Origin of the sequence: Streptomyces griseorubiginosus, assembly GCF_001514195.1 — a bacterium.
GTDB classification, from domain to species: Bacteria; Actinomycetota; Actinomycetes; order Streptomycetales; family Streptomycetaceae; genus Streptomyces; species Streptomyces griseorubiginosus.
This window is the reverse complement of sequence record NZ_KQ948737.1, coordinates 57,263-169,808: the sequence shown is the minus strand read 5'-3', so window position 1 is coordinate 169,808 and position 112,546 is coordinate 57,263. Positions and strand designations below refer to the sequence as shown.

At 69.7% G+C, this 112,546-nt stretch carries 100 protein-coding genes and 8 pseudogenes (2 of these 108 cut by a window edge); 65 read left to right on the top strand and 43 right to left on the bottom strand.

Features of this window, described 5'->3' with window-relative positions; genetic code table 11:
- The 6 genes from AQJ54_RS19335 to AQJ54_RS19310 form a co-directional block, all read right to left on the bottom strand.
- Nucleotides 1–45: the start of an acyl-CoA dehydrogenase family protein gene (locus AQJ54_RS19335; protein WP_062238944.1), read on the bottom strand. 1,182 nt of this gene lie to the left of the window's left edge; 45 of the gene's 1,227 nt are visible here — the first part of the coding sequence; its start codon is at nt 43–45; the stop codon falls past the left edge of the window.
- 227 nt (nt 46–272) lie between these two features.
- Nucleotides 273–1,256, bottom strand: a complete 984-nt coding sequence (locus tag AQJ54_RS19330) for an isopenicillin N synthase family dioxygenase (protein ID WP_062238941.1) — start codon at nt 1,254–1,256, stop codon at nt 273–275.
- 387 nt (nt 1,257–1,643) lie between these two features.
- Nucleotides 1,644–2,555: a homocysteine S-methyltransferase gene (gene mmuM / locus AQJ54_RS19325; protein ID WP_062238939.1), complete on the bottom strand. Its 912-nt coding sequence runs from the start codon at nt 2,553–2,555 to the stop codon at nt 1,644–1,646.
- Nucleotides 2,552–3,301 carry an amino acid ABC transporter ATP-binding protein gene (locus AQJ54_RS19320; RefSeq protein ID WP_062238937.1) on the bottom strand — a complete coding sequence of 250 codons (750 nt, stop codon included), beginning with the start codon at nt 3,299–3,301 and terminating at the stop codon, nt 2,552–2,554. Before AQJ54_RS19320 ends, mmuM begins: the two co-directional genes overlap by 4 nt.
- Nucleotides 3,301–4,131 (bottom strand): amino acid ABC transporter permease, encoded by an 831-nt coding sequence (locus tag AQJ54_RS19315; protein ID WP_062238936.1) that lies wholly within the window; start codon nt 4,129–4,131, stop codon nt 3,301–3,303. Before AQJ54_RS19315 ends, AQJ54_RS19320 begins: the two co-directional genes overlap by 1 nt.
- A complete protein-coding gene (locus AQJ54_RS19310) occupies nt 4,128–5,027 on the bottom strand; it encodes an ABC transporter substrate-binding protein (protein WP_062238934.1) in 900 nt (299 codons plus the stop codon). The genes AQJ54_RS19315 and AQJ54_RS19310 overlap by 4 nt, the downstream gene beginning before the upstream one ends.
- Before the next feature lie 169 nt (nt 5,028–5,196).
- Between AQJ54_RS19310 and AQJ54_RS19305 the strand changes: the two genes are divergently transcribed.
- Nucleotides 5,197–6,039: an IclR family transcriptional regulator gene (locus tag AQJ54_RS19305; protein WP_079069974.1), complete on the top strand. Its 843-nt coding sequence runs from the start codon at nt 5,197–5,199 to the stop codon at nt 6,037–6,039.
- A 34-nt stretch (nt 6,040–6,073) separates the two neighbouring features.
- On the opposite strand, the gene AQJ54_RS45675 is transcribed toward AQJ54_RS19305, so the two are convergent.
- Complete coding sequence (locus AQJ54_RS45675) at nt 6,074–6,823, bottom strand: IclR family transcriptional regulator domain-containing protein (RefSeq protein WP_062238932.1); 750 nt, start codon at nt 6,821–6,823, stop codon at nt 6,074–6,076.
- Nucleotides 6,824–7,374: 551 nt separating this feature from the next.
- Here AQJ54_RS45675 and AQJ54_RS19295 point away from each other — a divergent pair.
- Together AQJ54_RS19295 and AQJ54_RS19290 are read left to right on the top strand one after the other, a co-directional pair.
- Nucleotides 7,375–8,646 carry a sulfite oxidase gene (locus AQJ54_RS19295; RefSeq protein WP_062238930.1) on the top strand — a complete coding sequence of 424 codons (1,272 nt, stop codon included), beginning with the start codon at nt 7,375–7,377 and terminating at the stop codon, nt 8,644–8,646.
- A gap of 93 nt (nt 8,647–8,739) precedes the next feature.
- Nucleotides 8,740–9,198 (top strand): MarR family winged helix-turn-helix transcriptional regulator, encoded by a 459-nt coding sequence (locus tag AQJ54_RS19290; protein WP_062238928.1) that lies wholly within the window; start codon nt 8,740–8,742, stop codon nt 9,196–9,198.
- A 158-nt stretch (nt 9,199–9,356) separates the two neighbouring features.
- On the opposite strand, the gene AQJ54_RS19285 is transcribed toward AQJ54_RS19290, so the two are convergent.
- Nucleotides 9,357–9,989: a TetR/AcrR family transcriptional regulator gene (locus AQJ54_RS19285; protein WP_062238926.1), complete on the bottom strand. Its 633-nt coding sequence runs from the start codon at nt 9,987–9,989 to the stop codon at nt 9,357–9,359.
- A gap of 179 nt (nt 9,990–10,168) precedes the next feature.
- Between AQJ54_RS19285 and AQJ54_RS19280 the strand changes: the two genes are divergently transcribed.
- Together AQJ54_RS19280 and AQJ54_RS19275 are read left to right on the top strand one after the other, a co-directional pair.
- Nucleotides 10,169–10,753, top strand: a complete 585-nt coding sequence (locus AQJ54_RS19280) for a hypothetical protein (RefSeq protein WP_062238924.1) — start codon at nt 10,169–10,171, stop codon at nt 10,751–10,753.
- 353 nt (nt 10,754–11,106) lie between these two features.
- Nucleotides 11,107–11,766 carry a hypothetical protein gene (locus tag AQJ54_RS19275; RefSeq protein ID WP_062238922.1) on the top strand — a complete coding sequence of 220 codons (660 nt, stop codon included), beginning with the start codon at nt 11,107–11,109 and terminating at the stop codon, nt 11,764–11,766.
- Between the two features lie 230 nt (nt 11,767–11,996).
- Here the strand turns inward: AQJ54_RS19275 and AQJ54_RS19270 are convergent, their stop codons facing one another.
- The gene (locus tag AQJ54_RS19270) at nt 11,997–12,464 is read right to left on the bottom strand and encodes an SRPBCC family protein (protein ID WP_062019433.1); all 468 of its coding nucleotides are present in this window, start codon (nt 12,462–12,464) and stop codon (nt 11,997–11,999) included.
- Between the two features lie 298 nt (nt 12,465–12,762).
- Here AQJ54_RS19270 and AQJ54_RS19265 point away from each other — a divergent pair, with 298 nt between their 5' ends.
- Complete coding sequence (locus AQJ54_RS19265; RefSeq protein WP_062238920.1) at nt 12,763–13,464, top strand: SDR family NAD(P)-dependent oxidoreductase; 702 nt, start codon at nt 12,763–12,765, stop codon at nt 13,462–13,464.
- 3 nt (nt 13,465–13,467) lie between these two features.
- On the top strand, nt 13,468–14,256 hold the full coding sequence (locus tag AQJ54_RS19260) for a YqjF family protein (protein ID WP_062238918.1): 789 nt from the start codon (nt 13,468–13,470) through the stop codon (nt 14,254–14,256).
- A gap of 14 nt (nt 14,257–14,270) precedes the next feature.
- On the opposite strand, the gene AQJ54_RS19255 is transcribed toward AQJ54_RS19260, so the two are convergent.
- Nucleotides 14,271–15,608: a glycosyltransferase gene (locus AQJ54_RS19255; RefSeq protein ID WP_062238916.1), complete on the bottom strand. Its 1,338-nt coding sequence runs from the start codon at nt 15,606–15,608 to the stop codon at nt 14,271–14,273.
- 210 nt (nt 15,609–15,818) lie between these two features.
- Here AQJ54_RS19255 and AQJ54_RS19250 point away from each other — a divergent pair, with 210 nt between their 5' ends.
- The 3 genes and pseudogenes from AQJ54_RS19250 to AQJ54_RS19240 all read left to right on the top strand — a co-directional run.
- A complete protein-coding gene (locus tag AQJ54_RS19250; RefSeq protein ID WP_062238914.1) occupies nt 15,819–17,879 on the top strand; it encodes a glycosyltransferase family 4 protein in 2,061 nt (686 codons plus the stop codon).
- A gap of 57 nt (nt 17,880–17,936) precedes the next feature.
- On the top strand, nt 17,937–18,230 hold the full coding sequence (locus AQJ54_RS19245; protein ID WP_248845384.1) for a hypothetical protein: 294 nt from the start codon (nt 17,937–17,939) through the stop codon (nt 18,228–18,230).
- Between the two features lie 18 nt (nt 18,231–18,248).
- Nucleotides 18,249–18,488: pseudogene (locus AQJ54_RS19240) on the top strand (VOC family protein); the annotation flags it as partial.
- Nucleotides 18,489–18,522: 34 nt separating this feature from the next.
- On the opposite strand, the gene AQJ54_RS19235 reads toward AQJ54_RS19240, so the two are convergent.
- On the bottom strand, nt 18,523–18,843 hold the full coding sequence (locus AQJ54_RS19235; RefSeq protein ID WP_062238910.1) for a hypothetical protein: 321 nt from the start codon (nt 18,841–18,843) through the stop codon (nt 18,523–18,525).
- A 343-nt stretch (nt 18,844–19,186) separates the two neighbouring features.
- Nucleotides 19,187–21,490: a beta-L-arabinofuranosidase domain-containing protein gene (locus AQJ54_RS19230; RefSeq protein WP_062238908.1), complete on the bottom strand. Its 2,304-nt coding sequence runs from the start codon at nt 21,488–21,490 to the stop codon at nt 19,187–19,189.
- Between the two features lie 670 nt (nt 21,491–22,160).
- Between AQJ54_RS19230 and AQJ54_RS19225 the strand changes: the two genes are divergently transcribed.
- Together AQJ54_RS19225 and AQJ54_RS19220 are read left to right on the top strand one after the other, a co-directional pair.
- Nucleotides 22,161–23,588: a glycoside hydrolase family 43 protein gene (locus AQJ54_RS19225; protein WP_062238906.1), complete on the top strand. Its 1,428-nt coding sequence runs from the start codon at nt 22,161–22,163 to the stop codon at nt 23,586–23,588.
- Between the two features lie 188 nt (nt 23,589–23,776).
- A complete protein-coding gene (locus tag AQJ54_RS19220) occupies nt 23,777–25,333 on the top strand; it encodes an alpha-L-arabinofuranosidase B (RefSeq protein ID WP_062238904.1) in 1,557 nt (518 codons plus the stop codon).
- Between the two features lie 256 nt (nt 25,334–25,589).
- On the opposite strand, the gene AQJ54_RS19215 is transcribed toward AQJ54_RS19220, so the two are convergent.
- On the bottom strand, nt 25,590–26,711 hold the full coding sequence (locus AQJ54_RS19215) for an FAD-dependent oxidoreductase (RefSeq protein WP_062238902.1): 1,122 nt from the start codon (nt 26,709–26,711) through the stop codon (nt 25,590–25,592).
- 393 nt (nt 26,712–27,104) lie between these two features.
- On the opposite strand from AQJ54_RS19215, the gene AQJ54_RS19210 reads away from it, so the two are divergent.
- Both AQJ54_RS19210 and AQJ54_RS43620 read left to right on the top strand, forming a co-directional pair.
- Nucleotides 27,105–27,596 carry a hemerythrin domain-containing protein gene (locus AQJ54_RS19210; RefSeq protein ID WP_062238900.1) on the top strand — a complete coding sequence of 164 codons (492 nt, stop codon included), beginning with the start codon at nt 27,105–27,107 and terminating at the stop codon, nt 27,594–27,596.
- Nucleotides 27,597–27,783: 187 nt separating this feature from the next.
- A protein-coding gene (locus AQJ54_RS43620; protein ID WP_428843797.1) for an IS5 family transposase occupies nt 27,784–28,709 on the top strand; the annotation gives its coding sequence in 2 pieces (ribosomal slippage) (nt 27,784–28,150 and nt 28,150–28,709; 927 coding nt in all).
- Nucleotides 28,710–28,713: 4 nt separating this feature from the next.
- Here AQJ54_RS43620 and AQJ54_RS19195 read toward each other — a convergent pair.
- From AQJ54_RS19195 to AQJ54_RS19180, 4 genes are all read right to left on the bottom strand, one after another.
- Nucleotides 28,714–29,148 (bottom strand): hypothetical protein, encoded by a 435-nt coding sequence (locus tag AQJ54_RS19195; RefSeq protein WP_062020701.1) that lies wholly within the window; start codon nt 29,146–29,148, stop codon nt 28,714–28,716.
- An 87-nt stretch (nt 29,149–29,235) separates the two neighbouring features.
- Nucleotides 29,236–29,658, bottom strand: a complete 423-nt coding sequence (locus tag AQJ54_RS19190; protein ID WP_062238898.1) for an STAS domain-containing protein — start codon at nt 29,656–29,658, stop codon at nt 29,236–29,238.
- Nucleotides 29,659–29,677: 19 nt separating this feature from the next.
- Nucleotides 29,678–32,116 carry a SpoIIE family protein phosphatase gene (locus AQJ54_RS19185; RefSeq protein WP_062238896.1) on the bottom strand — a complete coding sequence of 813 codons (2,439 nt, stop codon included), beginning with the start codon at nt 32,114–32,116 and terminating at the stop codon, nt 29,678–29,680.
- Nucleotides 32,117–32,289: 173 nt separating this feature from the next.
- Nucleotides 32,290–32,646 (bottom strand): STAS domain-containing protein, encoded by a 357-nt coding sequence (locus AQJ54_RS19180; RefSeq protein ID WP_062238894.1) that lies wholly within the window; start codon nt 32,644–32,646, stop codon nt 32,290–32,292.
- A 363-nt stretch (nt 32,647–33,009) separates the two neighbouring features.
- Here AQJ54_RS19180 and AQJ54_RS19175 point away from each other — a divergent pair, with 363 nt between their 5' ends.
- Both AQJ54_RS19175 and AQJ54_RS19170 read left to right on the top strand, forming a co-directional pair.
- Nucleotides 33,010–37,182 carry a SpoIIE family protein phosphatase gene (locus AQJ54_RS19175; RefSeq protein ID WP_428843796.1) on the top strand — a complete coding sequence of 1,391 codons (4,173 nt, stop codon included), beginning with the start codon at nt 33,010–33,012 and terminating at the stop codon, nt 37,180–37,182.
- On the top strand, nt 37,182–37,469 hold the full coding sequence (locus tag AQJ54_RS19170; RefSeq protein WP_062238892.1) for an STAS domain-containing protein: 288 nt from the start codon (nt 37,182–37,184) through the stop codon (nt 37,467–37,469). The genes AQJ54_RS19175 and AQJ54_RS19170 overlap by 1 nt, the downstream gene beginning before the upstream one ends.
- A 66-nt stretch (nt 37,470–37,535) precedes the next feature.
- On the opposite strand, the gene AQJ54_RS19165 is transcribed toward AQJ54_RS19170, so the two are convergent.
- Nucleotides 37,536–40,898 carry an alpha-L-rhamnosidase-related protein gene (locus tag AQJ54_RS19165; RefSeq protein WP_248845383.1) on the bottom strand — a complete coding sequence of 1,121 codons (3,363 nt, stop codon included), beginning with the start codon at nt 40,896–40,898 and terminating at the stop codon, nt 37,536–37,538.
- 467 nt (nt 40,899–41,365) lie between these two features.
- Between AQJ54_RS19165 and AQJ54_RS19160 the strand changes: the two genes are divergently transcribed.
- Both AQJ54_RS19160 and AQJ54_RS19155 read left to right on the top strand, forming a co-directional pair.
- On the top strand, nt 41,366–42,388 hold the full coding sequence (locus AQJ54_RS19160) for a LacI family DNA-binding transcriptional regulator (RefSeq protein ID WP_062238890.1): 1,023 nt from the start codon (nt 41,366–41,368) through the stop codon (nt 42,386–42,388).
- Between the two features lie 464 nt (nt 42,389–42,852).
- Nucleotides 42,853–43,299: pseudogene (locus tag AQJ54_RS19155) on the top strand (DUF5707 domain-containing protein).
- 111 nt (nt 43,300–43,410) lie between these two features.
- On the opposite strand, the gene AQJ54_RS19150 reads toward AQJ54_RS19155, so the two are convergent.
- Nucleotides 43,411–43,893 (bottom strand): hypothetical protein, encoded by a 483-nt coding sequence (locus tag AQJ54_RS19150; protein ID WP_062238888.1) that lies wholly within the window; start codon nt 43,891–43,893, stop codon nt 43,411–43,413.
- A gap of 294 nt (nt 43,894–44,187) precedes the next feature.
- On the opposite strand from AQJ54_RS19150, the pseudogene AQJ54_RS43615 reads away from it, so the two are divergent.
- Nucleotides 44,188–44,353, top strand: a pseudogene (locus tag AQJ54_RS43615) (IS5/IS1182 family transposase); the annotation flags it as partial.
- A gap of 156 nt (nt 44,354–44,509) precedes the next feature.
- The gene (locus AQJ54_RS19145; protein WP_062238886.1) at nt 44,510–45,400 is read left to right on the top strand and encodes an intradiol ring-cleavage dioxygenase; all 891 of its coding nucleotides are present in this window, start codon (nt 44,510–44,512) and stop codon (nt 45,398–45,400) included.
- Nucleotides 45,401–45,475: 75 nt separating this feature from the next.
- Here AQJ54_RS19145 and AQJ54_RS19140 read toward each other — a convergent pair whose 3' ends face one another.
- The 3 genes from AQJ54_RS19140 to AQJ54_RS19130 form a co-directional block, all read right to left on the bottom strand.
- A complete protein-coding gene (locus AQJ54_RS19140) occupies nt 45,476–46,366 on the bottom strand; it encodes an NAD(P)-dependent oxidoreductase (RefSeq protein WP_282959633.1) in 891 nt (296 codons plus the stop codon).
- A gap of 178 nt (nt 46,367–46,544) precedes the next feature.
- Nucleotides 46,545–48,890, bottom strand: a complete 2,346-nt coding sequence (locus AQJ54_RS19135) for a SpoIIE family protein phosphatase (RefSeq protein ID WP_062238882.1) — start codon at nt 48,888–48,890, stop codon at nt 46,545–46,547.
- 213 nt (nt 48,891–49,103) lie between these two features.
- Nucleotides 49,104–50,087, bottom strand: a complete 984-nt coding sequence (locus tag AQJ54_RS19130; RefSeq protein ID WP_062238880.1) for a LuxR C-terminal-related transcriptional regulator — start codon at nt 50,085–50,087, stop codon at nt 49,104–49,106.
- A 20-nt stretch (nt 50,088–50,107) separates the two neighbouring features.
- Here AQJ54_RS19130 and AQJ54_RS19125 point away from each other — a divergent pair, with 20 nt between their 5' ends.
- Together AQJ54_RS19125 and AQJ54_RS19120 are read left to right on the top strand one after the other, a co-directional pair.
- Entirely contained in the window at nt 50,108–50,713 is a 606-nt protein-coding gene (locus AQJ54_RS19125; protein ID WP_062238878.1) for an SDR family oxidoreductase, read from the top strand.
- A gap of 98 nt (nt 50,714–50,811) precedes the next feature.
- Nucleotides 50,812–51,153, top strand: coding sequence for a hypothetical protein (locus tag AQJ54_RS19120; RefSeq protein WP_062238876.1), 342 nt, complete (start codon nt 50,812–50,814; stop codon nt 51,151–51,153).
- On the opposite strand, the gene AQJ54_RS19115 is transcribed toward AQJ54_RS19120, so the two are convergent.
- From AQJ54_RS19115 to AQJ54_RS19100, 5 genes and pseudogenes are all read right to left on the bottom strand, one after another.
- Nucleotides 51,150–51,458 (bottom strand): DUF6355 family natural product biosynthesis protein, encoded by a 309-nt coding sequence (locus tag AQJ54_RS19115; RefSeq protein ID WP_062238874.1) that lies wholly within the window; start codon nt 51,456–51,458, stop codon nt 51,150–51,152. The genes AQJ54_RS19120 and AQJ54_RS19115 overlap by 4 nt on opposite strands.
- Nucleotides 51,459–51,964: 506 nt before the next feature.
- Nucleotides 51,965–52,785: pseudogene (locus AQJ54_RS46740) on the bottom strand (transposase).
- A gap of 498 nt (nt 52,786–53,283) precedes the next feature.
- On the bottom strand, nt 53,284–53,685 hold the full coding sequence (locus tag AQJ54_RS19110; protein ID WP_062019376.1) for a hypothetical protein: 402 nt from the start codon (nt 53,683–53,685) through the stop codon (nt 53,284–53,286).
- Between the two features lie 100 nt (nt 53,686–53,785).
- Nucleotides 53,786–54,153, bottom strand: a pseudogene (locus tag AQJ54_RS47785) (hypothetical protein); the annotation flags it as partial.
- A gap of 562 nt (nt 54,154–54,715) precedes the next feature.
- A complete protein-coding gene (locus AQJ54_RS19100; RefSeq protein WP_062238870.1) occupies nt 54,716–55,879 on the bottom strand; it encodes an epoxide hydrolase family protein in 1,164 nt (387 codons plus the stop codon).
- A 128-nt stretch (nt 55,880–56,007) separates the two neighbouring features.
- Between AQJ54_RS19100 and AQJ54_RS19095 the strand changes: the two genes are divergently transcribed.
- The 9 genes and pseudogenes from AQJ54_RS19095 to AQJ54_RS19060 all read left to right on the top strand — a co-directional run bounded on the left by AQJ54_RS19095 (nt 56,008) and on the right by AQJ54_RS19060 (nt 64,559).
- Nucleotides 56,008–56,607, top strand: a complete 600-nt coding sequence (locus AQJ54_RS19095; protein WP_107121098.1) for a TetR/AcrR family transcriptional regulator — start codon at nt 56,008–56,010, stop codon at nt 56,605–56,607.
- A 166-nt stretch (nt 56,608–56,773) separates the two neighbouring features.
- Nucleotides 56,774–56,961: pseudogene (locus AQJ54_RS46735) on the top strand (MFS transporter); the annotation flags it as partial.
- A gap of 287 nt (nt 56,962–57,248) precedes the next feature.
- Nucleotides 57,249–58,493 carry an NAD(P)/FAD-dependent oxidoreductase gene (locus AQJ54_RS19090; protein ID WP_062238868.1) on the top strand — a complete coding sequence of 415 codons (1,245 nt, stop codon included), beginning with the start codon at nt 57,249–57,251 and terminating at the stop codon, nt 58,491–58,493.
- 5 nt (nt 58,494–58,498) lie between these two features.
- A pseudogene (locus AQJ54_RS46385) lies at nt 58,499–58,977 on the top strand (amino acid permease); the annotation flags it as partial.
- Nucleotides 58,978–59,201: 224 nt separating this feature from the next.
- The gene (gene kdpF, locus AQJ54_RS19080) at nt 59,202–59,291 is read left to right on the top strand and encodes a K(+)-transporting ATPase subunit F (protein ID WP_020139790.1); all 90 of its coding nucleotides are present in this window, start codon (nt 59,202–59,204) and stop codon (nt 59,289–59,291) included.
- Nucleotides 59,292–59,299: 8 nt separating this feature from the next.
- Nucleotides 59,300–60,964: a potassium-transporting ATPase subunit KdpA gene (gene kdpA, locus AQJ54_RS19075; RefSeq protein ID WP_062238867.1), complete on the top strand. Its 1,665-nt coding sequence runs from the start codon at nt 59,300–59,302 to the stop codon at nt 60,962–60,964.
- Complete coding sequence (gene kdpB, locus AQJ54_RS19070; protein ID WP_211278560.1) at nt 60,961–63,081, top strand: potassium-transporting ATPase subunit KdpB; 2,121 nt, start codon at nt 60,961–60,963, stop codon at nt 63,079–63,081. The genes kdpA and kdpB overlap by 4 nt, the downstream gene beginning before the upstream one ends.
- 5 nt (nt 63,082–63,086) lie before the next feature.
- Nucleotides 63,087–63,755, top strand: coding sequence for a potassium-transporting ATPase subunit C (locus AQJ54_RS19065; protein ID WP_062238865.1), 669 nt, complete (start codon nt 63,087–63,089; stop codon nt 63,753–63,755).
- A gap of 114 nt (nt 63,756–63,869) precedes the next feature.
- The gene (locus AQJ54_RS19060) at nt 63,870–64,559 is read left to right on the top strand and encodes a response regulator (protein WP_062238863.1); all 690 of its coding nucleotides are present in this window, start codon (nt 63,870–63,872) and stop codon (nt 64,557–64,559) included.
- Nucleotides 64,560–64,758: 199 nt separating this feature from the next.
- On the opposite strand, the gene AQJ54_RS19055 is transcribed toward AQJ54_RS19060, so the two are convergent.
- Nucleotides 64,759–65,598 (bottom strand): LysR family transcriptional regulator, encoded by an 840-nt coding sequence (locus tag AQJ54_RS19055; protein ID WP_062238861.1) that lies wholly within the window; start codon nt 65,596–65,598, stop codon nt 64,759–64,761.
- A gap of 92 nt (nt 65,599–65,690) precedes the next feature.
- Here AQJ54_RS19055 and AQJ54_RS19050 point away from each other — a divergent pair, with 92 nt between their 5' ends.
- Both AQJ54_RS19050 and AQJ54_RS19045 read left to right on the top strand, forming a co-directional pair.
- Nucleotides 65,691–66,428, top strand: coding sequence for an SDR family oxidoreductase (locus tag AQJ54_RS19050; RefSeq protein WP_062238859.1), 738 nt, complete (start codon nt 65,691–65,693; stop codon nt 66,426–66,428).
- Nucleotides 66,429–66,554: 126 nt separating this feature from the next.
- Complete coding sequence (locus tag AQJ54_RS19045; RefSeq protein WP_062238857.1) at nt 66,555–66,785, top strand: tautomerase family protein; 231 nt, start codon at nt 66,555–66,557, stop codon at nt 66,783–66,785.
- A 223-nt stretch (nt 66,786–67,008) separates the two neighbouring features.
- Here AQJ54_RS19045 and AQJ54_RS45040 read toward each other — a convergent pair whose 3' ends face one another.
- The 5 genes from AQJ54_RS45040 to AQJ54_RS19015 all read right to left on the bottom strand — a co-directional run bounded on the left by AQJ54_RS45040 (nt 67,009) and on the right by AQJ54_RS19015 (nt 74,128).
- Nucleotides 67,009–68,961 (bottom strand): PAS domain S-box protein, encoded by a 1,953-nt coding sequence (locus tag AQJ54_RS45040; protein ID WP_428843795.1) that lies wholly within the window; start codon nt 68,959–68,961, stop codon nt 67,009–67,011.
- Between the two features lie 549 nt (nt 68,962–69,510).
- Entirely contained in the window at nt 69,511–70,239 is a 729-nt protein-coding gene (npdG, locus tag AQJ54_RS19030; RefSeq protein ID WP_062238855.1) for an NADPH-dependent F420 reductase, read from the bottom strand.
- Between the two features lie 109 nt (nt 70,240–70,348).
- Nucleotides 70,349–71,287, bottom strand: a complete 939-nt coding sequence (locus AQJ54_RS19025) for a TIGR03619 family F420-dependent LLM class oxidoreductase (protein WP_062019347.1) — start codon at nt 71,285–71,287, stop codon at nt 70,349–70,351.
- A 208-nt stretch (nt 71,288–71,495) separates the two neighbouring features.
- On the bottom strand, nt 71,496–72,782 hold the full coding sequence (locus AQJ54_RS19020) for a cytochrome P450 (protein ID WP_062238853.1): 1,287 nt from the start codon (nt 72,780–72,782) through the stop codon (nt 71,496–71,498).
- A gap of 17 nt (nt 72,783–72,799) precedes the next feature.
- Complete coding sequence (locus tag AQJ54_RS19015) at nt 72,800–74,128, bottom strand: glutamine synthetase family protein (protein WP_428843803.1); 1,329 nt, start codon at nt 74,126–74,128, stop codon at nt 72,800–72,802.
- Between the two features lie 348 nt (nt 74,129–74,476).
- Here AQJ54_RS19015 and AQJ54_RS19010 point away from each other — a divergent pair, with 348 nt between their 5' ends.
- The 14 genes from AQJ54_RS19010 to AQJ54_RS45665 all read left to right on the top strand — a co-directional run bounded on the left by AQJ54_RS19010 (nt 74,477) and on the right by AQJ54_RS45665 (nt 87,448).
- Nucleotides 74,477–74,665 (top strand): ferredoxin, encoded by a 189-nt coding sequence (locus AQJ54_RS19010; protein ID WP_062019341.1) that lies wholly within the window; start codon nt 74,477–74,479, stop codon nt 74,663–74,665.
- Between the two features lie 2 nt (nt 74,666–74,667).
- On the top strand, nt 74,668–75,885 hold the full coding sequence (locus tag AQJ54_RS19005) for an NAD(P)/FAD-dependent oxidoreductase (RefSeq protein WP_062238848.1): 1,218 nt from the start codon (nt 74,668–74,670) through the stop codon (nt 75,883–75,885).
- A 14-nt stretch (nt 75,886–75,899) separates the two neighbouring features.
- Nucleotides 75,900–76,706 (top strand): acetoacetate decarboxylase family protein, encoded by an 807-nt coding sequence (locus AQJ54_RS19000; protein ID WP_062019338.1) that lies wholly within the window; start codon nt 75,900–75,902, stop codon nt 76,704–76,706.
- Between the two features lie 34 nt (nt 76,707–76,740).
- Nucleotides 76,741–78,204, top strand: coding sequence for an aldehyde dehydrogenase (locus tag AQJ54_RS18995; protein ID WP_062238846.1), 1,464 nt, complete (start codon nt 76,741–76,743; stop codon nt 78,202–78,204).
- Nucleotides 78,197–79,132 (top strand): 3,4-dihydroxyphenylacetate 2,3-dioxygenase, encoded by a 936-nt coding sequence (locus tag AQJ54_RS18990; RefSeq protein ID WP_062238844.1) that lies wholly within the window; start codon nt 78,197–78,199, stop codon nt 79,130–79,132. The genes AQJ54_RS18995 and AQJ54_RS18990 overlap by 8 nt, the downstream gene beginning before the upstream one ends.
- Before the next feature lie 11 nt (nt 79,133–79,143).
- Nucleotides 79,144–79,989: a fumarylacetoacetate hydrolase family protein gene (locus AQJ54_RS18985; protein ID WP_062238842.1), complete on the top strand. Its 846-nt coding sequence runs from the start codon at nt 79,144–79,146 to the stop codon at nt 79,987–79,989.
- Between the two features lie 55 nt (nt 79,990–80,044).
- The gene (locus AQJ54_RS18980; RefSeq protein WP_062238840.1) at nt 80,045–80,647 is read left to right on the top strand and encodes a TetR/AcrR family transcriptional regulator; all 603 of its coding nucleotides are present in this window, start codon (nt 80,045–80,047) and stop codon (nt 80,645–80,647) included.
- Between the two features lie 231 nt (nt 80,648–80,878).
- Nucleotides 80,879–82,075, top strand: coding sequence for a cytochrome P450 (locus AQJ54_RS18975; protein WP_062238838.1), 1,197 nt, complete (start codon nt 80,879–80,881; stop codon nt 82,073–82,075).
- A 34-nt stretch (nt 82,076–82,109) separates the two neighbouring features.
- A complete protein-coding gene (locus tag AQJ54_RS18970; protein ID WP_062238837.1) occupies nt 82,110–82,322 on the top strand; it encodes a ferredoxin in 213 nt (70 codons plus the stop codon).
- 573 nt (nt 82,323–82,895) lie between these two features.
- On the top strand, nt 82,896–84,353 hold the full coding sequence (locus AQJ54_RS18965) for an APC family permease (protein ID WP_062238835.1): 1,458 nt from the start codon (nt 82,896–82,898) through the stop codon (nt 84,351–84,353).
- 120 nt (nt 84,354–84,473) lie between these two features.
- A complete protein-coding gene (locus tag AQJ54_RS18960; protein WP_062238833.1) occupies nt 84,474–85,964 on the top strand; it encodes an aldehyde dehydrogenase in 1,491 nt (496 codons plus the stop codon).
- The gene (locus tag AQJ54_RS18955; protein ID WP_062238831.1) at nt 85,961–86,671 is read left to right on the top strand and encodes a gamma-glutamyl-gamma-aminobutyrate hydrolase family protein; all 711 of its coding nucleotides are present in this window, start codon (nt 85,961–85,963) and stop codon (nt 86,669–86,671) included. The genes AQJ54_RS18960 and AQJ54_RS18955 overlap by 4 nt, the downstream gene beginning before the upstream one ends.
- Nucleotides 86,672–86,678: 7 nt before the next feature.
- A complete protein-coding gene (locus tag AQJ54_RS45670) occupies nt 86,679–87,278 on the top strand; it encodes a hypothetical protein (RefSeq protein WP_159055533.1) in 600 nt (199 codons plus the stop codon).
- On the top strand, nt 87,275–87,448 hold the full coding sequence (locus tag AQJ54_RS45665; protein ID WP_159055532.1) for a hypothetical protein: 174 nt from the start codon (nt 87,275–87,277) through the stop codon (nt 87,446–87,448). The genes AQJ54_RS45670 and AQJ54_RS45665 overlap by 4 nt, the downstream gene beginning before the upstream one ends.
- Before the next feature lie 90 nt (nt 87,449–87,538).
- On the opposite strand, the gene AQJ54_RS18945 is transcribed toward AQJ54_RS45665, so the two are convergent.
- Genes AQJ54_RS18945 through AQJ54_RS18935 form a run of 3 tightly spaced genes read right to left on the bottom strand, consistent with a single transcriptional unit; the run spans nt 87,539 to nt 90,402 of the window.
- Nucleotides 87,539–88,390 (bottom strand): bifunctional methylenetetrahydrofolate dehydrogenase/methenyltetrahydrofolate cyclohydrolase, encoded by an 852-nt coding sequence (locus tag AQJ54_RS18945; protein WP_062238827.1) that lies wholly within the window; start codon nt 88,388–88,390, stop codon nt 87,539–87,541.
- Nucleotides 88,391–88,416: 26 nt separating this feature from the next.
- Nucleotides 88,417–89,262 (bottom strand): formyltetrahydrofolate deformylase, encoded by an 846-nt coding sequence (purU, locus tag AQJ54_RS18940; protein ID WP_062238825.1) that lies wholly within the window; start codon nt 89,260–89,262, stop codon nt 88,417–88,419.
- 18 nt (nt 89,263–89,280) lie between these two features.
- On the bottom strand, nt 89,281–90,402 hold the full coding sequence (locus AQJ54_RS18935) for an aminomethyl transferase family protein (protein ID WP_062238823.1): 1,122 nt from the start codon (nt 90,400–90,402) through the stop codon (nt 89,281–89,283).
- Between the two features lie 113 nt (nt 90,403–90,515).
- Here AQJ54_RS18935 and AQJ54_RS18930 point away from each other — a divergent pair, with 113 nt between their 5' ends.
- The gene (locus tag AQJ54_RS18930; RefSeq protein ID WP_062238822.1) at nt 90,516–91,154 is read left to right on the top strand and encodes a TetR/AcrR family transcriptional regulator; all 639 of its coding nucleotides are present in this window, start codon (nt 90,516–90,518) and stop codon (nt 91,152–91,154) included.
- Nucleotides 91,155–91,396: 242 nt separating this feature from the next.
- Here the strand turns inward: AQJ54_RS18930 and arsM are convergent, their stop codons facing one another.
- Entirely contained in the window at nt 91,397–92,323 is a 927-nt protein-coding gene (gene arsM, locus AQJ54_RS18925; protein ID WP_062238820.1) for an arsenite methyltransferase, read from the bottom strand.
- A 105-nt stretch (nt 92,324–92,428) separates the two neighbouring features.
- On the opposite strand from arsM, the gene AQJ54_RS18920 reads away from it, so the two are divergent.
- The 3 genes from AQJ54_RS18920 to AQJ54_RS18910 are packed head-to-tail and all read left to right on the top strand — an operon-like array spanning nt 92,429 to nt 93,981.
- On the top strand, nt 92,429–92,803 hold the full coding sequence (locus AQJ54_RS18920; RefSeq protein ID WP_079069924.1) for an ArsR/SmtB family transcription factor: 375 nt from the start codon (nt 92,429–92,431) through the stop codon (nt 92,801–92,803).
- Nucleotides 92,800–93,534 (top strand): aquaporin, encoded by a 735-nt coding sequence (locus tag AQJ54_RS18915; protein ID WP_062238812.1) that lies wholly within the window; start codon nt 92,800–92,802, stop codon nt 93,532–93,534. The genes AQJ54_RS18920 and AQJ54_RS18915 overlap by 4 nt, the downstream gene beginning before the upstream one ends.
- Nucleotides 93,535–93,564: 30 nt before the next feature.
- A complete protein-coding gene (locus AQJ54_RS18910) occupies nt 93,565–93,981 on the top strand; it encodes an arsenate reductase ArsC (protein WP_062238808.1) in 417 nt (138 codons plus the stop codon).
- Between the two features lie 278 nt (nt 93,982–94,259).
- On the opposite strand, the gene AQJ54_RS18905 is transcribed toward AQJ54_RS18910, so the two are convergent.
- Entirely contained in the window at nt 94,260–95,102 is an 843-nt protein-coding gene (locus tag AQJ54_RS18905; protein WP_211278572.1) for a helix-turn-helix transcriptional regulator, read from the bottom strand.
- Between the two features lie 203 nt (nt 95,103–95,305).
- Between AQJ54_RS18905 and AQJ54_RS18900 the strand changes: the two genes are divergently transcribed.
- Nucleotides 95,306–96,241, top strand: coding sequence for an SDR family oxidoreductase (locus AQJ54_RS18900; RefSeq protein WP_062238806.1), 936 nt, complete (start codon nt 95,306–95,308; stop codon nt 96,239–96,241).
- Nucleotides 96,242–96,416: 175 nt separating this feature from the next.
- Here AQJ54_RS18900 and AQJ54_RS18895 read toward each other — a convergent pair whose 3' ends face one another.
- Together AQJ54_RS18895 and AQJ54_RS18890 are read right to left on the bottom strand one after the other, a co-directional pair.
- Nucleotides 96,417–96,803 (bottom strand): hypothetical protein, encoded by a 387-nt coding sequence (locus tag AQJ54_RS18895; protein WP_062019303.1) that lies wholly within the window; start codon nt 96,801–96,803, stop codon nt 96,417–96,419.
- Nucleotides 96,800–97,099 carry a hypothetical protein gene (locus AQJ54_RS18890; RefSeq protein WP_243659384.1) on the bottom strand — a complete coding sequence of 100 codons (300 nt, stop codon included), beginning with the start codon at nt 97,097–97,099 and terminating at the stop codon, nt 96,800–96,802. Before AQJ54_RS18890 ends, AQJ54_RS18895 begins: the two co-directional genes overlap by 4 nt.
- 144 nt (nt 97,100–97,243) lie before the next feature.
- Between AQJ54_RS18890 and AQJ54_RS18885 the strand changes: the two genes are divergently transcribed.
- Nucleotides 97,244–97,597, top strand: a complete 354-nt coding sequence (locus tag AQJ54_RS18885; protein WP_062238802.1) for a hypothetical protein — start codon at nt 97,244–97,246, stop codon at nt 97,595–97,597.
- A gap of 366 nt (nt 97,598–97,963) precedes the next feature.
- Nucleotides 97,964–98,638 (top strand): ribonuclease FAU-1 family protein, encoded by a 675-nt coding sequence (locus AQJ54_RS18880; protein WP_062238800.1) that lies wholly within the window; start codon nt 97,964–97,966, stop codon nt 98,636–98,638.
- 309 nt (nt 98,639–98,947) lie between these two features.
- On the opposite strand, the gene AQJ54_RS18875 is transcribed toward AQJ54_RS18880, so the two are convergent.
- On the bottom strand, nt 98,948–99,634 hold the full coding sequence (locus tag AQJ54_RS18875; protein WP_062238799.1) for a CBS domain-containing protein: 687 nt from the start codon (nt 99,632–99,634) through the stop codon (nt 98,948–98,950).
- Nucleotides 99,635–99,649: 15 nt separating this feature from the next.
- Nucleotides 99,650–100,114: a cyclic nucleotide-binding domain-containing protein gene (locus tag AQJ54_RS18870; RefSeq protein ID WP_062238797.1), complete on the bottom strand. Its 465-nt coding sequence runs from the start codon at nt 100,112–100,114 to the stop codon at nt 99,650–99,652.
- A 192-nt stretch (nt 100,115–100,306) separates the two neighbouring features.
- Here AQJ54_RS18870 and AQJ54_RS18865 point away from each other — a divergent pair, with 192 nt between their 5' ends.
- From AQJ54_RS18865 to AQJ54_RS18840, 6 genes and pseudogenes are all read left to right on the top strand, one after another.
- A complete protein-coding gene (locus tag AQJ54_RS18865; protein WP_062019296.1) occupies nt 100,307–100,495 on the top strand; it encodes a hypothetical protein in 189 nt (62 codons plus the stop codon).
- 37 nt (nt 100,496–100,532) lie between these two features.
- Nucleotides 100,533–102,791, top strand: coding sequence for a formate C-acetyltransferase (gene pflB / locus AQJ54_RS18860; protein WP_062238795.1), 2,259 nt, complete (start codon nt 100,533–100,535; stop codon nt 102,789–102,791).
- A gap of 5 nt (nt 102,792–102,796) precedes the next feature.
- Nucleotides 102,797–103,528: a pyruvate formate-lyase-activating protein gene (pflA, locus tag AQJ54_RS18855; RefSeq protein WP_062238793.1), complete on the top strand. Its 732-nt coding sequence runs from the start codon at nt 102,797–102,799 to the stop codon at nt 103,526–103,528.
- A gap of 829 nt (nt 103,529–104,357) precedes the next feature.
- On the top strand, nt 104,358–104,981 hold the full coding sequence (locus tag AQJ54_RS18850) for a DoxX family membrane protein (RefSeq protein ID WP_062240360.1): 624 nt from the start codon (nt 104,358–104,360) through the stop codon (nt 104,979–104,981).
- A 164-nt stretch (nt 104,982–105,145) separates the two neighbouring features.
- Nucleotides 105,146–106,051 (top strand): universal stress protein, encoded by a 906-nt coding sequence (locus tag AQJ54_RS18845; protein ID WP_062240357.1) that lies wholly within the window; start codon nt 105,146–105,148, stop codon nt 106,049–106,051.
- Between the two features lie 85 nt (nt 106,052–106,136).
- A pseudogene (locus tag AQJ54_RS18840) lies at nt 106,137–106,391 on the top strand (universal stress protein); the annotation flags it as partial.
- Nucleotides 106,392–106,793: 402 nt separating this feature from the next.
- On the opposite strand, the gene AQJ54_RS18835 reads toward AQJ54_RS18840, so the two are convergent.
- On the bottom strand, nt 106,794–107,819 hold the full coding sequence (locus AQJ54_RS18835; protein ID WP_062238788.1) for a 6-phosphofructokinase: 1,026 nt from the start codon (nt 107,817–107,819) through the stop codon (nt 106,794–106,796).
- A gap of 662 nt (nt 107,820–108,481) precedes the next feature.
- On the opposite strand from AQJ54_RS18835, the gene AQJ54_RS18830 reads away from it, so the two are divergent.
- The 5 genes from AQJ54_RS18830 to AQJ54_RS18810 form a co-directional block, all read left to right on the top strand.
- Nucleotides 108,482–109,480, top strand: a complete 999-nt coding sequence (locus AQJ54_RS18830; RefSeq protein ID WP_062238786.1) for an Acg family FMN-binding oxidoreductase — start codon at nt 108,482–108,484, stop codon at nt 109,478–109,480.
- 126 nt (nt 109,481–109,606) lie between these two features.
- Nucleotides 109,607–110,680 (top strand): zinc-dependent alcohol dehydrogenase family protein, encoded by a 1,074-nt coding sequence (locus AQJ54_RS18825; protein WP_062238784.1) that lies wholly within the window; start codon nt 109,607–109,609, stop codon nt 110,678–110,680.
- Nucleotides 110,681–110,697: 17 nt separating this feature from the next.
- Nucleotides 110,698–111,396, top strand: coding sequence for a helix-turn-helix domain-containing protein (locus AQJ54_RS18820; RefSeq protein WP_062238782.1), 699 nt, complete (start codon nt 110,698–110,700; stop codon nt 111,394–111,396).
- Between the two features lie 118 nt (nt 111,397–111,514).
- Nucleotides 111,515–111,955 carry a pyridoxamine 5'-phosphate oxidase family protein gene (locus AQJ54_RS18815; RefSeq protein ID WP_062238779.1) on the top strand — a complete coding sequence of 147 codons (441 nt, stop codon included), beginning with the start codon at nt 111,515–111,517 and terminating at the stop codon, nt 111,953–111,955.
- A gap of 172 nt (nt 111,956–112,127) precedes the next feature.
- A protein-coding gene (locus AQJ54_RS18810) for a universal stress protein (protein ID WP_211278559.1) crosses the window boundary here: on the top strand, nt 112,128–112,546 show its 5' portion. 412 nt of this gene lie beyond the right edge of the window; only the first 419 of its 831 coding nucleotides appear in the window; the start codon lies at nt 112,128–112,130; its stop codon lies beyond the right edge, outside the window.

Sequence of the window (112,546 nt, the reverse complement as noted above, 5' to 3'; positions counted from 1 at the left end):
GTCGGACGCCGAGGTGGGCGGGGACGGCATGGGGGCAAGTCCCATGGTGGTGGTCTCCTCAAGCGTCGTCGGAATGATCCCTAGTTCCCTAGTAATCCGATAGGAATTATAGGGAATGTGCGTGTCAGGGAGTGTGGCCGTCTCGAAATCGACGTCGTGCACCACGTCCGGGAAGTGGGGGGGGCGGGGGAGCGGGACCGCCTGGTCAGCCGTCCCTGCCGCAGGGGATCAGCCGTGCCGGAGACCAAGTGCTGCCCCTGTCGCGCTGACCGTCACGCGATCGTCAGCTCGGGATGATGCTTCCTCACCACCGTGGGGTGGGCGCGGACCCAGCCCTTGAGCTCGTTCCAGCCGAACTCCGCGAAGAGCGGGTTGTCGGGGTCCTGCGTCACGCCGTCAGCATCCGACGCGCCCGGGAAGGGCAGCGGGGCGATCCGGGCGTCGAGCCGGGGGTTGTAGAAGAACGGTGCGGAGTAGCGCTCGCGTGATCCAGGAGGGGAGACCACGCGGTGGTTCGTCGCCTTGAGGTAGCCGTTCGTCGCGACCTCCAGCAACTCGCCGAGGTTCACCACGAACGCGCCCGGCAGATTCGGTACGTCGATGAAGCCCTGCCCGTCCGGCGTCTCCACCTGGAGTCCGGGCACCTCGTCCGTCAGCAGCAGGGTCAGGAACCCGTAGTCCTTGTGCACACCGACGCCCTGGTCGTCGCCCTGCGGGGCCCGCCCGGGATAGCGGACCAGCTTGAGGTGGTTGCGGGGGTGGCCGGAGAAGGCGGCGTCGTAGAAGTCCTCGGGGCCGCCGACGGCCGCGAGCAGTTCGTGCAGCAGCCGGTGGGCGACCGTGCTGAGCCTGCCCATCCACTCCAGCGAGACCTCCCGCAGCTCGGGCAGAGCAGTGGGCCACTGGTTCGGCCCCTCAAGCCACCAGTACGGTGGCTCGCCCGGGGCGGGTACGCGAGCGGGCAGCTCGTTGCTGATGTCGAGCTGGTCGCGCCAGTCCCGTCGGCCCTGGGTGTGCTCGTTGCCGATGCGCGTGTAGCCGCGGAAGTGGGGCGAGTTGAGGTTGTCGAGGGCGAGCCGGTCGGCCTCGGGCATGGCGAAGAAGTCGCGGGCGGTACTGAGCAGCCGGCTCTGTTCGGCGGCGGTGACGCCGTGGCCGACCAACTGGAAGAAGCCGACGTCGCGGGCGGCCCGGTGGAGCGCGTCACGGTCGGGGGCGGAGAGGTCGATCACCGGGAGGGAGGTGGGCTGGGACATGGGTGGCGTTCCTTGCGGGCGGTGCGGGTTCGGGGGAGGGGCGGTCGGGGATGGGGGTACTTGGGCGTGCGGGTGTGCGCTCGGCCTTGGGATGCCGCTCAGTGATCCGTCGGGCACGGTCGGCGCGTGCGGTGGGCCTTGGAGTGCAGCTCAGGGGTCTGCCGGCGCGGCCTCGGCGTGGTCGGTGCGTGCGCGCGGCTTTGGGATGCCGCTCAGCGATCCGCCGGCATGGTCGGCGCGTGCGGTGGGTTTCGGGGTGCAGCTCAGGGGTCTGTCGGCGCGGCCTCGGCGCGGGCGGCGCGCGTCTGGCCTTGGGACGCCGTTCAGCGGTCCGCCCGCGTAGCCCCGGCCGCGGCCGACGCGCGCGCTCGGCCGCAGGACAACCCCTCAGCGGTCCGTCGCCGCAGCCCCCACGCAGTCGGCCAGCTCCTTGATCTCCGCCGGGCCGACCCGGCAGCAGCCGCCGACGAGTGCCGCGCCGGAGCGGAGCCAGGCGGGCGCGAGGTCCGCGATCTCGTCCTGCGCGCCCTTCCAGCTGCGGGATTCGGGGTCCCAGAGGCCGCCACCGTTCGGGTAGACGACTCCCGGCAGTCCTGAGACGAGGGCCAGCGCTGCGCTCGCGTCGGCGGCGGGGGCGCAGTTCACCCCCGTGGCGAGGACGGCGTCGCTGCTGCGGGCCAGCGCGAAGGCCTCGCTGAGCGGCTGGCCCGCGCTGGTGGTCGTCCCGCGGATGCTGTACGAGAGCCAGGCCGGGATACCGAGCCCCTCCAGGGCGATCAGCACGGCCTCGGCCTCGCGCAGATCGGGAATGGTCTCTACGGCGAAGACGTCGGGGCCCGCCTCGGCCAGCGCTTCCAGCCGGGGCCGGTGGAAACGGGTCAGCTCGGCCACGCTGAGGCCGTAGTCCCCCCGGTATTCCGAGCCGTCCGCCAGCATCGCGCCGTACGGCCCCACGGACGCCGCGACCCAACGCCGCCCGGCGAAAGGGCCCTCGGCAGCGTCGGCGGCCTCACGAGCCAGCGACACGCTGCGTCGCAGCAGTGCCGTGGTCTCCGTGCGGGAGATGCCCAGCCGGGCGAAACCGTCGTAAGTGGCCTGGTAGCCGGCCGTGATGGCGACCTGCGCGCCGGCCGCGTAGTAGGCGCGGTGGACGGCGGCGATCGCGTCGGGGTCGTCGCGGAGCAGGCGGGCGGACCAGAGGGTGCCGCTCAGGTCGTGGCCCTGGGCCTCCAGCTCGTTGGACATGCCGCCGTCGAGGACGAGGGGGCCGGCGGCCAGGGCGTCGCGGAAGGTCGTCACAGCACTCTCGTCACGAAGTCGCGGGTACGGGGATGTTCAGGCGCGGTCAGGACGCGGGAGGGCGGTCCGGACTCCAGGATCTGTCCGTCGTCGAAGAAGACGATCTCGTCGGCGACCTCGCGGGCGAAGCCCAGTTCGTGGGTGACGACGAGCATCGTCATGCCGTCGGCGGCCAGGCCGCGCATCACGTCCAGCACCTCGCCGACCAGCTCCGGGTCTAGGGCCGAGGTCGGCTCGTCGAACAGCATGAGCTTGGGCCGCATGGCCAACGCGCGGGCGATGGCGACGCGTTGCTGCTGGCCGCCGGAGAGCTGGGCGGGGTAGGCGTCGCGTCGGTCGGCCAGCCCGACCCGGTCCAGGAGCGCGAGCGCCTCCTTGGTCGCCTCGGCGCGCGGGCGGCCCGCGCCGACCGGGCCCTCGACGACGTTGGCGAGAGCCGTCAGGTGCGGGAAGAGGTGGAAGCGCTGGAAGACCATGCCGATGTCACGGCGCTGCCGGGCCAGGTCACGGCGGCGCAGTTCGCGCAGTCCGTCCCGGTACGGCTCGTAGCCGATCGGATCGCCGTCCACCAGGATCCGGCCGCCGTCGGGCCGCTCCAGACGGTTCACGCACCGCAGGAAGGTCGACTTCCCCGACCCGGAGGGCCCGATCACACACGTGACCGACCCGCGCGGTACGGAGAGGTCGATTCCGCGCAGCACTTCACGCCCGGCGAAGGACTTGCGGACACCGGTGGCCTCGATCATCATCGGCTGCCGCCCTTCGCGAAGTGCCGTTCCAGGTAGTGCTGGCCGACGTTCAGCAGGGTCGTGACGGCCAGGTACCAGATGCTGGCGACGATCAGCAGCGGGATCGTCTGGTAGGTGCGGGAGTAGACGATCTGCACGGAGTACAGCAGTTCCGCGTAGGCCAGCACGCTCACCAGGGAGGTCGTCTTGAGCATGGAGATGGTCTCGTTGCCGACCGGCGGGATGATCACCCGCATCGCCTGCGGCAGCACGATCCGGCGCAGCGTCCTGACCCGGGACAGACCCAGCGCGTCCGCCGCCTCCAGCTGCCCGGGGTCGACGGAGACGATCCCGGCCCGGATGATCTCGGCGAGATAGGCGGCCTCGTTGAGACCGAGACCGAGCAGGGCCGCGGCGAAGGTCGTGATGACGGAGTTCGCGGGGACGTCACCGATCGCCGGCAGGAGGGGCAGGTGCAGCGAAAGTGTCGGGTAGAGCGCGGAGATGAATCCCCAGAACAGCAGCTGGACCAGGAGCGGGGTGCCCCGGAACAGCCAGATGTACGCCCAACTGACGCTCCGGGCCACCGGGTTGTCCGACAGCCGCATGAGCGCCAGCGCGATGCCGAGCACGAGTCCGATCGCCATCGCGACGGCGGTGAGCTCCAGAGTGGTCAGCAGGCCCGTCATCACGGTCCGGCTGAACAGCCAGGCGCCGACCGTGTCCCAGCCGAAGCGCCGGTTGGTGATCAGCGACCGGAGCAGGCTCGCGGCCAGCAGCACGACCACGAGGGTCAGCACCCACTGGCCCGGCCTGCGACGGCGGTAGACCGGCAACTCCGCGCTCATGAGGCCGCGTTGATCTCGAACTTGTCCAGGGCGCCGGACTCGAGGCCCCACTTGGCGAGGACCTGCTCGTACCCGCCACTTGCCTTGAGGTCCTCCAGCGCCGACTTGAGCAGCCCGGTCAGCTCACTGTTCTTCGGTACGGCGATGCCGAAGGGCGCGTTGCCGTAGGAGTCGCCGGCCACCTCCAGCTTGCCGCCGGACTGCTTGGCGGCGTACGAGGCGACCGGGGAGTCGGCGAGGGCGGCGTCGGCGCGGCCGCTGGTGACGGCGAGGTTCACGCCGGTGCCGTCCGGGAAGGTGCTGACCTTGATCGGCGTCTTGCAGGTCTTGGCGCGGGCCGGCACGTCTTCGAGGGCCTGGGTGGACCCCTTCGCCACGGCGACCGAACGGCCGCACAGCGAGTCGCCCCCGGGCTTGAGCCCCTTGGGGTTGCCGGCCGGGACCAGCAGGGACGTGCCCGCGTCGAAGTAGGTGACGAAGTCGACGACCTTCTCCCGCTCGGCGGTGTCCGTGAAGGAGGAGACGCCGAGCTGGTACTTACCCGACTGGAGGCCGGGCAGGATCGAGTCGAAGGGCACGTTGACGATGGTGACCTTGACGCCCAGGACGGTGCCGAGGGCCTTGTCGAGGTCGGCCTCGGCGCCGACGACCGTCTTGTTGTCGGCGGCGAAGAAGTCCATCGGCGGGTAGCTGACGTCGCTGGCGATCTTGATCCCGCTCGCCTTCAACGCGGCCGGGACCTTGGCGGCGAGCGCGGCGTTCTTCGCGATCGGGGCGGCGGCAGAAGTGCCGGACGACGGGCTGGTGGAGGCGTCGGCCGACTGGGAGGGATCGGCGCAGCCCGCCAGAAGCAGCGTCGCGGAACCGAGGAGGACTAGCGGGCGCAGAGCGGACAAGGCGAACTCCTGATGAGCATGAAATGCAGGGGATGGCTGGAGACTATCCGTGGATGCGTAATAGGCAAGTCCAGTTGCTCATGATGCACGTAGGGTGCAACGAAGCTGCAATGTTCCCGCAATGAAGAGGCGCGGCGGCACCGCGGCCTGGCGCTATGCTCGGCCCCCGATGACCACCGACAGCAGCCTGAAACGCGGCCTGGCCGTGCTCCGCCTCTTCGCCCAGCACCCGTCGCAGGACCCGCGTGGCCACACCGCCGCCGAGGTCGCCGCGCTGCTGGGCCGCGAACGAAGCCAGGTCTCCCGCATCCTGCGCAGCCTCGAGACGGCCCGGTTCCTACGCCGTGATCCCGCCTCGCTGCGCTACTCCGTCGCCTGGGAGCTCTACGCGCGGGCCCAGCAGATCACCGAGGCACGGCTGCGCCGAGACGGCCGCACCGCGCTGGAGGGCGTCGCCGCCGACACGGGGGAGTGCGCCTACCTGGGAGTCCTGCGGGGCGCCAGCTCGGTGACCATCCTGGAGTCGATGCCGCCCGCGCTGTCCTCGTTCGTCTCCTGGGTGGGCCGCGCCTACCCCGCCTATTGCAGCGACGCCGGACAGGCCCTGCTGTTCGACGCCGACGACACCGAGGTCGCCGCCGTCTTCGCCCGGACCGCCTTCGTCCGCCACGGCCCCAACACCCCGGCTGACCTCGACGACTTCCTGGCCCGCCTGAACACGGCCCGCAAGCGGGGCTACACGATCGTCGACCAGGAGGCCGAACCCGGCCTGTACTCGCTCGCCGCTCCGGTCAGGGACTTCCGCGGGGAGATCGTCGCCGCGGTACAGGTCGTAGGCCCCCGCCGCCGTCTGGAGCCGGCGACGGCGGCCTGCGCGGACTCGGTGGTCCGCTGGAGCGACTGGCTGACCGCGGCACTGCGCTCGACGGACCACGAGACGGACGAGGAGACGGACAAGAAGACGGACAAGGAGACGGACAAGAAGACGGACGGGAAGTCGGACCGGGACTGAGCGGCCGTATCCGAGGCCGTAGCCGAGCCGAGGTTCAGCCGAGCAGGATGGCCAGTCGCGCCGCCGCGTCACCGATCGCGGCGACGATCTCGTCCCTGTCGTCCCGTGCGGCCGCGTGCGGCACGACCGCGCTGACCGCCGCCACGACGCCCCCGCGAGGATCCCGTACCGGCGCGGCCACCTCCAGCACGTCCTCGTCGTACTCGCTCTCGCACACGGCGACCCCGCGCCCGGCGTCCGCGGCGACCCGTGCCAGCAGATCGTCCACCGTGCGCGGTGCGTAGGGCCCGCCCGCCCCGATGAAGTCCTCACCGCCCAGGAGTTGAGCCACCTCCGCCCGCGAGTGGTCGAAGAGCAGCGCCCGCCCCGCCCCGGTGCACCAGACCGGCGTCAGCCGCCCCGCCCGCGCCCACGAGAACTCGGCCCAGGCCGCCAACTCGGCCCGCACCGAGAGCACCATCGCCCCACAGAGCACGTCCACGTACGCGCACGCCCCGAACCGGACCACCAACTCCCGAAGCAGCGCACGGTTTTCCACGCCCCACGGTCCGGCCTCCGCCGCGACGGCCAGCAGATCCGCCCCGGCACGGAACTCGTTCCCGTCCCGGGCGAGCGTCCCGGTGCCGACCAGATCCCGCAGCAACCGCGACGCCTGCCCCTTGTCCAGCCCGCTCTCCTCAGCCAGCCGGACCACCCCGGGCCCCCCTCGGCTGTCGAGCTCCCCCCGGACCACCCGCTCCACCAGCCCGAGCCCTCTGGGCAGTGCACCCGTCGCCACGTCCATGCGCGGGATGCTACCCGCGCACGTCGGCAGGCGGCCTTGAGGTCCCGCGCTCCAGCGGCAGCGGATGATGCCGTGGCTCACACCGATCTGCGCACCGCCGGGGAACTTGCCCGGTTCGACGGGAGTCAGGGTCAGCGCAACGCAACGCACGTCGCATCCCGCTCCGCGAGAACCTCGGACTCGAACTGCCGGCCCGCGCCACAGCACCCGCCCGTGTCCGACCTGAGCCGCGCAGGAGCCCCAACTGCTCTGCGCAACGGCTTCGTTGACACCACCCGGACGACGTGCTTGCATCGCGTCATGTTTCCGCCGGAGCCTCTGACCCGTCGCCGCGCCGTGGACTTCGTCCGGGTCGCCGCCGCGCTGTGTCGACTCTCCGTCTGACTGGTTCTCTCCCCGGCTTCTCTCCTTCGACGGCCGTGTCACGCGTGCGCTGTCGGTCGCCATTTCCGTCCGTGCAGGTCTGCCGAGGCCGCTGGACGGCGTGTCGGAGCCGCGCTCCGCCCGCGCCCGTTTCCCCCACCCCACCCACCACCCATGACGGGACAGCCATGTCTGCTGCCGGTTCCGCCGACCACCACGAGATCGCCTACGACCGCCGCAGGCTGCGCCAGTGGCTAGCAGGGGAAGCCAGAGCGGAAGGTGTCACACGGCGCCGGCTGCTGACGCTGCTGGCCGCGACCGCCGCCGCCACCGGACTCCCCGCGCCGGAACCCGCTCGCGCCGCCGACCCGACGATCGTCAAGCCGCTGCCGCCCGCGTGGTTCATCCCACGCGGCACCAATGCCGAGACCCGCTGGGAGGCGCTGCGCGGAACCGGCCACCACACCCCCAACGAGCTGTTCTTCGTCCGCAACCACACCGCGACGCCCGTCCTGGACGCCGACGAATGGCGGTTGAGACTGTGGGGTGACGGGCTGCGCGGCACACCCGGCGAGGACAGGCCGGTGGAGTTCGGCTACGACGATCTACGCGCCCTGCCCGCCGTCACCCGTACCGCCTTCGTCGAGTGCGCCGGAAACGGCCGCAGCTACTACTCGACTCAGCAGGGCGAGACGGTCACCGGCACCGCGTGGACGCTGGGCGCGGTCGGCGTCGCGCGCTGGCGCGGGGTGCGACTGGCCGACGTGCTGCGCAGGGCCGGGCTGTCCCCGTACGCCGTGGACGTGCAGCCCCGTGGCCTCGACGCCGAGTACGTCAGCGGAGGGGAGAGCCTGGGCCGGGTGCGCCGCCCGCTGCCGCTGGCCAAGGCGCTGGACGACGTACTGCTCGCGTACGAGATGAACGGCGAGCCGCTTCCGTACGACCACGGGTATCCGGTGCGCGTGCTGGTGCCGTCGTGGGTGGGGATCGCCTCGATCAAGTGGGTCGGCGACATCGAGGTGTCGGCCCAGCCGTTGTACTCGCCGTGGAACACCACCTTCTACCGGCTGTTCGGCCCCGCCTACCCGCAGGAGGGCAGCAAGCCGCTCACCCGGCAGACGATCAAGAGCGCCTTCGAGCTGGCGAGCGGCGCGACGTTCCCGGCGGGGCAGAGCCAGGTGCTGCACGGCAGGTCCTGGTCGGGAGCGGGCGCCGTCGCGCGAGTCGACGTCAGCACCGACGGCGGGACGAAGTGGCGGCGGGCCCGACTGCACGACCGACCGCGTTCCGGCACATGGACGCGCTGGTCCGTCCCCTGGACGCCCGGCACTCCCGGCCCGACACACCTGCTGGCACGCGCCACGGACACGGCGGGCCGTACTCAACCCGACACGGCCGTGTTCAACACCCAGGGCTATCTCTTCGACGCGGTGGTCCGCCACCCGGTGACCGTGGTCTGACCGAGTCGGCTGGCACGCCCTTGACCTCAAGTCCAGTTCAGTTTCTACGGTCGATCCTGTCGAACCGACGCAGACAACGGCAGGGGCCCGGTCATGGAGTACTCACACAGCGACACCGACCTGAGCAAGCAGCCCATCGGCTACTGGAGTTGGGCGGCCCACAAGGCCGTCATCACCCGCACCCGGACCGCTCTCGCAGAGATCGGCACCACCCAGCCGCAGTGGTGGGTCCTCGCGCAGGTGGCACGCGCAGACACCCCGAAGACCCGTACGGAAGTGGCCCGCATCCTTCAGGGCTATCTGGAGGTCGGCCTGGACCACATGGACTCGGAGATCGACCGGGCCATCGCCCAGGACTGGATCACCGAGGACACGGAGGGACGCCTGAGCCTCACGGATGCCGGCAAAGCCTTCTATGACAAAGCGGCGACTCTTCAGGACGAGCTCTGGGCGGAACGGCACGCGGATGTCTCGGACGAGGAGTACCTGATCACCCTCAAGGTGTTGCAGCGGTTCATCCACAACACGGGCGGGCGCGCTTGGCACCACTAGCGTTACCTCGGGAGCTCAGTCTCCCGGCACCGGCTGCGCCCCGGCCATGAGGCGGCTCCAGCTGAGGGTTGTCCGGCTGAATCCCGGGGTGGGGCGACTGCCGGTCCTGGCGGTGATGCCTCCGTGCGTTGCTGCGTTGCCCGACGACGGGTGGCTGCTCAGTGAAGCATGGTGAGCATGCCCTCAAGGCCGCGGTGGAACGCGGCGCCGACGCTTTCGGCGCCGTCGAGATGGGCGCCGCTCATCGCGCCGTCGCGCATCATGACGAAGTGCCGGGCGGCGTGTTCCGGTTTGCCGCGACGAGGTGAGTCCCCGAAGACCTGCGCGAAGAGGTCGGTGAGGGTGGTCGTGTACCAGGCGCGGTGATCGAGGATCACCTGGCGTACCGGGTCCTCGGGGTCGGGGTACTCGGCGGCGGCCTTGAGGAACGCGCAGCCGCGGAACTCCGGTGAGGCCAGGCTGTCGGCGAGAGCGGTCCCGATCGCGCGCAGTGCGTCGGCCGGGGACGGCGCGGCCTCGATGGCCGCCTGCACATCGGCCCGGGTGGCGGTGTCGACGCCGCGCAGATAGGCGACCACGAGGTCTTCCTTCGAGGGGAAGTGCCGGTAGAACGTCGCCCGCGTGGCCGGGGCCTCGGCAAGGATCCGTTCGACGCCGACCGCCCTGATGCCTTCGCGGTAGAACAGCCCGCTGGCCGTGGACAGCAGGCGCTCTCGCGCCTCGGAGCGGACCGGCTCTCCCGATGAGCTGCCGTTCGCGGTGTCGGTGGCGGGTCGTGTCCGGGTGGCCATGCTTCCACCGTAGCAGAAAGAACGATCGGTCTTGCGCTCGTCGAGGAGTCGTGTCAGGCTCCAGAGAGCAAGAGAGAACGGTCTTTCTCCCTAGGGTTCAGCGGGCATGCTGCTGCCCTGCCCTGCCCTGCTCGACGCCGGCATGCACCGGATCCAACAGCCTTTGGAAAGGAACAGTCATGACCACGACCACTGCCCCCGCGCCCGCTTCTGCCCCTGACGTCGTCGCGTCAGCACTCCGGCGGCTCTACTTCGTACGCTTCGGGTTCGCTTTGCTCTGGGCCGTCGCGCTCTTCTCGACCGCGTCGAGCATCGGACCGGTGAGCGCGACGCTGCTCGTCATCTACCCGCTGTTCGACGTGGTCGCCGCCGTCGTGGATGCCCGCTCCTCCCGAGCGAGCGGGTCCGCTCCCGGGCTCTACGTCAACATGGCGATCAGTGGGCTCGCCGCCGTCGGACTGGCCTTCGCGGTCGCCTCCGGCATACCGGGGGTTCTGCGCGTGTGGGGGGCCTGGGCCGTCACGGCAGGCCTCGTCCAGCTCATCGTCGCTGTCCGGCGACGCGAGCTCGGTGGCCAGTGGGCGATGATCGCCAGCGGCGGCATCTCCGTGCTCGCCGGGCTGTCGTTCCTCCGGCAGGCCGGCGCCCCGGACCCCTCGCTGAGCAGTCTGGCCGGTTACGCCCTGCTGGGCGGCATCTTCTTCCTCGTCTCCGCGCTGCGCCTCCGACACAACGCAAACCCGAGCCTCGGCGACGGCAACTGACGGACCCACCACACAGCCGGCGTCGACAGCATGGTGGCCGGCATCGTCAACGGCCCAACGTCGCCGCGAAGCGGCTCACTCCGCGGTGCAGTTGCCGGCCGGGCGGGGCTCCGCGCCAGAGCCGCCAAGGGTACGGAGGCAGGGGCAGAAGCCCTCCAGCGCGGAGTCGGTGATGTGGTCGACGCTGCGGAGTAGAGGTGCCAGCTCCTGCGCGGCTGGGTGGTGTCCCCAGCCCCACCCCCGATCCGGTGTCCAGCCCCAGCGACCTGGAGGCCGGTGCGCGGGAGAGTTTCCTCGTCGGCATCACGCCGACAAGGAACTGCGCCGGACACACTCACTTCGGGGGAAACGACATGAACGACATCCTCGCCAGGCGCGCGACGGGACTGGCCGGCATCACGGCGGCGGTCTGCTTCATCATCGAAGTGCCCCTGTACTTCCTCTACTCGGGGCCGCCGCCGGACGCCAACGTGCTGACGCGCCTGCTGATCGGCATCGTCGCGCTCGCGGCCCTGATCCTCTTCGTCACCGGTGTGCGTGAACTGATCAAGCAGGTGAACCCCGCATACGAATGGGTCGGCACGGTGGCCTTCGCCACCGGACTGGTCTACGCGACCGTCACCCTGGTCTCCAGCGGGCTGGAGGCCGGCGCCGTCATCGCCGCCGACCACCCGATCGACCCCACCATCACGGTCAACGGCACGTACATCCTCTACGGTTCGATCGGCCGCCTGCTGCTCGCACTGTTCCTGACCGCGTTCGGCTACGCGGTCACCCGCCCGAACCTGCTGCCCCGCTGGGTCGGCCGCTCGGCCTACGTCCTTGCCGCGGTGAACCTGGCCTTCGTGCCGTCCCTGTTCTTCGGCAACACCCCCGCGCACTTCTACGCGGCGAACGGGTGGGGCAGCACGGCCCTGATGGGGGCGCTGCTGAGCTACTGGCTGCTCGCGGTGGGCATCTCCACCTACCGCAGCGCCGCACGCCGTACGCCCGCCCCCGCACCGGTCCTCTGACCCGGCCTCCGCACCGGTCCTCCGACCCGGACCGCACGCGCACCGAGCGGCCCGTGGTCCCCGGCCTTCGAGCCCGGGCACCACGGGGCCGACTGCGGTTTGGGGTCACGCCTTTGGACAACCAGCCAGTTTTATAGGTGAGTTGAGCTGGTGCCACACCTGGTGATCGGCCCGTCGAGTCTGGCAGCGAAGACAGTAGTCGACGTGGAAGCGCGCGAATCTGTCTGGGATCACAAAGGCTGGTCGCCCCACGACGACGAGGTGCCGAGAGCATGGTCGACGGCCCGGGGCAGTCGCTCGCTCACTTCGTCGCCGAGTCGCTCGAACTCCCGCTTCAGCAGGGGAGTGGCCAGCCGGGCGAGCCCCCCGAACTCGATCCGCGCCCGGTAGATGAGCCGGGTTCGCCCACCGGCGTCCTCGAAGCGCAGGTCGTCCGTGGATGTGGCCGTCTTGTTGCGTCCGACGAAGATCAGATGGTCGGGGTCGAAGCGGGCCAGTCGGTAAAGCAGCTCGGTGCGGTGACCTCTGAAGACGGAGACGTTGCGCCACTCGGCTCCTACGGACACCGGCCCGCTGTCGACGCGGTCACAGGTGACGGTGCCCGGGTCCCACATCTCGGTGTTCGCGAAGTCGGAGAGAAAGCCCACCACGTCGGTCAAGGGATGGTCCAGCGTCATCACACGCTCGACTTCGATCACAGAGCCCTCCGTTCCGTACCGACCATTCACCCGCCTGTCCCAGCACGACTACTTCCCCCATGGCGCATCCGACGGATGCACGCAGCGGCGTGCGCCCCGATCCGCAGATCGTCCGCCACTCCCCAGCTCTCCACTCCACGCTCGCGAGCTCTCCACTCCACGCTCGCGGCCCACCTCCCAGACGCGGCAGTCCGTCACCTGCATCCGGTCGGCCACCGGCCGCCGAAGCAGTCACGAGGCAAACGATCACCGTCGTCGCCGGAGTCACTGCGGTCACGCGAGTCACTGGAGGTACGGCATGAAGATGCGGGGCGCTCGGATCCTGGTCCCCGGTGCCACCGGCCAGATCGGCGAAGCGCTCGTCAACCGCCTGTACGCCCTCGGAGCCCGTCCGGCCCTCGCAGGCCGCGACGCCGATAGGCTCGCCAAGGTCGCGGCGTCCTGCGCAGGCGCGCCCGCCAGGACCTTCGACGCGTGGGACCTCGACGCCTGCGCGCAGACCGTCGACTGGGCAGCGAGCGAATTGGGCGGCCTGGACGGCGTCGTGGTGTGCGTCGGCGTCGCCGCGTTCGGCCCGGCCACCGACGTGAGCGACGCCGTCGCCGAACACCTGACCGCGGTCAACGCACTTGCCCCCATGGCCTTCCTGCGGGCCGCCGCCCCAAGACTCGACGCGGGCGGAGTCCTCGCCGCCGTCACGGGAGTCGTCGCCGAGGCGGCGCCGGCCCGGATGGCGGACTACGCCGCTGCCAAAGCCGCGCTGGCCGCCTGGCTCACCGCGGTCCGCCGCGAACAGCGGCGCCGTCGCGTGAACGTGCTCGAGATCAACCTCCCGCACATGGACACGGACTTCGCCCACCGGGCCGTACAAGGCGAGTCACCGAACCTGGCGCAGGGCCTGCCGGTCGAGGAAGCGGTGCAAGCGGTCGTCACAGCCCTGTCCGACGGTGCCCGCCTGATCCGGCCCGGCACCACCACCCCGCTCGAAGTGGTCCGGTAGGACATGCCCAGAAGACGCGCCGCCTCCACCCCGCCGGCTCACCGTGCCCCCTCGCACCGCCCGGCCGAGGCAGTGACCTCGCTGCCGCCCAGGCCACTGCGGCGGGTGCTGTTCCGCCAGCACTGGCGTGACCTGGTGTTTCTGCATTGGCCCGCGGATCCGTTCCGGGTGGCCGGGCTGTTGCCGCCCGGTACCGTGCCCGACCTCCACCAGGGGCGGACGTATGTAGGGTTGGTCTTCTTCCGCATGGAGAACCTGGCGTTCGGCCGGTTGCCGCCCGTTCCCTACCTGGGCTCGTTCGGAGAGGTCAACGTGCGCCTCTACAGCCGTGACGCCCTGGGGCGGCGCGGGGTGGTGTTCCGCTCACTCGACTGCGACAGACTCCTGCCGGTCCTCACGGCACGCGCCGGATTCGGGCTGCCCTACCAGTGGTCCCGCATCAGCACCGGGTGGTTCGACAACCGCCTGCTGTACACGACCGCCCGCCGCACCGCCGACCACCCCGGAGCAAGAGCCTGGCTGGACGTCGAGGACTCGCCTGTGACTCCCGGACCACTGGAGGAGTTCCTCACGTGCCGTTGGGGGCTGCACGAACGCATCCGCGGACGGACCTACTACCTCCCCAACGCGCACCCTGCCTGGACCTTCCGCGCCTGCACCCTCTTGGACTGGGAGGACGCTCTGATCCCGGCAGCGGGACTGCCGAAGCCGCAAGGTGAGCCCGTCAGTGTGCTGTACGCCCCAGGCCTCCCGGTCCGCTTCGGCACGCCGGTGCGTCTGCCGACTTCCTGAGCGCTCCTCGTGGGTCAGGCCCCGGCCAAGCCCCGGTCCATCACGGCGAGGAGTTCTTCGGCGGCCCAGCCTGGCCCGCGCCCCCGTACTGCGCGAGTCAGCCCGGTCGGTCGCGGGCCTGTGTCTCCCCACAGGGCCCGGAGAGCGGTGGGCACGTCATCACTCGTCAACGTGTTCGGGTCGAGCACCAGGCCCGCGCCCGAGCGCTGCGCGTCGTAAGCAATGGAGAACTGGTCGCTGGAGAACGGCAGCACCAGTGCGGGTACGCCCGCCCGCAGGCACTCGGTGAAGGAGTTGCCGCCGCCGTGGTGCACCATGGCGTCCACGTGCTCCAGCAGAGCCTGCTGCGGCACCGAGGGGACCACCACGACCCGGTCACCCCCCAGATCGGCCAGGGCTCCGGTGCGCTCACCCGCCGCCACCACGACGGCGGTGTCCCGAAGGCCCTCCAGCACCCCGGCGACCACGGTGCGCAGCACGTCGTCGCGCGCGGACAGGAACGTCCCGAGCGCGACAAGAACCACCCGCGCGGCCGCACCGCGCAGCCCCTTCAGCCGCGCCTCCCACTGCGAGTCCAGGGCCGCGGCCGGTGCGGCCATGTGCCCCGCGAACAGCCGCACGGGCCCATCCGGCCTCGTCGGCAGCCAGGGCAGCTGCGGATAGGCGTGCACGACGGCGTGCGGGGAGCTCAGGGCGAAGGCCCTGCCCGGAGCGGGCCGGGAGGGCGCGTGCTCACGCGCGAAAGCCGCGAACAGACGGGTGAAGGCCTCGTCGTTGGCCCGGACGGCCCCGGACAGCTCCTCCAGAGCCTCGGGATCGGGGCGTACGGCATCCGGCCAGGCGTAGGGGAGACCGAACCAGGCGTCGGGCCCCGACAGCACATAGCTGGGATGCCCGGGGCAGAACGTCGCGTAGGGGACGCCCAGGCAGTGCAGGGCCAGGGTGACCGGGTAGCTGAGCTGGTCGACGACGTACCAGTCCGGCCGTAGCCGCCGATCCGTCGTGCGCAGCGCCTCCAGTACGGCCTCGGGGTCCGCGAGCATGTCGGCGCGCCGGTGCCTGGCCTGGGCGAGCAGCGCGGCCACGGCCCCCTCGCGGGTCGCGTCGAGGAACTCCCGCAGCCGCTCCGCCTCCCGCGCGTCCTGCCGGGTCGCCTCGGCCACCCCGGTGTTGGCGTTGCGGGTCACGGACAGCGGTACGAAACCTGTCCCGGCCCGTCGCGCCAGGTGCTCGAACGCCGGCGCACACGCGAAGTGGACGTCCGCGCCCCGCTCACGCAGGGCACCGGCCAGGACCGCCAGGGGCTGCGCGTGGGACAGGAACGGGGGACTGACGACAACGACACGCGGCATGCGAACCCTTCGACCAGACGTCCTGCGCCCACGGTCCGTCCGGACCGGGGACGACCTGCGCCCGCGGTCCGGACGGACCCAGCCAGCGCATCGTAGCCGCGTACGGGCCGTGCGCACGGCATGACGATCACCACGTCAACGGGGTGCATCCGCGCACCCCCTGCTTCGGGAACCACCAAGGTCAGAGCCGTTTCTGAGATCGGAGAGCGCGTGACCGCCGCCGCCTTCGCCACCACCCGGGCGACCCGGAGCACGGCACGACGGGCTGCCGTCGCCACGCAGGACCGTGACCCCCTGGTAGCCGCACGGACCGCCTTTTTCAACATCTGGAGCGGGCCCGCCGGCGAGCGGGACGCCGCCGGCCGCCCCCAGGACGACCTGGTCCGGCTGCTGGAGGCCGAGTACGGGGTACGGCCACGCACCGTGCCGTCCGGCGACGGGCTCGGCGTCCGTCAGGAGGACGCGGCCGTGGCCGCCCTGCGGCGCGCCGCACGCCTCGGTGTGTCGCTGACCCCGCAGGCCCTGCTCGCCCACCGTGACGGTGGCCCGTGGCTGCGGGCGGTGCTGAGCGAACTGTGGCCGCAGACCGTGCACCTGCATGGCCGCCGCCACGCGCAGGAGGCACTGAGGGCGACGCTCACCGAATCGCCCGACGCCCCCACGACCGGTCACCTCCTGGACCTCGCCGTGGCCACCGGCCTCACCCCCCTGACTCCGGCCGAGGCCGCGCCCGTGGCGCACCACGCCGATCGCGCCGTACGCCACGCCGCATGGCGTTACCTGCACCAACTCCCCGGAGGCACGGCCCACTTGCCCGACCCCTCCGCGGCCGCGGACGCCTACGAACGACTGCTGCTGAACCCGCCGACCCTCGTACTGGGGCCACGAGAAGGCGAACGAGAGGGCCGGGTGGTCGCCCAGACCATGCTGCTGGGCGGCCTCGACACGCCGGGACAGGGACTCAGTGGAGGAATGGCGGTCCTGCTCGGCGGCCTCGGAGACCAACTCGCCGAGACCGAGGGAATCGCCGGCGTGATCACGGTCGTGACGGCCGGACACGAGGACCTGGCGGCCGACGGCAGGCTCGCTTTCGAACGACGCACCGGGCACTGGGTGTTGAGGCTTCCCGTCGACACGCCCCGCTCACCCCTGCCGACAGAGACACACCGGCACCGAACCGCGCTGACCTGGTGGGCGGTGCGGCTGCTGGGCTGCATGCCGCGGCCGCTGGATGTCCTGCACGTGCGCTACGCCGACGACGCGAGCCTGGCACTCGCCGAGGCCGCCGAACAGTTGGGCGCCGCCTCGGTGTTCACCGCCACCCCGGACCCGCACCGCGGACTCGCCGACCGCCACGCCGCGAGCGACCCCGGCGACTCGCGGGCCGCCCAGGCGTTGCGGCACGACCTGCACCGGGTGTTCGTGGCCGACCGTCTCGTGGAGCGCGCGGACACGGTCATCGGCATCCCGGGCCGCGGCGGGACCCGTGAACTGGTCCGCCACTACCCCCACTTGGCACACCTCTCCGGGGGCAATGGGCCCAGCGCCCCGCCCGAGGGCATCGCCCCCTACCGGGCCGCCCCCGACGAGCAGGAGCGCCGGCGCGCCGCACTCGCAGCCCTCTACCAGGACGGCACCCGGCCAGACGCCCTCGACGCCGAGGACTACGACCTCCCCCTCCTGCTGTCCGTCGGCCGACTCCACCCGGTCAAACAGCAGGACCTCCTGGTAGGCGCCTGGCTCGAAACCGGGGGCTACAGCAACAGCACCCTGGTGCTCATCGGAGGCAGCCCGCACACCGCCACCGAGGCCGAGACCGACATGCGCCGCCGCATCGACACCCTGCTCGCCGATGTCCCCCAGGCCTCCCGCCGTATCGCCCTGCTGCCTGCACTGCCCAACGCCGACGTACGCCGTCTCCAGCGAGCCCTGGCGGCCCGCCCGCAGGAGGCACCCTGCTGGTACGTGTGCCCGAGCGCCAAGGAGGAGTTCGGCATCGCGATACTCGAGGCGATGGAAGCGGGCCTGCCCGCCGCAGGGCCCCAGCGCGGGGGAGTGGCCCACTACCTGCGCGACGGGGTGAACGGCATCCTGATGGACACCTCCACCCCGACCGGCCTCATGCGCGGCCTACGGCGCCTGGCGCACATCAGCGACGACGACCGCCGCCGCTACGCGACCGCCGGCCAGAACCTGGTCGCCGAGCGCTTCTCGGTAACCCGCATGGCGAACGAACTCACCGCCGAGTACGTTGCGTTGGAGCGACGGTAGACAGCTGGGCCATCGGAAGGGACGCAGGGGGCGGCGATGAGCGGCAGATGGTGGCTCATGCAGGGCGACACCCGGGTCGGAGAACTCCAGCACTACGCAACGGATCAGCCGACGTTCCTGTGTCGCTTCACCCCCGGTCCCGGATGGGAGGCCGTTCGCACGCGGTTCGAAGACTGGGAAGCCCTGCACGGTCCAGACGCCGACGGATCCCGGGCCGCGGAAGTCATCAAGCCCATCATGGACCTCGGACTGACATTGGTCCCCGAAGACCGTGGAGCGTCACTGGCGCTGTTCCAGGAATGCATCGTCCGGATAGAAGGCGATACCGCGCGCGTGCGTTGGTGGACCTGACCAAGTCTCGGACTCAACGCCTTGGCCGCCGAACGGCACGACCGCCGCCGCCCCGGACTGAACCACCTGGCCTTCCACGTCGAAGACGCGGCCACGGTGGAGAAGTTGACGGCCGACGCCGCTCAGCACGGCTGGCATCTGATGTTCCCCGAGCGGCACCCCTACGCCGGCGGCGCACAGCACTATGCCGCCTACCTGGAGAACGACGACGGCTTCGAAGTCGAACTCGTCGCGATCAAGGCACCCGGACGAAACTGAGAAACCGTATCCGAACCGGCCGCCGCGCATGGCGTCACGCGGCGTGTTCCCACTCGTCCCGGTGGGGGTCTTCGACGTCGGTGCTGGAGTGGGCGGCGTTCTTTTCACAAGCTCGCAGCACCGCCCAAGTGAGGGCGGAGACGCAGGTCAGGATCCAGGGCACGGGCCAGGCGTAGGACCACCACTGGGCGTGGGGAGCGAGGAGGAGGTCGGTGGCGGCTGATGCCATGGCGGTGCCGAGGCTCCAGCACAGCAGCCGGCCCGCGTAACGGACGGCACGGGCGAGGCGGCCGCGACCGGTGCGGTGGCGGCTGCGCGCACGGCAGGTGGGTGCGGATCTGCCCGAAGGGGTCATTGCGCGAAAGTCCTCTGTAAGGAGCGGCGGTTGCCGCAGAAGCGGCCAGGCCGGCCGGACGCCGTGAGTGTGCTTGCGGTGGAGAGCCGTGCACAGAGGAGTGTGGCACCGACAAGGGATATCCGTAAGACAGAAGGACTACATGCCATACGCCCAGTTCTCGCCAAGGGCGCGGGGGAGAGCCGTTCGGCACTTTCCTGCCGGACGGCCCGCTGCAGCTTCTGTCCTTCCCGCACGGTCAGCCGCCAACTCCAACCAGTGATGCCATACCGGCCGCCCTTGCCGAATGTCGTCACGGCACCCGCCACAACGAGCAACCCGGCAAAGGCTGCCGGTCACCGCACTAACTCAGCACGATGCGCCAGCGGTTGTCGGCGGTGCCGTCGTCCGCGTCCTGGACCGCGAACGCGCCGACCGCGGTCGAACTGCCCGCGATGGCGAGCAACTTGCCGCTGTTCACGTTGCGGATCTTGTAGGTCCCGTCGCCCTGGTCGAGCAGGGTCCATTTGTGGTCGGCGGTGCCGTTGTCCGACCACTGCAGGACCGTCGCGCCGTCCGCCGTGTCCATGTTCAGGACGCCGAGCACCTTGCCGCTGTTGGCGTTGCGGAAGCGGACCGCGTTTCCGTCCGTGATCATTTCCCATTCGTGGTCGGCGGTGCCGTTGTCCGTCCACTGCAGAGCGCGGCCGCCATTGGCAGTGGACATGTTCTGGATGCCCAGCAGGAGACCGCTGCTTGCGTTGACGAGACGGACGGTGTTGCCGGTGGTGTTCCAGTAGACGGTGTAGTTGAAGCCGTGCGCGTCGTAGAACGGGCCGAGGTTGACGGTGGCGCCGCCAGACGTGGCGGTGAAGGCGAGTGAACTGCTGCTGGTCCGTCTGATGGAGGACGTGGTCAGCGCGGGCGGGGAACTGAGCGTGGAGTCACCGTAGTTGCCCGCGAGGACCACCGGGCCGTAGGTGATCGCGGCGACGTTCGCGTTGTCGTTGGCCGGTCGGATGCCGATCCGCATGGGCAGGCGGACGGTGACCGTGTCGCCGGAGGTCCACGAGCGGTTCAGGGTGGCGTAGGTGCCGGGCGTGGTGGAGACGCTCTGCGCGACGCCGTTGACGCTGATGACGGCCCCGCTGGTCCAGCTCGGTATACGGATGCGCATCGCCCACGTTCCGCTGACGCTGCCGGTGACCTGGAGGGTCGTCGTGCCGCTGACGGGGTAGGTCGTCGTCTGGGTGACGGTGATACCGCGCTCCGTCCAGGTGAGTACCGACGGCACGAACATGTTGACGGTCAGCGTGGTGTCGTTGCGGAAGTAAATGGAGTCCATCAGCTTGGTGTGCATCTCCAGGCCCGTGCCCTGGCAGCACCAGAAGGTGCCGTAGTCGGTGCTCCAGGTGCCGCCGCCCAACGCCGGGCCGACACCGCGCCGACCTCCCGGCTTGAGGGGGGTGAAGTAGGTGACGTGGCCGTGGTCGTCAGCCGGGTTCTGCTGGCCGATGATCTGATTCAGCCACGCCCGCTCGTAGTAGTCGAACAGCGCCACGCGGTTCGGGTCCAGCGTGAACAGCTCCCGTGTGAGGGTGAGCATGTTGATGGTGTTGCAGCTCTCGCACGTGTCGTTGGTCAGATAGCCGGCGATGGCGTTCGGGGCGCGGAAGTGCTCCGCCTGGCTGTTGCCGCCGATGGCGTAGGTGTGCGCGTTGACGGTGATGTTCCAGGCGTTGGTGGCGATGTCCCGGTAGCGGGTGGTGCCGGTGGCCTTGTACTCCCGGGCGGCCCCGATCCACTTGGGCACCTGGGTGTTGGCGTGCAGTCCGTTGAACTGGTCCTGGTTGGCCGCCAGGGGGTCGAACACCGCGGCGTGGTCGAAGCGCTGGGCGACGGTGAGCCACCGTGCGTCGCCCGTCTGCTGGTAGAGATCGGTCAACACGGCGTTCATGCCGCCGAACTCGATGCGCAGCATGGTCTGCATCTGCTGGGTGGTCAGCCTGCCGGTGCGCCAGTCGACCCATCCGGCCAGGGCGAGCAGTACGTCCCGGGCCTGTGTGCTGCCGATGTGGCGCCATACGTCCAGCAGGCCGGTGAGGGTCTTGTGGAGGGTGTAGTACAGGACCTCGCCACTGGTTCCCTGCTCGAGAGCGGTGAAGTTGGACTCGGGGTAGCCGGAGAGGTACCCGGGGTTGAAGCCCGCGGCGCTGTTGTTGGCCTGGCACTTGGCCAGTTCCGCGACCATGTAGGTGGCCTTGTCCCGGCAGGTGGTGTCCCCGGTCACGGCGTACGACTGTGCCCATGCCGTGAGGAAGTGCCCCTGGATGTGGGTGCGGAAGCCGAAGTTCGGTGCGTCCCAGCCGCCGCCCGCGGCCGCGCCGTTGGTGGACAGCCTGTGGGTGGCGCGGAAGTTGTACAGCAGTCGGTCGACATCGATGAACCGCAGGTAGTTCTGGGTGCGGTTCTGGTTGTCCAGCCACCGGCTCGCGGTGAGCCGGACCTGGCCGAGTTCGAAGGGGTGTGCCAGGACTCCGATGTCGGTCCTCGCGGGGGCGATGGCCGCCTGGGCCGCAGACGCGCCGAGGACGGACCCGGTGGCAGAGGAGGCGGCGGCGACCCCGGCCAGTTGCAGGAGGCGACGTCTGCTGACGGAGGGAGACATCTCGGTCCTTTCGGAAGGGCAGGGCGACTGCTTGGAGTTGTGATGTGTCCGCTCGCACGTCTGACGCTCGGGCGCTGGCTCAAATGGTTCGACTTCTCAAACGTTGTTCGAAATATAGAACGCGGTCTTCGCTGACATATTGGAGGATTAACGAGTATGGACGTTGCCTGTGTCCAGCCTTGTGACACAGAAACTCGAACGGGCTGCACGGGGCGCTCTCGTGGGACGACTTCAGGGGGCCGGATGAGCGCCGGGTCGCCCACGTGTGCGTTCGGTAAATCGGATGTGTCGGACGTATTGACGCGCTCTCTTCTGCGGATCTAGCCTCTGCCCGATTTCACGAACGGCGTTCGAAATATCGTCCAACCTGCTTGAGGAGAAAGCGAGTTGCCTATGAAGGCTTCCGGCCGAAGCGCCACCCGCCTCAAACGCCATCACGGTTGCTGAGACGACTGACCGACACCTGGCCCGAGCCGCAACCGCCCCACCTGGGCCGACACAGTGCTGGACGCGGCGGTGCGACACCGCCGTTCGGATCCCCGTCCGGCCCCGGCGGTGTCCGGGTCCGTCGGTGTCCGGGTCCCCTCCCGCCTCTCCGAGACCGCATTCCCCCGGCCATCGCGCTCCCCCTTTCGCCCGGCGGTGGCATCCGCGCCAGACAGGAGATCCGATGACTGTGCTCCGCGCCCGGCTGACCGTGATAGTGCTCGCCGTCTGCCTCCTGCTCACGGGCCAAGCCCTGAGCACGCCCCAGCGGGCGGCCGCAGCCGACCCCGGGTACCTGATGGTGCACTTCACCGGCGACTCCGCGACCGGTCAGCAGCTGTACGTCGCGCACAGCGCGGACGGCCTGCACTGGAACGACCTCAACGGCGGACAGCCGGTCCTCAATTCGAAGATCGGGACTAAGGGCGTGCGCGACCCCGCACTGGTGCGCTCCCAGGACGGCAGCAAGTACTGGATCATCGCCACCGACCTGTGCATCAACTGCGGCTCGACGTACGCCGACGGCAGCCCCAACTTCGTGGTGTGGGAGTCGACCGACCTGGTGAACTGGTCGGACCCGTGGCTGCTCCCCGCCGCCTCACTGGTCCCCGGCGGAAAGAACGCGTGGGCGCCGGAGGCGATCTGGAACCCCGAGACCCATGACTACGTCCTGTACTGGGCGACCAACGCCACGTTGAACGGCATCAACAAGTACCGCATCTACGCCGCCCGCACCACGGACTTCCACGCCATCACCACCCCGCAGATCTGGATCGACCCACCCGGCACCACCGCAGTCGTCGACACCCAGATGACCGAGGTGCCCGCAGGTACCGGCCCCTACCGCTACCTGAGGGCCTCCGGCGACGGCAAGAACAACATCGAGGGCAGCAACTCGATCCTCGGGACCTGGACCAACCTCGGCAACCTCTCCAGCATCGGCCTGACCGGCAACGTGGTCGAAGGCCCGGTCTGGATGAAGTTCCGGAACAGCAATCAGTGGGCCCTCTACATCGACTACAACAACCCGCAGGGCGTACGCGAATACCGGCCGATCCTGACGACCAACCCGTTCGACGTCAGCACCTACCAGCTCCAGCCGGCGGCCGACTACGACATGGGCGGCACCGCCAAGCGCCACGGCGCGATCATGCCCCTCACCTCCGCCGAGGAGAGCCGCGTCCTCGCCCGCTGGCCCAACACCCCGGCGCAGCGACTCCAGTCGTACAACTACCAGGACCGGTACGTGCGCCAGACCAACTTCGACGTGCGCATCGACGCGAACGTCACCCCCGCCCAGGACTCCCAGTTCCGGCCACGGCCCGGCCTGGTGGGCACCGGCACCGTCTCCTTCGAGTCGGTGAACTACCCCGGCTGGTTCCTGCGCCACCAGAACTACGACTTCCAGCTCGTCCGCAACGACGGCTCCGCCCAGTTCGCCGCCGACGCCACCTTCCGCAAGGTCGCCGGCCTCGCCGATCCGACCTGGTCGTCCTTCGAGTCGTACAACCACCCCGGCTACTACATCCGCCACTACGCCTACCAGCTGCGCCTCGACCCCATCACCACCACTCTGGGCCGCGGCGACGCCACCTTCCGCGTGACGAACTGATCCGGCCGTCTCACGGACCGCTCCGCGGGGTCCGCCGCTCCTCCAGCGGACCCGAACACAAACTCCGGCGTCGGCGCCTGCCGCCTTGGCCGGCCCCCGGCCCCAGCGGCCGGGCCGGGCTGCCGCCGTGCCTGCGGCGCCCGGGAATTCCGCTCATCTCCCCGCTCCACTCTGCGTAGGAGTCCTTCATGATCAAGAAACAGTGGATACGGCGCGTCAGACGCGCACTGCTGGCAACAGGAGCCACCGCCGCCCTCGCCGGCGGCCTGCTCACCGCCACGGCCGCCCCCTCGCAGGCCGCCACCCAGGGGCCGTGCGACATCTACGCCACGGGCAACACCCCGTGCGTCGCCGCGCACAGCACCACCCGCGCCCTGTACGGGGCGTACAACGGCCCGCTGTACCAGGTCAAGCGCGCCTCCGACAACGCGACGAAGGACATCGGCCTGCTGAGCGCGGGCGGATACGCCGACGCCGCACAGCAGGACACCTTCTGCGCGAACACCAGCTGCGTCATCACCGTCATCTACGACCAGTCGCCCAAGCACAACAACCTCACCCAGGCGCCCGGAGGCGGGGCCGCCGGCGGGCCCGACAACCTCGCCAACGCCGTCGAGGCTCCGGTCACCGTCGGCGGACACAAGGCGTACGGCGTCTACATCGCCCCCGGCACCGGCTACCGCAACAACAACACCAACGGCATCGCCACCGGCGACCAGCCCGAGGGCATGTACGCGATCTTCAACGGCAAGCACTTCAACGGCGGTTGCTGTTTCGACTACGGCAACGCCGAGACCAACAACCTGGACACCGGCAACGGCCACATGGAGGCCCTCTACTTCGGCAACAACAAGGGCTGGGGCTGGGGCAGCGGCAACGGCCCCTGGGTCATGGCCGACCTGGAGAACGGCCTCTTCTCCGGGGTCAACCGCGGACTCAACTCGGGCAACCCCAGCGTCGACCACCGATTCCTGACCGCCATGCTCAAGGGCGGCGCGAACCAGTGGGCCCTGCGTGGCGGCGACGCCCAGTCGGGCGGCCTGTCCACCTTCTACAACGGAATACGCCCCACCGCCTCCGGCTACAACCCGATGCACAAGGAAGGCGCGATCATCCTCGGCATCGGAGGTGACAACAGCAAGTGGGCCCAAGGCACCTTCTACGAAGGCGTCATGACCCAGGGCTACCCCTCGGACGCCACCGAGAACGCCGTACAGGCCAACATCACCGCCGCCGGCTACAGCAGCGGCTCCACCAGCACCGGAACCCTCACCCCCGGCTCCCGGATCTCTCTCCAGGCCACCACCTCGCCCTGCTGCACCTCGCACTACCTGCGCCACAACGACGCCGACACCAAGGTCGTCATCTCCAACATCACCGCCGGCAGCTCGGCCACCGACAAGGCCGACGCCACCTGGATCGTCCGCGCCGGACTGGCCAACACCTCCTGCCTGTCCTTCGAGTCGGTCGACAAGCCCGGCCAGTTCCTGCGCCACTACAACTACCAGCTCAACCTGAACTTCGACGACGGCGGCAGCGCGTTCGCCCAGGACGCGACCTTCTGCCCGACCACGGGCAACAGCGGCGTCGGCACCTCCTTCCAGTCCGTCAACTTCCCGACGAAGTACCTCCGCCACTACAACTACACGGTCTACATCGCGAGCAACGGCGGCTCCAACACCTGGGACTCCACGACCTCATGGGCCCAGGACACCAGCTGGCTCACCGCGGCTCCCTGGAGCTGACGAGGGACCGAACCCGTGGGCGGCTCCGGGCCGGGGCCCCCACGGGTCGTCCATCCGCCCGCACCTTCCTTCGCCCTGGCGACACCAGATGAGCGCCCCCCGACCATCGCGCCGACTGTTCCTCGGCATGGCCGCGGCCGTCCCGCTGTCCACCACCGGCGTGCTGATCTCGGCAGCGGGCCCGCGAGCGCCACGACGAACTCCCCGTTCGTCAGGCCTACTTCACCCAGCACCCGTGGGCGCCTGGACCGAGGTGTCAGGAGCGATCGAACAGAGTCACCACGCTCTGCGGTGCCTCCTGGCCGAAGAAGTCCTTCAGGTTCTGCGCCGATCGGTCGGCGGAGTCGTTGCTACGAAGGAACAGTTGCTCTTCGTAGGCGGTGAGCGCGACCTCGACGTCTGGTTGTTCAACCAGCTTGGTAGCCAGGTCCGCCCCGTCGTACATGGCGAGGTTCGCACCCTCGCCGGCGAAGGGCGACATCAGGTGCGCGGCGTCTCCGACCAGCGTCACGCCGGGCACCCTGTCCCATGTGAGCCCGACGGGCAGGGCGTAGATGGGTCGGAGCCAGGGCTCCGCGTCGCTGTGTGTCACGAACGCGGTGAGCAGCGGCGACCAGCCATCGAACTCGGCGGCGAGGTGACGCAGGCCCGCGGACGGGTCGCCGAAGTCGATCGACCTCATCCACTCCTCGGGCTTGTTCAGCGCCACGTAGCCGCGCACCTGCCCGTCGGCACAGCGATGCGCGATGATGCCTTGGCCCGGCGCGACCGCCATCAGCGTGCCGCCGCCGATCGCGGCCACGCTCGCCCGACAGTCCTGGCGGCCCGAGGCGAGGGCGATCTCGATGAAGCAGGTTCCGCTGTAGACGGGCTGGGCGGGGGTGAGCAGCGGACGGACCTTCGACCAGGCACCGTCCGCGCCGATGACGATGTCGGCGTGCGTGGCGGAACCGTCCGCGAAGGTGAGGACGCAGCCGTCCTCCACACGGTGCCGGATCGAGGCGAGCTTGTGACCCCACCTGATCGTCCCGGGCTCCAGTGAGTCGATGAACAGGCGCCGCAGCTCGCCACGATCCACCTCTGGACGGGCCGAACCGGGGTCCGCGGGCAGGTCGTACAGGATCGTGCCGTGGCGGTCGACGACCCGCTTGGCGTCCTCGCCCGGGCGGACCAGCGTGAGGAACTCGTCGTGGAGACCGGCCGCGCGAACCGCGACCTGTCCGGTCTCTTCGTGGATGTCGAGCAGGCCGCCCTGGGTGCGGGTCGTGGCCGACGCCTCACCCTCGTAGATCGTCGCGGCGACGCCGTGAGCTTGTAGTACCCGGGCGAGCGTCAGGCCGCCCAGTCCCGCTCCGACAATGGCGATGGTCTTCTGCATGCAGCGCTCCTGTGGTGCGCCGGCAGGCGCCGGCGATGGTCAGCGCCGAAAGCGGACGGGATGCCCGATCTCGGCAAGGAGACGCTCACCGACCAGAACCATCTGCATCGATGTATGCGCGATGTCCGGCGGGTGTGGACTGCGGAACATCGTTTTTCGCGACCTCATGACTATAGCTCGGCACTCGCATCACGGTGACCGAGACCCTTCACGCTGCGACGCACCGCGCCGGCCAAGGTCATCGTGGACTGGACAGGCCTGGAGTGCGGCATGCGCCCAGCTCACCGAAGCACTGCACCGCTGACCCCGCGCAGCAGATTGTGCTGCTGAACGGCGCGGGACGGGGTACCGGGATCCTGCAACGTCCCCCGCACGAAAGTGATGCCTAACGCCATGGCGCAGACACTAGACGTCGTCGAACTCATTCTCGAGGACCACCGGAGGATGGAGGATCTCTTTCGCCTGATGCGCAGCGTCGAAGCCGACCGTGCTGCCGCCCTTCGTGAATTCTCCGGTCTGCTGATCGCGCACGCTCTGGCGGAAGAGGCGAAGGTCTATCCCGCCCTGAAGCGCTACAAGAAGATTGACGACGACGAGGTGGAACACGGCGAGGAGGAGCACGAGGAGGGCAACAAGGCGCTCCTGGAACTCCTGGAAGTCGATGAGGTCGGCTCCGAGGAGTGGGACGAGAAGCTGGAAGAACTCGTGCAGGCGGTCACGCACCACGCCGACGAGGAGGAGCGCACCATCCTGAACGGGGCGCGCGAGAACGTGGCCATGGAGCGCCGCGAGGAACTGGGCGAGGCGTTCATCGAGGAGCGCGAGCGTCACCTCAAGGCAGACTGCGGTGCCATCGACAACGTACGCAAGATCGTCGGCTCCTGACGGCGGCCTCCCGGTCCGGGACAAGTCTGTGGGCCCAGCGCGCCGGGGCCCACAGACACCTTCGGAACGACTTCCCGCCCTGCGAGATGGTCTACGGCTCTTACGCGTAGCGGGAAGCCGACGGCACGCCCTAGGACTTGTCCGTCCGATCATGTGACCACTGCGTGCCTGAGTCGTTCCTGTGGGCATGGGGCGGGGTGATCTGAGTGACGCCGAGTGCGAAGGGCTTCGGCCGTTCCTGCCGGTCAGCAACGGGTGTTGTGGCAGGTGGCGGGACCACCGGCAGGTGATCGACGGGATTCTGTACCGGGTGCGGACCGGCGTTCAGTGGCGCGATCTGCCCGAACGGTTCGGACCGTGGAAGATCGTCTACGAACGCCACCGCCTGTGGTCGGCTGACGGCACATGGGAACGTCTGCTCCAGCAGGCCGCGGCCGACGCTGCAGGCGAGATCGACTGGGACATCTCGGTCGACTCCACCATCATCCGCGCCCACCAGCATGTGGCCGGCGCCCGCACTGACCCGCCTCCGGCCCCGAGATCAAAGGGGGCCGGAGGGATGGAACACCAGGCCGAGACGCCGTGGCAAGAGCTCGTTGCCCGCCTGGTGGAGGTCGTGCGGCAGGCGAAGGCCTGGGCCGCTCGCGCGATGGGTTCACCAGCAAGCTCCACCTGAGCGCGGATGGCCGCTGCCGCCCAGTGTCTCTGATCGTTACTCCAGGTCAGCGAGCCGACTGCACCCAGTTCAAGCCGGTCCTGGAGAAGATCCGCGTCCCTCGACTCGGGCCGGGACGGCCCCGCAAGAAGCCCGACAGCCTGGCCGCAGACAGGGCTTACAGCAATGGGCTCGTCCGGAACTATCTGCGGCGCCGGGGCATCCGCCACACGATCCCGGAGAAGACCGACGGCCAGGCCGCCCGCCAGCGCAGAGGCTCACGCGGTGGACGGCCACCCGGCTTCGACGAGGACCGCTACAGGAAACGCAACACCGAGGAACGGGCGATCAACCGCCTGAAGCAGTTCCGGGCGGTTGCCACTCGCTACGACAAGCGCGGCTACGTCTTCCTCGGCACCGTCACTGTCGCGGCCGTCGCGATCTGGCTCCGAACTTGAACTGCTACGCGACCCAGCAGTAGACGCTCTGGTTTTGGCGCCGGGCATTGCTCACGAGAGCAGCCAGATCGCCCACGATCGCGTCCGCGATCTCCGCGTCGATGACCTCGCCATCCTCCGCACGCAATCGAGACCACGAGACGGCGACGTCACTCAACCTGGAGTGCTCGGCGTCCGCAAGCGCAGTGGACAGACGAGGCGAGATCGCGAAGACGACACATCCGTCATCGTCCTGGCCAGCGACGATGCGAGGCTCACCAGCTGCGATGAGTTCCTCGAAACTGCCACCGGTCAGAAGGCATTCCCACTCGACCACGGCCTCTTCGGGATCGAAGTTGCCGAAGGAGAGCGACTCGAATGCCCATCCCGGCCCGGTCTGGACGGCCATGCCCGCTGACGTGTCGTCCGGCGCCACGAAGAACTTCACGATGATGCTCACCTGGGCATCATGCCCGACCGTCCACAACCATGATCGACCGGACAAGTCCCAGCTGCTCCACCACCTGGCGGCCACAGGGCCAAGCAGTCAGCCTTCGGAGAGCACGTCCTTGACCGTCGCGTGCACCGGCAGGACCGAGGTCAGCTGAGTGAGTTCCAGGATGCGCCTGACCTCCGACTGCAGACCCGTCAGCGCGAAACGGCGCCCCGCGTCCGAACGGCGCCGGTGGATGTCGACGAAGGCTCCCAGAGCGCTGGAGTCACAGAAATCCACACCGGTCAGATCCAGGATCAGCAGGGGGACGTGCTGCATCTCCTTGGTGGTGAGGTGCCCGAGGAGCTGGGGCGCGGTGTGGTAGTCGATGGGTCCCTCCACGGCGACGACGGCGTGTCGTGGACCGCGATGCGAGGCCAAGGTCAGCGTGGGGCCCGTGGGAAGCAGGCTGCCGGCGTCGGCCGACGGTGAGCCGTGGGCGGACGTGTACCCCTCAGGGCCGGTGGACGGGGTCATCTCGGGTGGCTCTCCTGCATCACGAGGCTTTGACTTCCGCCCACACCACTTTCCCTCCGTCGATCCGGCGCGTACCCCATCGTGTCGCGATCGCGTTCACCAGGAATATGCCACGGTGCCCGAACTCCCCGGGATGAGAGACGATCAGACGAGGTTCCTCGGTACTGCTGTCCGTGACCTCCAGGACGACGCGTTCACCGGCCCGCCGCAGCTCGACACGCAGTGGTGTCCTGGCGTGGCGGACGGCGTTGGCGACCATCTCGTCCGCGATCAGCATCATGTCGTTGACCAGATGCTGAAGGTTCCACTCGTGCAGGGCCTCCGACACCAGCTGACGGGCGTCCGGGACCGCCCCGGACACCGGCGCGTACTCGCGTACGACCGCAGAGACCTGCTGCGAGGCGTCCTCGGGCCGGTGCAGGTACAGCATGGCGATGTCGTCGTCGTGCTGACCGTCGGCCAGGGTGTCCAGCCAGGAGTCGCAGTCGGCCTCGATCTCGCCGACCGGACCGGCCAGCAGCTCCCGCAGGGACCGCAGCCCGTCGTCGATGGGACGCCCGCGGCGCTCGACCAGGCCGTCGGTGTACAACAGCAGCCGCGACCCGGGTGGCACCGGGATCTCCTGCTGCGGATAACGGCGCCGCCCCACCCCCAGCGGCGGGCCCACCCGCTCGTCCAGGAAGCGCACACGGCCCTGCGGATCACGCAGAACCGGCGGCAGGTGCCCGGCGACGGCTGCGCGCAGCCGGTCCTCGGCCGGGTCCAGGACGGCGTAGACGCAGGTGGTGATGCAGCCGGGAGCGATGTCGTCGACCAGGACGCTCAGATGCTCCAGCACCTCGGAAGGTGCGAGACCGAGCCGGGCGTAGGCCCGGCAGGCCGTACGGATCTGGCCCATGACCGCTGCCGCCCTGACGCCCTTGCCCATCACGTCACCGACGACCAGCGCCACCTCACCGTCCGGCAGCGGTATGAGATCCACCCAGTCCCCGCCGGCACCGCGGTCACGTGCGGCGGGCAGGTAGCGCGAGGTGCTGGCGATCCCCTCCACGCGCGGCAGGGTCGGCAGCAGATGACGCTGCAACTCCATGGCCGCTTCCCGCTCCTGCCGGTACGTCTGCGCGTTGTGCAGGGCCACAGCGGTCTGAGCGGCGACTCCGGTGACCAGGCGTTCGTGCCGTTCCGTGAAGACGCCCCGCTCAGGATGGCCGAAGAAGAAGCCCCCGAGCACCGTCCCGCGGGACGTCACCGGTACGGCCAGGTAGCTGCGTACCGGCAGGTGCCCCTCCGGCATGCCGTGGTGGGGCGAGTTGTGGCCGTAGCGCGGATCGGCCGTGATGTCGTCGGACCTCATCACACCAAGGCCTCGGAAGGTCTCCTCGAAGACCTGGGTGTTGCGGGGCATGGGGAACTTGTCGAAGACCGACCGGTCCACACCGGAGAGCACATAGAGCAGGTACGACTCTCCGGTCTCGCCCAGGACGTTGTAGAAGAAGGCGCCAAACGCCGCTCCGGACAGCCCGGTGGCGGCGTCCACCGCGTGCTGCACCAGCGTGTCGAGGTCCAGCTCCGCCGCCAGGGCGCTGCCGGCCTGCTGGAGCAGTTCGACGATCGTCGCCTCGTCGCGCAGTTGCCTCTCCCGCTGTTCCAGTTCCTGCTGGGAGCGGCGCAGGTCGGCCGTGACGGAACTCAACCGGGCCACCGTCGACTGAAGGTGAGCGGCCCGTCGTGCCACCAGGTTCTCCATGTCCTCCAACGAGGTGCGCACCGCCTCCGCCTCCAGGGCGGGCGGTGGCCGGCCGCCTGACAGCAGCGCCAGGCGTGCACTGGAGGTGACAGCGGAGAAGAGGTCGACGACGTCGGCGGCGAGCGCAACCCGGCAGAACAGCACGACCGCGAACCACTCGCCCGGCGACAGTGTCCCGCCGAAGGCGAGCAGGGAACGCACGCCCTCCGCCCGGAGGGCTTCATCCGGCGCGTCCTCCTGGCTGTCCGACACGTGCACCACGTCTACGCCGCTGAGGGGTGGCACGGCGCCGTCCGGATCCGCGGTCGCCCAGGCTCCCAGGCGGTCCAACAGCCGGTAAGCAAGCGGTGCTTGGCGGGCGGCCTCCGGCGAAGGCACCGGCAGATCCAGTGCAGCGGAACCCTCCGTGCCGTGCCAGGGGGCGTATGCGCCACTGAGGCCGGCCAGGGACAGACGCCGTTCTTGCCGAGCTCGCGGCCCCGCGACCACCTGCGCCGCAGGGGCGGCCTGCGGCCGGGAGAGGAAGACGCCCACCACAGGGCACGCCCGGTCGCCCCGCCCGTCCACCAGGCTGTCGTGGAAGAACTCGGCAACGACCTGTGCCGCCGCGTCCGCCGACGAGGCACCGCTGACCGCCTCCCGCAAGTGGACACCGCACCGGGCCACTTCACTGAGACCGAAGGCCGACAGGTCGAACCGCGTGTCCTGCACTGCGTTGCACCTCGATACCCGCAGACGGCAAGGCCATGGACAGATGGAAGGACCATGGACTCCACAGATTAGACCCCTGGCCGGTTCGTTTCGGCGACGTCACCGTCCGCGACCCCCGGCCGGGCAGGGGTTCGGGGCGGAGTGCCCGTGCAGGTCCTTGAGGACCATCTCCGTCAGTGGCGCACTGCTGCGACGGCGGCGTCGGTGGTGGGATGCAGGGCGAACACCTGGTCGAGGCCGACGGTCTGGAACATGCGGGTGAGGTCGCGTCCGAGTCCGGCCAGGCTGAAGGAGGAGCCGGCGGCCTCGGCACGTTGGTAGGCGGTGACGAGCACGGTGATGCCGGTGGAGTCGCAGTAGGTGAGGTCGCAGAGGTCGACCACCAGGGCCGTGCCAGGGGAGAGGTGGACGTCTTCCAGCGCCTGGGTGAGCCGTGGCGCGGTGTGATGGTCCAGTTCGCCGGTCACCTTCAGCAGGACGGGGCCGGCCTCATGGATCTGCTGGTCGACGGTCAGATCGGGCTCGGTCACCGGTTCTCCTGACGGGGTGAGGCAGGCTACGGACAGGGGCAGGGCGAACGGGGCGTGTTGCCGCCGACTTTCGGACCCGCTGCCGAGGGCACCCTCCACAGTGTGCAGCAGGTGGTCGTCGTCAGTCCGCCCCGGCACCGTTCCGCATGCTGATGCCCCGACTGATCGTCCCATCCTACGAACCGATCGGTCTCGACACGGGGCGAACGATTGCGGTGCAGGATGGGAAACGCCGAGCCCGGCCCGGCGGCTTGCCCGCCTTCTCGGGGGGTACGAGGCCTTCTCCAGGACACGGCACGTGGATCGGCCACACTGCTCTCGCGCGGTGGCCTGGTGTGGATGACACGGACGAGAGGGTCTCCTGTGGGGCGTTCTGCAGATGACGAGCACCGCCCGCCGAGCGCGGCGGCCGACGTGTTCGCCGCTGACGTCGAGGTCGGCGGGGACCTGGCTCTGGTGGACTGGGCGGCGACCCCGCTGGGACCGCCGGGCGAGTGGCCGCAGAGTCTGCAGACGGCGGTGAGCATCCTGCTGTCGTCGCGGTTCCCCATGTGGATGGCATGGGGGCCGGACCTGACGTTCTTCTGCAACGCCGCCTACCGCCGGGACACACTGGGCCAGAAGTACCCGTGGGCCCTGGGCCGTCCGGCGAGCGAGGTGTGGGCGGAGATCTGGAACGACATCGGCCCGCGCATCGACGCGGTGCTGACGACGGACCGGGCCACCTGGGACGAGGCGCTGCTGCTCTTCCTGGAGAGATCCGGGTATGCCGAGGAGACCTATCACACGTTCTCCTACAGCCCGTTGCGAGACGACACCGGCGCGGTGGTCGGGATGCTGTGCGTGGTCAGCGAGGAGACCGAGCGGGTCATCGGCGAACGGAGGATGGCAACGCTGCGGGACCTCGGTTCGGACCCCAGCGTGGTACGGACCGAGCAGGAGATGCTGGCCTTCGTCGGTCAGCAGCTCGGCCGCAACCCCCGGGACCTCCCGTTCACGCTGACGTATCTCTTCCAGCCGGACGGCAGCGCGCGCCTGGCGGGGACCACCGGGCTGACCGCCGCGCACCCCGCGGCGCCCGTCACCCTGCCGGCTGACGCCGCGGACGCCGGGGACGCCCTGTGGCCGGCCGCCGCGCCGGCCCGGGGGGAGTCGGTGGTCGTGTCCCTCGAAGGCACCGCCTTCACCACGCTGCCCGCCGGCGAGTGGCCGAAGCCGCCCACCCGGGCCCTGGTCGTCCCCCTACTGCAACAGGGCGGCGATCCCTACGGCTTCCTCGTGGCCGGACTCAACCGGTACCGCCCCCTGGACCCGGGCTACCGCGGGTTCGTCGAGCTGGTCGCCGGACACATCGCGGCCGGCATCGCCGGTGCGCGCAGCTACCAGGCCCAACAGCGCCGGGCCGAGGAACTGGCGGAGCTGGACCGGGCGAAGACGACGTTCTTCTCCAACATCAGCCACGAGTTCCGTACCCCGCTCACACTGATCATGGGGCCGGTGGAAGACCTCCGGGCACGGTTCGACGGCACCGACCCCCGTGTGCGCGAAGAGCTGGATGCCATCCACCGCAACGGTCTGCGACTGGGCAAACTCGTCAACAGCCTGCTGGACTTCTCCCGCATCGAAGCCGGCCGCATGCAGGCACGATACGAACCGGTGGACCTGGCGGCGGTCACCGCCGAACTGGCCAGTGTCTTCCGCTCGGCCGTGAACAAGGCCGGTCTGGCCTTCGAGGTGGACTGCGCCCGCCTGGACGAGCCGGTGCACCTCGACCGCGGCATGTGGGAGAAGGTGGTTCTCAACCTGCTCAGCAATGCGCTGAAGTTCACCTTCGACGGCTCCATCACCGTCACGACCCGCGCCGAGAACGACCATGCGGTGATCACGGTCGCCGACACCGGCATCGGGGTGTCCGCCGAGGAGATGCCGAGGCTCTTCGAACGCTTCCACCGCATCGAGACCGCCCGCGCCCGCTCCGACGAAGGCAGCGGCATCGGCCTCGCCCTGGTCAAGGAACTCGTCGGCCTGCACGGTGGCACCATCAGCGCCGACAGCACCGTGGGCAAGGGCACCTGCTTCACCATCCGGCTGCCCTTCGGCTCCGAGCACCTGCCCGCGGACGCCCTCGCGCCGGCCGTCTCCGCCGCGGCCGTCTCGGCCACGGCCGAGCCGTACGTCCAGGAAGCGCTGCGCTGGCTGCCCACCGGGCCGTCCGACACGGACCCGCCCATGGTGCCGACATCCGACGACGTCGCGCCTCACACCTCCGGACCGGTCGTCCCGGCCCGGGTACTGATCGCGGACGACAACGCCGACATGCGCGAGTACCTCACCCGCATCCTGCGGGGCGCCGGATACCGCGTGGAGGCGGTCGCCGACGGCCACGAAGCCCTCCGGGCCGTCCGAGCCGACGCCCCGGACCTCGTGGTCAGCGACGTCATGATGCCCCGGCTCGACGGACTGTCCCTGGTGAGGGAGCTGCGCACGGATGCGCGCACCGCCCCCGTGCCCGTGCTGCTGCTCTCCGCCCGAGCCGGTCAGGAAGCCTCGATCGAGGGCCTTGAGGCCGGTGCCGACGACTACCTCGTCAAGCCGTTCGCAGCGGCGGAACTGCTGGCACGGGTGCGGGCCAACGTGGAGCTGTCCCACCTGCGCGCGCATCACGCCCGGTGGCGCACCGCTCTGGTCGACTCGTTGCAGGAGGCGTTCTTCGTCTGCGACGAGGACGGTGCGGTCATCGAGATCAACGCCGCGTTCACCGACATCCTCGGCTACGGTCCCGGGGAGCTGCCCTACCCGCCTGTGCACCCGTGGTGGCCGGACGCCGACACCGATCGGGAGGCTCACCAGCAGTGCGCCGAGGCGTTCGACCGCCTGGTGGGGGAGGGACACGGTCGCTGCACCGTCCCCGTCACCCACCGCGACGGGCATCGGCTGTGGATCGATGTCGCCTTCAACCCGGTACAGGACCCCGACACCGGGCACCGCGTGATCGTCGGCACCTTCCGTGACGTCACGGCCGAGCACTACTCCGTCCAGCGCGACAGCGCCCTCGCGGCACTGAGCCTGCGCCTCTCCCAGGCCACGGCTCTGCCCGAGGCGCTGACCGGTGCCCTGAGCGAACTGAAAAACCTGTGGCGGGCCCGTCAGGTCCTGGCCGCCGTCTTCGGTCACCGGGCCGAGCCCGTCCTCGCCGCCGCGGACGCAGCACCCAACTGGCAGGAGCTGCCCGCCGACCGGCGCGAGGCACTCGTCGCCCTGTGCGAGCGACCCCCGCTGACTCCCGTCACCGACCACACCAGTGCAGGCATCACCGTGGAGCACCCCGACGGCCCCATGGCGCTGTGGGTGGACCTCGGGCAGAGCCGGCCCTTCACCGACGAGGACAAGCTGCTGTTGTCGCTGCTGGCCGGACATCTGGCCCAGGGCCTGGTCCGCGTCCACCAGATCGACCAGCAGCGCGAGACCGCCATCGCCCTCCAGCGGGCGATCCTTGGCCCGGCCCACCTGCCGGACGGTTTCGCCGTCCGCTACGAGCCGGCCACCCCGCCGCTGGAGGTGGGCGGTGACTGGTACGACACGGTCGCCCTGCCCGACGGGCGGACCGGCATCGTCGTCGGGGACTGCGTCGGCAGGGGACTGGAAGCGGCCACCGTCATGGGACAACTCCGCAGTGCCTGCCGGGCCCTGCTCCTCCAGGACGCCAGCCCCGCCCAGACCCTCATGGCCCTGGACCACTTCGCCGCCGGCATTCCCGGCGCCCTGTGCACCACCGTGTTCTGCGGGGTCCTGGACCAGGCGACCGGCTGCCTGACCTATTCCAGCGCCGGCCACCCTCCGGGCATTCTCGCCCACCGCGACGGCACCATTCACCTCCTGGATGACGGACGCTCTCTCCCGCTGGCCGTCCGCCCCGGCAGACCGCGTCCCGAGGCGGAGTGCACCATCCCCGCCCGCGCCACCCTGCTGCTGTACACCGACGGCCTCGTCGAACGCCGTCGCCGCCCGCTGAACGAGGGCATCGACCAGGCCGGCGAAGCCGTCCACGCCGGCAGGAACGCGACCGTCGACGACCTCGCGACGCAGATCATGACCCGCCTTGCTCCCGAGAACGGCTACGACGACGACGTCGCCCTGCTGCTGTACCGGCACCCCGCCCCACTGGAGATGACCTTCCCCGCCGAGTCCTCGCAGCTCGCACCGGTCCGCAAAGCGCTGCGTACCTGGCTCGAGCGATGCCAGATGCCCCCGCAGACGGCGCAGAACGTTCTGGTCGCCGTGGGCGAAGCCTGCGCCAACGCCATCGAACACGGCCACCGCCACGCCCCGGGGGACCCCGTCCGGCTGCGCGCTGAGGCGTCTGTGAACGACGTGCGCTTGATCGTCGCCGACACCGGTCGGTGGAAGACCCCGCAACCCGACGCCAACGCTCACCGCGGCCGCGGCGTGACCCTGATGAAAGCGATGATGCAGCAGGTCACCATCACCTCCGGCGCCACCGGGACCACCGTCGACATGCACACGAGGATCGCTTGATGACCACTCCGCTCACCCTGACGCCTGGCCGGCGGCCCGACGGCACGATGCTGCTGACAGCCGTCGGCGAGATCGACATGACCAACACAGAAGCCCTCGCCGATGCCCTGGACACCACGAGTGGCCCGATCGTCCTCGACCTCACGGGCGTCGGATACCTGGACAGCGCGGGCCTCAACGTGCTGTTCACCCGCGCCGACCGCGTCGAACTCGTGGCCACTCCACTCCTCGCCCCCGTCCTGACGATCTCGGGCCTCGCCGACCTCACCACGGTCCATGGGCTGTAGCTGTCCGGAGGCATTGGGGGCGGCGGGCTCGTGGCGAACGACCCACCGCCCCTTCCTGCCTGGCGGCTACTTGATACGGATCTCGGCGAGCTGGAGGCGGTACCTGGTGCTCTCGTCGGAGGCCGGCTTGCCGAGCCTCGTGACCTTCAGGCGTAGGTAGCGGCCGTTCGCTGAGGTGAGGGTGTAGGTCTGGGCGGCTCCGTTCGGGTTGGGCTCGCCGGTGACGGTGCGGGCGGTGGTGTAGGTGGTGCCGCCGTCGGTGCGGGTCTGGAACGTGAAGTCGACCGGGAAGCCCGCCGTGCCCCCGCCCGCGGCGCCCGTGTCGGTGCGGGGGTGCAGGGTGACCGATCCGATGGCCCGGTCGGCGCCGAGGTCGACCTCGATCCACAACGGTGAGCCGCTGACGTCGGCGGAGGGGAAGTCGATGCTGGTGAAACCCCTGGAGCCGGCGACGCTGGTGAGGGTGCCGTCCAGAAGCCGGGTCTTGCCCCAGTCGCCGTTCTCCAGCGTGTAGTTGGCGGTGACGGTGGTCGCGGCGGTGGGGACGGTGAGTTCGGCCAGCTGGAGGCGGTACTTGGTGGTCTCGTCGACGGGAGGGGTCCCGAGCTTGGTGGCCTGGAGGCGCACGTAGCGCGCGGTCGTCGTTCTGAAGCCGTACGTCTGCACGAGCCCGCCGGGGTTGGGCTCGGCCGTCACCGTGCGGACGGTGGTGTAGGTGCCGGATCCGTCGGGGCGGGTCTGGATGGTGAAGTCGACGGGGAAGCCCGCCGTGCCGCCGCCGACCGCAGGGGTGTCGGTGCGCGGGAAGAGCCGTACGGCGTCGAGGTCCGTGTCGGCCCCGAGATCGATCTCGACCCAGACAGGGTTCGCGCTGACGTCGGCGGAGGGGAAGTCGATGCTGGTGTAGCCCTTGGCGCCGCTCACACTCGCGAGCTTGCCGTCGGTGAGCCGGTTCTTGCCCCAGTCGCTGTTCTCCAGACTGCTGTTGCTGGTGACGGGACGTCCCAGGGCGAGGTCGTCGAGGCGGCCGGCACCGGTGACCGTGAAGGTCCATGTGCCCGGCTGGAGCGTGAAGTAGACGTACGCGGAGTCCTTGCTCGCGTAGCTCAGCCCCGAGACGCTGCCGGTGGCGGCGCCGCCCGTGAAGACGGTCGTACCGTTTGCCTTGATGACCGGTGAGGAGCCGCCGTACGTCGGAACACCCACCCGCGCGGTCGTCGCGCCGGGGGAGGTGAGGGCCAGGGTGACCTGGGAGCCGTCGCGGGTGATGTCTAGGCGGATGTCGCCCTTGACGGTCGGCGTGACCGTGCTGACCTTCGTCAGGGTTCCGGTCTGCGGGACGACGTCGTACGTCTCCCAGCCGGGCTTGGTGGGGCGGACGCCGGCGGCGTAGGCGGACATGACGTACAGCGGGCCGCCGTTCCAGGCGTGGTTGTCGGTGCCACCCGACTTGTCCCATATCTCCCACAGGGTGTAGCAGGCGGGATCGGCGACCTGAGCGGCGTAGCGGTTGCGCATCCGCTCCTCGGCGACGGTGGCGGCGCCCATGAGGTAGAGCGCTTCCAGGACGTAGAACTCCATGTAGGGGCTGGCGTTGAGGTGGGTGCGCAGCACCTCGGTGACCGCCCGGTGGCGGGATGCGGGCGCGAGGCCGGCGACGACGGCCAGGCCGTTGGCGCGGTCGTCGGTGTCGCCGTTGTAGCCGGGGGAGCGGTACTCGTTCCTGGCGGAGTTCCACAGCACGCTGTCGAAGTTGGCCTTGATGCTGTCGCGCTTGGCCTGCCAGGCGGCGACGTCGCCGCTGTTGCCGCTGAGCCCGGCGAGGGTGATGGCCGTGCCGAGAGCCAGGTAGTACCAGCAGTTGTCCAGGACGCGGGCGTCGATGTTGCTGCCCCAGTCCTCCCAGTCCCAGTCCCCGGCGCGATGGCTGACCAGCCCGGACGAGTCGAGGCTCCACAGGTTCAGGTACGACTTGACCGCCGGGTAGGTGCCGGAGACGGCGTCGGTGTTGCCGGTGTAGAGGTGGTACGTGCCGAAGGCCCACACCGAGGCGAGCATCTGGACGGGCAGTTCGGCGGTCCAGATGGTGGAGGGGATCGGCGCGTACAGCTGGCCGCTCGGCTTCTGCCAGGCGGCCAGCTGGGCGATGGCCTTGGCGCCGAGGGCGTGGGAGCGGGTGTCGAAGGTGTAGAAGCCCTCTTTGAGCTGGTTGACCACATCGCCCCACCACTGGGCGCGCTCGCGGGTGGGGCAGTCCATGTAGTTGTCGCGCATGTTGACGTACATCGTGCGCGCCGCCTTGCCCCACAGGGTGTCGAAGAAGGCTTCGTTGCTGCTGAACGATCCGGCGAAGTCGGTGTCGTAGCCGGACTCCCGGTATTTCAGGTCGAGGATGGTGACACCCGCGGGGATGGTGTACTTCACCGCCGTGCCGCTCATCCAGGCCAGTGCCTCGAACTCCTGGACCCCGCCGGTGCAGACGTAGGTGGCGCGGACGTTGTTCTCCTGTCCCGGTGTGAGGCCGGTCAGGCCGTCGCCGTCGGCGTAGTGGTCGGTCTGCATGCCGATCACCGCCCCGGCCGGGGCGTCCACCTTCAGATACGGGGTGACCTGGAGGTTCGAGGGCAAGGTGGCGGTGATGGCGGTGGCGCCCTGCCCTGTGGACGGCAGCGATGCCGCATTGCTGTAGGACTTCAGGCCCGAGTAGCGGAACTGCGGGACCGGTCGCCGGACGAGATCGTTCCAGGGTGCGGCACCCGCGGCCCCGAAGTCGGTCGGTGCGCTCCACGCGCTGTCGTTGAAGCCGGTCGACTCCCAGGCCGACAGGGCGGCGGCGTTACGGGCGTCGTAGTAGACGTTCGACTCGGGCAGGCGGAAGTTGACCTGGGTTCCGCTGGTGTTGTTGGAGTAGCCCGGGTGCACGGTGTGCTTCCAGCTGGTGTCACTGACCACCCGGGTGGTCGTCGAACCGGTGGTGATGTCGGACTGGAACAGCAGACCGCCGCTGCCGCTGCTGCTGTGCGAGAAGCCCTGCTTGCCGAAGTACCACACCAGCAGCGCGACCGTGTTGCTGCCGCTCCGCAGGTACGGGGCCAGGTCGATCTCGTCGTAGTAGGTGCCGGTGCGGTTGGGGCCGCGCTTGAGCTGACCGTCGAAGACGACGAGCGCCCCGTTGACCCACAGCCAGTACTTGGAGTCCGCCGCGATCTGGGTAACGGCCTTCGACGGGGCGGAGACCAGGGTGAACGATCTGCGGAACGCCACCCATTGGTTCGTCGAGCTGGTCGGAGCCCAGATCCATTTCGCGGTCCAGGAGACGGCGGCGGACGCTGCGGGAGCGAGCCCCGGCAGAAGCGCCGAGCCGAGGGTGGGTGCGAGCGCCACGGCTATGGCCGAGCGCAGGATGGATCGACGCGATACAGAGGACATGCGGGCTCCTGCTGTGATGGTGCGGGTGCGGGTGCGGGTGCGGGTGCGGGAGAGGGGCATCCAGACGGCTGGGAGAGAGAGGTGTTCGTGGGGACACCGTGTTTGAATCGTTTCATCACGGTGTTTGCAGCGGGAATTCTTTGCCGCTGCGCGAGACGGTGTCAAGAGCCGTGCAGTGACCGTCTCTTCGAGAACTGGGACGGATGTGCGCGGGGCGACCGCCGCCCCGGGGCAGGTCCTCCTGGTGCGACACCATTGCGTAACCGCTGCTGGGGGACGGTGGTGAGGCTGAGTCGGCACTCCTGCGGTCGCGTCGTGGATACGGACAGGACCCGGTGGCCCCGAGGCTCCGTCACTCCGAGGGCCTGCTGTCGAGATCCCCCCATCACGTCGATCATGTGCGGAAGGCATGTGCCGGAGTCCTCCGCCCCGTAAGATCGGTGATCTCACGCGCGGGGGAGGTGCTCATGGTCAGGCGGCGACCTGGAGCGCCGACTCTGGAAGAGGTGGCCGCCCACGCCGGGGTGGGACGAGGCACCGTCTCCCGGGTCATCAACAACGCGGCCGGCGTCAAGGAGTCGACACGCCAAGCCGTGCAGCGAGCCGTCGAAGAACTGGGGTACGTGCCCAATCTCGCGGCCCGGTCCCTGGCCGGTCAGCGTGCGGACGCCGTGGCACTCGTGCTGACCGAGCCGGACTGGAGGCAGTTCGCGGAGCCGTTCTTCTCGGAGATCGTCCGCTCACTCGGCGACGCGCTGGCGGACACCGGGATGCAGCTGATGCTGACCTTGATCCGCTCGGAGACCGAGCGGCAGCGCTTCCTCGAGTACGCCCGGGGCGGCCGGGTCGACGGCGTCCTGCTGATGTCGGTCCACGCGGACGACAGACTGCCGGACATGCTCGCCGACGCACGGTTGCCGACCGTTCTGCTGGGACGCCGCTCGGGCGACGAGTACGTCAGCTACGTCGACGCCGACAACGTGGGCGGTGCCCGCGACGCCGTGTCCCACCTCTTGAAACAGGGCCGCACCGCCATCGCCACCATCACGGGGCCACTGGACATGTACGTCGCGCAATGCCGACTGCGCGGCTACCAGGACGCGCTGGCGCAGGCCGGCCTGATGAACTCGCGGTCATGGGTTGCCGAGAGTGACTTCTCCGAGGAGAGCGGTCGACGCGCGATGGCGGAACTCCTCGAACGCCATCCCGAGATCGACGCCGTCCTCGCCGCGTCGGACACCACGGCGGCCGGGGCGCTGCACGCACTGCGCGCCGCCGGACGGCGGGTACCGGAGGATGTCGCGGTCATCGGTTTCGACGACTTCCCGCTGGCTGAACGCACCGAGCCGCGCCTGACCACCGTGCGGCAGCCCCTCGAGGAGATGGGGCGGGCCATGGTCAGACTGCTGATGGAGGAGATGGAGGACCAGTCCGAGGCCTGGCGCCACGTCATCCTCCGCACGAAGCTCGTGGTCCGGGAATCTTCCTGACAGCCTTCGTTCGCCGCCCGTGCCACGGAAGCCAGTGAGCAAGATGGGCTGACCTCGCGCCACCTGCCGCTCGGGGCACCCACGGCCCAACTCCCTCCGGCCTACGACAGCGGCGACCACCTCCACCCCAGCGACGCCGGAATGCAGGCCATGACGAACGCCGTCGACCTCCGCCAGGGGCGAGCAAGGAGTGCAACGCGTCGCGTGCAGTACACCGTTGGCGTGCATGGGCAGTGCCGGTGGCCGCGACCACCGACCCTGGCGCGATTATCACTCCGATGCCCTTGAGTGCGAAGGATCCTGTGGAGAAGCGTCGCCACCCCCGGGGGACTCCATGTCGTCATGACCCAGGGGGAGTTGAGTAGGCGTACTCATACTCCAAGCCCGTCCGGCGGCCAGGATGGACGCACGGCGCCGACGAGAGCGCCGGTCCGATCCACCTCAGCAAGTCAGGGGAATCTCTCATGTCGCGTCGTGTCGTTCTGTCCGTGATCGCCGGTGGCCTCGTCCTCGGCGGTGCGGGTGCCTTCACCCTCGTACACGCCCAGAACCAGCCTCCGGCGCTGACGCACAGCACGGCCCACTACATCGCGCCCGAAGGAGCCCGCAGCGGCTCGCTGACCTTCACCGCCGACGTCACGGCGTCCTCCGGGCTGAAGAGCGTCAAGGTGCTGGCCTGACCGGCGAACTCGACCTTCGCGAAGATGGGGCTGACGGCCAAGGACATGGCCGCCGTTGAGTCGGCCGTCTGCAAGCCCTCGGGCGGCGACACCGAGCGGTGCACGTACAAGGTGGCTGTCACCGGTGCCGACGACTCCCCGCGGGGCCGGTGGCATGTGGCCGTCCTCATCACCGCCAAGAACGGCGACACGACCCTGAACACCAAGGCGGCCGACTTCACGGTGGCCTGACCGAGCCGGACGTGTGATTGCAGTGCCGGCGTCTGTCTGGCCCTGCTGCGCAGGCCTCCGGGTGACAGCGCCCCGTCGGCGTGAGGGGAGGGCGGCTGCGGAGCCCGGGGACTACTGCGCGCCGGTTCCCTGATCGACGAAAAGCCCGGCCCTGGTGGCCACGAGCGTGCCGTTGGCCGCGGGATCCTGCGGCGCGGCTAGGACCTTCGCACTGTTGCACAGCAGTTGGACCTTTCCCGCCGTCGTCAGGGTGACCGTCCCCGTCGCGCTCAGCGAAGCCTCGTTGTAGCCGCTGCCGCGAGGCGTGGTCATGTTGGGGCCACCAGTGACCCTGCAATTCCCCTTGTCGGCGTAGATGAGGAAGGCGGAACCGGTCAGGGTGTACGTCCCCGCAGGAAGCGACAGAGCGACGACCTGCGTGTCCGTTGTGCCGATGGAGTGCACTGCCGTCGCTTTGTAGACATCGCCCGCAGCGGCGGACGCGGAAGCGACCCTTTGTGAGGCATTCGCGGTGGCTCCCGCGTAAGTCGCTCCCAGGGCGGCCAGGGCGATGGCTGAGATCCCTATGGTTCTGATCTTCACGATTCTGTGCACGACCAACTACCCCCTGGGAATATTGAATTGATGTCAACTCAAAATACCGTCCACACAGTTCCGTTGGGCGAAGTGTGATCCGCTCACCCAAGTGGTCACCGCGCCGTGCGCTTCGGTTCCCTGGCTGTTCATGGAGAGTTTTCAGCGTGGCCAACGATCGGGTGAAACATGTGAGGCTGGGGTAAGGGGTCGCAACGTACCAAGCCCCCGTGCCGTTGGGGGAGTTGTTCGAAGCCTTATCTCGCCGTCACAGGAGCCTCGTTCATTCCCTGTCCTGCCGCACCGCGTCGGTACTCCGTCGGCACCGCCCATGCGCACGTCAACGCCGTGACCGGCCTGCTCGCTGAAAGAACCCCGGGCCTGCCCAGGAATCTACAGACGCATGATCCGGAGTTCGTCCAGCTGAACGGAACTCTCGCGCAGTGCGACCGCGTCGGCGACAGCCGAGCTGACTGGAGTACCAGCCGGCCACGCACCACCGGCACGTCGAACGTGACACCGGAGCCGCTGTGCCCGGCTGACCCCGAGCCTCTCCCCGCCCCGGTACTCACCTCCCACAGCGCTACGCCAGCTGTAACTCATCTCTCTGACAGGCCAGTTCCGTAAGTTCACGATCATGACGGGAAACCACAAGAACACCTCCATCACTCGACGCCACGCACTCGCGGTAAGCGGCGGCACGGTCGCGGCCGGAGGCCTCGCTCTCACCGGCTATCAGTCGGCCTTCGCCGACACGACCACCCAGACCGCGGCGAGCGCGTCCTCGACAGCCACCTCGGCGGGCGCGGCGTGCATGCAGCTGATGTCCAGCGTCACGGAGGGGCCGTACTACCTCGACGGCGCTCTGGTGCGCAAAGACATCACGGAGGGCAAGAGCGGTGTCCCGCTGACGGTGTCCCTCACCGTGGTGGACGCCACCGACGGCTGTACCCCGGTCAAGGGGGCCGCCGTTGAGATCTGGCACTGCGACGCTTGGGGCTACTACTCCGGCTACACCACCGCAAGCCCCGGCGGCTCGGTCCCCGCCGAGAGCGAGGAGGGCGACAGCGCCGACGACAACAACTACCTGCGCGGCTACCAGATTGCCAACGCCCATGGGGTCGTCAAGTTCGAGACGATCTTCCCCGGCTGGTACATCCCGCGCACCTGCCACATCCACGTCAAGGTGCACACCGGCGGTCAGAAGGAGGACGGTACCTACGAGGGCGGCAAGGTCAACTACACCGGCCAGCTGTTCTTCGACGACGACACCGCAGAAGCGATCTTCGCGCTGGAACCGTACGCCAAGCACACCGGCACCTACACGAAGCTCGCCGACGACATGGTCTACGACGGCGGCGGCGCCTCCAGCGGCCTGCTGACCCTCAAGGCCGTCCACAAGAAGGACCCGTCCAAGGGATACAAGGGCTCCCTCACCCTGAGCATCGACCCCGACGCCGAGAACACCGGCGCCGGCAGCGGGGGCGGCGGCACACCCCCGAGCGACGCCCCGACCGGGACCCCGTAACTGCTTCTGGCCCCACCCCTGCGCTGCGCCCAGCCGCGGATGTCCATGCTCTTGTGGGACCGGCGACCGCACCGGTCAGAGGCGCAGCAGGGTACCGGCGGCTTCCTCCAGCAGGGCCACGGCGAGGAGTTCGCCGTCGACAGGCCCGAAGCGCTCCAATGCCAGCCGGTGGAGGCGCAGCACTGTGTCGGCCATCTCGTGTGGGGTGCCGAGGTCTCGGGCCTCAGCGGTGATGACCTCGAGCTGGTCGTGGATGCGGTGGAGGCCGTACGAGCGAAGGTAGTCGCCGGCGAACAACGCCGGCAGGTCCCGGCGGATGAAGTCGCTCCCCGCCGCGCTGTCGGCGAGCGTCTCGTGCAGGGCGGCGAGGTCGATGCCGACTCGGCGTCCCAGGAGCAGTGCCTCGGCGGTGGCCGTGGCCTGCCCGAACCAGAGGAGGTTGATGAGGAGTTTCGTCGTGCAGCCGGTTCCCGGGCCGCCCATGTGGCGGATCCGGTCCGGTGTCGCCACCGCTTCCAGCAGTGGCCTGCACCGGTCGAGGACCTCGGCGGATCCGCCCACGAACAGCCGCAGGCGCCCGTGTTCGGCGTCGTCCGGACTGCCGCCCATGGGTGCTTCGAGGACTTCGACACCGTGGGCCCCGGCTCGCTCGCGCAACTGCCGTGCCGCCGCAGGGGAGTTGCTCGTCATGTCGATCCACACCGCCCCAGGGGCCAAGGCGGCGAACACGGCGTCCGTAAGGGCTGCCGCAGCCTCATCGGGTCCGGGAACCACGCTGACCAGTACATCCGCCCCGGCTGCGGCGGTGGTGACGGAGGCCGCCCAGTTCGCCCCCAACGAGCGCACCGCTTCTTCGCGTTCGGGTCGCACATCGGCAACGGTCACCGTGTGTCCCGCCGAGACCAAGCGTCCAGCCAGAGGTGTCCCCATGCGGCCGGCACCGACGAGGGCTATGCGCGAGGGCAAGGAATCACCACCGTTGCAGTCGTTGTGTCTGTCGTCTCCCCCGGCGCACCAAGAAAGACCACCACCGCCGTCCGGTCGCCCGGCGACGCTACGGATCCCTGGGGAACACCGAGTTCATGGTACGGACTTGCCGGGAGACAACTCCGGCACTCTGTTCCTTGCCAGGCCACGGAAGATGTCAGTCCGGGGGGAGTGGTTGCTCGGCCCAGATGGTCTTGCCCCGCCCGGTCTGCCGGCTTCCCCAGCGGTGGGTGAGTTGCGCGACGAGTAGCAGTCCGCGGCCGCCTTCGTCGTAGGCGTGGGCCCGGCGCAGGTGCGGTGAGGTGGAGCTGCCGTCCGAGACTTCGCAGATGAGGGTGCGGTCGCGGATCAGCCGGAGCTGGATGGGCGGTGCTCCGTAGCGGATGGCGTTGGTGACCAGTTCACTGACGACGAGTTCAGTGACGAAGGCGGCCTCGTCCAGTCCCCAGGCGGTCAGCTGTTCGGTGGCCGCCTGGCGGGCCGCGGCCACGTGCTCGGGGTCCGGTGTGATGTCCCAGGTGGCGACCTGGTCCGCGCCGAGGGCTCGGGTGCGGGCCAGCAGCAGGGCGACGTCGTCGCCGGGCTCCTCCGGCAGCACCGCCTTGAGCACGCCGTCGCACAGCGTGTCGAGGGAGTCGGCCGGCGCGCACAGGGCCCGGCACAACTCGGCGGTAGCGTGATCGACGTCGCGGTCGCGGTCCTCGATCAGACCGTCGGTGTAGAGGGCGAGCACCGAGCCCGCCGGCAGTTCCAGCTCGGCTGCCTCGAAGGGCAGGCCGCCGACGCCGAGGGGCGGGCCGGCGGCCATCTCCACCAGGGTCGCGCTGCCGTCGGGCAGCAGCACCGCGGGCGCGGGATGGCCGGCCGCCGCGAGGTTCAGCCGCCGCGAGACCGGGTCGTAGACGGCGTACAGGCAGGTCGCGCCGAGTTCCGCGACTTCGCCGCTCTCGTCGGAGGCCAGGTGGGTGACGAGGTCGTCGAGGTGGGTGAGGAGTTCGTCCGGTGGCAGATCGACGTCGGCGAGGGTGCGGACTGCCGTGCACAGGCGGCCCATCGTCGCCGTCGAGGGAATGCCGTGCCCGACGACGTCACCGACGACCAGGGCGACTCGGCTGCCGGACAGCGGGATCACGTCGAACCAGTCGCCGCCGATACCGGCCAGCGAGTCCGAGGGCAGATAGCGGTGGGCCACCTCGACGGCGGCCTGTCCGGGCAGGCCCCGGGGCAGGAGACTGTGCTGGAGGGCCAGGGCCGTGGCGCGCTCGCGGGCGAAGCGCCGGGCATTGTCGATGCATACGGCGGCCCGGCTGGCGAGGTCTTCGGCCAGGACGGTGTCGTCCTCGCCGAAGTCTTCCGGGTTGGCGATCCGCACGGCGACGACCACGCCCAGCGTGGTGCCGCGTGCTCGCAGCGGCGCGGCGAGCATCGAGTGGGCGCCCACGCGATACGCCCTGCCGGCGGGGGAGCGCGTGTTGCGCGCCGCGACCCAGCGCACGAAGTCCGGCTCGCCGGCCTGACTGACCACGGCCCGCCCGGATCGCAGCGCCTTCGCCGGCGGGGAAAGCGGTGAATACGTGTCGGTGTCGCCGACATGTACGGCGGCCTCAGGCGTTCCCTTCGTGCCGGAGCCGTGGGCGACTCTGCGCAGGACGATGTCCCGGGCCGGAATGTCGGGCAGGCCCTCCGCCTGGAAGACCCACTCCAGCAGGTCGACGCTGGCGAAGTCCGCGTACCGGGGTACGAGCAGTTCGATCAGCTCCTCGGCGGTGCGCACCACGTCCAGGGTGGCGCCGATGGAGGCCGCGGCCTCGTTCAGCAGGGCGAGGCGTTGGCGAGCCCAGTACTGCTCGGTGCTGTCGAACGACGCGATGCCAACGGCGTGGACCTCACCGTCGGCATCCCGCAGTGGCCACATGTCGGTGGTCCAGGAGTGCTCCCGGTTCAGGGCGGGGGCTCCGGTGAAGCTCTCGTAGCGGACCGGACGGCCTGTGTCGACGACCTGGCGCAGATGATCAAGCCAGCCGCGATGCGCCGGGCGATCCTCCACGCTCTCCGGAAAGTGCTGTCCGAGCAGGGCCTCCTCCGGCACGCCCATGATGCGGCAGGCCCTGTCGTTGAGCCGCATGTAGTGCTGGGTGGTGTCGAACACCGACATGGGCAGGGACGCCTGCTGGAAGGCTTGGCCCGCCAGAGTGGGCTCCTGGCTGCCGACGGGGTCGGCGGGGTCGGCGGTGATCACGTAGCCGCACCGCTCTCCGCTTTCGTCGATCAGGGCGCAGGCGCTGAGTCTGAGCGGAACGGACGAGCCGTCGCGGTGGCGCAGCACGACGAGGCCGGACAGGTTCGTGACCGTGTCGGCTTCGATGTCCTCGACCAGCAGTTCGGCGGCCGGACGGTTCACCACCTCCTCGACCGTGTATCCCACCAGGTCGCGGGCACCGTCGCTCCAGGCCCGCACCACACCCCGCACATCGACGATCGCCGTGGCATCGTGCTGCACCATGAGTTCAGGATCGTTCCTCTGCCCGGCCAGTTCAACCGAGACAGTCCTCTGTGCGTCCAGTCCAACTGAGACAGAACGCCGTCCGGGAAGGGAACGAGTGGCGCGCCGGAGGCCCCGGCGCCTGGGGGCCGTGACCAGCGCCGAGAGACCCCGGGCTCCGCGGGGGAGAAGCAGAGTCCACCTGCCGAGAGGGTGATCGGCCTGCCGGTCGGCTCAGCGGCCCTTCGCGGCGAGCACCGCGGCGATCAGTTCCCGGCGGCTGCTGACGCCGAACCGGGCGAACACCGCCGTCAGGTGCTCCTGCACGGTGTACGCGGAGACGTGCAGCCGGGCGACGATCTCCCGGGTGGAGCACCCTTGCAGCACCAGCGCGGTGACCCGGCTCTGGGCCGGGGTGAGGCCATGGGCGGCCAGCAGCAGGGAGCCGAGCTCGGCGGCCGGCGCAGGCTCGACCACCACCCCGATCCGGTCCTCCGCCCGCCCCCGAAGACGCGTGGCGTGCAGGGTCAGCCACTGCCCGTCGGTGGTGCGCAGCCTGATCGAGCCGGGCCGGTGCGCAGTCTCCGGGAGCGTGTCCGGCGACTGGGCCAGCTGGACGGCCAGCGCGTAGACCGGCAACGGCAGTCCGTGGATCTCCGGGGCCTCCAGCCCGGCCAGCCACCGTTCGGCGTCCGGGCTGATCGAGACCAGGGAGAGCCCCTGGTCGAGCACGAGCACGCCGGGGCCGCCTGCGGTTCCCGCCCCGTCACCGGTCAGGGCCTGGCGTACGACATCGCGGCGCAGCCCTTCGGCCAGGTGCGGGGCGAGCCTGCGCACGAGGTCCAGGTCGGCGCCGGAGAAGCCGGCTTCCGCGTCCTCCCTGTGCAGGCAGAGCACGCCCCAGCACTCGTGCCCGACGATCAGAGCGGCGCGGAGCTCGTCCCCGAACCCCAGACTGGCCATGATCTCGCGGTAGCGGGCACTGGCGGAACGCTCACCCCGCGTTGCCCGGTCCAGTGACATGACCGGCTCCGGGCTTCTGGCCAGCACGGCGAACTTGTTGACGTCCGCGCGGCCGTACTCGTTGTCGAGGAAAAGCGGGGTGGCACCGGCCAGCGGGTCCTGGGCGACAGCCGAGGTGAAGAGCAGGGTCGCCGGATCCACGGAGGCGAAGAACACGGCCTCCACCGGCAGGATGCCCGGCAGGCGGCGCAGCACCTCTCGACCGCGGCCACCGTGTGGCGGTCACCGGCCGCGACGAGGGCAAACTGAAGGCGTTCCTCGACGAGGCCGGCCAGCCCGACCGTCTGCTGGGCCTGGTCGCGGACGCGGCGGACTGGCAGGCCACCGAGGCGGCCGTGACCCGGACGGTGGAGCATTTCGGTGCCCTCGACGCGGCGGTGGCCAACGCCGGATTCATGTCCGGTGACTCCATCGGGGCCGGTGACCCGACATCGTGGGCGCCGATGGTTCTCACCAACGTCCTCGGTCCCGCCCTGCTGGCCCACGCCACCCTGCCCCACCTGGAGGCCACCGGCGGACGACTGGTGCTCATCGGCAGCGTCGCCGGGCTCAAGAACTCACCCGCCAATCTCTACTCGGCCACCAAATGGGCCACCACGGGGCTTGCCGAGAACCTGCGCCTGCATGTCACGACCCGCGGAATCGGCGTCACTCTCGTCAACCCCGGCATGATCGACACACCCTTCTGGCAAGGCGCCGGCGTGCCTCCCTTCGCCCTGCCTCCCCAGCCCATCGCCGAGGCCATCTGCTTCGCCCTCGACCAGCCGACGGGCGTCGATCTCAACACCTTGACGGTCCGGCCGATGGGGCAGCCCGCCTGAATCGCCGCGATCGGCGAATGGCCATGACCGACCTGAACTGGCAGCTCCCCGTGCCATGTCGACCGTGGCCAAGGCGAACCGGATGGGAAGTGGCAGAGATGGGGTCTCAGCGCTGCGGCGCCGACAACGAGAACGGCGACCGCATCGACGACCCCTCCGAGGACGCGCTGTTCATGATGATCGACGACCTCAACGAATCCGACAACACCTTCGTGGTCGTCCAGCCTGACGAGGACGACCCGGTGTGGCTCGCTTCAGTGGCCGTCCTCGACGAAGGCGGCTACGAGATAGTCCGCCGCGACTCCTCCCGCAATGAGCACGAGGTCACGTGGGCGACCAGCATCAACGACATCGCCCACGACCTCACCCTCTGGTTGGCCGCCCGCAATTTCCCCGGACGGCCAACCAGACAGATCACCGGGTTCCGGAACTCGGCCTAGCCGCAGGTCCCCGGGATGGCCCAGGCGTTGTCGATCTCGTCGGTCGTGCCGAGATGGGTCTCGCCCGGCGGGACGCACCTCTTGATGTCGGTCGGCCACCAGTCGATGTCGACCTGGATCTTGACCCAGGTGCTGCCGCAGTGTCCGTAATACGCGTCTGTCTGCGTCTCGTAGTAGCCGCAGGCCTTGACCCCGGCTTTCCCCTCGGGCGCGGCGTGGGCACTTCCGGAGAGCGCCGCGCCCGCGAGGAGTACAGCGCTGAACGCGGCCGCGGCGAGGCGGAGCTTGCTTGCAGGTTTCTGCATGGAAGGGTTCCTCACTTGTGACGGTTCCGGGTTCAGCCTGCGCTCGACTCGGTGGCAGGGTCGACTTCTTTCGGTCTGGGCCGAAACGAGGGCCTCGAACTGCCCCTTTGGGGACCGGAACAGGTTCTGCGCTTGTCGTTTAACGTGCGTACTGGCGCTTCGGTCGAGCCGGTGGGCTGGGTGTCCTGACATGCTTCGGAGCATGGAGTCCCGTCATAGTCCCGGAAAGAGCCCGTTGCGCCTGGCTGATGTCCGCCCTGATCTCGTCGGCGAGATAACTGCCCTGCTGCGGGAGTCGCATCCGGGAGACCCGATCGCGGACTCGATCTCGGGCCTTCCCTTTCACGGGATCTGCCGCAACTACGTGCTGACCGCTCCAGAAGGGACGCCATCGCCATGGGTCATCGTGCTGGAGCGTGAACAGGAGGCGGTGTTTCTGCTGGGTGTTGATCCGTCTCGGTTAGTAGTCACGTGGGTTGATGTAGTAGACGGACGAGATGCGCCTACTACTGAGACGCGTTAGTCCTGACTGACGCGTCTGGGCTTCGTTCCCTTTCGGGGCGGCGGTTCTTCGAGCCGGGTGGCCGACCGGGACCGGGCTGAGACGGTTTCGGTGCATCAGCCGGAGAGCCGGTCTTCGCGTGCAGGTTCCTGAACCCCCTGCGGACGCGCGCTGGTGTCCGATTGTTCGGCTCGGTCTGTTCTCCCAGGGCCGCCGCAAGTTGGTGGCCGGCGGGCGGGCCAGTCGGAGCTGGGCGTAGGCCGCGATCACCAGCCATGTCCACCGGTCGGCGGCTTCGGAGCTGCGAAGACGAGGCTTGGTCGACCCGAGCGTCTGCTTGAACAGGCGAAAAACGTGTGCTCGATGTCGAAGCGGCAGAGGAAGGACTGCCAGCAGCGGTCGACGCCCATCTCGGTGGCGCCGGTGTCCGACCACCACAGCCAGACGGGCTTGTTCAGCCGTGGCAAAAGGCCCGGTCAGCACACGTGCCGGCGCCCGGCCGAAGCCACGGAGAGACATCCACCGCCAACACCAGCAGACCGTCCGCGGCCCTCGGCAACGGCATCCCGGCCAGAGCCCGACGCAACGGGGCGACATCGATTCGGCCCCGGTTGAGCCCGCCGTACAGAGCTCCGTGCCCATGGCGTGTTCGGGCGCGAGCACTTGATCGACCAGTGTCCGCACCGGTCCATCCGTGCACAGCAGGGCGCCGCATAACGCGAACAGGCGTCGCCCCCGCGCGGTCAGACACGCGTACAGCGCCGACCGGAAGTGCGGCACTTCCGCGAACGCATCCCGCGGGACATCCTGATGCACCAAACTCACGACCACGGCCTTCGCGCTGATCCACCCTGTGACGGAGCACAGGGTCAGGCACTGGACCGTAAACGACATGCTGAGCATGCCGTTTAATGTCGTGCCTGAATTCGCGCACTACGAGTTGCCGAGTTGGTCTACGAGGGATCGAAGCTCGCGAGCCCGGCGCCGGGACATGCCGTGTATCACGGCATCCAGGAACTCCCGTGCTTCGAAGGGACTGCCGCAGCATTCCCACGCACCGCAGCCGCCATCCTTGTACTCACTCCAGAGGTTGCGGTACGGGTTCCGCACGAACTCTCTCGCCAAATCCTCACGGACTCGGCCGTGACGCCAGGCCACAGGTGGTTCCGGCTCCTCTCGACCCTGGCAACTTCGGCAAGAGCAGGCGGGAACAGGCTGGTTACAGGGGGTTGATAAGAGGACGCCACGACGACGATGTCGTCGGTCTCGTGGATGAGACCGACGACATCAAGAAGTGGTCTGGCGAGCTCGGCAGTGCCGCTCTCAGCAGTGCCGCAGACCGCGCGCGCTCGGATCGGCGTCGAACGAGGACGGTGTGTTGACCCAGTCCGCCGGGACGTAGCCCCACCCGTCGTAGCCAGGAGCGGTCCAGTCGCCCTTGGTGTGGTACCAGGTGGTGTTGCCGCCGCCGTGCAGTCCACCGTAGGTCCAGCAGTCGAACCAGCTGAAGGTGGAATAGAGTTGCCCCGTTATGTCCGCTTCGTGGTAGGCGCCCGAGCGCAGAATGGCGGGGGCTCCGTTCCCGCACCACAGCCGGCCGTCGCTCGCCCGGACTCCGCACTCGGCGCTGGCAGCGGCACTGGCCGAAGGGGCGGCGATCACACCGCCCGCCGTCAGGGCGAGGGCTGCGATCCAGAGGGAGAGATACTTCCTGGTCCTGGTCATCCACCTGTCCTTTTCTCATTGGTTTTCGAGTGCGACCGAAAGGTGCCGGGTGCCTGCCCGGCTTTTCCCGCAGGCCCTTCGCAGTACCGTGATGCACTGTTCAGCACTGCGTGACGCCGGGCAGTTGGTTGTCCGGACTGCTCATGTAGATGTTGCTGACATAGCCCCCGTACTGAGGCAGGTAGGCCCACCACTCGTGCAGTTGGAGGAGCGGGTCGCGGGTGGTGTTGGGCTCGGGCGGGCCTTGGCGTCGGAGTTCCAGGTGCCGAACCACTTGCCCGCCGGTCGTATGCCACCGGGAACGTTCAGCGAACGGGTCAGCCTGCCCAGGTCGGTGTACGCCTTGCCGTGCGAGGTGCCGACGTCGTGCAGGGTGTACACGGCCACGATGGAGCGGTCACCGGAACCCACCGTCCCGGTTGTGTGCAGCGCCGGTTTCGTCAGGTCGACGGACGCTGCCTTGCAACCGCAGTGAACGCGAGGTGCGCATGGTGAGTTCCCCGTCTTTGTCGGTGGTGGTTCGGCCGTGTGGGCCGGGCCTGCCGAGAAGACTCACGTGGGCCGCGTTGCGGCGACAATCGGTTTCGGCGTACGCCGAAAGTCCTCGGCGGGAGATTCGATCCGCCACCGGGTGGGTAGGGGGTTCGGCCGTTTGAGTCCCCAGCACAACCAGCTCTCGGGAGCGCCCAGTTCGCCGGATGTACGCGGCGGATCAACTAACATCGCAGCGCGTCGCACAACCCGAACAAGGCGTCGCTACGTGCGGTCAGGCACGCGTACAACGCCGATCGGAACTCCGCCACAACCGTGAACGCGTCTCGTTGAGCCTCGTGCTCGACCAGTCCCACGATCGCGGCCTCTGTGCTGCGTCCCGTTCGACGGCAGACCTTGGACCGCAAGCTGAGTCGTCGTTGCACACGGCATCGCACATCCCGAGACCGTGCGGAGTTGCTCGGAGGCGAGCGGCCGTCGACCCTGCGCGTAAGGCATGGAACAGGGCCTGCCGCGCCCCTGGGTTCGCGCGTTGGCGTCAGGGGCGCAGGGCGCGCAGGCCGGTGCGGATTTCGCTGACCAGTGTCTCGGGCTGTTCCAGGGCCGCGAAGTGCCCGCCCTTGTCGGCCTCGCCGTAATGAATCAGATCGTCGTAGGTGTCTTCGATCCAACTACGTGGCACGCGTGGGATGTCCTTCGGGAAGACGGTCACCGCGACCGGCAGTGTCACCTTCGGGCCGGCGAAGGTGCGGGACTTGTTCTCCCAGTAGATGCGGGCGGAGGGCGCCGCGCTGTTGGTGAACCAGTAGAGGGAGATCGTGTCGAGGATGTCGTCCACGCTCAGCGCGTCCTCGGCGAGCCCGTGGTTGTCGGTCTTGGACTGGTACTTCTCGTAGATCCAGGCCGCCTGACCCGTGGGGGAGTCCGCCAGCGCGAATCCGACGGTCTCCGGCTTCGTGCCCTGAAGGTGGTTCGACCCACCGAGTTCACCGGCGTAGAAGGCGAGGGTCTCCACCGCGTCGCGCTGCTCGGGCGACAACTCTTCGGGCATCTGCGCCGGAAAGGCGTACTGCGTGTTCAGGTGAATCCCGACGAGCCCCGCGGGCTGCATGGCCCCGAGGTCGGTGGTGACGACGCCGCCCCAGTCGCCGCCCTGTGCTGCCCACCGCGTGTAACCGAGGCGCTGCATCAGCTCCGCCCACGCGCGCGCGATCCGCGATGCGGTCCACCCGGTCTCGGTGGGCTTCTCGGAGAACCCGAATCCGGGGAGTGACGGGATGACGACGTCGAATGAATCGGCGGCGTCTCCTCCGAACGAGACCGGATCGGTCAGAGGGCCGATCAGCTTCAGGAAGTCGAGGATCGAGCCCGGCCATCCGTGCGTGAGGATCAGCGGCAGCGCGTTCGGATTCCTCGACCTGACGTGGAGGAAGTGGATGTCCAGCCCGTCGATCTCGGTCAGGAACTGGGGGTGGCGGTTGAGTTCGGACTCCAGGCGCCGCCAGTCGTATCGGTGCTGCCAGTGGTCGACCAGGGACCTGGCGTTCTCCACGCGAACCCCTTGCGACCAGTCGCCCACTGTTTCCGGATCGGGCCACCGGGTCCCTGCCAGTCGCCGCTTCAGGTCGTCGATGTCCGATTCCGGGATCGAGACGGTGAAGGGGCGGACGAGGGCTGAGGCGTGCGGCGTCGGTGTGGTCATGGCCTTCTCCTGAGCTTCGAGGCATGGTGCGGCCCGGCCTTCCACTGCACACTGGTGTACAGCGAGTCTCACTGTACATCGATGTGCAGTGGATTTCACCGTACACGGGTGTGCAATAATTCTTTGTCGTGCCCTCCAAGTCCTCCCGCGCGCAGTCGATGATGGAGACGCGCGATCGCATCCTTGACGTCGCCCTCGCCCTGCTGGGAGAGAAGCCGGATGCCGGGATGGGCGAGATCGCCGCCGCTGCCGGCGTCGTCCGTCGCACGGTGTACGACCATTTCCCCTCGCGCCTCGACCTGGTTCGGACACTCACGGAACGAGCGGTCGCCGAGATGACAGCCGTGTTGGCCGAAGTCAACGCCTCCGATGCGAAAGCGGACGCGGCGTGGGTCGAGTTCATCGCCCGCCTCTGGCCGGTGGCGCACCGATACCGAGTGCTGTTGGCACTGCGTCGCGGAGAGTACGGCGAGACGATCCACGGCTTGCTCGGGCCGCTCGACGAACTTCTCGCCGACCTCGTGAAGCGCGGCCAGGACGACGACGTATTCGCACGCCACCTGCCGGCGGCCCTCCTCAGCCAACTCGCTTACGGCGTGGTGTTCGCCATCGCGGACAGCGCCCTGGAGAACGGAACCCTCGACGCCCGAGCGGCAACGATCACGAGTCTGCTGATGCTCGGAGTTCCCGAGAAGCACGCAATCGCCCTCGCGGACGACCGGCCCTGACCCGCGGCGCTCAAACGCAGCCTCAGATCGTCCACCCGGCCACGACATCGTCACCGCAGCCTGCCAAGAACTGCGGGAGGGCGGTGTGATCGCGGCAATGGCAGGACAGGACGCGCGACACCTGAAGCGCGCGGGCCCGGACGCGCTGCGCACACGCTCTCATATCGTCCTGGGCCACGCCGCCGCCGCGAACCTGCATGCTGCCGGCCTCGCGCGCTCGCCGTATGCGGCGCGGCCATGGATGCCACGACGGTGCCCGCCCCCTCCCTGCGGCAGGCGATCGTCCCCGCCCACCTGATGGGCCGGGTCGCCCCGACCTTCCGCATGCTCGCCATGTGCGCCGCCCCGGCCGGTGGTGGGACTCACCGGGTCTTGCAGGACCCCGCCAAGGAGAGTGCGGCCGACGTCGTCTCCAGCCTTCGTCGCCGGCCAGCCCCTGTGTCACTGCTCCAAGATCGGGCACGCCGGCACCGTGAATCGCCCCGGCCCGCGCGGAGGGCCTCGCCCGCATGCGCTTCCACAGGGTCCGGGCGGGTGATCGGCGCATCCAAGACAGGTGTGCGGAGAGAAGAGTCTCGGTATGCGTTCGTGGCTGGTGCATTCGGTCGCCGTGGCGCCGCCGGACCGTCAAGGAGGCTTCTGTGCCCGCGTCCCCGAACATCCCCGACGTCCTGGTCATCGGCGCAGGTGTCGCCGGGCTGGCCTGTGCGCGGGACCTCCTGGCGGCTGGGCTGGACGTCCAGGTCGTGGAGGCGTCCGACGCGGTGGGCGGCCGTATGCGCTCCGACCGGGTCGACGGTTTTGTCGTGGACCGGGGCTTCCAGGTGTTCAACACCTCCTATCCGCAGGTACGCCGCAGGTTGGTGCTGCGGCAACTGCGGCTGCGACCGTTCACGGCCGGTGTCCTGGTGCACACCGCCGGGCAGGGCACTCTGCGCTTCCAGGACCCCACCCGGCGTCCGCACGCTTGGTCGACGCTGTTGCCGGGACGGCTTGCCGGTCCTCGTGACCTCGTGGCGCTCGGCCTGCTCACGGCCCGCGACCTGTTCGGCCCGGTCAGCCGGGTCAAGGCAGCGCGGGACCGGACCACCCGCACGGCCCTGGCCGATGCCGGATTCTCCGCAGAGTTCGTCGAACGCTTCTTCCGGCCGTTCCTGTCCGGGGTCTTCCTGGAGGACGAGCTGGAAACCTCCAGCCGGTTCTTCCACCTCGTCTGGCGCAGCATGCTCCGCGGCACCCTGTGTCTGCCGGGCGCCGGAATCGGCGCCGTCCCCGCGGCGCTCGCCGCCGATCTGCCCGTCGGCACGATCCGCCTGGAGACCGCCGTGAGCGCCCTCACCGACGAGGGCGCCGTGACGGACAGCGGACAGGAACTGCGCGCGCGGGCGGTCGTGGTGGCCACCGGCCCCGGCCCCGCGGGACGGCTGCTGCCCGGCCTGAAGGTGCCCGACTGCCGCGTGGTCACCACGTACTACCACGTGGCACCGCGGTCGCCATTGTCCGAACCGACTCTCCTCGTCGACGAGGGCCGCCGGTTCTTGAACACGTGTGTCCTGAGCGATGTCGTGCCGGGTTACGCCCCGGACGGTTACGCCCTCGTGGGGACCTCCGTGCTCGGCGGGGACGCCGACGGGCGGGAAGGGGCCGTGCGGGCCGCGCTGGCCGAGGCGTACGGGACGGACACCACAGGATGGGACCTCCTGACCGTCCGCACGATCGTCGACGCACTGCCGGTCATGACGCCGCCGCTGCCGATGAGCCGCACCACCCGGGTGGGGCCGGGACGTCACGTGTGCGGCGACCACCGGGCCACGGGCTCGGTCCAGGGAGCCCTGGCCTCCGGCGCCCGGGCCGCCAGGGAGGTTCTCCGGGACTTCGTCCGGTAGCGCCTTCCGACACGCTGGTACCGCTGTTCGCCATCGACGTCTTCGTCGGCTTCACGATCATGCTGCCGCTGCCGCTGCCGCTGCCGCTGCCGCTGCCGCTGCCGCTGCTGGTCGCGGCCTTCTTCGCCGTCCACCGCGCGTACGGCCGGATCGGGGAGCGGCTGGGGCTGGGCCGTTTCTCCGAGCCACCGCACCGCCGGCGTTCCCTGGTGATCGTTCCTGTCTCCTCCCTGTCCCGGGTGACCTCGGAGGCCCTGACCACGGCGGCGTTCCTCGGTGCCTCTATGGGGCGCCCGATCGCTGCCTATGTCCGCGAGGTCGCCGCGGCGGAGCCTTTCACCAGGGTGACGGTGCTGATCCCGGAGGCGGAGCCGGAGCGGCTGTGGCAGCGGCTGCTCCAGAACCAGCGCGGTGCCGTCGTCGCCCACGCGGTACGGCGGGAGACCGACGCCTCATCTGCCGACTGAGATTCCGGCTGCTGTGAGGGCTGCGGGGCACGGCCGTATGAGTGCCGTCAAAGGTGCGGGGGCCGCCGTAAGGGACCCGTCAACGGGCGGCCGAATCCGGCCAGGGCCGGGGTTTGCTCTATCTGTCCGTTTCTCTTCCGAACCTCTCCTAGGAGTTCGCGATGGCCGACCTGGCCTTCGTCGTCATCACCGCCGCGGGTTTCGCGCTGGTGGCTCTCGTCGCCAAGGGGGTGACCAAGCTGTGACCGCGGACAACATCGTCGGCCTGATCGTGGCCGTCGCCCTGCTGGGCTATCTCGTCCTCGCCCTGATCTTCCCGGAGAGGTTCTGAGAACTGACATGGGTTCCGTGCTCGCCGGCGTCCTCCAGCTGCTCGCCCTCATCGGCGCGCTGGCTCTCGCCTACATTCCCCTCGGCAATTACATGGCCAAGGTGTACTCCTCCGACAAGCACTGGCGTGTCGAGAAGTGGACCTACAGGGCCATCGGTGCCAACCCCGACGCCGAGATGACCTGGACCGCGTACCTGCGCGGGGTCCTCGCCTTCTCGGCGGTCGGCGTGCTCTTTCTCTACCTGCTCCAGCGGATCCAGGGCATCCTGCCCGGCTCGCTCGGCTTCGACTCGGTGAATCCGGCGCAGTCGTTCAACACGGCCGTGTCCTTCGTGACCAACACCAACTGGCAGTCGTACTACGGCGAGCAGACCATGGGCCACGTGGTCCAGACGGCTGGTCTCGCCGTGCAGAACTTCGTCTCCGCCGCTGTCGGCATAGCCGTCGCCGTGGCCCTCGTACGAGGGTTCGCGCGGTCCCGGACCGGTGAACTCGGCAACTTCTGGGCCGACCTGGTGCGCGGCACGATCCGGATCCTGGTACCCGGTGCGGCGATCGCCGCGATCGTGCTCGTGGCCTGTGGAGTCATCCAGAACTTCTCCGGCATCCACGAGGTCGGGCAGTTCATGGGCGGGACGCAGCAGTGGAACGGGGGCGCGGTCGCCTCGCAGGAGGCGATCAAGGAGTTCGGCACCAACGGCGGTGGCTACTTCAACGCCAACTCGGCCCACCCGTTCGAGAATCCGACGCCGTTCACCAACCTCTTCGAGATCTTCCTGCTGCTGGTGATCCCGTTCTCGCTGACCCGCACCTTCGGGGTGATGGTCGGAAGCGTCAAGCAGGGCTACGCGATCCTCGCGACCATGGCGACCATATGGGTCGGCTTCGTCGGCCTGATGATGTGGACCGAATTCGCCCATCACGGCCCGGCGTTGCACCTCGCCGGCGGTGCGATGGAAGGCAAGGAGGTCCGCTTCGGCGTCGGCTCCTCGTCGATCTTCGCGGTGTCCACCACGCTCACCTCGACGGGAGCGGTGGACTCCTTCCACTCCTCCTTCACCGGGCTCGGAGGCGGGATCACCATCCTGGGCATGCAACTGGGCGAGATCGCGCCCGGCGGCACCGGGTCCGGGCTCTACGGCATGCTGATCATGGCCGTCATCGCGGTGTTCATCGCCGGACTCATGGTCGGCCGGACGCCCGAGTACCTGGGCAAGAAGATCGGCACCCGCGAGATCAAGCTCGCCGCCTGCTACATCCTCATCACCCCGGCGCTCGTACTGGTCCTCGCCGCGATCTCCATGGCGCTGCCTACCCCGCCGCACTCGATGCTCAACTCCGGTGCGCACGGCTTCTCCGAGGTGCTGTACGCCTTCACCTCCGCCGCCAACAACAACGGCTCGGCCTTCGCGGGCCTGAACGCGAACACCGACTGGTACAACACCATGCTCGGCGTGGCGATGCTGCTCGGCCGCTTCCTGCCGATGGTGTTCGTGCTGGCCCTGGCCGGTTCGCTCGCCGAGCAGCGCCCCGTCCCCGAGACCGCGGGCACCCTGCGTACCAACAAGCCGCTGTTCGTGGGCCTGTTGGTGGGCGCGATCCTGATCATCACCGGTCTGACGTACTTCCCCGCGCTCGCGCTGGGGCCGCTGGCCGAGGGGCTGGCGTCATGACCACCCGTACCGAACCCCACGAGGACGCGATGTCCACACCCACCCTTGCGCCCCACCAGGACACGCCGACCGGTCACAAAGCCCCCGAGGGGCGCGTCGGCGCGGGACTCTTCGACCCCAAGCAGCTGCTGAAGTCGCTGCCGGACGCCTTCCGCAAGCTCGACCCACGGGTGATGGTCAAGTCGCCCGTGATGTTCGTGGTCTGGATCGGTTCCGTGCTGACCACGGTGTTCTCCTTCAAGGACCCGGGGGACTGGTTCGGCTGGACCATCAGCGCCTGGCTGTGGCTGACGGTCGTCTTCGCCAACCTCGCGGAGGCGGTCGCCGAAGGGCGCGGCAAGGCCCAGGCCGACACGCTCAGGAAGGCCAAGACCGACACCGTCGCGCGCCGCCTGCTCAAGGACGGCTCCGAGGAGCAGGTGCCCGGCACCGGGCTGAAGATCGGTGACCGGGTCGTCTGTGAGGCCGGCGACATCATCCCCGGCGACGGTGACGTGGTCGAGGGTGTGGCCTCGGTCGACGAGTCGGCGATCACCGGTGAGTCCGCCCCGGTCATCCGGGAGTCCGGCGGCGACCGCAGCGCTGTCACCGGCGGCACGAAGGTCCTCTCCGACCGGATCGTCATCAAGATCACGACGAAGCCCGGCGAGACCTTCATCGACCGGATGATCAACCTGGTCGAGGGCGCGGCCCGGCAGAAGACGCCGAACGAGATCGCGCTGAACATCCTGCTCGCCTCGCTCACCATCGTGTTCCTGCTCGCCGTGGCGACATTGCCGCCGTTCGCCGACTACGCCGGCACGCACCTGACGATGGTCGTGCTGGTCGCCCTGCTCGTCTGCCTGATCCCGACGACCATCGGCGCCCTGCTCTCCGCGATCGGCATCGCCGGCATGGACCGCCTCGTCCAGCGCAACGTCCTGGCCATGTCGGGCCGCGCGGTCGAGGCCGCCGGTGACGTCTCGACCCTGCTGCTCGACAAGACCGGCACCATTACGCTCGGCAACCGACAGGCGTCGGAGTTCGTGCCGGTGGCCGGGGTGACCGAGGCAGTGGTGGCGGAAGCCGCCCAGCTGTCCTCGCTGGCCGACGAGACACCGGAGGGCCGCTCCATCGTCGTACTGGCCAAGGAGAAATACGGGCTGCGCGAGCGCGTGCTGACCGGGGCCGAGTGGATCGAGTTCACCGCGCAGACCCGCATGTCGGGTGTCGACGTGGACGGACGCAGGATCCGCAAGGGTGCGGCCGGTTCGGTCATCGCCTGGGTAGAGGGCCGGGGCGGTGAAGTAGCCGCCGACGCCCGGGAGGTGACCGACCGGATCTCCGCGGCCGGTGGCACCCCGCTGCTGGTCGCGCTCGAAGATGCCGAAGGCGCCCGTGTGCTGGGTGTCATCCACCTCAAGGACGTCGTCAAGGAGGGCATGCGGGAGCGGTTCGACGAACTGCGTCGCATGGGCATCAAGACCGTCATGATCACGGGTGACAACCCGCTGACCGCCAAGGCGATCGCCGAGGAGGCCGGGGTCGACGACTTCCTCGCGGAGGCCACGCCCGAGGACAAGATGGCCCTCATCAAGCGGGAACAGGCAGGCGGCAAGCTCGTCGCGATGACCGGGGACGGCACCAACGACGCCCCGGCCCTCGCCCAGGCGGACGTCGGCGTGGCCATGAACACCGGCACGTCCGCCGCCAAGGAGGCCGGCAACATGGTCGACCTCGACTCCAACCCGACGAAGCTGATCGAGATCGTCGAGATCGGCAAGCAACTCCTCATCACCCGGGGCGCGTTGACGACGTTCTCCATAGCCAACGACGTCGCGAAGTACTTCGCGATCATCCCGGCACTGTTCGCGGCGGTCTACCCCGGCCTGGACAAGCTCAACATCATGGGCCTGTCCTCACCGGACTCCGCGATCCTGTCCGCGGTCATCTTCAACGCGCTGATCATCATCGCTCTGGTGCCCCTGTCCCTGCGGGGCGTGCAGTACCGGCCGGTCAGCGCCGACAAGATGCTGCGTCGCAACCTCACCATCTACGGCATCGGCGGCCTGATCGCCCCCTTCATCGGCATCAAGCTCATCGACCTGCTCATCTCCCTCATCCCCGGGATCGGCTGAAGGCCATGAACAACTCCGTACTGAACACAGGCCGGTTGCTGTGGGCGGGACTGCGCGCCCTGCTGGTACTGACGCTGGTGACCGGTGTCATCTACCCGCTCGCCGTCACCGGCGTCGCCCAGGCCCTCTTCCACGACAAGGCGAACGGCTCGGAGATCAGGGCCGACGGCAAGGTCGTCGGGTCCTCACTGATCGGGCAGTCGTACAACCTGCCGCTGAAGAAGGGGCAGGAGACTCCGGAACCGGATCTGAAGTGGTTCCAGGGCCGCCCGCAGAACGGCCTCGGCACCAACAGCGTCAACACGCAGTACAAGCTGATCCTGTCCGGGGCCACCAACCTCTCCGCCGACAGCAAGGTCCTCGTCCAGCAGGTCAAGGACGCCCAGGCCGCCGTCATCAAGGACAACTCGGTGCCCGGCTACACCGTCAAGCGGTCTCAGGTTCCCGCCGACGCGGTCACTTCCTCCGGCTCCGGCCTCGACCCGGACATCTCCCCGGCCTACGCGGACCTCCAGGTCCACCGGGTGGCCGCACGCAACGGCCTGAGCGTGGCCCAGGTCCAGAAGCTGGTCGACGAACAGACCAAGGGCCGCACGCTCGGCTTCGTCGGGGAGCCTCGCGTGAACGTCCTGGAGCTCAACATCGCGCTCAAGGCCTTGGCGGCCAAGGGCTGATGGTGTTATCCGACCCTCGGGGGAGTCGGTGCACCCGGACACGATCCGGGTGCACCGACTCCCGCCGTCATGAGCAAGTACGTCACCGGACGTACGACAGGAAGGCGCACGTCGATGACACGGGTGCTGGTGGTGGAGGACGACCCGCAGCTGGTACGGGCCCTCATCATCAATCTCCAGGCGCGCCGGTACGGGGTCGACGCGGCCCCCGACGGCGCCACCGCGCTACGGCTCGCGACTGCCCGGCAGCCCGACGTGGTGATGCTCGACCTCGGCCTCCCCGACATGGACGGCGTCGACGTCATCAAGGGGCTCAGAGGCTGGAGCCGGGTGCCGATCCTGGTGCTGTCCGCCCGCCAGGGCTCCGACGAGAAGGTCGCCGCGCTGGACGCAGGCGCCGACGACTACGTCAGCAAGCCGTTCAGCATGGAGGAACTGCTGGCCAGGCTACGGGCCGCCGTCCGGCGCACCGAGGAGACTCCGCTCACCTCCGGGGTGACGCTCGTCGAGACAGCTGACTTCAGCATCGACCTGCTGGCCAAGAAGCTGCACCGGGACGGCCGAGACGTACGCCTGACCCCCACGGAGTGGCATCTGCTGGAGATCCTGGTCACCAGTCCGGGACGGCTGATCACGCAGAAGCACCTGCTGGAGGAGGTCTGGGGCGCCAACGTCACCCAGAGCAACAAGACCAACTACCTCCGGGTCTACATGGCCCAACTTCGCCGAAAACTGGAAGCGGACCCCTCCCATCCCCGCTACCTCATCACCGAGCCGGGCATGGGCTACCGCTTCGAAGGATGACAAGGGCACGCGGCAAGCTCCGGATCTCCCTCGGCACGGCACCTGGTGCGGGCAGGCTCGGTGGCGAGGTTGCAGCGCGGGGCGATGCGGTCGGCCATGCGGGCGCGGTCGACCACCCTGGCCCGTTCCGGTAGCGAGGCGCTCATCGATGATCTGCATCCGTCGGCCCTGCCCCTCTGAGCGGATGCAGAGCGGCCGGTCAAAGACGCGTTGCTACGCGGATCAGGTCGGCGGCTGCGCGAAGGCGGCTCTGCGGGGGCCAGGCGATCACGGTTGTGACAGGCGGGGCATCCAGGACCGGCACGGCGGCGAGATCCCGGCGCAGATCGGTGCCGGCGGACTCGGGGATGATCACGGTGGCCTGGCCGAGCGCGATCAGCTGGAAGAGCTGTGTCAGGTTTTTCACCTCTGGCCCTGGCCCCGCTGGGTAGCTGCCGTCGTGGTCCGGCCAGCGTGCCATCGGGAGTTCCGGCAGTGCGCTGACCTCGGCCACCCGGACCTGGGAGCGGCCGGCGAGGTGGTGAGAGGCGGGCAGGATCGCCACCTGTCCCTCGGTGTACAGGATTTCGCTGTCGAGTCCGGCCGTCGAATCGAAGGGCAGATGCAGCAGAGCCACGTCGGCTTGCCCGTTGTGGAGCAGTTCCTGCTGCTGGTGCGCTTCGCAGAGCAGCAGATCGACAGTGGCTGCGCCGGGCTCCGCGCGGTAGGCGTCGAGGAGTTTGGCCAGCAAGCCGCCTGCGGTGCCCGATTTGACGGCGAGGACGAGACGGGGGCGGCTCTGCGCGGCCTGTCGGGTACGCCGCTCGGCAGCGGCCACCGCGCTGAGGATCGAACGAGCCTCGGACAGCAGGACGGCCCCGGCCTCGGTGAGCGTGACGCTGCGGCTGGTCCGCTCCAGCAACGTGACCCCGAGCTGTCGTTCGAGCCGGGCAATGGCGCGGGACAGGGGCGGCTGGGCCATCTCCAGACGCTGGGCGGCCTTGCCGAAGTGCAACTCCTCGGCGACGGCGGCGAAGTACCGCAGCTCGCGTATTTCCATGTAGGCACGGTAACCGTGGGGAGTCCCGATCGATACCGCCCGGGTATCGCTGCACTGCCGAAGCGGTGTTGGTGTCCGGCCGTATCGCAGCCATGCTCGGTCTCATGAGTGAGAAGACGATTGCGCTGGTCACCGGCGCGAACAAGGGAATCGGATACGAGATCGCGGCCGGCCTGAGTGCGTTGGGCTGGAGCGTGGGTGTCGGCGCCCGGGACGAGCGTCGCGGGACGGACGCCGTGGCGAAGCTGCGCGCGGCAGGCGCCGACGCGTTCGTCGTGCCCTTGGACGTGACCGACGACGAGAGCGTGACCGCCGCCGCACGGTGGGTCGAGGAGCGGGCGGGACGCCTTGACGTGCTGGTCAACAACGCCGGGATCGCGGGCGGTTGGCCGGAGGAGCCTTCGACCATCGACCTGGAAACCGTGCGGCGGCTGGTGGAGACCAACGTCATGGGAGTCATCCGGGTCACCAACGCGATGCTGCCGCTGTTGCGCCGCTCGGCGCACCCGCGGATCGTCAACCAGTCCAGCCATGTCGGCTCTCTGACGCTGCAGACCACTCCCGGCGTCGACCTCGGAGGGATCAGCGGGGCCTACGCGCCGACGAAGACATTCCTCAACGCCGTCACCATCCAGTACGCCAAGGAACTGAGCGGCACCAACATCCTGATCAACAACGCCTGTCCCGGCTACGTGGCCACCGACCTCAACGGATTCAGCGGCACTCAAACCCCTGAGCAGGGCGCGGCAATCGCCGTCAGGCTGGCGGCCCTGCCTGACGACGGTCCCACCGGCCAGGTATTCGACGACAGCGGAGTCGTGCCGTGGTGATGTACTGACGTGGTCCCGCGCGACCGGCTCGCACCAAAGAGGGCCGTTGAGTGCGTCACGCTCCTGGTCGCTATGGCGCATGGCACTCGGCCTCAGCAAACACCTATTGAGAGAAGGAACAACTCCATGCCTTTCGCCAACTTCAAGGTCCCCGAGAAGACCCTCACCCCGAAGCAGAAGGAGCAGATCGTCACCCGCACCACCGAGCTGTACGTCGAGATCTACGGCGAGCGGGCCCGTGACAACACCATGGTTCTGGTCGAAGAGGTCGCCGACGGCGGCTGGGGCATCTCCGGAAACGTGCTGACCCTCGCCGTACTCGGTGAGGCCACACCGGCCGACACCACCGACGCCTGACCGCACCCACCAGCGGCGCCGGTTACCAGGTCCGGGCGGATGCGCACCACGTAGTCCACGGTCCGGTGCACCCACGGCTTCAGCAATGCCTGGCGGCGGGCCAGTTCGTGCGAGTCGGTCACCAGGTGCGCGTAGCCGGCGACCACCACGCTCCAGCCGTCGTGTGTGGGCGACGGCGTCGGCCTCGTACCCCGCGCTACGACACCCTGACCACCGGTGACTCTTACAGCTTGAGGCTGAACCAGGTCGTCTTGCCGTGGTCCATCGGTCGCACGCCCCAGTCGTCCGCGAGGGCACGGACGAGAAGCAGGCCACGCCCGGACTCCTCGTCCTCCGCCGCGACGCGCGGCTGGGGCAGCTGGGGGCTGCGGTCGCTGATCTCCACGGTGAGATCGGTGTCCGTGCGGCACACGTGCACCCCGATTGGGCCCTGGGCGTGCTGTACCGCATTGGTGAGGATCTCGGAGAGCAGCAGGAGCGCGTCGTCAGCGGCGCCCGCGCAGTACCACGTGCTCAGCGCCTTGCCGAGGAAGTCGCGGCCGGCCGGCACGGACTCGGGAGTGGCGGGCAGGTCCGTGGTGGCCGTGGCGAGCGGGGCCGCGGGCAACTGGGTCAGCAGCAAGGTGACGTCGTCGTGGCCGTCCGCGTCGGGCAGCAGCGTCGACAGGACATGGTCGGCGGCGGTCTCCAGATCGGGCACCGCGGTCGGGAGTTCGTCGAGGGTGGCGACGAGCTGGGTGAGCTTCTCCTCGATGTCGGTTCCGGGTGTTTCCACCAGGCCGTCGGTGTAGAGCACGAGGGTGGCGCCGGGCTCGATGGTGCTGGAGCACTGCTCGTAGATCACCCCACCGACACCGAGGGGGGCGTTCACGGGTGCCGGCAGCGTCCGGGTGGGCAGACCGGGGACGGCGACGAGGACCGGCAGGTGGCCGGCGGAACACATGGTGACTTCCCCGGTGTCGGCGGCGATGACCAGATAACAGCAGGTGACCAGCTGGTCCGGTACGTCGAGATCGGCGACGACGGCGTCCATCGCCTGCATCAGCTGCCGGGGTTGGAGCCCGGTCTTGGCCAACGCGTGTGCGGCAGAACGAAGTTGGCCCATGACGGCCGCGGCCTCCAGACCGCGGCCCATCACATCGCCGATCAGTACGCCCACGCGGCCCGCGCCCAGCGGGATCAGGTCGAACCAGTCACCGCCGACACCCGCTCCCTGGGTCGCCGGCCGGTAGCGGCTCGCGGTGGCGAGGCCCGGGATGGCGGGCGGCGTACCCATCAGGCTGCGCTGCAGGGTCAGGGCGATGTGCCGTTGCTGCTCGTACAGTTCCTTCAGCTCCGCCTCGGCGCGCTTGCGGTCACTGATGTCCCGCACGATCGCGCACGCCCCGACGACCGCACCGTCCGCCGCCCTGGTGGGCCACAGGGTGACGTCGACATCCAGCAACGCTCCGGAGCGGGTGAGCCGCAGCGTCTCGAAGTGCTCGACCTTCTCACCCTGGCGCAGCCGCTCCAGGAGCACGGTGATCTCGTGTCTCCTCGCGGAGGGGGCCAGCACGGACACGTGCCGTCCCATGACCTCGTCCGCCGTGAACCCGTACAGGCGCTGCGCCGCAGCGTTCCAGTACGTGATCCGACCGTCGAGGGTCTTCGCGAGGATGGCGTCCTGCGAGGACTCGACCAGCGCGGCGAGCTCGTTGATGCGTTCTTCGGCGGTCTTGCGTTCGCTGACGTCGCGTACGGCGGCGGAGACGAGGAGGCCGTCGGTGGTTTCGAGGGGGCTGAGGCTGATTTCGACGGGGAACTCGGTGCCGTCCTTGCGGAGGCCGTAGAGGTCGAGTCCGGCGCCCATGGGGCGTACTTGCTGGTTGTGGGCGTAGCCGTTGCGGTGTGCGGTGTGGTGGGTGCGGAAGCGGCCGGGGACGAGGAGTTCGACGGGGTGGCCGAGGAGTTCTTCGCGCTGGTAGCCGAAGAGGGCTTCGGTCTGGGCGTTGACGAGGCGGATGGTGCCGGTGTCGTCGACGATGACCATGGCGTCCGGTGCCGCCTCCAGCAGTCCCCGGAACCTCTCCTCTGCGGCGCCCGTCACGCCGGCGGGGACTTGGGCGCCGCATCGGCACCCCCCAACTGCCACCGTCGAGGCGGGATCGGGTGGGGCTGCTTCGATCAAGTCGTTCATTCGCGTCCTCGCCCACAGGCTCACTTCGAGACAGGTCATCCCAATTCGAGACAGGCCATCCCAGCGCAGACTGCGCCGTTGCGCCGCGACAAGTCGTGTAGTGGCCCCCACTGCTCGAACTTGTCCGCACCCGACGAGCGTGGTGACCGTTCCGTGGCGGCGTCCGTCCTGTGCCTTTCTGCGGGAGTGGCGATCCGCGGGCACGGGTCACGGCGGACAGGCCCGAGTACCGGCCAGTGAGAACACCGTCGTGGAGCTGCTCGCGTTCAACGGCGCCGTGCATGCTGGACTTGCCATCGTCGCCAGGCGTGGACACCGCCCGGTGCCGGTCTTGCTTCCGCACTCACTGTGTCACCCGGGGTCGTGAGTGCGGCCGTGGTGGAGTCCCACGATCAGCCGGACACGTCGCTCTGCCGGCGGCACCGGCGGCGCCGGACCGTGCCCCGCGGATGCTGGGGACGAATTCCCTTCCGCTCCGGCGGCAGACGTGCTGCCCGAACGCGTCTCGGATCGTTCGCGGCCCGGCTCGAGGATTGTCCTGACGTCTTCTCAGACGTCGGTGATGCGCAGGCCGGCGTGGGCCCTGTAGCGGCGGTTCACCGAGATCAGGTTGGCTACCAGCGACTCCACCTGGTGGGCGTTGCGCAGTCGTCCGCCGTAGAGGCCGCGTGCGCCCGGGAGGCGTGAGGCGAGTGCCTGGACGGTGTCGGTGGCGGCGCGTTCGTCACCCAGGACGAGTATGTCGGTGTCGATCTTCTCGATCTGCCGGTCTTCCAGAGTGACGGCGGAGAGATGGTGAAATGCGGCAGTCACCCGGGAGTCCGGCAACAGCGCGGCAGCCTGTTGGGCGGCGCTGCCCTCCTCGGGCCTGAGCGCGTAGGCGCCCTTCTTGTCGAAGCCGAGCGGGTTGACGCAGTCGACCACGATCTTGCCGGTGAGTTCCGCGCGGAGCGTGGCCAGCAGCTCGGCATGTCCCTCCCAGGGCGTGGCGACGATCACCAGGTCGCTCTCCCGCGCGGTCGTGGCGTTGTCGGCGCCGCGGACGTCAGTGCCGGTGGCTGCTGCCGTGGAGGCGGCCCGGGCGGCGTCCCGGGAGCCGATGATGACCTGTTGGCCCGCTCCGGCGAGCCGGTAGGCGAGGCCGCGCCCCTGCGGTCCGGTGCCGCCGAGGATGCCGACCACCAGGCCGGACACATCGGGGAGGCGATGGGGATCGTTTCGCGTGGCTTCGGCGGGAGTGGAGGGGCGGGCGCCGGCGGCTTCATCGGCAGTCGTCATGTTGTGGTCCTCGGCTCGTTCGGTTCATTCGGTTCGTTCTTCCGCGGCTCGGTGCCGTCCGTCGTCAGTGGGCTGCTGGGGCAGCGATACGGGACATCGGCCGGTGCCGTCAGGCGGTCAGCGACTCCACGCGGCGCATCACGTCGCGGCAGAACGCGCCTACTGCGTGCGGGTCGTCGGTGAACTGCGAGGGCTTGATGCAGAAGGTGGTGAATCCCTGGGCCATCTGCTCGGGGATGGGTTCGAGGGCTTGGGCGAGGTCGGCGCAGGAGTGGTCGTCGGGGAACACGGCACGGGTGCCGCCGATCATCTCCAGATCGGCGATGTCACGGCCCGCGGCGGCCATCGCGGACTTGAGGGTCTGCATCTGCTCGGGCGTCACCTTGCCCAGCGGGTTGAAGGCGTGGCCGTACCGGACGATCCTGCGCACCATCGCCTCGTGCATGCCCGCGCCGCCGAAGCAGAGCCGAGGGCCGTCCGGACGGTAGGCCTTGGGCTCGAAGTAGACGTCCTGGAACGAGTAGTACTCGCTCTCGTGGGACACAGGCGAGGGGCCCCACAACTTCGCCCAGATCTCCAGGTGTTCGTCGAGGAGCTTGCCACGCCGCGCGAAGGGGACATTGAGCGCGGCGTACTCGTCCCGGCTCCAGCTGACGTTGGGCAGCACCATCAGTCGACCCTCGGAGAGCAGGTCGAGGGTGCCGAGCTCGCGGGCCAGGAGCAGGGGGTGCCGCAGGGGAGCGATGACCGCCGAGGCGGCGAGACGCACACGGTCGGTGACGGCGGCGATCGCGCTGAGCAGCATGAGCGAGTTGGGCCAAGGGGTGTGCGGGTCCTGGTTGCCGGGCAGGGCGTAGTCGCGCGGGTTGCCCATCACGCCGTTGGCTCCGGCGTCCGGGCCGAGCACGATGTGTTCGCTGATCATGACGGAGTCGAATCCGGCGTCCTCGGCCTCGCGGGCCCAGCGGACCACGGCGGGCAGGTCCGCGCGGCCTGCGGTCATGGTCCAGTTCTCGCTCAGGACGAGCTGCATGCGGGGAGTGGTCATCGTGGTGATCCTCGGGACGAGTGTGGTTGAGGGCAGACGTGAGCGGCGCCGCTCGTACAGGGGCGGGGCACCCCGGCAGCCGTAGCCGTAGCCGTAGCCGTAGCCGTAGCCGTAGCCGCAGTCGCAGCCGTCTGGGCGGCCGCGGCAGTTGGTCAGGCGCTCAGTCGGTCAGGCGGTCAGTCGCTCCGTCGGTCAGTCGGTCAGTCGGTCAGGCGAGGGTGACCTCGACCGGCAGCCTCTTGATGCCGTTGACGAAGTTGGAGCGCACGCGGGGGACGTCGCCGGCGAGTTCGATGCCGGCGATGCGCGGGATGAGCTCCTCGAACATGATGCGGATCTCGGTGCGGGCGAGGAGGTTGCCCAGGCACAGGTGGGGGCTGCCCTTGCCGAAGGTGACGTGGTCGTTGTCCCGGCGTGCGACGTCGAAGTCGTAGGGGTTGCCGAAGACCTCCTCGTCGCGGTTGCCGGAGGCGTACCACATGACGACCTTGTCGCCTTCCTTGATCTGCTTGTCGCCCAGTTCGACGTCCCGGGTCGCCGTGCGGCGGAAGTGGTAGACGGGCGACGCCCAGCGCAGGAACTCCTCCACCGCCGTCGGGATGAGGGAGGGGTTCTCCTGGAGGCGGGCCAGCTGCTCTGGGTGCTGGAGCAGGGCCAGCATGGAGTGGGTGATGGTGTGGCGGGTGGTCTCGTTGCCGGCCACGACGAGGAGCAGGAAGTAGTTGTCGAAGTCCTGCGGCGAGAGGGGCACTCCGTCCTTCGGGGTGGTGTTCACCAGCCGGGAGACCAGGTCGGTGCCGTCGCCGCCGCGCCGCTGCCGGGCCAGCTCACGGCCGTACTCGAAGACCTCCAGCGAGGCGGGGGAGCGGAACGGCAGATCGCGGTACTGCTCGCTCTCCGCGCTGTGCAGCAGGACGTCGGCGTAGTCGGGGTCGGTGTTGCCGATGATGCGGTTGCCCCAGTCGATGAGCTGCTGGTTGTCCTCCGGCGGTACGTCGAGGAGGCGGGCGAGGACGTTGATGGGGAAGTCGGCGGAGACCTCCTTGACGAAGTCGAAGGTCCCCTTGGCCAGCGCCGCGTCCAGTGTGGTGGCGGTCAGGCCGCGCAGGAAGTCGGCGTAGCTGTTGATGACGCTCGCACCGAACTGGCGCTGCAGCAGGCTGCGCAGGGCGCGGTGGCGTACTCCGTCCAGTTCCAGGATGGAGGCGCGCTTCTTGATCTGGTCCTCGTCGACCTCTTCGAGGTTCACGAACTTCATCGAGGTGAACGTCTCGGCGTCGCGGTCGACGCGGGCGATGTCGGCGTGCCGGGTCACCGCCCAGAAACCGGAGTTGGGGGCCTCCTCGGGCTGCCAGTGCACCGGGTCCTGGTGACGCAGGGTGTGGAACATACGCCACGGGGTGGTCCCGTCGGTGAAGTTGTCCAGGTCGGCGAGGTTGACGTCCGCCAGCGGCATCGGGTCGGTCACGGCTGCGGTCGGGGTCTCGGTCGTCATCGCATGGCTCCCAGTCGTCACAGGTGGTAGGCGTACTCGGTGAACTCCCAGTCGGTGACGTGCCGTTGGAAGCGTTCGGTCTCGTTGCGCTTGTAGGAGAGGAAGGACGCGGTGAAGTCCTTGCCGAGGACTTCGGTCAGTTCTGTGTCCGCCTCCAGGGCGTCCAGCGCGGCCGGCAGGCTCATGGGCAGTTCGGCTGCCCTTGCGGTGTCGTAGCCGTAGCCCTCCAGCGGGGCGGGGGGCTCCTCGCCGGCCGTCACCCCGAGCAGTGCGGCGGCGATCGTGCCCGCGATCAGCAGGTACGGGTTGGCGCTGGCGTCACCGAGACGCAGTTCCAAGCGGGCGCCGGAGCCGCGCTCGGGCGGGATGCGGACCATGGCGCTGCGGTTGTCCAGGCCCCAGTCGATCAGCCAGGGGGCGAGGGTGTCTGGGCCGAACCGCTTGTAGGAGTTCACGGTCGGATTGGCCAGGGCGGCCAGGGCCGGGGCGTGGGTGAGGAGGCCGGCGACGGCGTGGCGGGCGGTGGCGGACAGCCCGTACGGCCCGGTGGGGTCGTCGAAGGCGTTGCCGGCGCCTTCCTCGTCGGCGCTCTCGCAGGACAGATGGAGGTGGAAACCGGAGCCTCCGGCGCCGTTGAACGGCTTGGCCATGAAGGTCGCGAGCTTCCCCTCCTTCCGGGCCAGCTCCTTGATCGCGGACTTGAAGCGGAAGGCGCGGTCCGCGGCGGACAGGGCCTCGGAGTGGGTGAGGTTGATCTCGAACTGGCCGCCGTCGAACTCGTGGTTGCCGCTGGTCACGCCGATGTTCATGTCCCGCAGCAGGCGCAGGGTGCGCAGCAGGTGGTTGTCGCCGTCAGCGCGCAGGCCGGCTGTGTAGACGGCGCCGGTGGTCCCGGCGTAACGCTTCCACCCGCTCGGGGAGGCGGGGTCCTCGTCGCAGAGGAAGTACTCGAGTTCGGGGCCGACCACCGGACGCAGTCCGTGCTCGGCGCACCGGGCGAGGACGCTGCGCAGCAGATCGCGGGGTGACTCGGGGGCGGGCAGGCTGGTGGCCGGGTCGGTGGCGTCGGCGAGGCAGGAGACGACGCCGGGTTCCCAGGGGAGGGGGACCAGGCTGTCCAGGTCGGGGCGCACGGTGATGTCGGGCAGGCCGGCGTCGAGTCCGCCGGAGACGGGGACCACCTCCCCCTGGGGGCTGGTGTGGTAGACGGCCCGGCAGAAGGCCAGGCCGTGGTCGCAGGCTGACGGCAGGTGGTCCAGCAGGACGTCGCGTGCGCGGTCGACGCCGATGAGGTCGGGATAGGTCACGCGCACCACGTCGATGCCCTCGGCGGCGAGCCGCTGCATGTGCTGACGGAGGCTGGGGTTCGGGGCTGCGCTCACCGATGTCTCCTCGGGCGCTTGGGGTGTGGGTGGCGAGAGAAGTCAGAGGACTGGTGCTGCTGGGAGCACGACCGACTTGTTTGATGCCAAACGGTATGGGGGCTGTGAGCACCCCGCAAGAGGGGATGGAAAAAAATTATCCGCATGGATAGGTATTGACCAGAGGCAGGTGTCTTCCTATGTTGTTTGAAGCCAAATGAGTTGGGGCCCGGTCAGTCGCCAGGCCCCTGGCCGGGGCCCGGCCGCAGCGGTCGGGCCCCTCTTCCTCTCCTCGCCCCCGCCCCGACGCCCTCACTCTCAGGAGGACCGGCCATGAAGGTCGTCGTCGACATGAACAAGTGCCAGGACCACGGCCAGTGCGTCTTCGCCGCCCCCGATGTCTTCTCGATGGACGACAGCGGTCACCTGGCCTACGTCACCGACCCCGACGACGCGCTGCGCGACGAGGTCGAGGAAGCCGCCGACGTGTGTCCGCTCCAGGCCATCCGTATCGAGGACTGACCATGACATCGACGCAGGCACGCATCGTCGTGGCCGGCGCCTCCATGGCCGGCCTGCGCGCGGCCGAGCAGCTGCGGGCCGCCGGCTGGACCGGAGCCATCACGCTCGTCGGTGACGAGCCGCACATGCCCTACAACCGGCCGCCCCTGTCCAAGGAGGTCCTGGCCGGCAACGCGCCCTTCGAGTCCCTCGCCTTCCGCCTGCGGGCCAGTGTGGGCGACGCGGAGTGGCGGCTGGGGACCAAGGTCGTCGCCGCGCGGCTCGCGGAGAACATCGTCGAGTGCGACGACGGCGAGGCGCTCACCTACGACGGTCTGGTCGTCGCCACCGGAATGCGGCCCCGGCGCCTGCGCTGCCCCGGCCCGCTCGCGGGCCGGCACACGGTCCGCACCATCGACGACGCGCAGGGCCTGCGGCAGGCCCTCACCCGGCCCGGAGCCCGGGTGGTCGTCGTCGGAGGCGGCTTCATCGGCTGCGAGGTCGCCGCCACCGCCGTGGCCCTGGGCGCCCGCGAGGTGACCGTCGTCGACCCGCTGCCCCTGCCGATGGTCGGCCCCCTCGGCGAGCTCCTCGCCAGGGCCCTGCTCAAGCGCCACGAGGAACGCGGCGTGCGCTTCGCCCTCGGCACGGGGGTGACCGGCTTCACCGGCGACGACCATGTCACCGGCGTCGCCCTCGCCGACGGCACCGTCCTGCCCGCCGACGTGGTGGTCGAGTCGGTCGGCTCGGTCGCCAACACCGAGTGGCTGGACGGCAACGGCCTCGACCTCGGCGACGGCGTGCCCACCGACGAGCACCTGCGCGTCGGCGGACGGCCCGACGTGGTGGCCGTCGGTGACGTGGCCCGTTTCCCCAACGCCCGCTACGACGGCGTACCGCGCCGGGTGGAGCACTGGTGCATCCCCACGGACACCGCCAAACACGCCGCGAAGACCCTCGTCGCCCACCTGACCGGCACCGGCCACGACCTGTCCCCGTTCGCCCCGCTGCCCACCTTCTGGAGCGACCAGCACGACTTCCGCCTGCAGTCCTTCGGGGCGCCGGTACTCGGCAAGGAGGACGTGCGCGTACTCGAAGGCGACCTCGACGGGGACGTCGTCGTCGGCTATCACGCCGGTGGCCGGCTGGCCGGTGTCGTCGCCCTGGGCGGTCAGGCCGCGGCGGCCGCCGCCTCCCGCTACCGAGCCGAACTGCTCAAGCAGCCCGCCCTCACCGCCTAAGGACTTTGCTGACCATGACCACCGTCCGTGGATTCTTCTTCCCCAAGACGGCGAGCGGAGCCTCGTCGCTGGTCCCCTCACCGCCCTGGCGGTACTCCGGTGACCTGCTCACCGTCGAGTACCGCACCGACCCCTCCCGGGTGCGTGAACTGCTGCCCGAGCCGCTGGAGCTGGCGGACGAGGACCCGGGCGCCGTGGCGCTGATCTGGGCCGACTGGCAGTCCTGCTCGGAGTCGGGCCGGGAGCTGCTGGACCCGGTACTGGCCCAGTACAAGGAGGCGTTCGCGGTCGTGCGCTGCAAGTACCGGGGGCAGACCTACACCCGCTGCGTGTACATCTGGGTCGACAAGGACTTCGCCATCGCGCGCGGACTGCACCAGGGCTACCCGAAGAAGCTCGGCTCCATCCACCAGACCCGCCCGCACCCGTACGGGCCCGCCCCGCGCATCGAGGCCGGCGCCCGCTTCGGCGCCACCCTCGCCGCCGCCGACCGGCGCCTGGCCCAGGCCGTGGTCACCCTGCGCGAGCCCTCCGAGACCAACGGCTTCGTGAACGCCCACCCCATGGCCCACCACCGCTGGCTGCCCTCCGTCGAGAAGGGCAAGGGCCTGGCGCTCGACGAGCTGATCGAGTCCGGCGCCGCCTCCTTCGAGGGCGGGCAGCCGTGGCGCGGCGACGCGGAGCTGGAGCTGTTCGAGGCGCCCACCGAGGAGCTGGCCCGGCTGGAGATCCGCGAGCCGATCGCCGCCTACTACCGGCAGGTCGGTGTCGTCTGGGACGGCGGCCGACTGCTGGAGTCCGGCACGTCCGGCGCCGAGTAACCCCCGCACAGACCACAGGACCTGGAGACCGGACATGACCGAGCACACCCTCACGGTGGCCGGGGTCGCCGTCGACACCCGGCACTGGATCGGCGGCGAGCGCGTCGCCTCCACCGAAACGTTCACCGATGTCTCACCGATCGACGGCAGCGTCCTGGGGGAGATCTCCCGGGGCACCGCCACGGAGGCAGCGGCCGCGGTGGCCGCGGCGAAGGCCGCCTTCCCCGCCTGGGCCGCCACCCCCCGCGCCGAACGCGCCCGCATCCTGCACGCCGTCGCCGACGGCGTCGAGAAGCGGCTGGAAGAGCTCGCCATCGTCGAGACCACCGACAACGGCGCCCTGCTCCGCTCCCACCGGAGAGGCGTGATGCCCCGCGTCGCCCACAACTTCCGCTTCTTCGCGGACTGGTTGCTGAAGCTGGAGCACGAGAACTTCGAGACGCGCGGCCACACCAACCACGTCTCCTGGGATCCGGCGGGCCCCTCGGTCCTGATCACGCCGTGGAACGCGCCGCTGATGCTGGCTACTTGGAAGGTCGCCCCGGCTCTCGCGGCCGGCAACACGGTGATCCTCAAGCCCGCCGAGTGGACCCCGCTGACCGCCTCCCTCCTCGCGGACATCGCCGCCGAGGCCGGACTGCCCGCCGGGGTGCTCAACGTCGTACAGGGTTACGGCTCGGAGATCGGCGACGCCCTCACCTCGCACCCGGACGTGCGCCGGATCAGCTTCACCGGTTCGGTGCCGACCGCCCGGCGCATCGCTGCCTCGGCGGCCGCGAACCTGACCCCGCTGAGCCTCGAACTCGGCGGCAAGTCACCCCTGTTGGTGTTCGCCGACGCCGATCTGGACCTCGCCGTCGACCTCGCGGTGGAGCAGTACGACAACGCCGGGCAGGTGTGCCTGGCCGCCACGCGCTTCCTGGTCCAGGAGTCGGTCGCCGAGGAGTTCACCCGCCGCTTCGTCGAGAAGGCCGGACAGCTCACCCAGGGCGACCCGCGTGACGAGGCCACCGACATCGGCCCGAACATCCACCAGCGTCAGCTGGAGAAGATCGACGGGTTCGTGCAGCGGGCGCTGGCGGCCGGTGCCCGTGCGGTCATCGGCGGCCATCGCAAGGACGCCCAGTACTACGCGCCGACCCTCCTCACCGACGTCGCCCAGGACTCGGAGATCGTGCAGGAGGAGGTCTTCGGCCCGGTCCTGACCCTGCAGACCTTCACCGACGAGGACGAGGCCGTCCGCCTCGCCAACGACACCCGCTTCGGGCTGGCCGCCACCCTCGCCACCGGCGACCCGGAGCGCGCCGAACGTGTCACCGTCCAGCTGGTCGCCGGCACGGTCTGGACCAACTGCTTCTTCGTCCGCGACCTCCAGGCGCCCTTCGGCGGCTCCCGCCACTCCGGCGTCGGCCGCGAGGGCGGCACCTGGAGCTTCGACTTCTACTGCGACGTGAAGAACACCGTGACCGCGCCCACCGGTTGGAGGAACCATGGGTGAGATCGTCGGGGCGGGCCTGCTCGCCCACGTCCCCACCATCGTGCTGCCCGAGGAAGACCGGCTGGAGCTGAACGAGGGCAAGGAGATCACCCTCGTCACCGGGCTCCACCAACTCCGCAAGGACGTCTTCGAGCGCGACGACTACGACACCGTCGTCGTGCTCGACTCCCACTGGGCCACCACGGTCGAGTTCGTCGTCACCGCCCAGCAGCGCAGGGCCGGCCTCTTCACCTCCGAGGAGCTGCCGCGCGGCATGTGCCGGATGCCGTACGACTTTCCGGGGGACCAGGAACTCGCCCGCAACATCGAGAAGTTCGCCGACAAGCACGGCACCTGGATCACCGCGATCGAGGACGACCACCTGCCGATCTACTACGCCACCATCAACCTCTGGAAGTTCCTCGGGGAGGGGCTGCCGGACAAGCGGTGGGTGACCATCGGGGTGTGCCAGACCGGCGACATGGAGGACCACCTGCGCCTCGGCCGGGCGCTGGCCGACGGCATCGCCGCCACCCCGGGCCGCCGGGTCCTGCTCATCGCCTCCGGTGCGCTGTCGCACACCTTCTGGCCGCTGCGCGAGCTGCGCGACCACGAATCCAGCGACCCGGTGCACATCTTCACGCCGGAAGCGCGCGAGGCCGACCACGAACGCATCGCCTGGTTCAAGGAGGGCCGCCACGACAAGGTCCTCGACACCATGCCGGAGTTCTGGAAGTACAAGCCCGAGGCGAAGTTCTTCCACTACCTGATGATGGCCGGCGCCCTCGGTGAACAGGCGTGCGTCGCCAAGGCCCGCCAGTACGGCGAGTACGAGAACTCCATCGGCACCGGCCAGGCCCACCTGTGGTTCGACCGCCCGGCCGACGGCTGGACCGGCACCGGCCCGTCCGCGACCCCCGCCCCGCGCACCCCTCACAGTCGTATCTAGGAGCCCGGAACATGCCCGAGTACCGCCGCATCCTCCTCGACGGCGCCGCCGTCCAGGCCACCGTCGAAGGCGATGAGCTCGTCGCCGGGGACGGCCGACGCGTCAAGACCGAGGACGCGCAGCACCTGCCGCCGGTCGTGCCGTCCAAGGTGATCGCCGTCCACCTCAACCACCGCAGCCGCGTCGACGAGTTCCGTATCGACCTGCCGGACACCCCGACGTACTTCCACAAGCCGACCTCCTCGCTCAACTCCCACAAGGGCGCCATCGTCCGCCCCGCGGGCTGCAAGTGGCTCAACTACGAGGGCGAGGTCGCCATCGTCATCGGGAAGACCGCGCGGAACATCGCCCCGGCGGAGGCGGGGGAGTACATCGCCGGTTACACGATCGCCAACGACTACGGACTGCACGACTTCCGCGACACCGACGCCGGTTCCATGCTCCGGGTCAAGGGCTCCGACACCCTCTGCCCCCTCGGCCCCGGCCTGGTCACCGACTGGGACTTCCGCGGCAAGAGCCTGCGCACCTACGTCAACGGCGAGGCGGTGCAGGACGGTTCGACCGACGAGATGAAGTGGGACATGCACTACCTCGTCGCCGACATCGCCCGCACCATCACCCTCTACCCGGGCGACGTACTCCTGTCCGGCACCCCCGCCAACTCCCGGCCCGTCCAGCCCGGAGACGTCGTCGAGGTCGAGGTCGAGGGCCTCGGCCGGCTCACCAACCACATCGTCACCGGTCCCACCGCCGTCCGCACCGACGTCGGCGCCCAGCCCACCGAGTCCGAGGAGGTCCTGTCCACGGCGCTCGGCGGCGACTGGGAGTTTCGCGGCATCCGCCCGCCGAAGCGCTGAGGCTCGTGCGACGGTCCCTCGGCCTGTGGGTGTGGGTGCGGGTAGGGTCGCGTCCATGAGCGATTCCGCCGACAAGCCGCCCGCCAGGCCCCGCAAGCGTGTGGACTACGGGACCGGCCGCGAGGCACTGCTCAACGCGGCCGTGCGCGTGGTGGCCCGGGGCGGGCTGCGCAAGCTCACCTACCGCGCCGTCGCGGAAGAGGCAGGTGTCACGCACGGGCTCGTGATGCACCACTTCGGTTCGCGGGACGCGCTGATCGAGGCGGCCCTCGAACACGCGGTGCGCACCAGCACACGTATCAGCTCCCTGGAACCCGGCACGGGCGACATCGCGGACTTCGCGGCGGGACTGGCGGACATGGTCACCCGCGAGCCGGCCATGCAGATCTTCCAGTACGAGCTCATGCTCGAATCACGGCGCAGGCCCGAACTGCTGCCGCAGATCCGTGCTCTGTACGACGAGTACTTCCAGGCCACCGAGAGGGAGCTGTCCCGCAGCCTGCCCGACGGCACCAGCCCTGCCCTGACCCGGCTCGTCTTCGCCGCCCTGGAGGGTCTCGTGCTGCACCAACTGGTCCTCGACGAGCCGAACGTCACCGAGGCCGCGATGAAGGAGCTGCGGTCACTGCTGACCCGGCAGCCTGGAGACCCCGAGTAGCCGCCTCTACGGCAATCCCTGCCATAACAGCAGGTCAGAACTGAGCCCCCGTCGCATGGCGACGGGGGCTCAGTCCGTCTCCAGCGGCGTAAAGAGTTGATTACGTGCCCGCGAAGTATTGACGAAATTATCCGTCTGGATAATTCTCGCGGTACGAGGTCTCTGGTCGTCCCTCCCTCTCCCCATCTCCCGTTCCCCCCGTCTCGCGCCCGATACGAGGAGTGCCACGACATGACCGTCACCACCGCCGGATCCACTTCCGCAACCGAGGACCTGCTGCCCTTCCGCGACCCCGGCTTCCGAGCGGACCCGTACCCGTACTACGCGCGGCTGCGGCAGGAGCACCCGGTCTACCGGCATCCGGTGGGCCTGCACGTCGTCTCCCGCTACGAGGACGTCGCCCGGCTGATCCGCAACCCCACCCTGAGCGTGCAGCAGCTCGACTTCGGGCCGGCCGCCCCGATCCACCACACCATGCTCGGCAAGGACGCCCCCGACCACACGCGGCTCCGCCGGATCACCAACCGCTGGTTCACGCCCAAGGCCGTCGAGGAGTGGTCCAAGGTGATGCGCTCCTGTGTGGAGGCCGTGCTCGACGAGGTGGAGAAGGGCGACGGCACCCTGGACGCGGCCGACGGCCTCTCCCTGAAGTGCACCTTCGAGACGACCTGCCGCATCTTCGGCATCGAGCCGGCCGAGATGGACACCATCCAGCGCAAGACCTACGAGATCGGGCTGAGCCTCGGCCCCGGCGGCAACGACGAGGAGGCCCGCGCCACCACGGAGGCGTTCGCCTGGTTCACCGAGCACATCCGCCGGTTGGTGGCCGGCAAGCGGGACCACCCCGGCGAGGGGCTGATCGACGCCTTCATCGCCGCGCAGGGCGAGGGCAGGATGACCGAGGACGAGGTCGTCTACACCGTCTTCCTGTTCTTCGCCGTGGGCCACCTCGACGTCAAGCACCTCATCAACCACGGCATCTGGCTGATGACGCAGCGGCCCGAGCTGTTCGCCGCCTACCGCGACGAGCCGGAGGCACGGCCGGGCATCATCAACGAGATCCTGCGGATCGACACGCCCGAGTCGATGGTGGTGCGCCTGACCACCCAGGACACGGTCATCGGTGACACCACGGTGCCGGCCGGAGAGGCGCTGGCCCTGCTCATCGCCTCCGCCAACCGCGACCCCGAGGTCTTCGCCGACCCCGACACCTTCGACCACACCCGCCCGGTCGCCGCCGGCCGGCACCTGGCCTTCGGCTCCGGTATGCACGGCTGCGCCGGCCAGGTCCTGGCCCGCGCCGAGGCAGACGTCGTCTTCAGCTCGATCGTCAACCGGTTCTCCGGTGTCGAGCTGGCGGGAGAGCCCGCCTATGCGCACACCGAGTTCCTGCGCACGATCACCCACCTCCCCGTCCGTTTCCTCTGATTCCCCCGACCCCTTTCGAGAGGCAGGAGCCGTCGTGAAGGTCGAAGTCGATCTCAACAAGTGCCAGGACCACGGCCAGTGCGTCTACGCGGCCCCCGACCTTTTCGCACTGGACGACGAGGGACGTCTGTCCCTGCGGTCGCAGGTGACCGACGTCTATGTGGCCGACGTGGACGAGGCAAGCGCCGAGGACCTGTACGAGGCCGCCGAGGTCTGCCCGCTGCAGGCCATCACGGTCCACGAGTAGGGACGGGAACGCGGCATGTCGCCGCCGCCCTTCGAGCCGCGGGAGAACGACTCCGGCATCGGTGTCCGACCGTCGGTCGCTCGAGGAGCACGCCGCCTGCACCCCGGCCGTCGTCCACCCGCTGCGGTACGGCGGCCTCCGGACGTGCGCCAAGCGGACGCCGGTGAGCGTCGCCAGAGGACCGGGTTCGACTGGCCCGGCTGTGCCTGGCCGGAGGGCGATCGCCGGACGACTCGCGGCCGCGACCAGTACAACACCACCCCCATGACGGCTTCGACTACCGCTGCTGGGGCATCCGCGGCGGGTGCCGAGTGATCTTCGTCCACGCCCACGACGCCGGTCGTCTCCTGCCCTGCCGCACACGCCTGCTTCCCCGGGGTCAACGGTCTGAGCCCGTCATGCGCCGGGGTGCGGGCGCCGGCCCGCCGCCTGGGTCACGGTCCTGTAAAGACCTCGTGTCCGGAGAAGGATCTCACGGCAACCCCTTGCCAAACGGATAGTTCCAGCCCACCATGAGGCAACTCGTTTGGCCTAAAACGAAACTCCGCCCCCGTCCCCCGGCAGGTGATTCGAGTGGACAGTCAGACCGCGTCTCTTACGCAAGCGGGTCATGATGCATCCATGGCAGGCAGGCTCAAGCCCGATTCTCTCGGTGTCCTGGGCGTTCTCTTCTTCGTTCTCTCCGCCCAGGCCCCGCTGACGGCCATCGCCGGGGCTGTGCCCTTCGCCGTCGCCATCGGCAGCGGTGCCGGAGCTCCTACCGCCTATGTCGCGGCCGGCGTCGTCGTCCTGCTGTTCTCCGTCGGATTCGTCGCCATGAGCCGTCATGTCGTGGACGCCGGAGCCTTCTACGCCTACATCGGCAAGGGCCTCGGCCGGCCGGCCGGTTCCGGCGGCGCCGGGCTCGCCCTGCTGGCCTACTGTGCCGTCCAGGCCGCCATGTACGGGCTGTACGGAGCCACGGTGAGTGCCCTGGTCGAGCACTACTCGGGCGCCCGCGTGGCGTGGTGGGTCTGGGTTCTGGTCACCATGGCGATCGTGGAGATCCTCGGCGCCCTGGGGATCGACATGGGCGCGAAGATCCTCGCCGTCTTCGTGCTGGCCGAGTTCAGCATCCTGGTCGCCTTCGCCCTCGTGACCTTCTTCAAGGGCGGCGGTCCCGAGGGGCTCGGCGTCACCGAGAGCTTCTCGCCGTCCGCCGCACTCCAGGGTGCTCCCGGTGTGGCCCTGATGTTCGCCGTGGCGTCGATGTTCGGCTTCGAGTCCACGGCCATCTACGGCGAGGAGGCCCGCGAGCCCCGCAAGACCGTGCCCCGCGCCGCCTACGCCTCCGTCACGCTGATCGCTGCCTTCCTGGCCTTCACCACGTGGATGCTGGTCTCGGCGCACGGAGCGTCCCAGGCGACGAGCGATGCCGGCAAGGCGCTGCAGAGCGGTGACGCGACCAGCTTCGTCTTCGCCCCGATCACCTCCCTGTTCGGCGGCTGGGCGGGCGACGTGCTGCCGATCCTGCTGGTCACCTCACTCTTCGCGGGCATCCTGGCCTTCCACAACTCCGCCAACCGCTACCTGTTCTCCCTCGGCCGCGACGGTCTGCTGCCCAGCGGCCTGACCGTCGTCAACCGGCGCCACTCGCCCTGGGGCGCCGGCGCCGCGCAGACCGTGATCTCCGTGCTGCTGGTGATGCCCTTCGCCGTGCTCGGCAAGGACCCGGTGCTGACCCTCTTCTCCTGGCTCAGCGGCGTCTCCGTCCTCGGCGTCATGCTGCTGTACTTCCTGACCTCGGTCTCGGTCGTCGTGTTCTTCCGCCGCTCGCGCGCCGACACCCGCCCGTGGAACACCCTGATCGCCCCCGCACTGGGCGCGCTCGGCATCGCCGGCGCCATCTGGATCATCGTCGACAACTTCACGACGCTCATCGGCGGTGACCAGACCACGGCCACGTGGCTCGAGCTCACCGTTCCGGTGGTGCTGGTCCTCGGTGTCGTCGGCGCCCGGCTGACACGGACCCGGGCGGAGACCACCGGCTGAGCACTCCAATGCACCAGCGATACGGCCGGAGCCTGCGCCCCGGCCGTATCGGGCCGTCTGCCGAGCACCACGAGTTGTCTGCCATCGACCGACACAAAAGGAACTGAAGGGGGAGAGCGCGTGCTGAACGCCACCCATGAGGATCTGCTGCGCCGCGCCAAGGAACTCGACCTGCCCACGCAGCATCACATCGACGGCAGGAGCCAAGCCGGTGACGGCGGATCGTTCGCCGTGATCTCCCCACGCGACGGCCAGAGTCTGGTCCAGGTCGCGGACGCGGGGGAGGCGGAGGTCGATCTCGCCGTCGCGTCGGCTCGCCGCGCCTTCGACACCGGGCCGTGGCCGCACCTGGCGCCCGCCGAACGCGGCCGGGTCCTGCTGCGGATCGCCGAACTGCTGGAGGAGCGGCGCGAGGAACTGGCACTGACCGTGAGCCTGGAGATGGGCAAACCGATCACGGACGCCTACTCCATCGAGCTGCGCGCCGCGATCAACACCTTTCGCTGGTACGGCCAGCTCGCCGACAAACTCACGGACGAGTCCCCCCACACAGCGCCGGACTCGCTCGCCCTGATCACCCGGGAGCCGACCGGAGTCGTCGGCGCCGTCGTGCCCTGGAACTTCCCGCTCACGCTGGCGAGCTGGAAGGTCGCGCCCGCGCTCGCCGCCGGCTGCACGGTCGTCCTGAAGCCGTCGGAGTCCTCCCCGCTGTCCGCCCTCCTGCTCGGCCGCGTCGCCACCGACGCGGGACTGCCGCCCGGCGTCCTCAACGTCGTGACCGGCGACGGCCCCGTGGCCGGCCGGGCACTCGGCCTCCACCCCGGCGTCGACGTCCTGGCCTTCACCGGATCCACGGCCGTCGGCCGTCACTTCCTGCGCTACGCCGCCGACTCCAACCTCAAGCGCGTCTGGCTCGAACTCGGCGGCAAGTCACCGAACATCATCCTCCCCGACGCCCCCGACCTGGAGAAGGCCGCGGCGACCGCCGCCTGGGGCATCTTCTTCAACCAGGGCGAGATGTGCACCGCCCCCTCCCGGCTGCTCGTGCACTCCTCCATCGCCGAACAGGTCACGGAGGCCGTCGTGGAGCGAGCGCGCGAGCTCCGGGTGGGCGACCCGCTCGACCCGGCCACCGAGATGGGCGCACTGGTCGGCGACAGCCACCTGGGCAGGGTCCTGGACCATGTCGCCTCCGGCCTGGACGAGGGCGCCCGGCTGCGCGCGGGCGGAGGCCGGGCTTTGGCGGAGACCGGCGGCAGCTACCTGCGGCCCACCGTGTTCGACCGGGTCGACCCCGGCATGCGGCTGGCCCGTGAGGAGATCTTCGGCCCCGTCCTGTCCGTGCTCGCCTTCGACGACCTCGACGAGGCGGTACGGCTGGCCAACGCCACCGAGTACGGCCTCGCCGCCGGCCTGTGGACCTCCGACCTGTCCACCGCCCACAAGGTCTCGCGTGCGCTCAAGGCCGGGACGGTCTGGGTCAACTGCTACGAAGAGGGCGACCTGACCGTGCCCTTCGGCGGCATGAAGCAGTCGGGCAACGGCCGCGACAAGTCCGCCCACGCCATCGACAAGTACACCGAACTGAAGACCACCTGGATCCAGCTGTGACCCGCCCCCTGATCGCCGTCCCCGCCCGCTTCGCCGCGTCCACGTCCGCCCTGCGCTACGCCGCCGAGGTCAACGCCCGTGCCCTGATCGAGGCGGTGTGGCGGGCCGGGGGAGAGCCGCTGAGCATCCACCCCGCCGACCCCACCGCAGCCGATGTGGCCGAGCGGCTCGCCCGCTTCGACGGCGTGCTGCTCCCGGGCGGCGGAGACCTGGCACCGCACCGTTACGGAGCCGCCGACACCCATGACAGCGTCTACGACGTCGACGACCTCCAGGACGAGTTCGACCTCGAAGTCGCCCGTCAGGCAATGGACTTGGGACTACCCCTGCTGGCTGTCTGCCGAGGAATGCAGGTGGTGAACGTCGCCCTCGGCGGCAGCCTGGAACAGGACATGGGCGGCGCGGACCGCGAACACCGGCACATCGTGCACCCGGTCGCGATCCAGCGCGGCACCCTGCTCGAACAGGCCACCCGCGTCGAGAAGACGGAGGCCTCCTGCTACCACCACCAGCGCATCGACCGCATCGGTGCCGGGCTCACGGTCACCGCGCGGGCCGCCGACGGCACCGTGGAGGGGCTCGAACTGCCCGGACACTCCGGGTGGTTCACAGCGGTGCAGTGGCACCCCGAGGACACGGCGGACCGGGATCCGGCCCAGCAGGCCCTGTTCGACGCCCTGGTCGACGCCGCCCACCGCAGACACTGACAAGGACGTGGCTCTCTTCGGCCACAAGCGACAGGCACCGCGCCTCGCGCCCGGACTCGACGACGTCGCGCTGGGCCGGGTGCTGAGAGGCATCGCCGCCGCCCGGGGGCCGGGGCCGGGGCCGGGTCCTGGTCCGGGTCCGGGTCCGGGTCCGCAGGACCTTGCCATCTCCCGGGCGGAGCGGCTCCTGCGGGAGCCGGGCGACGACTGGGACCGGCGCTGCCACCGGGTCGGCGTCCTCGCGCAGGCCGCTCCTGCGCCGGCCCGGAGCTGGCGCGCGCCGGCCCCAGGACCCGGACGCCCTGGCGCTGGCCGTGTGGTCCGCCACTGGCAACCGACCCGCAGGGGGGCCCTGGCGCTCTGCCGCGTCGCCGCCGCTGCCCGCCCCGCTGATCCGACCCCCTGGGTGGGTGCGCTGGCGGCGCTGCGGCTGCTGGGGCAGCCGAGCTCTGAACTTTCCCCCGTCTGGCAGGAGATACACGCGCGTCATCCATGGCGCCGGGAGGCGCATCTGCAGACCCTGGGCTACCTCTCACCGGAGGAGCAGGGCAGCCAGGCCGCGCTGCGGGACTTACTCGACGATGCCATCGCGGTGCGCTGGGGGTGAGCCGGTACTGGTCGCAGCTGCACACCGCACGGCTCCTGGACCAAGGCACGGCCCACTGGCTGCAACCCGGTCACCTGCGTCACGCGGCCGCCGTCGCGGACCTGGGCATCCGCGCGCACGCCCTGGTCCGGGCGGGCCGCGGCGGTGAGGCCGGCCCGGTGGAGTGCTAGGCGTGAGTGCGGCTCGCCGGACGCGAGGCGCCGCACGCGGAGTGGGGGGCAGGACTGCACGGTCCTGCCCCTCCACGCGCTGCACCGACGTCAACCGCTGCGCTCCGCCGCCTCGACGATGTTGGTCAGCAGCATGGCCCGGGTCATCGGCCCCACACCGCCGACCGGCGGTGCGAGGGAGCCCGCCACCTGGTCGACGTCGGGGTGGACGTCTCCGAGGATGCCCTCGACGGTCCGGGTGATGCCCACGGACAGGACGGTGGCGCCCGGCTTGATCCAGTCGGGCTTGACCAGATGGGCCACGCCGGCCGCGGCCACGACGACGTCGGCGACGCGGGCGTGGGCGGCGGTGTCCTGGGTGGCCTCGTGGCACAGGGTCACCGTGGCGTGCTCGGTGCTGCGGGTCAGCATCAGACCGAGCGGCCGGCCCACGGTGAGCCCGCAGCCGATGACGCAGAACTGCTGTCCGGTGATGGCCACTTGATGGCGCCGCAGCAGGTCGATGATGCCGCGCGGGGTGCAGGGCAGCGGCCCCGGCATGCCCAGCACGAGTCGGCCCAGGTTGGCGGGGTGGAGCCCGTCGGCGTCCTTTGCCGGGTCGATGAGCTCCAGCACGGCGTGCATGTCGATGTGGTCCGGCAGCGGCAGCTGGACGATGAAGCCGGTGCAGGCCGGATCGGCGTTGAGCTCGAGCACGGCGGCCTCGACCTCGGCCTGGGTGGCCGTGGCGGGCAGCTCCACCCGGATCGAGGCGATGCCGACCTGCGCGCAGTCGCGGTGCTTGCCGCCGACGTAGGAGTGGCTGGCGGGGTCGTCGCCGACCAGGATGGTGCCCAGCCCGGGAGCGATGCCCCGGTCCTTCAACAGCTGCACCCGCTCGGCGAGTTCACGTTTGGTCTCGGCTGCCGCGGCCTTCCCGTCGAGCAGCGTCGCGGTGGTCATGTCGTACGAGCCTCTCGGTGCGGTCGTCAGGCGAAGACGACGGTGCGGGAGCCGGTGAGGACGACGCGGTCCTCCGCGTGCAGCCGGACCGCCCGGGCCAGCACGATCCGCTCGACGTCCCGGCCGATCGCGACCAGCTCGGGCGCGGTGTGGCGATGGCCGACGCGGACGACGTCCTGCTCGATGATCGGGCCCTCGTCCAGGTCGGCGGTGACGAAGTGCGCGGTGGCGCCGATGAGTTTGACGCCCCGGTCGTGGGCCTGGTGGTAGGGCTTGGCGCCCTTGAAGCCCGGCAGGAACGAGTGGTGGATGTTGATGACTCTCCCGGAGAGCCTGCGGCACAGCTCGTCGGAGAGGACCTGCATGTAGCGGGCGAGCACCACGAAGTCGACCTGGTGGTCGGCCACCAGCCGCAGCAGCTCCGCCTCCGCCTCGGGCTTGGTGTCGCGGGTGACGGGGAGGTGGACGAAGGGGATGCCGTACCGCTTCGCGACCGGTTCGAGGTCGGGGTGGTTGGAGACGATCAGCGGGATGTCGACGGGCAGTTCGCCCAGGTCCCAGCGGTAGAGCAGGTCGACCAGGCAGTGGTCGAACTTCGACACCATCAGCAGCACCCGGCGGCGCTGCTCCTCGGGCCGGACGGTCAGCACCGGGTCGAAGCGGGCCAGCCGCAGCGCGAGTTCGTCCCGCAGCTTCCCGGTATCGGCCGCGGGCGACTCCAGGCTCACACGGATGGTGAAGATGCCGGTGCTGGGATCGGAGAACTGGGCGCTCTCCAAGATGTTGCCCTCGGCCTCGGCGACGCCGGCGGCGAGGGCGTGGACGATGCCCGGCTGGTCGGGGCAGCGGAGCGTGAGTATGTGGCGTTGCACGTCAGGATCTCCGTCGGGTCAGGACCGCACGCGGGCGCGCTCGGGGTCGTACACGGGAGTGGGCCGGACCGTGGCGTCGGCCTTGGACCCGTCGGCGGAGACGGCAGTCAGTGCGGTGCCGGACTTCACGGCGTCCCGGTGCACCCGGGCCAGGCCGAGGGTGGCGCCGCCGAGGGCGGGGGAGGGCACCGCCATCGTCACGTAGCCGATGTCCCGGCCGTCCAGCTCCAGCCGGGACCCCTCGGCGGCCTCCGGCGCGGCATCCACGACGACGCTGACGACACGGCCGGTGACGCTGTCCTTCTTGGCCAGCAGCGCGTCCCGGCCCTGGAAGGGGCCCTTGTCGAAGTCGAGCGCCCAGCCCATCCGGCACTCGAACGGGGTGACCGTGTGGTCGTACTCCAGCTCACCCATGATCATCCCGGCCTCGGTGCGGCAGGTCAGCAGGGCGAGGGCACCGAAGGCCCTGATCCCCAGGTCCGCTCCGGCCTCGAACACCGCGTCCCACAGCTCCGGCGCGCGCTCCCGCGGCACCTGGATCTCGTAGCCGAGCTCGGCGGTGAACCCGAGCCGGCTGACCTGTGCGGGAATGCCGGCGACGAGGGTGTCGCGCAGGAAGGTGTAGTAGGGGAACGCGGCATTGGACACGTCGACGTGGGTGAGGCGCTGCAGGACCACGCGGCTGCGCGGGCCCTGCAGGGTCAGGACGGCGGACTCGTCGCGGCGCTCGGTGACCGTGGTCCCGGCGGGTGCGTGAGCGGCCAGCGACTGCTGGGTGGCCGGATCGCCGCCGGTGACGACGACGTGGTCCGGCGCGAGGACGGCCACGGTCACGTCGTCCACCATCATCCCGTCGTCGTCGACCACGACCCCGTAGGCGATGCGTCCGGCACCCAGCCCCTTGACGCTGCGCGAGAAGACGGCGTCGACGGAGGCCACCGCGTTCTCGCCCTCGACATGCCACTTGTAGAGCATCGAGTACTCCGAGGCCCCGGCGGCGCCACGGATGGCCTTGTACTCCTCGGCCGGATCACCGATGGCCAGCGGTACGGCGTTGCCGTAGACGTCGATCCACTCCTCGACGTGGTCCGCGTAGCGGGGAGCGAACGGGGTGGTGCTCAGTCCATCGGGAACGACCATGGGAACTCCAGTACAGAGGGGAGGTGAGCGCTGGAGCGAGAATCTATCCATATGGATAACTTGTCAATAGGATAGATTGGCCGCCGGGGCGCAGCCGGACAGAGGGAGGGCGAGTGACTGCCCAGGCGGAAAGAGGCGGAGATGCCGGCCAGGAGGTCAGGCCCGGCTATGGCGAGGGGCGAGGGGCTCTCCTGGAGGCGGCGGTCAGGGTGGTGGTCCGTGGTGGCCTGCGAAAGCTGACGTACCGTGCCGTCGCAGCGGAGGCCGGTGTCACGCACGGGCTGGTCGCCCACCACTTCGGTTCGCGCGACACGCTGCTCGAAGAGGCGCTGCGGTGGTGCGTCGCCCGCAGCGTCGAGACGTCCTCGCTGGTACCCGACAGTGGGAGGCTGGAGGACTTCGCCGCGACCCTCGCCGACTTCGTCGCGGCGGACCCCGACCTCCAGCTCTTCCAGTACGAGCTGAAGCTCGAATCCAGCCGGCGGTCAGAACTGCGCCACCTTGTCGACCTGCTGTACGACGCCTACCGCGATGCTGTCCGCGAGGCGCTGGCCTGCCTCGACGTGTCACAGGAGATGACGGACATCGTCTTCGCGGCCCTGGACGGCCTGGTCTTTCACCAGGTCACGTCCGGCGCACCGGACCGCATCGACGAGAGCGTCGCCGCCTTGCGACGACTCCTCGCGGCCCATCGCGCGCAGGCTTCACCAGGAGGGGTCGGCGGTGCATCGAACGATCCGAAGCTCTCCTGAACCCACTTCAGGGGCGGCACTGAGGAGCTTTCTCGAAGGGCGTGACCAGCCAGTCCGGCCGCAGACCGCAACAGATCCCTGGCCGTGAGCCGCGTGCGCGTGGCGAAGCGTACGGACTGTCCCCAGCCGACCCGTATGGACTCCATGCACCACTGGCGCACCGGGTGGACTGGGGGCAAGTCGCTTATAGGAGGGCGGAGTTCTGCAGAATCGAGCGATGGCGCCTCCCCGGCGGTACGGCTTCAGCCCTGGCAGGCGCACCCGGCGGCGCTCTTGGCCTCGCGCACGGTGACGGACGGGTCGGTCGCCTGCTCGGCCGACGTGCAGCAGGCCTGCACGCCGCAGCAGGAGTTGTCCGCGACGGCATCCGGTTCGGTGGCGGTGGTGGCGGGCTTGGTGGCGCGGACGATGGCGGAGTGCATGCCGTCGGCGACCGGGTGCGTCGGAGTGATCTCGATGTCCGTGAACCCGGCCGCCTCCAGTCCGGCGTGGTACTCGGCGAAGGACAAGGCCCCGGCGATGCAGCCGACGTAGTTCCCGCGCTCGGCGCGCTGTTCGGTGGTGAGGGTGTCGTCGGCGACGACGTCGGAGACGCCGATCCGGCCGCCGGGCCTCAGGACGCGGAAGGTCTCGGTGAACACGGCGGGCTTGTCCGTGGACAGGTTGATCACGCAGTTGGAGATCACGACGTCGATGGTGTTCGCGGGCAGCGGGATCGCCTCGATGGTGCCTTTGAGGAACTCGACGTTCGTGGCTCCGGCCTTCGCCGTGTTGGCCAGAGCGAGGGCGAGCATCTCGTCGGTCATGTCCAGGCCGTACGCCTTGCCCGTGGGGCCGACGCGGCGGGCGGAGAGCAGGACGTCGATGCCGCCGCCGGAGCCGAGGTCGAGAACGCGCTCGCCCTCGCGCAGTTCGGCGACGGCGGTGGGGTTGCCGCAGCCGAGGGAAGCGGCCACGGCCTCGGCGGGCAGGGCGTCGCGCTCGTCGGCGGCGTAGAGGGTGGAGCCGAAGTTCTCGTCGACCTCGACCGGCTCGGGCCCGCAGCAGGCGGTGCCGCCCTCGGTGACCTTCACGGCTGCCGCCGCGTACCGCTGGCGGACGGTTTCACGCAGATCGATGGGGGTCTGGCGGACTGTTTCACGCAGATTGATGGGGGTCTGCTCGCTCATGACTCACTCCCGGATGACGGGCCGCAGCGTGGGCCCGGAACGGCCTGTATTGACGTTCGTTGATGCAACCTTGCGCCTTGGATCGAAAAACGTCAACATAGAGGCATGTCGAAACAAGAGCTTGAGGTGGTCGGACAGGACGCGGGCTGCTGCCCGGGGCTGTCCGCCGCGCCCCTGGGCGAGGACCAGGCCGCGGATCTGGCGAAGGTCTTCAAGGCGCTGGGTGACCCGGTCCGGTTGCGCCTGATGTCGATGATCGCCTCCCGCGGCCAGGGTGGGGAGGTGTGCGTGTGTGAGCTGACCCCGGCCTTCGACCTGTCCCAGCCGACGATCTCCCACCACCTCAAGCTGCTGCGCCAGGCCGGCCTCATCGACTGCGAGCGGCGTGGGACCTGGGTCTACTACTGGGTGCTGCCCGGCGTCCTGGACAGGCTCGCCGCGTTCCTGTCCACCACCCAGCCCGCCGGAGTCACCGCGTGAACCCCTCCCTCGGCCGGCGCGTCGCCGCCGAGGCGATCGGCACCGGGTTGCTGGTCGCGGTGGTGGTCGGCTCCGGCATCCAGGCCACCGAACTGTCACACGACGTCGGTGTGCAGCTGCTCGCCAACTCCCTGGCCACGGTCCTCGGCCTGGGCGTGCTCATCCTGCTGCTCGGGCCCGTGTCCGGCGCGCACTTCAACCCGGTCGTCACGCTCGCCGCCTGGCTCACAGGCCGTAGGGATCCAAACGGCCTGCCCCTGCGGGACCTTGCCGCGTACGTACCCGCCCAGATCGCGGGGGCCATCGGGGGCGCGGTCCTGGCTGATGCGATGTTCGCCGAGCCGCTGGTCAGGTTCTCCGCCCACGACCGGTCCGCCGGGCACCTGCTGCTGGGTGAGGTCGTCGCGACGGCCGGGCTGATCCTGCTGATCTTCGGCCTCGGCTGGATCGGTCGCGCGGCGCTCGCCCCGGCCGCGGTGGCCTCCTACATCGGGGCCGCGTACTGGTTCACCTCCTCCACGTCCTTCGCGAACCCGGCGGTGACCATCGGACGGACGTTCACCGACACCTTCGCCGGCATCGCTCCTGCTTCCGCCGCCGCGTTCATCGGCGCCCAGCTGCTGGGAACCGTGTTCGGGCTGGGGGCTGTCGCTGTCGTCTACGGCCGCCTTGCTCCCACCCCGGATGAAGTCGTCGTCGCGCACGGCGAGCCGGAACCCGCCGTCTCCTGACGATCCGATCTCCCGAGAAAGCCCCCGCTCATGAGCCCTTCCGCCGCGTCGCGCCCGTCGGTGCTGTTCGTCTGCGTCCACAACGCCGGCCGCTCCCAGATGGCCGCCGCCTTCCTCACCCACCTCGCCGGCGACCGCATCGAGGTTCGCTCGGCCGGCTCCGCTCCCGCGGACGCCGTCAACCCGGCCGTCGTGGAGGCGATGAAGGAGGTCGGCATCGACATCTCCGCCGAGACTCCGAAGATCCTCACGGTCGAGGCCGTCCAGGCATCCGACGTCGTGATCACCATGGGGTGCGGCGACACCTGCCCCGTCTTCCCCGGCAAGCGGTACCTGGACTGGCAGCTCGACGATCCCGCCGGGCAGGGCGTCGATGCCGTACGCCCTATCCGCGACGCGATCGAGACCCGTGTTCGGGCGCTGGTCGCGGAAATGGCGCCCAGTTGACGGCTGGGTGCCCGTACAGCATGGGAGCTTGGTGCCGTCGTCTTCCATGGTGACCGCCGCTCGTCTGTCCGCCGCCGCGCTCGGGGCCGCCGCGATCGGCGGTGACGGTGACGGTGGCGGTGGCAGTGGTGGTGCCTGCCGCGGAGCCACGCCCGGCCCGAACGCCAGAAGGTGGAGATCAGTGCGGTCCCGCCCTCCTCGGCTTGGTCGCAACCGTGCCGAGGCGTTGGCGACTTCGAGCCGGGTTTCCCTGGGCCTGCGATTCGTCCGGCCGACACTCAGCGGGGCGTTTGCGGTCCGATGACGGACAGCAACTGCAGCCGTTCGTAGCTCTCGCTGCCTGGGGTGGCGGTGTAGACGAGCAGCAGATGTGACTGCTCCGGATCCAGAAGTGTCTGGCAGGCCAGCTCCATCTCTCCGACTTCGGGGTGGACGAAGCGCTTGGTCTCGCGGGGGCGGATGCCGACCTCGTGGGCCTGCCACGCCTGCCGGAACTCCTCGCTCTGGGCCAGCAGCAGATCGGCGAGCTGAGCCGCGCGGGAGCGGCGCCCGCGCAGGGTGACCAGCCCGCGCAGGCCCGAGGCGAACATGCGGGTCAGGAACGGGTGGTCTTCGGGGGCGTAGAGCGCCCTGGTCGCGGGGTCGGTGAACCAGCGGTAGCCGAGGCTGCGGGCCGGCCCCTCGTAACCGGTCAGGTCACCGGTGAGTGCGACGGCCAGGGGCGTCTGCCGCAGGGTCTCTCCGAGCTCGGTGACGATCTCCGCAGGGGTGTCCTGAAGACGGTCGAGGATCCGCAGCATGCCGGGACTGATGTGGTCGCTCGCCGAGCCGCGGGGTGGCGAGGCGTGTCCGGCGAGCCGGAACAGGTGGTCGCGTTCGTCGAGAGAGAGGTGGAGCCCCTGCGCGATGGCGGCGATCATCCGCTCGGAAGGCTGAGGCCCGCGCTCCCGTTCCAGCCGTGCGTAGTAGTCGGTCGACATGTGGCACAGGAAAGCCACTTCCTCGCGCCGCAGCCCGCTCGTCCTGCGCCGCTGTCCACGCGGGAGACCGACGTCTTCGGGTTGCAGCGCCTCGCGGCGGCGCCTGAGAAACTCCGCCAGCCCGGTCCGGTCGATCAGCATCTGTTCCTCATTCACCTTCCGCTTCCTCCGACGGTCATGTCTACCGCTCGTACAGGGTGGTAACCACGGCCTGGCAATCCCCCCTTGGGGCCGCCCCGAGCTGCGGGACCCGGTGCCGTAGCGGGGGATCGGCAGGCCCTGCATAACGATGTCGGCGTCCGTGACAGTGGAGGAAATGACGCAACGATCTGGAGTGAGTTCGCATGCCGCGTGATTCCATTGACATTCCCGCCGTCGATCTGTCCGGGAGGCGCGCCGTGGTGACCGGCGCGAGTGACGGTATGGGGTTCGGCATGGCTGCATGGCTTGCCGCCGCAGGTGCGGAGGTGGTGATGCCGGTCCGCAACAAGGCCAAGGGGGAGGCGGCGCTGGCGCGGATCCGTCAGCTGGTGCCCGGCGGGCAGGTGTCGCTGCGGAGCCTCGATCTGTCCTCGCTCGCCTCGGTGGAGGCGTTCGGCAAGACGCTGATCGAGGAGGGTCGGCCGGTCCACCTGCTGATCAACAATGCCGGTGTCATGACGCCGCCGAACCGGCAGACCACGGCGGACGGGTTCGAGCTGCAGTTCGGCACCAACCACCTGGGGCACTTCGCTCTGGTGGCGCATCTGCTGCCGCTGCTGCGGGCCGGCCGGGCCCGGGTGACGTCTCAGATCAGCATTGCGGCGAACCAGAACGCCATCAACTGGGAGGACCTGAACTGGGAGCGCTCGTACAACGGCCAGCGCGCCTACAGCCAGTCGAAGATCGCGTTCGGACTGTTCGGTCTGGAACTGAACCGGCGCAGTGAGACAGGTGGTTGGGGCATCACCAGCAACATCTCCCACCCCGGTGTCGCACCGACCAGCCTGCTGGCCGCCCGCCCCGAGGTGGGGCGTGACAAGGACACCCTCGGTGTGCGCGTGATCCGTTTCCTGTCCGCCCGCGGCATCCTCCTCGGAACCGTCGAGAGCGCGAAATTCCCCGCTCTGTACGCCGCCACGTCCCCGGACGCCGAGCCCGGCCGGTTCTACGGACCCAGCGGACCGCTCCACCTGGGCGGCCCACCCGCCGAGCAAAAGCCGTACACCCGCCTCACCGGCACGCAAGAAGCCACCCGCGTTTGGGAAACCTCCGAGAAGCTCACGGGCCTGCGCCTGTAGTCATGGACCCGCCCGATGGGCGCAGCGCCGGATGAGGTGCAGCGGCCCATCGGGACGAAGTGGTCCCGCCGCATCACCGGCCGCCTGGCCCGCGTCGGCCCCCGGGCCGCCGTTCACTCCCCGGGCAGTGGAGGAAACGGCGAGTACCGAAACGCAGGTCCAGGACACCGGAAGATCAGGCAACGCTCCACGCACGCAACTGACGGCCGATCAGGCCCACTCCCGTCGCGCCGGAAGCCGCGTCCCGCACCAGGGCGACCGCTTCTTTCGGCGGATACTCCAGACGGCACCCGTTCAGCGCGAGGTAGGCCTCAGTGCAGTGCCAGGCGAACGCCTCGTTGGAGTGCTCCAGACAGGGCAGCCGGAGCAGGGTCTGCATCAGTGCCGCCGCCTTCAGATACAAGGATCCGTAGACGTTGCGCTCCATGGCCCGGGCATTGACCCGGGCGACAGCCGCGTACAGGGGACCGTAGTCGTCCACCTGCGGGTCACCCGGCAGCAACTCGGCAGCATGCAGCAGGAAAGCCACGTCGAGAGGGTGCGGCGGCTCGTGCTGTGTCACGCGGCGTGACCCCGCTCGTGCTGCTCCTCAAGATCATGCCGTGCGGCGAGCTCCGCTGTACGACGCTCCCCGTCGGCAACGGCCGCGTCGGCCGCTTCGGCGAAGGCGTCACCGCTACGGGCCATCGACCTGCTGAAGGCGTCGAGGAAGTGCGTCTCCACGGCGGTGGCCCGGGCGTAGGCGGCGGACAGGATGTACTCCTGCAGGCTGACACCCTCCTGCCGCGCTGCGGCCTCGATCGCGGCGCGCTGGGCCGGGTCAGGGAAACGGAGGTTCATCGCTTTGGGCTGAGGCATGGTACCGATGGTATCGCCGGTACCATCGGGCGACCAGCCCGGACCTGGAATGGCCGTTGTCCATGGGACGGTGACATCTGTCATCCCCATCGGTGGACGACGGACACTGGGGGAACGAATCCCTCCGCCGCTACTTTCATGCCCATGACGAAGACCAGTGGCGATCACCCGGACAAGACCGACATCAAGGTGAGCCTCATCGGCGGCCACCGCCTCAAGGGCGAGAGCCTGAGCGAGCGCACCCTCACCGCCTCCCTGATCGGCGGCGCTGACATCGACCTCACCGACGTCGACATCCCCGACGGCGCCGAGCTGCGCATCACCAAGCTGAGCCTGATCGGCGGCGTCAGCCTCAAGGTCCGCCCCGACGTGCGCGTCGAGGTCCACGGCATCCGCCTCGGCGGCGTGCAGGACGAGGGCCCCACCGAGCCCGGCGGCCCGACGGTCCGCATCGACGCGTGGGGCCTGATCGGCGGGGTGAGCGTGCGCCGCGACTGAACCGATCCGGCACGGCAGCGAACAGGGCGCCGCGCAGACGTGTCGTAGGACGTGCGGAGCGAGCAGGGCGCCACGGCGACGGATCCATCCGCATGGCCATTGGCCTGGTCTGCGGTGACCAACGTCTACGCAGCCTCCGCCCAGGAGCCCGCGAGCGTGCATTCGGAGCGCCCACACCTGGCAGGAGCATCCAGTTCCCGGACATCACCTGCGAGCGTTCGTTGTCGCTCCCTACTCGTTGGTTGAGAGGCGAAGCGAGTCGGCCGACGCGTAGCTCTGCCCGGTTCCAGCGTCATCACAGGCCGTCTTGTGGGTGCCTGGCTGCCCCCGCAGCATGAACAGTCCGGCCGTAACGAAGGAGGATGGGTGCGCAGCTTCGAGACGGGACAGACGGTCGTCCGGCGCGATGTGCACAGCCCCGGCCGGGTGTGGAGCGAACATGCCCTGCGCGTCGTTGCCGACACGGGCGAGGCCTTGGTGGCGGCCTGTCCGCCGGGAGCCGAGACGCGGTGGCCCGCCCTGTACCTCAAGGCTCGTGACGAGGGTGACCGTGCGGTGCGTACCGAGGCGTTCGACGTGATGGCCAGCGGTGTGTGGGAGCTGGCGGCCGCGGTGTGGCAGGAGACCGAGCTGCTGCTGTGGAAGCCGCCAGAGACGTGGTTCAGCGTCAACGCCTTCTACACCGCCGACGGGCTGCGGAACTGGTACGTGAACTTCGAGCGCCCCACCGTTCGGACCGGCGATGGGTTCGACACCTTCGACCTGACCGTGGACCTCGTCGTCGACGCCGACCTGACCCGCTGGCAGTGGAAGGACGAAGACGAGTACGCGCACGTCCGGCGGCTCGGCATCGTCACCGACATCGAGCACCGGGCGGTGGCCGCTGCCCGCGACCAGGCCCTCATGATGATCCAGGAACGCTGCGGTCCGTTCGCGGACACCGCCTGGTGGTCGGCCTGGCGGTGGAACCCGGCCTGGCCCGCGCCGACACTTCCACGATCCGGGGTGACCGGACAGAGGGTTGCACCGGCGGGCGGCTGAACCGTTGGCTGACTCCCGCCACGAGGTCAGCAAGCTGGAACAGGGCAATGCCTGACAGGCCGGGGCTGTCGTGGAGGGTGTGGGGGACGGTGTCCCCGTGCCTCACCTATTTTCCCTGTCTGGGGGGCCGCGGTGTGCTTACCGGCGGTTTTGGCCGGCAGACGCGTGCGCGTCATCAAGTGCTCCTTGGTGGAACGGATTTCCTGGTCCACCTGATAGGAGCTGCGCCGTTGGATGGCTTGGCATCCCCTCTGGCCATGGACTGCCCAGGCCGCTGAAGATCAGCCCCGAGCCCCCAACTGCCGGATGTCAGTGCAGAGAGGGCCTCACGTTGGAGGAGGCGCCGGCGGTCTCCTGCCCCTCCGGTTCGAAGTCCACGTCCACCACGCCCTCGACTGCGCGCACCAGGCGGGCGGCCACGGGGATCAGAGACGTGTCGCGGACTCGTCCGACGAGCTTGACGGCTCCTTCGTGCACCTCGACGCGGATCGCCGACGAAGGGGCGGGGAACAGGTAGGCCACCACCTCGCGGCGCACCTCCTCGGCGATCTCCTCGTCGTCGCGCAGGAACACCTTGAGCAGGTCGGCCCTGCTCACGATGCCCTCCAGCATGCCCTGCTCGTCGACCACGGGCAGCCGCTTGACCCTGGCGTGGGCCATGGTGCGGGCGGCCTGGGCGAGGGTTGCGTTCGGGCGCACGGTGAGGGCCGGGGACGTCATCAGCTCAGCCGCGGTGACGGCGCCGGCCTTGGCCAGGTCGGCCAGGCGGCGCAGCTGGGTGTACCGGTCAGGGTCGTTGTCGCGGAACTCCTCCTTGGGCAGCAGGTCGGCCTCGGAGACGATGCCGACGACCGTGCCCTCGCCCTCGACGACGGGCAGGGCACTCACCTTCCACTCCTGCATCAGCCGCACGATCTCTTTGAAGGGGGCGTCACGGTCGAGGGAGGCGACGGTGTGGGTCATGACGTCGCTGACGATGTGCGGGCTGCCGTGCATGATCACTCCTCGCGTTCAGATGCGGTTGCCGGAGCCGTAAGGGGCATAGAGGTCCAGGAGTCGGGTCCGGGCGGAGCGAAGGCGGTGGGCCAGGACGTCACCGACCCACCGAGCCACGGCGCTGCCCAGAGCCGGATCCTCCTGGCACATCAGACGGACGGCCGTGGCGTCGAACTCGTACGCCCGCACCGGGGTCGTGGCCTCGGCGCCCAGGTGATAGGTGTGCGGGGCGAACAGCCACGACCACCCGACGAGTTCGTTGTGCCGCAACGTCTCGATGACGGCCGGCCTGCGCCCGGGCACACGCATGTCGAGTTCGACGGTGCCCGTACGGATGATCCAGAACCGGTCGGCCCGGCCGCCTTCCTCGAACAGTCGCGCCCCTTCCGGAAAGGACACCTCGCGGGCGTAGCGCATCAGACGCTCCTGGTGCTCGGGAGGCAGGGCACGCAGCATGCTGGGAGTGGACGTGGGGATCATGGCGTGCCTCCTGACGGGTGTGGAACCTGCCACTACCAGCCTGTGCCCGCCTTCGGCGTCGGCGCATGGGCCACTCGGTCCATCGGATGGACCACTCGGCGGTGCCGTGACGACCTTCGGCACCCTGCGGCACGGCCGCCACCGCTGTTGCATGAAGAGGTGAGACGACCCGCCCGACGGGGGGTGAGCTCTGTGGGTACCTCACTGACTCCCGACTTCTGGAGGCTGTTCACCGTGCTGCTGGTGATCTTCGCCGCCGCGACCGTGGTGGTGAGCGCCCTGCTCGACGCGCTGATCGTGCGGATGGCACGGCACGGGCGGTCCACCGGGCACCGAAGGGCGACCGCTGACGGTTTCGAACCGCACCTGGCGCACCACTGAGCCCTGCGCCGACGCGCAGAACGAGAAAGGAACGGCGATGACCGCCACCGTGACAACAGGCGTGCAGGTGGACGGGGCCTGGCGTGGGTTCGCCGGGCCCCGCTGGCGCGAGCGCGTCGACGTGCGCGACTTCATCCAGGCCAACTACACGCCGTACGAAGGCGACGACTCGTTCCTGACCGGTGCCACCGACCGTACCCGCGAGGTGTGGAGGAAGGTCAGCGCGCTGTTTCCGGAGGAACGGAGGCGGGGCGTCCTGGACGTCGACACCGCCACCCCCTCCACGATCACCTCGCACGCCCCCGGCTACATAGACCGCGACCGCGAACTGATCGTCGGCCTCCAGACCGACGCCCCGCTCAAGCGCGCGATCATGCCGAACGGCGGGCTGCGGATGGTCGAGAACGGGCTGAAGGCGTACGGCTACGAGCCCGACCCGTTCGTGACACGGGTCTTCGGCACCTACCGCAAGACCCACAACGACGGTGTCTTCGACGCCTACACCCCGCAGATGCGTGCCGCCCGCAGGGCGGGCATCATCACCGGCCTGCCCGACGCGTACGGCCGGGGCAGGATCATCGGCGACTACCGGCGCGTGGCCCTGTACGGCACGGACCGCCTCATCGAGGCCAAGCGAGCCGAACGCGCCCTGCTGGACGCACGCCCCTCCACCGCCGACGTCATCCGCGACCGGGAAGAACTCGCCGAGCAGACAAGGGCGCTGGCCGAGCTCGCAGAGATGGCCGCCTCGTACGGATGTGACGTCAGCCGGCCCGCCGCCACCGCCCACGAGGCCGTGCAGTGGCTCTACCTGGGCTACCTCGCGGCGGTGAAGGAGCAGAACGGCGCCGCGATGTCCCTGGGGCGTACGTCCACGTTCCTCGACATCTACCTCCAGCGCGACCTGGCGTGCGGGACCATCGACGAGACCCGCGCCCAGGAACTGATCGACGACTTCGTGATCAAACTGCGGATCGTACGGTTCCTGCGCACTCCCGAGTACGACGACCTGTTCTCCGGCGATCCGACGTGGGTGACGGAGTCCATCGGCGGCATGGGTGAGGACGGCCGCACGCTGGTCACCCGCACCTCCTTCCGCTTTCTCCAGACCCTGTACAACCTGGGCCCGGCGCCGGAACCCAACCTCACCGTGCTGTGGTCGCCACGACTGCCCGCAGGCTTCAAGGAGTTCTGCGCCCAGGTCTCGATCGACACCAGCGCCGTCCAGTACGAGTCCGACGACCTGGTGCGCCCGCGGACCGGTGACGACACCGCGATCGCCTGCTGCGTCTCCGCGATGGCGGTGGGCCGGCAGATGCAGTTCTTCGGAGCGCGGGTGAACCTGGCCAAGGCGCTGCTGTACGCCGTCAACGGCGGCCGGGACGAGATGACGGGCGAGCAGATCGCGCCCCCGGCACCCCCGCTCACGGGGGAGTACCTGGACTACGAGGCGCTCTCCACGGCGTACGACCGCGTCCTGGACTGGCTGGCGGAGACGTACGTGGATGCGCTGAACGTCATTCACTACATGCACGACAAGTACGCCTACGAGCGCCTCGAGATGGCCCTTCACGACCACCCCGTGCACCGCTTCATGGCCTGTGGCATCGCCGGCCTCTCGGTCGCGGCCGACAGCCTGTCCGCCGTCAAGTACGCGCGTGTGAAGGTGTTCCGTGATGCCACCGGACTCGCCGTCGACTTCCGCACCGAGGGAGACTTCCCGGCGTACGGCAACAACGACGACCGCGCCGACAGCATCGCCGTGGCACTGGTGGAGTCGTTCATGGCGAAGGTGCGCAGGCATCCCACCTACCGCAACGCCGAGCACACCCAGTCCGTCCTGACGATCACCTCGAACGTCGTCTACGGCAAGCACACCGGAAACACTCCCGACGGCCGCCGGTCCGGACAGCCCTTCGCGCCCGGGGCCAACCCGATGAACGGACGTGACCGGCACGGGGTCGCCGCCTCGGCCCTGTCGGTGGCCAAACTGCCGTACGAGCAGGCCCGGGACGGCATCTCGCTGACCACGACCATCACACCCGAGGGGCTGGGCCATCATCCGGCCGAGCGCGCCGGGCACCTGGTCGGCATCCTCGACGCATACATGACGGTCGGGGGCTTCCACATGAACGTCAACGTGCTGGACCGGGCCACGCTGGAAGACGCGATGGAGCACCCGCAGAAGTACCCGGAGCTGACCATCCGCGTGTCCGGATACGCAGTCAACTTCGTCCGGCTGACGCGGGAACAGCAGCTCGACGTGATCAGCCGTACCTTCCACGGATCACTGTGAGCCCGATGGCGACCACCGGCCGGATCCACTCCTGGGACCTGTCCACCGGCGTGGACGGCCCCGGGACCCGGTTCGTCCTCTTCGTGTCCGGCTGCCCACTGCGCTGCCTGTACTGCGCCAACCCGGACACCTGGCACATGCGTGACGGCAAGGAGACGAGCGTCGACGAGGTGATGGCGGAGATCGAGAGGTACCGGGCCTTCGTCACCGCGTCGGGCGGCGGCGTGACCGTCACGGGCGGTGAGCCGTTGCTGCAGCACACTTTCACGGGGGAGATCCTGCGCCGCTGCAAGGACGTCGGGCTGCACACCGCCCTCGACACCTCCGGCTTCCTCGGCACGCGCGCCACCGACGGGCTGCTGGCCGACACCGACCTGGTGCTCCTGGACATCAAGTCCTTCGACGTCCCGGCCTACCGTCGCCTGACCGGCGGCGAGCTGGCGCCCACCTTGAACTTCGCCACCCGTCTGAACCGGCTCGGCGTTGCGACGTGGATCCGCTACGTCCTGGTGCCGGGTTGGACGGACGACCCGGAAGGCGTCGCAGGGCTTGCCGCGTTCCTCGCGGAGCTCGGCTCTGTCGATCGGGTGGACATCCTGCCGTTCCACAAGCTCGGTGCCGCGAAGTACGAGGCCCTCGGCATCCCGTTCCCACTGCGCGACACTCCGAGCCCGACGCGGGAGTCGGTCGAGCGGGTACGGGAAGCGTTCCGTGCGTACGGCTTGGTGGCTCACTGAAGAGGTGGGGGAGCCCGGTCCCTCAAGATCAGGTACGCCACGCGGTCGACGCGCTCCGGCCTCGAACTCGGCCACCGTGGGATCGTGTTCGCCCTTGCCCGAGTGGAACGGGAGCTCCTGGACACCTCCGGCCACCGGCTCAGCAGCCGTGCCACGTGCGGGCCGACAGCGACCGGTACGGCGTAGCGGATGGCCGGTGGGAAAAGAAGGCGACGCCGATCGTGTCGCCCCGGTGAGCTTGGGGAATGCGGCCGCGAGAGCAGGTCCGCGAGGAAAGCCCCAGCCGCACCAGCCGTACTGCCAGGCCCAGGGGGCCGACCGTGACCGCGGAGTCGGGGTGGACCGATGACGGACGTGAGGAGCGCAGCAGCGCGCACAGGGCGAGGGCGGGCAGGATCGCTCACAGCCCGGCGACCAGTGGCAGGCCTGCGACACCCGCGTACACCGTGACCTGTGGCACGAAGACGCGGCCACGGTGACCGCGGTCTGCAGGTCCCTCTGCAAGCAGGCGCGCCGGTGGCCGAAGAGCGTCACGGCTCCGGGCACGAGGCGGCGCCATAACGGGAGGCCCGCGGGCACCGAACTGCGCCGGCCGGGGCTGTCCGTTTGGGGTTCACTGAGCCGTTTCCTTGGTCCGCCCATGATCCATCGGTGTGCTCGCGAGCGCGTGCTCCACGCGACCCCGGCGGGACTCCATCCCAAGTGGCCCTTCGAATAGGGCCGTTCAGCCCAGTAGGCACAGACCTTCGGCATCCGTCGGCCCCGATCGCACGCCGGGAGAGTGGGGGACGTCAAGCACGGATCGAGGCCCTTCGAAGGGATCACCGCCATGGCTGTCCACGAGCACCCGCACCGGAGTTCGGGCTTCCACCTGCCGTCCTTCCGCAGGAACCGCAGTGCCTCTGCCTCCGCCGAGTCGGCAGAGCCCCTCGCGCACACCGCACGGGCCTACGCCTTCGCTTCTCTGCGGCTGCTGACCGGGTTCGTCTTTCTGTGGGCATTCCTCGACAAGACCTTCGGGTTCGGTTACGCCACCCAGGCGGGCAACGGCTGGATCGACGGCGGCTCGCCCACCAAGGGCTTCCTCGGCTCGGTGGCCGCCGGGCCGATGAAGGCCACGTTCCACTCCTGGGCCGGTGATGCATGGGCCGACTGGCTGTTCATGCTCGGTCTGCTCGGCATCGGTGTCGCGCTGATGGCCGGTGTGGCGCTGCGGTTCGCGGCCCTCGCGGGCGCCGTGATGATGGCGCTGATGTGGATCGCGGAGTGGCCACCGGCCAAGCACCTGTCGGACGGCTCGCCGAGCATGTCGACGAACCCCTTCGTCGACTACCACGTCGTCTACGCCGTCGTCCTGATCGCCCTCGCCGCCGCCTGCGCCGGGGACACCCTCGGCCTCGGCAGGCTCTGGGCCAGGCTCCCGTTCGTCGGCCGCAACCGCCGGCTGCGCTGACCACGGGAGGCGTGGCGGACCCCACAAGGGGAAGCGGGTCCGCCGCGCCGAAGACCGGCATGAGGGGGGCCGGTCGGCCACTGGCAGGGACCTGCGGCCCCTGCCAGTGGCCTCATCCGAAGACGACGCTGGCATCGGGACCCCCGATGCAGGAGGTGGACAACATGACCCGCACCGTCACCGTCGGTCTGGACGGCTCGCGTGAGAGCCGAGCCGCGTCCGAGTGGGCGGCCCGCGAGGCACAGTTGCTCGGATTGCCGCTCAAGCTGGTCCAGGTCTGGGAGCCGGTACCGGATCCGATGGCACAGGCGCCGCTCCTCGGCTCCGAGACACAGCAGCACTGGACCGAGCGCGTACCCCGTGAAGCGGCCGAAGGCATCCGGCTACGCCATCCGGGTCTCGACGTGAGCACGGAGCAGGTGTCCGGACGGCCCGCCGAGATGCTGACGAGCGTGGCGAAGGACGCCGAAGTGCTGGTCCTCGGCTCTCGCGGGCTGAGCGGCCTCGGAGGCTTTCTGGTGGGCTCGGTCGGGCTGGCCGTCGTGGCGCACGCCGAACGGCCCGTCGTCCTGGTGCGCGCCGATGCGCAGGCCCCTGATGAGCACGAGACGGCCCCGGCCGGTACCCGGGCCTCTGCGGCCCCGTTCCGGCCCGTCGTGGTCGGCCTCGACATCGAGAGTCCTGACGAGGAGCTGATCGAGTTCGCCTTCGCGGCGGCGGCCCGGCGTGCCACGTCGCTGCGAGTCGTGCACGGCTGGAACCCGCCCCCGTACTACGCCTACGGCCTCACCGCGGACCTCGATCTCCACGACAGGCTCGCCCGCCGCGAGTCCGTCGCCCTGGCCGAACTCCTGCGCCCGTGGCGGGAAAAGCACCCGGACGTCGAGGTCACCGAGGAGTCCTCCTACGGCACCGCCGGCAACCACCTCGCCGACGCCTCACGCGACGCCTCCCTGGTCGTTGTGGGCCGCCGGATCCGCCGCAGCCCTTTCGGCTCCCACATCGGTCCCGTCACCCACGCGGTCCTGCACCACTCCGCCGCCCCCGTCGCGGTGGTCCCGCATCCGTGAGGAGAGACACGGTCAACGAGTCGATCGACGAGGTGCTGCGCGGTCCGGTCATGGCACGGATCGTCTTCGAGAGAGGAGCAGGGCGATGAGCGCGATAGCCAAGGAACTTCCGGTCGTGGTCGGGGTCGACGGCTCGGAGCCGAGTCTGCGTGCCGTGGACTGGGCCTCGGACGAAGCCGTCCTGCGCGGACTGCCGTTGCGGCTGGTGTACGCGTCGCTGTGGGAGCGGTACGAGGGCGACGCGCTCGCTGCGGACCTGGGCAAGCCGCCCGAGGAGGTGTCGGCCGACGACATCGTCGAAGCCGCCGCGCGCTGCGCCCGCAGCCGCCACCCCGAACTGACCGGGCAACGAGCGTGATGGATCGCCGCGTGTGCGACGGACCCGGTGCGCACCGAGACGGCCGACGCGGATCCGACGTCCGACGACCAGCAGTCCCGCCTGCTGCGCGGCGGCCGGCAGGGTCTGGGAGGCCCGGCCTTCCAGCATCAGGCGAGCGGTCGGTCGTGATCAGGACCCGGTCGACGAAGTCGGGCCCGGGAAGGTGCAGGTCCTCTTTGGGGATGCCCTGGGCGGTGTGCGTCAGCAGGTTCTTCGCCTCGTCGCCCAGCAGGCTGTGAACGTCGGCCATCGCTCCACCTCCGCGAGGTTCGCACGGCTCATGGCCCCACCGTGCGGCGCGGCGTGGTCGTGCGACAGGGCCGTTCGGTCCCGTGACAGGCGCCGAACGGCCCTGGGAACACCTCAGCCGAAGAACACTCCGAACTCGTCGTACAGCGACGGGTCCACCACTTTGGTCCTGCCCCGGGTCTCGTCGAGGGGGATGCGGACGATGTCCGTGCCGCGCAGGGCGACCATCGTGCCGAAGTCGCCGTCCTTGACCGCGTCGACCGCGTGCAGTCCGTAGCGTGTGGCCAGCCACCGGTCGAAGGCGCTGGGCGTGCCGCCGCGCTGGACGTGGCCGAGAACCGTGGTGCGGGCCTCTGTTCCGGTGCGCCCCTCGATCTCCTGGGCCAGCCACTCACCGATCCCCGACAGGCGTACGTGGCCGTACTCGTCCACGGACCGGTCCTTGAGGATCATCTGGCCTTCCTTGGGGACAGCACCCTCGGCGGCCACGACGATCGGCGCGTAATTGATCTCGAAACGGCTCTTCACCCAGGCGCAGACCTGATCGATGTCGAACGGCCGCTCCGGGACGAGAATGACGTTGGCTCCGCCCGCGACCCCCGCGTGCAGGGCGATCCACCCGGAGTGCCGGCCCATCACCTCCACCACCAGCGTCCGCATGTGCGACTCGGCGGTGGTGTGCAACCGGTCGATGGCCTCGGTGGCGATACCGACGGCCGTGTCGAAGCCGAAGGTGTAGTCGGTGCCGGCCACGTCGTTGTCGATGGTCTTGGGCACGCCGACCAGTTTGATTCCCTGGCGACTGAGCTCCGTGGCTGCGCCGAGGGTGTCCTCGCCGCCGATCACGATGAGCGCGTCGACCTGGTGCGCGTCCAGAGTGTCCCGGATGCGCCGCACTGCGTCATCATGCTTGAGGGGATTGGTGCGGGAGGAACCGAGGATGGTTCCGCCACGGGGCAGGATCCCGCGTACCTCGGCGATGCCCAGGGGCAGCACACTGTCGTGAAGGGCGCCGAGCCAGCCGTCACGCAGTCCGACGAACGTGAAACCGTAGTCCTGGGTCCCCTTGCGGACGACACTGCGGATCACGGCGTTCAGACCGGGGCAGTCACCGCCGCCGGTCAGTACTGCGATCTTCATGACTTCCTCCCCTTCTCCCCGGGAGGGGGGCCTTCGCCCACACCGCGGCGCGTCGCGGGGCGGACAGGCGCTGTGTGTCCGGGGGAGCCAGGTGTCTCTCTCCATCATGAGCGCCCGCGCCTTCGGCAGCGACTTCCCCGAGGTCTGGCACTCACAAGGTGACGCGTCCACGGTCCCAGACCGGGCAGACAGGGTGGGAAGGGCCCATCCGCTTCTCGCGGAACCTGATTGCGCGGTGCGCGCCCCGAAGGCGCTTCCTCGCGTCTGCCCGCGAGCCCTTCCCGCCACCTCCACCACATCACTCCGACCACTTGCCCGCCAGGGCCGACCGGCCCCACTTGGTCTGCAGCATCCGCCTCATGATCGCCACCTCCTCTTCGCGCCTCCGCCTTCACCGCCACTGTCGTTGTCCAGGAACGTGACAGCCGCTGCCCGGCCGCGGCACGGACCGTATGGGTCAAGTCCCGCACAGAGCTGGGCCGTTCGGCCCGGAACTGGTCGCCGGGGTCGGCCGACCGGGTGTGCCGGGTGCGCGGGCCGTACCCCGGTCGTACCCCGGTCGGTCCCGGACAAGGGACCATCGACCCCCTCACCGCGCCGTCCCACCGCCCCACCCTCGAAGGCACGGGACCTGTCCGTCGCTCGTGCGGGAGGAGAGCATCATGCGCATCGCATCTCTCGACGCCACGACCCTGGAGGCCTGTCTGTCGGCCGCCGTGGCGGCGCCTTCGTTCTTCAACAGCCAGCCCTGGCGCTACCGGCTCGACCCCGACACCGTCACCCTGGAGGTGCGGGCCGCCCCGGAACGGAGCCTGCGCCACGCCGACCCCGTCGGCCGCGCCCTGCACATCTCGGTGGGCGCATCCGTCTTCAACCTCCGCGTCGCCGCGCTGCACTTCGGCTGGTCACCCGTCGTACGCCTGCTGCCCAGCCCCGAGGACCCCGGCCTGCTGGCCACGCTGCGCATGACGGCTCCCGTCCACCGCACCACGGACACGTTCCGCGCCGACCTCTACCCTGCGGTCTGGCGCAGGCACAGCAGCCGTATGCCCTTCTCCGGCCGTCAGGTCCCGCCGCCGGTCCGCGCCGAACTCGCCGAGGCCGCGCACATGGAGGGCGCTCTCGTCGCCTTTCCCGCCCCTGCCGAGACGGCTCGTATGCTCCGAGTGGTCTCCGAGGCCGAGCAGCGCAACCGCGCCGACGCGGACCGCGGCACGGAGAGCCGCCGCTGGCTGCATCCGGACGGGGCCGGGGCCACGGACATCGGCCTGCCGAGGACGGCGCTCGGTTTGCAGGACGCGCGCGAGCAGATCCCGATGCGGGACTTCACCGCCCAGCGGCACCCCGAACGGCTGCCCGCCCAGGACTTCGAAACCGCCCCGCTGATCGCTCTGCTCACGACGGAACACGACCGGCGCACCGACTGGCTGCGCACCGGGCAAGCGCTCGAACACGTACTGCTGGTCGCCACGGCCCACGGCGTGCGCGCCTCCCTGCTGCACCAGCCGATGGAGTGGCCCGACCTGCGGACCGAACTCAACCCCGTGCCGGAGCACACCGGGCACGCCCAGATGCTGATCCGCCTCGGCTACGGCCCCGAGGGCCCCGCCACCCCGCGGCGGGCCCCGCAGGCGGTGAGCGACCCGGAGACGCTCAGGTGAGAAAGGGCGGGACAGTGCCGTCCCGTCGTGCGGTGGGGACCGAACGGCCCATGCGGACGCCGGTCACTCGGCCCACGCTGGAACCGTGGGGCACTCCCGGTGCCCCGGAGCGAAGGAGGAACGGTCATGAAGGGCTTCGTCTTCCACGGCCCCGGACAGTCCGCCTGGGAGGAGGTTCCGGACCCGGCCGTCCAGGAGCCCACCGACGCCGTCGTACGGGTGAAGGACGTCACCATCTGCGGGACGGATCTCCACATCCTCAAGGGCGACGTGCCCGAGGTGGAGCCCGGCATGGTTCTGGGCCACGAGGCCGTCGGCGAGATCGTCGAGATCGGCAGCGACGTGCGCACCGTACGGCCGGGAGACGAGGTCCTGGTCTCCTGCATCACCGCCTGCGGCCGCTGCCGCTTCTGCCGGCAGGGCACGTACGGCCAGTGCCTGGGCGGCGGAGGCTGGATCCTGGGCCACCGGATCCACGGCACGCAGGCCGAGTACGTGCGCGTGCCGTACGCCGACCTGTCCGTGCACCGGCTGCCCGGCGGACTGAGCGGGCAGGACGCCGTGCTGTTCGCCGACATCTACCCGACCGCCTACGAGGTGGGCGTGCTCAACGGTGGCGTGCGCCCCGGGGACACCGTCGCCGTCGTCGGCGCCGGCCCCATCGGACTGGCCGCGATCCGCACCGCGCAGCTCTACACCCCCGAGCGGATCATCGCTGTCGACCTCGCCGACTCCCGGCTGGACGCCGCCAAGCGGCTCGGCGCCGACGTCGTCGTGTCCGCGCGTGAGGACCCCGCCCAACTGGTCGCCGACCTCACCGACGGCCTGGGCGCCGATGTCGTCATCGAGGCCGTCGGCGTCCCCGAGAGCTTCGAGCTGTGCACGCGGATGGTGCGTCCCGGCGGGCACGTGGCGAACGTCGGCGTGCACGGCAAGCCCGCCACCCTGCATCTCGAAGACCTGTGGATCAAGAACGTGACCATGACGACCGGGCTGGTCGACACCTCGTCGACCCCCACGCTGCTGCGGATGGCGGCAGCCGGCCGACTGCCCACCGCGTCGATGGTGACCCACACCTTCCCGCTGGACAGCATGGAGGAGGCGTACGACGTCTTCGGGCGCGCGTCCGAGACCGGCGCCCTCAAGGTCGTGCTGGGCGAGCCGCGACACGACGCACTCGCCGTTCCCGCGGCCTCGTGACGGAGGAGGAGAGAGCCGTGCGTGAACACGCGTCGGCCGGTGCGGCGCAGCCCGCGACCGGCCAGGGTGCGAGTGACCTGGGCCGCCGCCTCGCCGGCAGGCGTGGAGAGCTCGGTCTGACCCGGCAGGAAGTGGCCGACCGGGCCGGCATGGACACCGGCTACCTCCGCTACCTGGAGGAGGCCCCCGCCGCCGCCCCGGGCGTCGGCACCCTCCTGCGGCTCGCCGACGCGCTGGACACCGGGGTCACGGTCCTCACCGGCGGTGACGTCGATCTGCCGCCGGGGCGGGGCCGGGCGAGCAGAACAGCGGTATCGGTGGAACTCGGCACGGACGAGTGCTGGGAGCGGCTGTCGACGCACGGGGTGGGCAGGCTCGGCCTGATCACCGCGGAGGGCGTGACGATCCTTCCCGTCAACTACTCCGTCGTCGACCGTGTCATCGTCTTCAGGACCGCCCCGGACTCCCTCCCGGGCACGGTCCCCGGCGAGCAGGTCGCCTTCGAGGCCGACCACATGGACGAGGTGCTCCGGCACGGCTGGAGCGTGCTGGTGCGCGGCCTGGCCCGTGAGGTGACGCGGCCCGACGAGGTACGGCGGCTGACCGAGCGGGCGTACAGCGAACCCTGGGCCGGCGGGCGGCGCGACCTGTGGGTCCGCCTGGACCCGGTCGAGATCACCGGCCGGCTGATCAGGGAGCGTCCCCCGAGCGGGTGAACCGACCGGGCAGGGCCGTCCCGCGCGGGGGCAGGGACCAATGGCCCCTCATGCTCCGGCAGGAGCCGGGTAGACGCTGGAGCGGACGACTCACCCCGCGGCGAAGGTTGGACCGCCCATGTATCCGAGCGACGGCTTCCGTGAACTGGACCGGCAGGAGTGCCTGCGCCTGATGGCGAGGGTCCCCGTGGGCCGCATCGTCCACACACGCCACGCCCTGCCCGCCGTCCTGCCGGTCAACTTCTCCCTGGACCACGACGGTGGCGTGCTCCTGCGGACAGCAGCGGCGTCGGAACTGGTCCGCGCGGTCGACGGCGTGGTCGTCGCCTTCGAGACGGACGAGGTCGACGCGGCCGCACAGTCCGGCTGGAGCGTCGTCGTCACGGGCCGGGCCGCGGTGGTGACCGATCCGACCGAGCACGCGCGGCTGTTCCAGGTCGGGCCACGCTCCTGGGCACCCTCGCCCGAGGAGGTGTTCGTGCGGATCGCACCCGAGCTGATCACGGGCCGTGAACTCGTCGGCGGACGCTCCGTGTACGGCACCCGGCTCGCCTTCTGAGCACAGCTCACCGCGGCCCGTGCGGGACCGAACGTCCCGGAGCGAAAGGGCCGCACGGCGCCCTCGCCGACCCACGCGGGCCCTGCCCGTTTCCTCCCTCGTGGACGAGCATCGTCGCGAGAGCCCGGTGGACCGACCGCCGGGGAGGGACGTGCACGGAAGGGGCCGGGACATGACTGGACAGCGCGTGGTTGTCGGAGTGGACGGCACGCTGATCGCCGTTCGAGCACTGGACTGGGCGGCCGAGGAGGCCGAGCGGCGTGGAGCCACCCTGCACATCCTCTACGCCGTGGCCGATCAGGACGAGGCGGGGCCGGTGCTGGCCGCCGCTGCCGCCCGGATCCGCGACCACCATCCGGGGCTGCCGGTCGTGACCGGCGCCGCCGAAGGCACCGCGGTACCGGCGCTCGTACGGGAGAGCGAGGGCGCCGCCCTCACCGTCGTCGGCACCCGGGGGCTCGGGCGGGTCACCGGCACGCTGTTCGGATCGGTGAGCCTGCGATTGGCCGGACACACCCACAGCCCCCTCCTGGTCGTCCGCGGCGATCACCGATGCGACGGCGGGCGCGAGGTGCTGCTCGGCCTGGAGAG

What these genes read in the sequence shown, in the direction of transcription:
- AQJ54_RS18910 (WP_062238808.1), top strand. Translation starts at nt 93,565, where the DNA reads ATGAGCCCTTCCGCCGCGTCGCGCCCGTCGGTGCTGTTCGTCTGCGTC.
- AQJ54_RS45040 (WP_428843795.1), bottom strand. Translation starts at nt 68,961, where the DNA reads ATGAACGACTTGATCGAAGCAGCCCCACCCGATCCCGCCTCGACGGTG.
- AQJ54_RS19190 (WP_062238898.1), bottom strand. Translation starts at nt 29,658, where the DNA reads ATGACCCCGTCCACCGGCCCTGAGGGGTACACGTCCGCCCACGGCTCA.
- AQJ54_RS19110 (WP_062019376.1), bottom strand. Translation starts at nt 53,685, where the DNA reads ATGACCAGGACCAGGAAGTATCTCTCCCTCTGGATCGCAGCCCTCGCC.
- AQJ54_RS19230 (WP_062238908.1), bottom strand. Translation starts at nt 21,490, where the DNA reads ATGTCTCCCTCCGTCAGCAGACGTCGCCTCCTGCAACTGGCCGGGGTC.
- AQJ54_RS19060 (WP_062238863.1), top strand. Translation starts at nt 63,870, where the DNA reads ATGACACGGGTGCTGGTGGTGGAGGACGACCCGCAGCTGGTACGGGCC.
- AQJ54_RS19050 (WP_062238859.1), top strand. Translation starts at nt 65,691, where the DNA reads ATGCTCGGTCTCATGAGTGAGAAGACGATTGCGCTGGTCACCGGCGCG.
- AQJ54_RS19295 (WP_062238930.1), top strand. Translation starts at nt 7,375, where the DNA reads ATGTCTGCTGCCGGTTCCGCCGACCACCACGAGATCGCCTACGACCGC.
- AQJ54_RS19260 (WP_062238918.1), top strand. Translation starts at nt 13,468, where the DNA reads ATGCCCAGAAGACGCGCCGCCTCCACCCCGCCGGCTCACCGTGCCCCC.
- AQJ54_RS19215 (WP_062238902.1), bottom strand. Translation starts at nt 26,711, where the DNA reads ATGCAGAAGACCATCGCCATTGTCGGAGCGGGACTGGGCGGCCTGACG.
- kdpB (WP_211278560.1), top strand. Translation starts at nt 60,961, where the DNA reads ATGACCACCCGTACCGAACCCCACGAGGACGCGATGTCCACACCCACC.
- AQJ54_RS18830 (WP_062238786.1), top strand. Translation starts at nt 108,482, where the DNA reads ATGCGCATCGCATCTCTCGACGCCACGACCCTGGAGGCCTGTCTGTCG.
- AQJ54_RS19330 (WP_062238941.1), bottom strand. Translation starts at nt 1,256, where the DNA reads ATGTCCCAGCCCACCTCCCTCCCGGTGATCGACCTCTCCGCCCCCGAC.
- AQJ54_RS19315 (WP_062238936.1), bottom strand. Translation starts at nt 4,131, where the DNA reads ATGAGCGCGGAGTTGCCGGTCTACCGCCGTCGCAGGCCGGGCCAGTGG.
- AQJ54_RS19065 (WP_062238865.1), top strand. Translation starts at nt 63,087, where the DNA reads ATGAACAACTCCGTACTGAACACAGGCCGGTTGCTGTGGGCGGGACTG.
- AQJ54_RS18935 (WP_062238823.1), bottom strand. Translation starts at nt 90,402, where the DNA reads ATGGTCGTTCCCGATGGACTGAGCACCACCCCGTTCGCTCCCCGCTAC.
- AQJ54_RS19055 (WP_062238861.1), bottom strand. Translation starts at nt 65,598, where the DNA reads ATGGAAATACGCGAGCTGCGGTACTTCGCCGCCGTCGCCGAGGAGTTG.
- AQJ54_RS18905 (WP_211278572.1), bottom strand. Translation starts at nt 95,102, where the DNA reads ATGCTGATCGACCGGACCGGGCTGGCGGAGTTTCTCAGGCGCCGCCGC.
- AQJ54_RS45675 (WP_062238932.1), bottom strand. Translation starts at nt 6,823, where the DNA reads ATGGACGTGGCGACGGGTGCACTGCCCAGAGGGCTCGGGCTGGTGGAG.
- AQJ54_RS19170 (WP_062238892.1), top strand. Translation starts at nt 37,182, where the DNA reads ATGACCACTCCGCTCACCCTGACGCCTGGCCGGCGGCCCGACGGCACG.
- AQJ54_RS19100 (WP_062238870.1), bottom strand. Translation starts at nt 55,879, where the DNA reads ATGACCACACCGACGCCGCACGCCTCAGCCCTCGTCCGCCCCTTCACC.
- AQJ54_RS18850 (WP_062240360.1), top strand. Translation starts at nt 104,358, where the DNA reads ATGGCTGTCCACGAGCACCCGCACCGGAGTTCGGGCTTCCACCTGCCG.
- AQJ54_RS19115 (WP_062238874.1), bottom strand. Translation starts at nt 51,458, where the DNA reads ATGCAGAAACCTGCAAGCAAGCTCCGCCTCGCCGCGGCCGCGTTCAGC.
- AQJ54_RS18835 (WP_062238788.1), bottom strand. Translation starts at nt 107,819, where the DNA reads ATGAAGATCGCAGTACTGACCGGCGGCGGTGACTGCCCCGGTCTGAAC.
- AQJ54_RS18945 (WP_062238827.1), bottom strand. Translation starts at nt 88,390, where the DNA reads ATGACCACCGCGACGCTGCTCGACGGGAAGGCCGCGGCAGCCGAGACC.
- AQJ54_RS18980 (WP_062238840.1), top strand. Translation starts at nt 80,045, where the DNA reads ATGAGCGATTCCGCCGACAAGCCGCCCGCCAGGCCCCGCAAGCGTGTG.
- AQJ54_RS19265 (WP_062238920.1), top strand. Translation starts at nt 12,763, where the DNA reads ATGAAGATGCGGGGCGCTCGGATCCTGGTCCCCGGTGCCACCGGCCAG.
- npdG (WP_062238855.1), bottom strand. Translation starts at nt 70,239, where the DNA reads ATGACGACTGCCGATGAAGCCGCCGGCGCCCGCCCCTCCACTCCCGCC.
- AQJ54_RS18885 (WP_062238802.1), top strand. Translation starts at nt 97,244, where the DNA reads ATGACGAAGACCAGTGGCGATCACCCGGACAAGACCGACATCAAGGTG.
- AQJ54_RS19160 (WP_062238890.1), top strand. Translation starts at nt 41,366, where the DNA reads ATGGTCAGGCGGCGACCTGGAGCGCCGACTCTGGAAGAGGTGGCCGCC.
- AQJ54_RS19005 (WP_062238848.1), top strand. Translation starts at nt 74,668, where the DNA reads ATGACATCGACGCAGGCACGCATCGTCGTGGCCGGCGCCTCCATGGCC.
- AQJ54_RS18825 (WP_062238784.1), top strand. Translation starts at nt 109,607, where the DNA reads ATGAAGGGCTTCGTCTTCCACGGCCCCGGACAGTCCGCCTGGGAGGAG.
- pflA (WP_062238793.1), top strand. Translation starts at nt 102,797, where the DNA reads ATGGCGACCACCGGCCGGATCCACTCCTGGGACCTGTCCACCGGCGTG.
- AQJ54_RS18875 (WP_062238799.1), bottom strand. Translation starts at nt 99,634, where the DNA reads ATGCACGGCAGCCCGCACATCGTCAGCGACGTCATGACCCACACCGTC.
- AQJ54_RS19255 (WP_062238916.1), bottom strand. Translation starts at nt 15,608, where the DNA reads ATGCCGCGTGTCGTTGTCGTCAGTCCCCCGTTCCTGTCCCACGCGCAG.
- AQJ54_RS18985 (WP_062238842.1), top strand. Translation starts at nt 79,144, where the DNA reads ATGCCCGAGTACCGCCGCATCCTCCTCGACGGCGCCGCCGTCCAGGCC.
- AQJ54_RS18995 (WP_062238846.1), top strand. Translation starts at nt 76,741, where the DNA reads ATGACCGAGCACACCCTCACGGTGGCCGGGGTCGCCGTCGACACCCGG.
- AQJ54_RS19015 (WP_428843803.1), bottom strand. Translation starts at nt 74,128, where the DNA reads ATGCAGCGGCTCGCCGCCGAGGGCATCGACGTGGTGCGCGTGACCTAT.
- kdpA (WP_062238867.1), top strand. Translation starts at nt 59,300, where the DNA reads ATGGGTTCCGTGCTCGCCGGCGTCCTCCAGCTGCTCGCCCTCATCGGC.
- AQJ54_RS19235 (WP_062238910.1), bottom strand. Translation starts at nt 18,843, where the DNA reads ATGACCCCTTCGGGCAGATCCGCACCCACCTGCCGTGCGCGCAGCCGC.
- AQJ54_RS18920 (WP_079069924.1), top strand. Translation starts at nt 92,429, where the DNA reads ATGTCGAAACAAGAGCTTGAGGTGGTCGGACAGGACGCGGGCTGCTGC.
- AQJ54_RS19225 (WP_062238906.1), top strand. Translation starts at nt 22,161, where the DNA reads ATGACTGTGCTCCGCGCCCGGCTGACCGTGATAGTGCTCGCCGTCTGC.
- AQJ54_RS19285 (WP_062238926.1), bottom strand. Translation starts at nt 9,989, where the DNA reads ATGGCCACCCGGACACGACCCGCCACCGACACCGCGAACGGCAGCTCA.
- AQJ54_RS18890 (WP_243659384.1), bottom strand. Translation starts at nt 97,099, where the DNA reads ATGCCTCAGCCCAAAGCGATGAACCTCCGTTTCCCTGACCCGGCCCAG.
- AQJ54_RS19145 (WP_062238886.1), top strand. Translation starts at nt 44,510, where the DNA reads ATGACGGGAAACCACAAGAACACCTCCATCACTCGACGCCACGCACTC.
- AQJ54_RS19045 (WP_062238857.1), top strand. Translation starts at nt 66,555, where the DNA reads ATGCCTTTCGCCAACTTCAAGGTCCCCGAGAAGACCCTCACCCCGAAG.
- AQJ54_RS19165 (WP_248845383.1), bottom strand. Translation starts at nt 40,898, where the DNA reads ATGTCCTCTGTATCGCGTCGATCCATCCTGCGCTCGGCCATAGCCGTG.
- AQJ54_RS19025 (WP_062019347.1), bottom strand. Translation starts at nt 71,287, where the DNA reads ATGACCACTCCCCGCATGCAGCTCGTCCTGAGCGAGAACTGGACCATG.
- AQJ54_RS19245 (WP_248845384.1), top strand. Translation starts at nt 17,937, where the DNA reads ATGCAGGGCGACACCCGGGTCGGAGAACTCCAGCACTACGCAACGGAT.
- AQJ54_RS19135 (WP_062238882.1), bottom strand. Translation starts at nt 48,890, where the DNA reads ATGGTGCAGCACGATGCCACGGCGATCGTCGATGTGCGGGGTGTGGTG.
- AQJ54_RS19220 (WP_062238904.1), top strand. Translation starts at nt 23,777, where the DNA reads ATGATCAAGAAACAGTGGATACGGCGCGTCAGACGCGCACTGCTGGCA.
- AQJ54_RS19280 (WP_062238924.1), top strand. Translation starts at nt 10,169, where the DNA reads ATGACCACGACCACTGCCCCCGCGCCCGCTTCTGCCCCTGACGTCGTC.
- pflB (WP_062238795.1), top strand. Translation starts at nt 100,533, where the DNA reads ATGACCGCCACCGTGACAACAGGCGTGCAGGTGGACGGGGCCTGGCGT.
- AQJ54_RS18815 (WP_062238779.1), top strand. Translation starts at nt 111,515, where the DNA reads ATGTATCCGAGCGACGGCTTCCGTGAACTGGACCGGCAGGAGTGCCTG.
- arsM (WP_062238820.1), bottom strand. Translation starts at nt 92,323, where the DNA reads ATGAGCGAGCAGACCCCCATCAATCTGCGTGAAACAGTCCGCCAGACC.
- AQJ54_RS19320 (WP_062238937.1), bottom strand. Translation starts at nt 3,301, where the DNA reads ATGATCGAGGCCACCGGTGTCCGCAAGTCCTTCGCCGGGCGTGAAGTG.
- AQJ54_RS19305 (WP_079069974.1), top strand. Translation starts at nt 5,197, where the DNA reads ATGACCACCGACAGCAGCCTGAAACGCGGCCTGGCCGTGCTCCGCCTC.
- AQJ54_RS18990 (WP_062238844.1), top strand. Translation starts at nt 78,197, where the DNA reads ATGGGTGAGATCGTCGGGGCGGGCCTGCTCGCCCACGTCCCCACCATC.
- AQJ54_RS18900 (WP_062238806.1), top strand. Translation starts at nt 95,306, where the DNA reads ATGCCGCGTGATTCCATTGACATTCCCGCCGTCGATCTGTCCGGGAGG.
- AQJ54_RS19000 (WP_062019338.1), top strand. Translation starts at nt 75,900, where the DNA reads ATGACCACCGTCCGTGGATTCTTCTTCCCCAAGACGGCGAGCGGAGCC.
- AQJ54_RS18870 (WP_062238797.1), bottom strand. Translation starts at nt 100,114, where the DNA reads ATGATCCCCACGTCCACTCCCAGCATGCTGCGTGCCCTGCCTCCCGAG.
- AQJ54_RS18845 (WP_062240357.1), top strand. Translation starts at nt 105,146, where the DNA reads ATGACCCGCACCGTCACCGTCGGTCTGGACGGCTCGCGTGAGAGCCGA.
- AQJ54_RS19275 (WP_062238922.1), top strand. Translation starts at nt 11,107, where the DNA reads ATGAACGACATCCTCGCCAGGCGCGCGACGGGACTGGCCGGCATCACG.
- AQJ54_RS19010 (WP_062019341.1), top strand. Translation starts at nt 74,477, where the DNA reads ATGAAGGTCGTCGTCGACATGAACAAGTGCCAGGACCACGGCCAGTGC.
- AQJ54_RS18975 (WP_062238838.1), top strand. Translation starts at nt 80,879, where the DNA reads ATGACCGTCACCACCGCCGGATCCACTTCCGCAACCGAGGACCTGCTG.
- AQJ54_RS19290 (WP_062238928.1), top strand. Translation starts at nt 8,740, where the DNA reads ATGGAGTACTCACACAGCGACACCGACCTGAGCAAGCAGCCCATCGGC.
- AQJ54_RS19020 (WP_062238853.1), bottom strand. Translation starts at nt 72,782, where the DNA reads ATGACGACCGAGACCCCGACCGCAGCCGTGACCGACCCGATGCCGCTG.
- AQJ54_RS19210 (WP_062238900.1), top strand. Translation starts at nt 27,105, where the DNA reads ATGGCGCAGACACTAGACGTCGTCGAACTCATTCTCGAGGACCACCGG.
- AQJ54_RS19120 (WP_062238876.1), top strand. Translation starts at nt 50,812, where the DNA reads ATGGGGTCTCAGCGCTGCGGCGCCGACAACGAGAACGGCGACCGCATC.